This window comes from Streptomyces daghestanicus, from assembly GCF_020521275.1.
GTDB classification, from domain to species: Bacteria; Actinomycetota; Actinomycetes; order Streptomycetales; family Streptomycetaceae; genus Streptomyces; species Streptomyces griseoviridis.
In genome coordinates this window covers 1,085,132-1,199,219 of sequence record NZ_BNDX01000008.1, presented here as the reverse complement: position 1 = coordinate 1,199,219, position 114,088 = coordinate 1,085,132, and the positions used below count along the sequence as shown (strand labels likewise).

The window sequence follows — 114,088 nt, the reverse complement described above, 5'->3', positions numbered from 1 at the left end:
GTTCATCTCCGCGTAGTTGTGGTAGCGCGAGTCGGCCGAGGGGAAGTCGAGGAGCCGTACGTCGTCCGCGCCGCCCGAGCGGTCCGGCGCCGCGCCCAGCGGGGTGACGTCGTAGCCGAGCCGTTTCAGCTCCTTGATCTGGCCGGCCCGGCCCGAGACGACGACCGTGTTCTCGTCGGCGTCGTCCACGGAGACGCCGGCGCGCTGGAGCGCCGTGCGCGAGGCGGAGTCCGAGCGGGTGTGCACCTCGTACTGGCGGATGTCGTCGGCCGACGGGGCGGGTGTGCGGGCACTGTCGGCGCCGGCCTCGTCGGTCGCGGAGAGCGGCGCGGCGAGGGCGAGCGCCAGGACGGCGGCGAGCGCGGCCCAGTGTCTGCGGCTGCCGGGGCCTCGTGAGCGAAGTCGCATGAAGTCTCCTGGTTTCTCCGGCCGCCGGGATCTCCGGGGCGGGGGAGTGGAACGGGGGGTGGTCCAGCGACGTGCCGTGCGGATGTGGCGCTCATCGTGGCGGTCTGGCATGAGCAGGTCAAGACTGCCGGTCGGCCACGCACGCCCTCTTGTGCCGGAGTGCCCTTTGCGCTTTCTTGATCCGCATGGCGGACACCACGGGCGACCTCAGTGACACCGGCACTCTGCGCAAGTCGAGTTGGCGCCACATCGGCCCCGGCATCGTCGTGGCGGCGACCGGCGTAGGCGCGGGCGACCTGGTCGCCACCCTCATCGCCGGCGCCAACTTCGGGTACACCCTGCTCTGGGCCGCGGTCATCGGCTGCCTGGTCAAGATCTCCCTGGCCGAGGCGGCGGGCCGCTGGCACCTGGCCACCGGCCGTACTCTCTTCGACGGCTGGGCGAGCCTGGGGCGCTGGACGACCTGGTTCTTCGCCGTCTACGTCGTCGTCTGGGGCTTCGTCTACGGCGCGGCGGCGATGTCCTCCAGCGCGCTGCCCCTCCAGGCGCTGTTCCCGGGAGTGATGGACCTGAAGTGGTGGGGCGTGGCCTGCGGGGTGGTCGGCCTGGTCTTCGTCTGGTTCAACAAGTACGCCGTCTTCGAGAAGGTCATGACCGTCCTGGTCGGCGTCATGTTCGTGGTCACCGTCTACCTCGCCGTCCGGGTCACCCCCCACCTGGGCGACGCCCTCGCCGGCCTGCTCCCGGTCCTGCCCGACGAGAAGGACTCCGTCCTCAACACCCTCGGCCTGATCGGCGGCGTCGGCGGCACGATCACGCTGGCCGCGTACGGCTACTGGGTCAACGCCAAGGGGTGGACCGACACCGGCTGGATGAAGGTGATGCGCCTGGACAACCGGGTCGCCTACCTCACCACCGGCGTCTTCGTCGTCGCCATGCTCTTCGTCGGCGCCGAGCTGCTGCACAGCGCCCACCTGGCCCTGGCGAGCGGCGACAAGGGCCTGGTCCAGCTCGGCGGCATCCTGGAGGACGAGTACGGCACCGCCACGGCGAAGTTCTTCCTGATCGGCTTCTTCGCCACGTCGTTCACCTCGCTCATCGGCGTCTGGCACGGCGTCAGTCTGATGTTCGCCGACTTCACGGACCGGCTGCGGGCCGGCACGGAGGCGACGGGGGAGAAGGTCGCCTCCGGTGACCGCGAACGCTCCTGGGCGTTCCGCGCCTACCTGCTCTGGCTGACTTTCCCGCCGATCGTCCTGCTCTTCCAGGGCCAGCCCTTCCGGCTGGTCATCGTCTACGGCGTGCTGGGCGCCGCGTTCATGCCCTTCCTCGCCCTGACCCTGGTCTGGCTCCTCAACTCCGCCCGCACCCCGCGCGAGTGGCGCAACGGCCGCCTGAGCAACGGCATGCTGGCCGTGGCGGGCCTGCTCTTCCTGGTCCTGTGCGTGAAGCAGGTCTGGGACCAACCGTGGTCGGAGTTCTTCTAGGCGCTGCGGGACGCGCGACTGCCCTTTCGGGCAACGCGACCGCACCCTCGGCTGCCCCGTCCGCCCTGACGGGCCGGGACGCGGCGTGTGAACCTGCTGATGGAGAGTCCTGGCCTGCGGGCCGGCGCGTTGACGTCCTGCGGAGGGAACAGCATGCGAGGACGCGATGAGCGGTCCGACGGTCAGACCGTGAACCGGCCGGGTGCCGCACCGCCGGTACCGGTGGCACGGACGGAGGGCCTCGCGTCGGGAGCCGGCCGGGTGGAGACGGCCGGGACCCATTCGCCCCAAGCCGTGGCCGCACTCCAGCGCACGGCGGGGAACGCGGCGGTCGCGGCGACGATGGCGGTGCAGCGCCGGCCCCGCGGAGAGCGGGGGGAGACGGCGTCGCAGGCGCCGCAGCCGACCGTTCAGCGCATGTTCAACAAGCTGAAGAACGCGATGTCCGGCACCTCCTCGACGCCGGCGGCCGCCCAGGTCATGGTGCGGGTGGGCGGTGAGGACCTGCCCATGACCCGGCAGGGCGCCTTCTACGTGTACCGCACGGATCAGGGCGGCCAGGCGTTCATCCATGACATCGCGGTCCGCAACGGCGTCCTCAACGACGACCTCACGGGGTACGTGATGCGCTACCGGGCCGGTGGACTGGCCCTGTACCGGGGCATTCCCCGCTGGCACGCCACCTGGCACGACGTCAACGGCGCCGGGGTGATGAACCCGCTGGGCCGGGGCAACGCCCCGGACTTCGACACCCACAACACGTCCTTCATCCCGTTCAGCCCCGACGAGGGCGTCGCCCGTTCCGCCGCCGTCGCCGCCACGGGCATGGGGGAGCGGGACCGTATCGAGTACGTGAACGGGTACTCGCGGAGCAACGGGCAGTTCTTCATCGGGCTGCTCGCGACGGTCGTGGCCGGCCCCGGCCAGGACGTCGCCTTCTTCAACGGGAGCGAGATCCAGCTGCGTGGCCCGGTCCGCGGCTTCGACACGGAGCACTTCCGGATGAGCACCGACGTGATGGAGGCGCTGCGGGGCCGGGCCGGTGACCCGCCGGAGCCGCTCGGCGAGACCCGCCCGCACACCCCGGACGAGGACCAGAAGAAGGACTTCGCACGGCAGCACGGTGCTCTGCTGCCCTGACCGGGTCCCTGCCTCTCAGCCCGCGGCCAGGGTGTCCCACTCCGGGCTGAGCGCGATCTCGCGCAGCTCCGCGAGGGTCAGGGCCGGGGCCTCGCGGGTGGCGGGCCGGTCCTGCGCCCCGCTGTTGAAGGCGCTGACGACGACGCGCAGGGACGCGGGGGCGGGCCGCAGGGTGTCGACGGTCCACATCACGACACCGGCGCCGCCCTTCTCGCCGGGCATCTGCTCGGTGCTGACCAGGGTGCCGTCGTCGAGGGTCTCGGCGGAGCCGTAGAGACCGTCCGTCATACCGGGCTGGACGTTGATCTGGACCAGACTCCGGCCCTCGCCGTCGTCCACGACGGCATAGGCGTACTCCTCCTCCTGGCCGCCCTCGGTGACGACCTCGACGTCCTCGGGGAGCAGCCTGGTGAGCAGCGCGCCGATCCGCTCGCCGGAGACCGCCGGCGGCGCCTCGTCCACCGAGGCGGTGGCCAGTCCCTTGGGGTTCTCCGGGATGGCGTCCACCACGTCGCGCCACACCCCGGCCGTGACGACCTCCGTCAGCTGGGCGGGGGTCAGGGGCGGGTCCTCGCGGCTGACCGGCGCGTCCTTCTCCGCGGCGGCGTTCCACTCGCTCAGCGTGATGTGCTGCCCGCGGGCCGTGACCAGCTGCGCCGACCACCACTTGGTGTCCACCCGCCGGTCCGGATACTCGTAGCCCTGGTACAGCATGAGCAGGGAGCCGTCCGGCAGCCGGCTGGTGGAGCAGGCGTCGTACGCGACGAGCGTCTCGTCGGGGCAGCGGGTCAGCTCCCGCACCTCCGGGCTGCCCGGCTCGACCCGGTCGAAGCCGATGCCGATGGCCGCGGGGCCGTCCCCGTCGTCGTACACGAGATGGGCGTTCGGCGGCAGGCCCGGGCCGGTGCCCCGGGCCCCCTCACCGCTGAACCGCCCGTCCGGGAGGAGCCCCTTGAGCTCCTTGAGCAGGTCGTCCCCGGAGTAGGAGGGCACGGGTCGCGGCGTCGCCGAGGGGGCCGGGGCGGCGGCCGGGGTGCGGGCCTCCTCGACGGAGCCGTCCCCGCCCGGCAGCAGCAGTGCCCCGCCCACCCCGACCAGGGCGATGCCGGCCACCCCGCCGAGCACACCGGCCCGGCGCCGCAGCCGGGCGCGGCGCCCGCGGCTCTGCCCGCCGGCGACGAGGGCGGCCCGGTCGGCCGTGAAACCGTCGCCGGTGTCGCGCAGGGCGGTGGTGAGCCGTTCCTCGAAGGAGTCCCGCGGGTCCTGCTGGTTCTCGGGCATGGCGAACACCCTTTCCGCAAGGTGTGAGGTGAGTGAGTGATGGCCGTGTGGTGGAGGGCGTGACGGGCGGGGCGGGCCGGGTCAGGGTCTGGCGTACTCCGAGAGGTCCTCGCCGAGCAGCCCGCGCAGCTTGCCCAGCGCCCGGACGCAGCGGGTGCGCACCGCCGCCGAGCTGACGTTCAGCACGTCGGCGGTCTCCTCGACGGAACGGTCCTCCCAGTAGCGCAGGACGACGACGGCCCGGTCCTTGGCGGGCAGCCGGGAGAGCGCGTCCAGCAGGGTGAGCCGCAGCGGCGCGTCCCCGTCCGCCGCGCCCGGCAGGTCCGGGAAGCGGTCCGTGGCCCGCTCCCGGCTGCTGAGCCGCCGCTGGTGGGCGAGGAAGGCGCGGGTGAGGACGGTCTGCGCGTACCCGGCCGGATTGCCGACCCGTGCCATCCGCCCCCAGCGGACGTACAGCCGGCCGAGGGTCTCCTGCACGAGGTCCTCGGCGAGATGGGTGTCACCGGCGGTCAGCAGGCACGCGGACCGGTAGAGGTGCCCCGCCCGCGCCGTCGCGAACTCGGCGTACTCGTCCTCCCGGCCCTGCCGCTTCTGCCACATCCCCGCTCCCCCCTGTCGTCCCGCCCTCACCTCACTGATGCGGCGGGAGTGCGGAAATGTTTCATACGGACTTCACCCGGAGGGCCGCGCACGGGTGCGGCCGCCCCCACGGGGTGGGAGCGGCCGCCCGGTGGTCCGGGAAGGTCAGAGTCCGTCCACGTGCGGCCCCACCGCGTTCGACCACGCGTTGCCCGCCGTCGCGTCCCAGTTCGTCGACCAGGTCATCGCACCGCGCAGGTCCGGGTACGCCTTCGACGGCTTGAAGGCGCCGCAGCCGGTCAGCCTGGTCAGGCAGTCCAGGGCGTTGTTGACCACGCTCGGCGCCACATAGCCGCTGCCCGCTCCCCGGGCCGAGGCCGGTACGCCGAGGCCCACCTGGGACGGGGCCAGGCCGCCCTCCAGCTGGATGCAGGCCAGCGCGGTCAGGAAGTCCACCGAGCCCTGGCTGTAGACCTTGCCGTCGCAGCCCAGCATGGAACCGCTGTTGTAGTACTGCATGTTGACGACCGTGAGGATGTCCTTCACGTTCAGCGCCGTCCGGAAGTAGGACCCGGACGTCGACTGCATGTCGATGGTCTGCGGGGCCATCGTCAGGATCAGGTCCGGGCCCGCCTTCGCCGACAGCGCGCGCAGGGCCTGGGTCATGTACGTCGGGTCGAGTCCGTTCTCCAGGTCGATGTCGACGCCGTCGAAGCCGTACGTCTGCATCAGGGACCAGACGGAGTCGGCGAAGGTGGCGGCGGAGGCGGAGTCCGCGACGGAGACCGTGCCCTTCTCGCCGCCGACCGAGATGATCACCTTCTTGCCGGCCGCCTGCTTGGCCTTGATGTCGGCCTTGAACTGGTCGACGGTGTAGCCGTTCAGCTCCGCCGACGCCAGGTTGAAGGTGACCGCGCCCGGGGTGGTGGTCGCGTCGGCGAAGGCGACGGCGATGATGTCGTACGCGGACGGGACGTCGGAGAGCCTCTGGACCGCGGCGCCGTTGTCGAAGTTCTGCCAGTAGCCGGTCACGGCGTGCTTCGGCAGGTCGCCGCCGCTGCCGCCCCCGTCGCCCCGCTCCGCCGTCCGCGCCGTCACGGCCGTCGACCTCACCGACTCACCGGCCGCGTTGACGGCGGTGACCTGGAAGGAGTACGAGGTCGCGGCCGACAGGCCGGTCACGGTGGCGGAGGTGCCGGTGACCGCCGTGACCTTGGCGCCGTCGCGGTAGACGGAGTAGCCGGTGGCGCCGGAGACCGCGTTCCAGGACAGGGAGACCGACGAGGAGGTCGTGCCGGAGACGGCCAGGCCGGCCGGGGCGGCCGGGACCGAGGGCTGCTCGCCGCCGCCCCCGCCGCCGTCCGGGCCCCGCACGGTCAGGTCGTCGGCGTAGTAGGCGGACTGGCCGTACCAGCCGTGGGTGTAGACGGTCACCGAGGTCGTCGACGCGCCGGTCCGGAACGTCGTCGAGAGCTGCTTCCAGGAGGACGAGTCCGGCGTCCAGGTCGACACGTCCGTCGTGCCCGTGCCCGTGACACCGAGGTAGGCGTAACCGCCCTGGACCCAGGCGCCGAGGGTGTACGTGGAGTTCGGGACCACGGCGACGGTCTGGGAACAGCGGGCGTTGTCCTGGCCGCTCGGGGTGGCCTTCAGCGCGGCGGCGCCCCCGTGGACGGGGGAGCCGACGGTGGTGCCGCTGCCCGCCGAGCACGTCCAGCCGCTCAGGCCCGACTCGAAGCCGGCGTTGCGCGCGTTGTTGACGTCCGCGGCGGAGGCCGGGGCGGCGGTCACGGCGGTCAGGGCGAGCGCGGCGGCGGCCACGCCGGCCCACGCGCCGGTCCGCCCGCTGTGTCGTCTGCGTACGGGGTCCACTGCAGCCTCCGGGGGGAAGTAGGGGGACGGTGGCCACCGTTGGGAGTACAAGGTGGTCCAGACCAATTGCCGTGTCAAGAGGTGAGGACCAGGGCGGTGTGGGGTGAGCGGGGGTGAAGGCGGGTAGACCCGGGGGGTGTTCGGACCCGACCGCCGGCCATCGAATGGCCAACCTGCCCCGATATGGGGTGACTTGTGCGGCACAAGTTGTTCCACCGCTGCAGAAACGCTGTTCTCCGGTCACAGACGCGTGGATACAGTGCTCGGGTAGTCACGCAGTGAAGTCATCCGGGTGTGCCGGAGTAACACCGGCGGACCGACGGGCTTGGGAGACCGGGAGCCGCGCGTGCCAACTGCCATTGCCGTGACCAGTGCCGACCTGGCACTGCCGCCGCAGGACGAACGGACCATGCCCGCGGCCGTGCTCCAGGACGTCGACCGGCGCCCCCTCGACCACGTGCTCGCCGAGCTGCAGACCCTCGTCGACCAGTACGGACACGTGATCGTGGTCTGCTCCGCCGCCGCCTCCCCGGACGTCGAACGGCGGCTGCGCACCGTACGGTCCCTGATGGAGAGCGACCGGATCGCCCTGTTCCGCCCGGGGCTGCCGCCGCTCGGGGCCGCCGTCCTGGCCCGGCAGCTGCGGCAGCTCGCCTCCTGCGACATCAGCCCCGGGGTGCTGGCCTCGGCCGGCCGACTGCTCACCCACTACATCCACGCCGGCGCGCTGCTCGGCTCCGTCGCCCGGCTCGACCGGGTGCCCGTCGACCTGAAGGCGCACGCCAGGTCCTGGGTCCCCGGCAGCCAGTTCGCCGTCCTCGCCCACCCGGAGCCCCGGCTCGTGCGGGCCGGCCCCGGCGCGGCGCTCCCCGGACCCGAGTTCGGGACCTGGCTGCTGGTCGCCGAGGGCCAGCTCCCCGCCGACTGGGTCACCGGGACCCTCGCCCCGTCCTGGAACGCGCTCGGGGTGCGCGAGACGCCGCTGCCCGCCGACTCCCCGGCCTGGTGGGGAACGGGCAAGGTGACCGAGTTCTGCGCCTTCCTGCCCGACCTGTCGGTGCTCTACCAGCTCGTCACGTCGGTCCGGCAGAGCACCTGCCACTGGTGCGGCATCGACGTCATCGGCGACCGGTGCGTGTTCTGCTCCGCCGGGCCGCGGGGCGAGGAGGGCCGCCACCGGGACGGCCGCGGAACCCCGGCGCGGGGCGGCCACGGCGACCGCGGGAGCCTCCCGGCAGGCACCTCACGGCCCGGGAACCCGTACGGCATCCAGTACGGCCGGCACGCCGGCCGGGGCCCGTACGAGATCGAGCGCGGCGGCCCCCCGGCGGCCGGCGCCACCCCGGCCGGGGACGGCGCGCGCGGCGCCCTGCCCGCCGGACCCGGCGGATGAGCGCCGAGCCCGCGCGCCGTCCGCGCCCCGAACAGCCCCCCGTTCCCGCCCGACCGCTCCCCCCGATGAGGTTCTACGGCCCATGAACTCCCGTCAGCGCCGCGGCGTGCTCCTGATCGTCCTGTCGGTCCTGTGCGCCCTCGGCGCCTTCGCCGGCGTGCTGTCCGTCATCAGCGACGTGAAGTCCAAGGTCGGCCCCGAGGTCACCGCGTACCGGGTGAAGGACGACATCGCGCCGTACACGACCCTCGGCGCGGGGCAGTTCGAGAAGGTCACCATGCCCGAGCGGTGGCTGTCGGAGAACGCCGTCACCGACCTCGCCGCCCTCCGCGGCAAGATCGCCGTGACCACCCTCAGGAGCGGCTCCCTGCTCCAGAGCGACATGATCGTCGACCGGCCCGCCCTCCGGCCCGGACAGCAGGAGGTCGCCATCATGATCGACGCGGCGACCGGGGTGGCCGGCAAGATCACGGCGGGCGCCACGGTCAACGTGTACGCCACCTTCGAGGGCGCCCGGGAGGGCGACCCCGACCAGTCGAAGATCATCGTGACCGGCGCCCGGGTCATCGACGTCGGCAAGCTCACCTCGCTGGAACCCGACGAGGACAGCTCCCGCCGGGACGCCTCCGAGGCCGTCCCCATCACCTTCGCGCTGTCCGCCCTCGACGCCCAGCGCATCACCTACGCCGAGTCGTTCGCCCAGCGGGTCCGGCTCGCGCTGGTCGCGCCGGGCGGCGACACCGCGGTCCCCGAGCAGGACCGGACGTACGAACTCGCGAAGGACAAGTGAGAGGCCCGTATGCCCACGAGGATTCTCCCGGCGGTCGGCGACGCGGACGCCGTCCGGTCCATCACCACCCTGCTCAGCCAGCTCCCCGACGCCGAACCGGTCCCCCCGGTCACCGACTCCACCCAGCTCGTCGACACCCTCGCCCGGCTCGCCGCCGAGTCGGTCGACGAACTGCCCGAGGTCGTCCTCGTCCACGAGCGGATCGGCCCGGTCCCGGCCCTGGAGCTGATCCGCGAGGTGGCGCTGCGCTTCCCGGCCGTCGGCGTCATCCTCGTCACCTCCGACGCCGGGCCCGGCCTGTTCCAGGCCGCCATGGACCACGGCGCCCGCGGCCTGGTCGCCCTCCCGCTGCACTACGAGGAACTCGCCGCCCGCGTCTCCGTCGTCGCCCAGTGGTCGGTCGGCGTCCGCCGCCACCTCGGCAGCGGCGCCGACGTCCTCACCGGCCCGGGCGGCACCGTCGTCACCGTCAGCGGCGCCAAGGGCGGCGTCGGCACCACCGTGACCGCCGTACAGCTCGCCCTGGCCGCGCAGGCCTCCGGCCGTTCCACCGCCGTGCTCGACCTCGACCTCCAGACCGGCGACGTCGCCTCCTACCTGGACGTCCAGTTCCGCCGCTCGGTGGCGGACCTCGCCGCCATCACCGACATCTCCCCGCGCGTCCTCGCCGACGCCGTCTTCCGGCACGACAGCGGCCTCGCCCTGCTGCTCGCCCCCGCCGAGGGCGAACGCGGCGAGGACGTCACCGACCGGGCCGCCCGCGCCGTCGTCGGCGCCCTGCGCTCCCGGTACGACGTCGTCGTCATCGACTGCGGCGCCCAGCTCGGCGGGGCCGGCGCGGCGGCCGTGGAGACCGCCGACCGGGCGCTGCTGGTCACCACCCCGGACGTGGTCGCGGTGCGCGGCGCCAAACGGGCGGTGCGGATGTGGGACCGGCTCCAGATCCGCAAGGCCGAGGAGACCACGGTCGTCGTCAACCGGCACACCCGCACCACGGAGATCCAGCCACCGCTGATCGCCCGCATCACCGGCGCACCCGTCGCGGCCACCACCGTCCCCGCCCACTACAAGGAACTCCAGGGCGCCGTCGACGCCGGCCGGCTGCACGAACTCGACGGCCGCAGCACCGTACGGCAGGCCCTGTGGGGACTGGCCGCCGAACTCGGCCTGGTGACCGCGCCCGTGCCCGCCGGGAAGACCGGGCGCGCGGTGGTGCTGCGGCGGCGCAAGGGAGGCGCGGGATGAGGGGCTCCCCACAGGCCGCCCGGCGCGACGGCGGCCAGGTGACCGTCGAGTTCCTCGGCATGACCCCGGTGATCCTCGTGACGCTGGTGGTGCTCTGGCAGCTCGTCCTGGTCGGCTACACCTTCTCGCTCGCGGGCAACGCCGCCGACGAGGCCGTACGGGCGGGCACCGCCGCCTCACCGGGCGAGCGGCAGGGCGCCTGCCGGACGGCCGGCCTCGACAAGCTGCCGGACGCCTGGAGCGGCGAGGTGGGCTGCGCCACGGGCGGCGGCTATGTGCGGGCCACCGTCGACCTGCGCGTCCCCGTCCTCTTCCCGGGCGCCTTCGGGCTGCCCTTCACCGTCCACGGCGACGCGGGCGCGGTCGAGGAGGAGACGGACTGACATGCCGTACCGCCGCCGACGCCACGACGACCGCGGGCAGGCCGCCCTGGAGTACCTCGGCTTCCTGCCGATCCTGGTCCTGGTCGCCCTGGCCGCCGTACAGCTCGGACTGATCGCCTACGCCGCCCAGCAGGCGGGCACCGCCGCCCGCTCCGGGGCGCGGGCCGCGTCCCTGGACCTCGGTGCCCAGCAGGGCTGCGACCGGGCGGTCAGCGACTGGCTGTCCGTCGGCTGCGCCGCCGGCGCCGGCGGCGACGAGGTCACCGTCACCGCGACCGTCGGCATCCCGTCCGTGGTCCCCGGCTGGGACTTCGGCGACGCCACCCGGACCGCCACCATGCCCCGCGACGCGGACGACTGAGCGGGCGCCCCATGAGCGACGAGGAACGAGGAGCACCGGACGCATGAGCCTGCGCGCGCGCATCCACTCCCCCGAGGAGCACGCCGGCCGGGGCGAGGACGGCCACCTGGTCGCCTCGTACCGGGCGAAACTCCTGGAGGAGATCGACCTCGCCGAGATGAGCGCGCTCGCCGCCGCCGAGCGCCGGGCCCGGCTGGAACGCGTCCTCGGGCACATCATCAGCCGCGAGGGTCCGGTCCTGTCGACCGTCGAACGGTCCCAGCTGATCCGCCGGGTGGTCGACGAGGCCCTCGGCCTCGGCATCCTCGAACCGCTCCTGGAGGACGCCTCCGTCACCGAGATCATGGTCAACGGACCCGACGCGATCTTCGTGGAGCGCGGCGGACGGGTGGAGCAGCTCCCGATCCGGTTCGCCTCCCACGACCAGCTGATGCAGACCATCGAGCGGATCGTCTCCACCGTCAACCGCCGCGTCGACGAGTCCAACCCGATGGTCGACGCCCGTCTGCCGTCCGGCGAACGCGTCAACGTGATCATCCCGCCGCTCTCCCTGACCGGCGCGATCCTCACCATCCGCCGCTTCCCGCGCTCCTTCACCCTGCACGAGCTGATCGGCCTCGGCTCGCTCGACGAGCACATGCTGTACCTGCTGGCGGGGCTGGTGCGGGCCCGGTTCAACATCATCGTCTCGGGCGCCACCGGCACCGGCAAGACGACCCTCCTCAACGCCCTCTCCGGGCTGATCCCGGAGCACGAGCGGATCATCACCATCGAGGACTCCGCCGAACTCCAGCTCCAGCAGTCCCACGTCATCCGCCTGGAGTCCCGGCCGCCCAACGTCGAGGGCCAGGGCCGCATCACCATCCGCGACCTGGTCCGCAACTCGCTGCGGATGCGCCCCGACCGGATCGTCGTCGGCGAGGTCCGCGGCGGCGAGTCCCTCGACATGCTCCAGGCCATGTCCACCGGCCACGACGGCTCCCTCGCCACCGTCCACGCCAACAGCGCCGAGGACGCCCTGATGCGGCTCCAGACGCTCGCCTCCATGTCGGACGTGGAGATCCCCTTCGCCGCGCTGCACGACCAGATCAACAGCGCCGTCGACGTCCTCGTCCAGCTCACCCGCTTCCCCGACGGCGCCCGCCGCATCACCGAGGTCGCCCTGCTCGCCAGCCACGGCGGGGAGCCGTACCGGCTGACCACCGTCGCCCGCTTCCACGCCCAGCCCATGACACCCGACGGCCGTGTGCACGGCGTCTACGAGCACCATCCGCTGCCCCGCCGCACCGCCGACCGCCTGCACATGGCCAGCCAGCCCGTCCCGCAGGCCTTCGGCGTCGCCCGCTCCGCGGACCAGCTCACCACCCGAGAGACCCGGTAGGAGCCCGACCGATGGAACTGTCCGCCCTCGTCCGGCTCACCACCGGCATCACCCTGCTGGCCTGCGTCCTGGCCGTCGCCGGCCTGCACTCCTACGCCTCCGGGCGGGCCCGGCACCAGGCCCTGGTCGACCGGCTGGCGGCCACCGGGCAGACCCACTACGCCGGCCGCCGCCGGCACTTCCCCGGCCTGGACCGCCGGCTGCGCCGCACCCGCCTCGGCCGCGCCCTGGAACTCCGGCTCGCCGCCACCGGCCTGGACGTCACCCCGGGCGAGTTCACCGCCTGCCTCGCCGTCGCCGTCGCCGGGCTCTGGCTGATCGGGCAGGCCGCCCTCGCGCCCTTCTTCGGCCCGCTCGCCGGGCTGCTGGGGATCTGGGCGGCCGTGCAGTTCCTCGCCTGGCAGCGCCAGAAACGCATCGAGCGGTTCATCAACCAGCTCCCCGAACTCGCCCGCATCCTCGCCAACGCCACCCAGGCCGGACTCGCCCTGCGCACCGCCATAGGCATGGCCGCGGAGGAACTGGAGGCCCCGGCCGGCGAGGAACTCGGCAAGGTGGCCAACCAGCTCGCCGTCGGCGCCTCCATGGACGACGCCCTCGGCGAACTCGCCGACCGCCTCCCCTCCCGCGAACTCGTCGTCCTCGTCACCACCCTGGTCCTCTCCAACCGGGCCGGCGGCCAGGTGGTCAGCGCCCTGCGCAACCTCACGGAGACCCTGGAGGAACGCAAGGAGACCCGCCGCGAGGTCCGCACCCAGCTCTCCCAGGTCAACATGACCTCGTACGCCGTCCCGGTGCTCGGCGTCGGCTCGCTCTTCCTGATGAACGGCGTGAAGGACGGCGCCCTGGAACGCATGACCGGCTCCCCGGCCGGGCAGATCGCGGTCCTCGTCGCCTTCGGCCTCTACACCGTCGGCTTCGTCCTCATCCGCCGCCTGTCCCGCATCGACGTCTAGGGAGGTCCTGACATGGCACTGCTGCTCGCCGCCCTCATGGGCCTGGCCGTCTGGGGCGTCTTCGCCGGCGTCCGCATGTACCGCGCGGACGTCAAACTCCCCGGCGACCTCGCCCTCGCCCTGGAGATCGGCGCCACCCGCACCGGCGCCGTCGACTCCGTCGTCGACCGCCTGGGCATGCGGTACGCCCCCGCCGTCCTGCGGCTCATGGGGCCCTCCCTGGTCGCCAGGTACCGCCGCCGGATCGACCTCGCGGGCAACCCCGGCGGCCTGACCATCGACCGCTACGCCGCCCGCCGCGCGGTCTACGGCTTCCTCGGCGCCGTCGGCTTCCTGGTCTTCCTCCTCCGCGGCCAGTACCTGGTCGCCCTGCTCCTGCTGGCCTTCGGCGCGTTCTGGACCGAGGTCGGCATCTGGTCCGCGATCCGCGTCCGCAAGGACGTCATCGAGCGCACCCTGCCCGACTTCCTGGACGTCCTCGCGGTCGTCGTCAGCGCCGGCCTCGGCTTCCGCCAGGCCCTGGACCGGGTCGCGACCCGCTACGAGGGTCCCTGGGCCGACGAACTGCGCATCACACTGCGCCAGATGGACCTCGGCATGAGCCGCCGGCAGGCCTTCGCGGAGCTGCGGCGGCGCAACGACTCCGAGCAGGTCGCGATGTTCGTCACCGCCCTCCAGCAGGGCGAGGAACTGGGCGCCCCCATCGTCGACACCCTGGTCTCCCTCGCCAAGGACATGCGCCGCACCGACGCGCAGAACGCCCGCCGCAAGGCCGCCCGCGCGGTCCCCAAAGCCACCATGATGATCACCACCTTCATGGTCCCGGCCACGATGATCCTGCTCGGCGCCGGACTGATCCTCGGCTCCGGCACCGACTTCGGTTCGATCACCGGTGAGTAGGCGGGGCGGGTGACGTTCATGGAGACGACCGGCCGGCGCCGGGGCGGGGCGCTGTCGCGGCGGGCGCGCGGGCGGGAGGCGGGGGCGTCCGCCGGGTCCGCCGCCCCGGACGCCCCCGCCGAGGAGACGCCCCCCGCGCTCGGCCTCCAGGTGAACGCCCTCCAGGCGCTGTGCCGCCAGGTCTTCGGCTTCCGGCTGGCGATGATCGCCCTGGCCGCCCCCGCCGCGCTGCTGGGCGCCAGCCCCGGCACCGGCGCCCGGCTGGTCGGCGCGGCCGTCGTCGTCACCTTCATGGGGTCCTACGTCCTCTTCCGCGACTGGGAGCGCTTCGGCCCGCTCCTCCTGCGCCACCCCACCCTGCTGGCCGCGGACACCCTCTTCGGCGCCCTGCTCCTGGTCTCGGCCGGCCCGGACACCACCCTCGCCTACGTCGGCGTCTGCACCCCGCTGCTGGCCGGCCTGGTCTACGGCTGGCGCGGCGCCGCCGTCTTCGCCTCCCTCCAGGGCCTGATCCTGCTGCTGGCGCACGCCACGGACCGGGACTCCTCGCCCGGCGTCGCCCAGTCGCTGCTCCTGCCCGGCCTCTGCGTCGCCGCCGGCGCCGTCGGCTCCAGCCTGCGGGGCCTGATGCTCCGCTTCGGCTCCGCCACCGAGGCCCTGACGGCCGTACGGGCCCGGCTGGCCGTCACCGAGGCGGTCGCCGCCGAACGCGCCCGGCTCGCCCGCGATCTGCACGACTCCGTCGCCAAGACCCTGCACGGCGTCGCCCTGGCCGCCGACGGCCTCGCCGCGTCGGCCGCCGCCGACCGGGTCGACCCGGTCCTCGTCCGGCGCCAGGCGGAGCTGGTCGCCCGGTCCGCCCGCCGGGCCGCCGCCGAGTCCCGGGACCTCCTCGCCGACCTGCGCCGCGAGACCGACCCGGGCCACGGCACCGACGTGCTCGTCGAACTGGCCGCCCGCACCCGTGACTTCGCCGCCCGCACCGGCACACCCTGCGTCTACCGGCCCACCGGCGACCACGCCGTCCCCCCGGTGGCGCCCGCCGTGGCCCGGCAGCTCCTCACCATCGCCGCGGAGGCCATGGACAACGCCCACCGGCACGCCGCGCCGACCCGGATCGACGTCCGGGCCGGCGTCCACGACGGCCACCTCCGCATCACCGTCCGCGACGACGGCCCCGGCCTGCCCGGACCGGCCGACCTCGAACGGCTCCGGGCCGCGGGGCACTTCGGTCTCCTCGGCATGGCCGAGCGGGCCGCCTCGATCGGCGCCCGCCTGAGCGTCGGCGGCACCGGACGCGCGCCGGGCACCGAGGTCCGCCTCGACCTGCCGCTGGCCGCCCTGACCCCCCGACCGGCCCGACCGGTGCCCCCGGCCGAGGAGATGGCCTCATGACGCTCCACCCACCCGCCCCGCGCCCCCCCGCCGCCGTGCGGGTGCTGGTCGCCGACGACAACCCGGTCGTCCGGGCCGGCCTGACCGCCCTGCTCTCCGGCCGCGCCGACATCACGGTGGTCGCCGAGGCCGCCGACGGCCGCCAGGCCTGCGAGGCCGCCGACCGGCACCGGCCCGACGTCGTCCTCCTCGACGTCCGCATGCCCGGCGTCGACGGCCTGGCGGCGCTGCCGTACCTGGCGCGGATCGCCCCGGTGATGATGCTGACGTACAGCGGGGAGCCGGAGACGGTACGGGAGGCGCTGCGCCGGGGCGCGGAGGGCTATCTGGTCCACGGCGAGTTCACCGCCGACCAGCTGATCACCGCCGTACGGGACACCGGGGCGCGCCGCACGCACTTCTCGCCTACGGCGGCGGGAGCGGTCCTTCAGCAGCTCAGAAGTGCGAATGCATACGATGATGCCGGGCGTGCCGCACCGGATACAGCGCCGACGCGGGCGAGTTCACGCGGTTTCGCGGAAAACCTTTCGCTAATGCAACCAGATGTGGGACAGTCGTCCGGTAGCAGACCGGGGTTCCCTCTGAGCGCCAGGGAGGCGGAGATCATGGACCTCATCGCGTCCGGCATGACCAACCAGCAGATCGCCGGCGCCTGCTTCATCAGCGAGAAGACGGTCAAGAACCACATCAACCGCATCTTCGCCAAGCTGCACTGCGCCAGCCGCGCCGAGGCGACCGCCGCGTGGCTGGGCCGCCGGGGTGACGCGCGGTGAGCCCCCGCCTTTGGGCCCGGCTTTGGGCCCTGGGGCCCTCGGCGGGACGGCTCCTGCCCCCGTACGGTGCCGCCACCGGCACCGGTCACCGCGAAGGGGAACACCATGGGCAACTGGCTGCACACCACCGCCGCGTACCTCCGCACCCGCGCCACCCGCGACGACCGGGGCCAGACGGCGGTGGAGTACCTGGGCATCATCGCGGTGGTGGTGGCGATCGTGCTGGCGATCACGGGAACGGACATCGGGCAGACCATCTACAACGCCATCAGGGACAAGATCACCGAGGTCACCGGCGGCTGATGCCGCGTCGTGCCCATGGCGACGCGGGGCAGGCCTTCCCCATCTACCTCACGGTGGTAGGAGGCCTGCTTTTTCTTGCGCTCGCCTACCTCGCGGTCGGACAGGCGGCGGCCAACCGCAACGGCGCGCAGACCGCCGCCGACGCGGCAGCGCTGGCAGCGGCCCAGGACAGCCGGGACCAGCTCGCGGACCTCTGGACGGAGAACGTCCTGGACCCCGACACCTGGCGGGCCATCTTCGACGGCACCACCGCGGGGCTCGCGCCCTCGTGCCGTCGCGCGGAGGAACTGGCGGCGCGCAACGACGCGGACGTGCTGGCCTGCCGCCCGGACGGCCCCCTGGGCTTCACCGTGGAGGTCGAGACCGAGGACACCGTCGGCGAGTCCATCGTCCCCGGGACGGAGAGCATGAGGTCCCAGGCATCCGCGACAGCGGTGATCGAGCCGCGCTGCACCTTCGAACTCCCCGGCGCGGACGCGGGGGACGACGAGCTTCCGCCGCTCGACTGCGAGGGTGAGGACTGGGAGCTGGATCCCGAGGACCTTGAGGTACTGCCGGATCCCCGGGATCTCTTCGACGTCCATCTGGCCGACTGACAGCGAACGACGAGGGACGAAGGAAGCAAAGGCATGAGCGTGCGACTCGCCACAAGGGCCCGCAGAGGGATGGTCGCGCTGACCGTCGTGGCCGGCCTGGCCGTCGGGGTGGCCGGCTGCGGAGGAGGCGGTGACGACGACAAGCCCGGGGCCTCGTCCTCGTCCTCGTCCGCCGCCGGCTCCGAGCCGAGCACCCAGGAGAACAAGCCGGGTACCCCCCTGGCGGAGCTGAAGGGCCCGGACGGCCTGCTGCTCAGCCTCACCTCCGCGGAACGCGACGCGGGCGGCTTCGTCACCGTCAGCGGCGCCCTGAAGAACGACGGCGACGAGACCACCAATGTGCCGGCCCAGTTGAGCGGCAACGAGACGGAGATCATCCGGAACGGAAGCTCCCTCGGCGGTGCCGCCCTGGTCGACTCCAAGGGGAAGAAGCGGTACTACGTCCTGCGCGACACCGACGGACGGCCGCTGACGACGACCAACTTCCCGGCGCTGAAGCCCGGCGAGTCGGTCCCCGTCTTCATGCAGTTCCCCGCGCCGCCCGCGGACACCGGCGAGGTCACCTTCCAGCTGCCCATGTTCTCGGCCGACACCATCGCGATCTCCGGGTGAGGCAGCCCATGACACCCACACGCCTCACCGTGCTCCTCACCGCCTCCGTCCTCCTCCTCACCCCCGCCCTCCCCGCCCAGGCCGACGACGCCCCCAGCGTCCCGCCCGGCACCGAGGCGACCGCCTCCCCGCCGACCGAGGTGGACCCCAACGACCCGGATCTGAAGCTGCCCGAAGGGGCCACCCTCGCCCGGCCCAAGGTGCTGGACATCAAGTCGGTCGTCGAGGACCAGAGCGGGGACGAGCGGCGCGAGGACACCAACGTGGACGTGAAGTTCGCGCTCCAGGCCGAGGTGCTGTTCGGCAAGGACAGCGCGAGACTCGGCGGCGAGGCCACGTCCCGCATCGCCGGTATCGCCGAGGAGATCAAGGCGCAGAACGCCACCCGCATCCGCGTCTTCGGCTTCACCGACGACCTCGGCTCCGCCGCCCACGGAGACGTTCTCTCCAAGAAGCGCGCCAACGCCGTGCACGACGTCCTCTCCCAGGCGCTGAACGACGCCGGCATCACCTACGAGGTACGCGGCTACGGCGAGCAGTACCCGATCGCCGACAACTCCACCGAGGCCGGCCGCAAGAAGAACCGCCGGGTGGAGGTCTCCTTCCCGCGCTCCGGGAGCTGACCCGTGGCACGGCACCGGGCGCCCGGACCCGCCCTGGCGGCCCTCGCCCTCCTCGCCCTGGCCGGCTGCGGCGGCCCGGCCCCGGCGCCTCCCCGCACCTCGGCCCCGGCCACTCCCCGCACCTCGGCCCCGGCCACCCCCCGCACCTCGGCCCCGGCCACACCCCCGCCGCCGGCCACCGCCGACGCACGCGGCCTGCGCGCCTGCGCCGACGCCGACTGCGAGGTCACCGTCGCCGCCCCCGTGGACATCGCCTTCGCGGGGCCGGAGGGCCGGGCCGGGCTGACGGTGACCGAGGCCGGCCGGGCCGCCGTCGGCTACCGGCTGGTCTCGGGCGACGGCCATACCCGCGGCAGCGCCACCGGCCCCGGCTCGGCCTGCTGGGCCGTCCTCTCCGCCGGCGGCAGCAGCGGCGGCTGCGGCCCCGGCGCACCCGCCCCCACCGCCGCCCCCGGCACCGTCGCCCTGCACCTCGCCGCCACCGGGGACGGCACGGCGGTCGTCCGCATCAGCCGGGGATGATCTCCACCCGGGCACCCGCCCGCACCCCCCACCCGGCCATCGCCCCGGCCGCCGCCTCCAGGACGTGCCGGGACCGCAGCCGGGGCAGGCCCAGCCGCCCCGGCACCATCGTGGTCACCGCCAGGACGGTGCACCGCCGGTCCAGATAGGCCACGTCGATCGGCATCCGCATCCCGAAGGTGTGCACCGACCCGGCCGGTGACAGCAGCAACGCCCCGTCGACGGACGTCCGCCCCAGCAGCCCCCGGGTCCGCGCCCGGTAGGACACCGCGAACTCCAGCGGCACCCGCGCCTCCGCCTGCCCCTCCGCCCCCGGCACGAGCAGCGTGCCGTGCCCGTCCCGCCACCGCCGCCGCCCGGTCACCGCGCCCCCCGCCCGGCGTCCGCGCGGTACAGGTCTCGCAGCAGGGCGATCTCCGCCCCGAGGTGCGGCACCTCCCGGCCGGCCCGCCACACGACGTCGGGGAACGGCTCCTCCGGATCGCCGCCGTACGGATACCCGCGGTGCCCGACCCGGACGAGCGCCGCCGCGTCCCGCCCCCACGCCCCGGCGCCCGCGAGGAACCCCGCCCGCGCCCCCGGCCCGTCCGTCCGCCGCCGTACCGGCCAGCGGTCCGGGACCGGCTCCCCGACGCGCTCGGCGTCGGCCGGCCGTGCCCGGGCGGAGTCGGACTGGTCCAGCAGGGGGGCGGGACGGGCTGGGATCACTGCGGCCCTCCAGGGCGGGGGAGCGGGGGACGGTCCGGCTGCCGACCCGTCAGCGTGCCACGGCCGCCCGTCCGGACGCGCCCTTTTCCGCCCGCCCCCTCCGCCCCGGACCGAAATGCCGTTGTACGACGGCCCCGCACCCGGGTAGGAAGGGCACCATGACCACACTCGGCGCCGTGTTCCGGCCCCAACTCGCCCCGGAGCGGCTGCGCGCCGTGGCCCGGACCGCCGACGAGGCGGGCCTCGACGAACTGTGGCTGTGGGAGGACTGCTTCCGTGAGGGCGGCATCTCCACCGCGGCCGCCGCCCTCGCCTGGACCGAGCGGGTCCGGATCGGCGTCGGCCTGCTCCCCGTGCCCCTGCGCAACGTCGCCCTCACCGCCATGGAGACCGCCGGTCTGCACCGGATGTTCCCCGACCGCACCGTCCTCGCCGTGGGCCACGGCGTGCAGGACTGGATGGGCCAGGTCGGCGCGCGGGCCGGGTCCCCGCTGACGCTGCTGCGGGAGTACCTGACCGCCCTGCGGGCACTGCTGCGCGGCGAACGGGTCACCACCGAGGGCCGTTACGTCCGTCTCGACGACGTCGCCCTGGACTGGCCGCCGCACGGCACCGCCGAGGTGTTCGCCGGCGCCACCGGCCCGCGGACCCTGCGGCTGTCCGGCGAGGCCGCCGACGGCACGGTGCTCACCTGCGCCACCCCGCCCGACGGGGTCCGCGCGGCCCGCCGGCTCATCGACGAGGGCCGGTCGGCGGCGGGCCGGACCGGCCGGCACGAGGTCGTCGTCCACCTCCTCACCGCCACCGGCCCCGGCGCGGCCGACCGGCTGCGCGCCGAACTGGCCGCCGAGAAGCTGGACTCCGTACCGGGCCTGGGCGTCGCCGGTGACGCGGGCGCGGTCGCGGACGCCGTCGAACGCCTCGCCGCGGCCGGCGCCGGCACGGTGATCCTCCAGCCCACCGCCGACGAACCCGACCCCGAGGGCTTCGTCCGCTTCACCGCGGAGAAGGTCGGCCCCCTGATCGCCTGAAGCCCCGCCCGCCCGACCCAGTGAAAGACCGGCGTCCATGACCGTCCCCCCTGCCCACCGCGCCTTCGAGGACCTGGTCGCGGAGGCCGTCGCCGTCCCCACCGAGGGCTGGGACTTCTCCTGGTTCGAGGGCCGGGCCACCGAGGAACGGCCCTCCTGGCGCTACGCCCGGTCCCTGTCCGGCCGCCTGGCCGGCGCCGGCACCGCCCTCGACCTCCAGACCGGCGGTGGCGAGGTCCTGGACCACGCGCTCGGCGCGGCCCCCCGTACGCCCCGGCTCACCGTCGCCACCGAGGGCTGGCCGCCGAACACCGCCAGGGCCGCCGCCCTGCTGCGCCCGCGCGGCGTCGCCGTCGTCGCCGTACCGGAGGACGCGCCGCTGCCCTTCGCGGACGGCGCCTTCGACCTGGTCGTCAGCCGGCACCCCGTCAGGCCGCACTGGGCGGAGACCGCCCGGGTGCTGGCGCCCGGGGGCACCTACTTCGCCCAGCACGTGGGACCCGCCAGCGTCTTCGAACTGGTCGAGTACTTCCTGGGACCGCAACCGGAATCCGTCCGCCGCGCCCGGCACCCGGAGGACGAGCGGGCCGCCGCGGAGGCCGCCGGGCTGGAGGTCGTGGAACTGCGCGCACAGCGGCTGCGGATGGAGTTCCACGACATCGGAGCCGTCGTCCACTTCCTGCGCAAGGTCGTGTGGATGGTCCCGGGATTCACGGTCGAGGCGTACGAGCCCCGGCTGCGCGCCCTGCACCGGCGGATCGCGGACGAGGGTCCCTTCGTCGCCCACAGCACCCGGCACCTCTTCGACGCCCGCAAGCCCTCCACCGCGCCTTAGACACCCCATAGATCCCATTTGCTGGTATTTGCTCAGGTTGCTCCGTCCGGGGTCTCCGGGGCACCTCCGGGAGTTCCATGGGGTGTCCACATCGTTATCCCGCCCCGGCTCCCGCGACTCGATCGCACCCCGCCGGATCGCGTAAGTTCGGACCAATCCGATTCGCGTGAGCAAAGCCACGTGGGTGGCACCGCGCAGTGGAGGGGGCTGCGCGGTGCCGGGTCAAGTGCGCGTTCGCCGGTGGCGTCCCCCGGCCGGGGGAAGCGGGGGCACTTCACCGGAACGGAGCCCGAAGTGCGCCGGGCCCTGCGGATCACCTCTCCGGTCACCCGTTTCCCATGGGATCGTGCTGTGATCCGGCCATGATCCCCATGTGAATCGAGGCTCCGTGGGCCTGCGCGGCGTCGCCGGACGAATCCGGAGAGTAGTTGTTCCGCGCCGATGTGCCCACTTGCCCTCACGAAGGGTTATGGTGGAAACCCCCCCTCGGGCCGGTCCGTCTCCCCCCCACGGACCGGCCCGTTTTTTCTGTGTGGCCGGACCGGGCCGCTGCCCGCGCGGGCGCGGCGACCGCCCCCGCGGACCCACCCGCCACCGGGCGGAACGGGCGTAACGAACAGTTCATCAGCCCGCCGTCATATGCCGGGGCATGGCCGCGCTCCGGGAAGGGCATAAAGCAACCAGGCCGACGCCCGAACCACGGGTGTCGGATCTCAGCGGGCGGCACGGGGCCGTCCGCCCGGGAGGTCCTTTGCACCAGCCCGACCGTGCGGTCACGGCACGGCAGCAGTGGAGGGCCGGTCCCCGGCCCGTGCGGTGCGTGCATCGCGGCCGTCGACCGGTCCAGCCCCACTCCGTCGCTCCCCGACCTCTTCCGAGGGGGTACGTCCTTCCGTGGTGACCAGCGCAAAGCGCCCCAAGCCTGACCGGCGCACCTACGTTCTCGACACCAGCGTCCTGCTGGCCGATCCCAACGCCCTCAGCCGCTTCGACGAGCACGAGGTCGTGCTCCCCATCGTCGTGGTCACGGAGCTGGAGGCCAAGCGGAACCATCCCGAACTCGGCTACTTCGCCCGGCAGGCCCTGCGCCTGCTCGACGACTGCCGGGTCCGGCACGGCCGCCTGGACGCCCCCATCCCGACCGGAGAGCTGGGAGGGACCCTGCGGGTCGAGCTGAACCACTCGGACCCCAGCGTGCTGCCCAGCGGCTACCGGCTGGGGGACAACGACTCCCGCATCCTCGCGGTCGCCCGCAACCTGCAGGCCGAGGGGTTCGACGTCACCGTCGTGTCGAAGGACCTCCCGCTCAGGATCAAGGCGTCCTCCGTCGGCCTGCTCGCCGAGGAGTACCGGGCCGAACTGGCCATCACGGACTCCTCCGGCTGGACCGGCATGAGCGAACTGACCCTGCCCGGCGAGCAGGTGGACGTCCTCTTCGAGGAAGGGCACGTGCACGTGCCCGAGGCCGCCGGGCTGCCCGTGCACACCGGCCTGACGATCCAGTCGGAGCGCGGCAAGGCACTGGGCCGGGTCGCCGCCGACGGCACCGTCCGGCTGGTCCGCGGCGACCGGGAGGCGTTCGGCATCAAGGGCCGCAGCGCCGAGCAGCGCATCGCGCTCGACCTGCTGCTCGACCCCGACATCGGGATCGTGTCGATGGGCGGCCGGGCCGGCACCGGCAAGTCGGCGCTGGCGCTCTGCGCGGGCCTGGAAGCGGTGCTGGAGCGCCGGCAGCACCAGAAGGTGATGGTCTTCCGGCCGCTGTACGCGGTCGGCGGCCAGGAACTGGGCTATCTGCCCGGCACCGAGGCCGAGAAGATGAGCCCCTGGGCGCAGGCCGTCTTCGACACCCTCTCGGCGGTCACCAGCCGCGAGGTCATCGAGGAGGTGACCGCGCGCGGCATGCTGGAGGTGCTGCCGCTCACCCACATCCGCGGCCGGTCGCTGCACGACGCGTTCGTCATCGTCGACGAGGCCCAGTCCCTGGAGCGCAACGTCCTGCTGACGGTCCTCTCCCGGATCGGCGCCGACTCCCGGGTCGTCCTCACCCACGACGTGGCCCAGCGGGACAACCTCCGCGTCGGCCGCTACGACGGAGTCGTCGCCGTGGTCGAGAAGCTGAAGGGGCATCCGCTCTTCGCCCACGTCACGCTGACCCGCTCCGAGCGGTCCCAGATCGCGGCGCTGGTGACCGAAATGCTGGAGGACGGCCGCATCTGAGGAGACCGCCCCCGGGCGCCGTCCGGCGAAAAGGCCAAGAGCCTAGCCGGGCGGCGCCTTCGCGTGCGGGAGTTTCCGTCATCCGACGGCCCCAAACGGCATGTGAGCTTTCACACGCAACTCAAGATTGCCTCGCGCCGTCCGGGTACGGCAGAGTCTCCTTCCTGTCAGGCCCCGCATACGACACACCTGTACCCCCAGCGGTACGGACAACCAGAAGCACCAGTGCCAACTCCATAGACACGTCGTATGCCGCCCGAGCACCACGCGGCGCTCCCGCACCGGGAGTTGCCCACCGGGCCCGCGCCTCCCGTGACCCCGAAGTTGGGGAGGCCAGTGCCAGGGGCACGATCGCGTCCGCGAGGGTCACCGAAGCGGGCGATGCTGGAAGGAAACCGTGTGAGCCGGATCTCGGTCCGGGGATTCGCAGTGGCCTCGGCCACCGCGGTCACCGCCGTCGGAAGCGTCGTCGGAGTTGCCTCGGGCAGCACCGCGCAGAACAACGACGCCGAAGCGACGGCCGCTGGCACCACGCTCCTCGCGGACATCCCCGCGGGACAGCAGGCCGTGGTGCAGACCGCGTCCCTGACGCAGCAGGCCGACGCTCAGGCCATCGCCGCGGACGCGGGCGCCAAGAAGGAGGCCGAGGAAGCGGCGCGCAAGGCCGCCGCCCGGACCGCGGTCGCCAAGAAGAAGGAAGCCGACGAGGCGGCCAGGAAGAAGGCCGAGCGGGAGGCCGCCGAGCGCGAGGCGAAGGAAGCGGAGGCCAGCCGCAGCGCCACCCGCGACGCCGCCAGCTTCTCCGTCCAGAGCTCCTACAGCGTCGCCGAGATCCAGGCGATGGCACGCCAGATGGTGCCGAGCGCCCAGTTCCAGTGCTTCAGCAACATCGTGAACCACGAGTCGAGCTGGAACTACCAGGCGGTCAACGCCTCCTCGGGTGCCTACGGCCTCTTCCAGGCGCTGCCCGCCTCCAAGTACTCCTCGGCCGGCTCCGACTGGCAGACCAACCCGGCCACCCAGATCAAGTGGGGCCTGAGCTACATGGACGGGCGCTACGGCAGCCCGTGCGAGGCCTGGACCTTCTGGCAGGCCAACCACTGGTACTGAGCCCCCGCGCTCAACCCCGTACAGCCCCTCGCCCTCCTGCGGTGAGGGGCTTTCGCGTGCCCGCCCTGTACGGTCGACAGCGACGGCTCCAGGGGGAGTGCTGAGGAGAGACGGGGGAAGAGGGACATCCATGTCGCGAGTGCCAGGGTGGATCGGCCGGCTCGGCTCCGGGCTGACCCACATGAGCCGGACGCTGGAGCAGCGCCGTGCCGAGGCGGAGCGGGAGGAGGCCGCCGAGTCCGACCGGCCGCGGTCCTACGACCCGCTGCCGCCGCCACCGGACCACCCGCCCGCGGCGTACTCCCGGCCCGACCCCGCCCAGGCCGTGCCGTGGGGCGTCCGGGTCGCCGCCGAGGCGGGCTGGCGGCTGCTGGTGCTCGCCGGGACCGTGTGGGTGCTGATGAAGGTGATCAGCGCCGTCCAACTCGTCGTGCTGGCCTTCGTCATCGCGCTGCTGATCACCGCGCTGCTCCAGCCGACGGTGGCGCGGCTGCGGCGGCGCGGGGTGCCGCGCGGGGTGGCGACGGCGCTCACCGCGTTCGGCGGGTTCGTGGTGATGGGCCTGATCGGCTGGTTCGTCACCTGGCAGGTCATGGAGAACATCGACAACCTCTCCGACCAGGTCCAGGACGGCATCGACGAGCTGCGCCGCTGGCTGCTCGACAGCCCGTTCCACGTCACCGACAAGCAGATCAACGAGATCGCCAAGAACCTCCGGGAGGCGGTCGGCGCCAACACCGACCAGATCACCTCCGCGGGGCTGGAGGGCGTGACCGTCGTCGTCGAGACCCTCACCGGCATCCTGCTGGCCGTCTTCTCCACCCTGTTCCTGCTCTACGACGGCAAGCGGATCTGGGAGTGGACGCTGAAGCTGGTCCCGGCCGCCGCCCGCCCGGGCGTGGCCGGCGCCGGACCGCGGGCCTGGCGGACGCTGACCGCGTATGTGCGCGGCACGGTGATAGTGGCCTTCATCGACGCCGTCTTCATCGGCCTCGGCATCTACTTCCTCGATGTGCCGATGGCCGTGCCGCTGGCCGTGTTCATCTTCCTGTTCGCGTTCGTCCCGCTGGTCGGCGCCGTGGTGTCGGGGGCGCTCGCGGTCGTCGTCGCGCTGGTCACCCAGGGCGTGTTCACCGCCGTGATGACCCTCGTGGTGGTGCTGGCGGTGCAGCAGATCGAGGGGCACATCCTCCAGCCGTTCATCCTGGGCCGCGCGGTCCGCGTCCACCCGCTCGCGGTGGTCCTCGCGGTCGCCGCGGGCGGGCTGGTGGCCGGCATCGGCGGCGCGGTGGTCGCCGTACCGCTGGTCGCGGTGACCAACACGGTCGTCGGCTATCTGCGGGCGTACTCCCGCGAGTCCGCACTGCGCGGCACGCCGAAGCCGCACGGGGCGACGTCGACGGACGCGGCCCCCGCGGCGGAGCCGCCGCCCCCGCCCCCGCCGGACCAGGACCCGGCCTCCGCGTGACGGCACGACGACGGGCCCCGCCCACCGGAAGGTGGACGGGGCCCGTCGTCGCGCCGTGCGCGGGGTGCTACTCGGCGAGGACCGCCTCGGCGTCCAGCGTGACGCCCACGGCCTGGATCACGGCCGCGATCTTGAACGCCTCCTGGACGGTCTCCCGGTCCAGGCCGGCCTTGCGGAGCACCTGCTCGTGCGAGTCGAGGCACATGCCGCAGCCGTTGATCGCGGAGACCGCGAAGGACCACAGCTCGAAGTCGACCTTGTCGACGCCCGGGTTGCCGATGACGTTCATCCGCAGCCCGGCGCGCAGGGTGCCGTACTCGTGGTCCGACAGCAGGTGCCGGGTGCGGTAGAAGACGTTGTTCATCGCCATGACGGCGGCGGCCGACTTGGCGGCCGTGTACGCCTCCGGCGACAGGTTCGCCTTCGCCTCCGGCTCCAGCTCGCGCAGCACGATCGGGGAGCGCGAGGCGATGGCGGTCGCCAGCACGGTGCCCCACAGCTGCTGCGCCGGGAGGTCGGAGTTGCCGATGACCGAGCCCAGGTTGAGCTTCAGGTCCTTGGCGTAGTCCGGTATGGCGGACTTCAGGGAGTCGAGGGACATGTCAGCTCACTCCCCCGACAGCAGCGCGACCGGGTCCAGGGTCTCGTCGCCCTTGCTCCAGTTGCACGGGCAGAGCTCGTCGGTCTGCAGGGCGTCCAGGACCCGCAGGACCTCCTTGGGGTTACGGCCGACGGAGCCGGCGGTCACCATGGTGAACTGGATCTCGTTGTTCTGGTCCACGATGAAGACCGCGCGCTGCGCGAAGCCGTCCTCGCCCTCGATGCCGAGCGCGCGCATCAGCTCGTGCTTGGAGTCGGCCATCATCGGGAACGGCAGGTCGGTCAGGTCCGGGTGGTCCTTGCGCCAGGCGTGGTGCACGAACTCCGAGTCACCGGAGAACCCGAGGATCTGGGCGTCGCGGTCGGCGAACTCGTCGTTCAGCTTGCCGAAGGCCGCGATCTCGGTCGGGCACACGAAGGTGAAGTCCTTGGGCCAGGCGAACACGATCTTCCACTTGCCCTCGTAGGTCTTGTGGTTGATCGTCTCGAACTCCTTGCCCTTCTCCAGCGAGACGCAGGCGGTCAGTTCGAACTCGGGGAACTTGTCACCGACAGTGAGCACGCGCTCTCCTTGCAGCGAAGAAACGCCCATTTTGCAGACGTTTCCCATGGGTTGGACGGTTCTGATGGTGGCACAGGGTGCATTGATTACGGAAATAGCTACACTCGGTCGCGTCGATCGGAGGTAGTTATCAGTACGGCCGGTAATAAGCCCAGGCAACCCAGCCTCTCCCAGCTCCGCGCGTTCGCCGCGGTCGCCGAGCATCTGCACTTCCGCGATGCCGCCGCGGCGATCGGCATGAGCCAGCCCGCGCTGTCGGGCGCCGTCTCCGCCCTGGAGGAGTCACTCGGTGTCACCCTCGTCGAGCGTACGACGCGCAGAGTGCTGCTCACTCCGGAGGGGGAACGGCTCCTGGTCCGGGCCAAGGCGGTCCTCACCGAGATCGGCGCGCTGACCGAGGAGGCGGCGGCGCTGCGCGCCCCGTTCACCGGCGCCCTGCGCCTGGGCGTCATCCCGACCGTCGCGCCGTACGTGCTGCCGACCGTGCTGCGCCTGGTGCACGAGCGCCACCCGGAACTCGACCTCCAGGTGCACGAGGAGCAGACCGCGAGCCTGCTGGACGGGCTCACCTCCGGCCGCCTGGACCTGCTGCTGCTCGCCGTGCCGCTCGGTATGCCCGGCGTCACCGAACTCCCGCTCTTCGACGAGGACTTCGTGCTCGTCACGCCGCTCGGGCACCGCCTCGGCGGCCTGGAGGGCATCCCGCGCTCGGCGCTGCGCTCGCTCAACCTGCTGCTGCTCGACGAGGGCCACTGCCTGCGCGACCAGGCCCTGGACATCTGCCGGGAGGCCGGACGCGCGGACGTGCCGGCGACCACCACGGCCGCCGGCCTGTCCACACTGGTCCAGCTCGTCGCCGGCGGCCTCGGCGTCACCCTGCTGCCGCGCACCGCGGTACGGGTGGAGACCTCCCGGGCCGCCGGCCTGCTCACCGCCTACTTCGCCGAGCCCGCGCCCACCCGCCGGATCGCCCTGGCCATGCGCGCGGGCGCGGCCCGCGCCGCCGAGTACGAGCAACTGGCGGACTCCCTGCGGGAGGCGGTACGGGAACTTCCCGTGCGGGTGGCGCACCCGGGGCTCCGGACTACTCCGTCCTGAGCCCCTCCGGCCGTACCAGCTTCAGCAGCGGCGGCAGGCTGAGCAGCGTCACCACCAGGACGACCGCCGCGCCCACGCCCGTCATCGACAGCAGGCTCGGCCAGTCGACCCGGACCGGGGTGCCGGTCATCTTCAGCAGGACGGTGCCGAGGGTCAGGCCCACCACCGCGGAGAGCAGCAGGCCCACCGCGATGGGGACCGCCGTCTGCCACAGCACCGACAGGCCCAGGGTGCGGCGCCGGGTGCCGAAGGCGACCAGCGACGACAGCAGCTTGCGGCGCTCGCGGAGCTGCTCCAGCTGCGTCACCAGCAGGCTCGCCCCGATCAGTGCCAGCACACAGGCGGCGCCGACGAACAGGCCGGTGCGGATGGCCGTGAACTTCTCGCTCTGCTCGGTGGCCGACCAGACCATGACGTCGGCCAGGGGGTCGACGGCCGCGGCGGTGTTGCGCACCTGTTCCTGGTGGTCCGGCACCGACCGGTCGAGCTGGAGGTAGACCTCCGTGCGCAGACCCGCCAGCGCTTCGCCGTCGAGGGCCGCCGGGGTGAACAGGAACCCGGTCGTCGTGTTGGCGGTCAGGCCGACACGCTCACGGGCGTTCTTGACGCCCTCCGGCACGGTCCAGGCGACCCGGGCGCCCTCGTCGTCGCCGTAGGACGGGTCGAAGTACAGCACCCGTCCCGGCGTGGCCAGCGCCTTGATGTCCGACTCGTAGGAGGGATCGAGGACGGCGAAGACGTCACCGTCCGCGCAGGAGTCCAGCCGGACCACCTCGCGCAGCGCCGCGCAGTCCCCGACCGTCACCTGCTCGGAGCTCTCCGGGTCCGTGCGGCGGTCGCCGACCGAGCCCTCCGAGAAGGCGTAGACCTTCTCGACGCCCGCGGTGGACGCGAACCCGGCGGTGGCGGAGGCCGGCATCCCGTCCGACAGGGTCACCTGCATCTGGGCGCGGGAGACGTCCCGGCCGGTGTCCCGGGTGTAGTCGTCGTCCACCCCGGCGAACAGCATCTGCAGGGCGACCGCCCCGGCGACGGCCACCGCCACGCCGTTGACCATGCGGGCCGCGGTGCCGCTGTTCACCTGGATGCGCCGGACCGCGAGCTGCCAGGCGACCGGGCCGGCGCCCAGCCGGGCCACGAACCGCTCCACGATCCACGGCAGCAGCGCCGTCACGCCGATCAGCAGCAGGACGACACCGCCGACGACCAGGTACTGGTTGAAGTCACCGCCCTCGCGGCCCTGACCGATCATCGGGTAGAGCATCGCCAGTCCGGCCAGCGGCAGCAGCAGCCGCCACCACAGCCGGCGCCGCGCGGGCCGCGCCGTGCGCACCACGCCGAGCGGCTCGATGACCACCCCGCGCAGCGCGAACAGCGTGACCAGCACCGCGGCCGTGGGGACGGCCACCGCCACCAGCAGGGCCAGCAGCGGCGAGGGATCGAGATAACTCGGGAAGACGCTGACGTCGTACACCACGGCCTGCCCCGCGAGCTGCCGGCCCACGAGGAAGAACGCCGTACCGAAGAGCAGCCCGAGCACCGAACCCGCCAGCGCCTCGCCGGCGGCGATCCGCCGGGTCATCCGGCCGTCGGCGCCGACCAGCCGCAGCGCGGCCAGCCGCCGGTCGCGCCGCTCGCCACCGAACCGCACGGCCGTGGCGATGAACACCGCGACCGGCATCAGCAGCACCACGAACACCACGATGACCAGCAGCAGCAGGACGGGGTCGAGCCCCTCCGACGCGCTGTCGGAGGCGCCGAAGTGGTCGATCCGGGTGACGCGGTAGTCGCCGAGGTGCGCGGCGAGTCCCTCCGCGCCCCGGACGAAGGCGAACTCCCGCGAGCCGACGAGGCCCTCCTCGGCGATGGTGCCGGTGATCCGGTCCGGGAGCCGGTCGCGCAGCAGCTTCCCGGAGTCGGACTCCAGCAGCTCCCGCAGCGCGGGGGAGACGGCCATCTCGCCCACGGCGGGGACGGCGTCCAGGCCGGGCGGCACGGGAGCGCCGGGCCCCTCGGGCTCCATCCCGCGGCCCCGGATCTCCTGGCCGCGGTACTCCGTGTCGAGGTCCGCGACCAGCAGGGTGTCCTCGCCCTTCGGAGGCGCGGGGCTGTCCATCCAGGTGATGTCCGTGCGGTCGGCCTCGCGCTCGTGCCGCGCGTCGAGGGCGCTCGGGATCGCCGTCGTCAGCAGCAGCAGCGCCACCCCGAGGCCCACCCCGACGGCCGTCAGCAGCGCCCGGGTCCAGCCCTCGCGTCCGCCGGTCAGGGCGAACCGGACACCCATCGCCAGATCGCGCGCCCACTGCGCGACGCTCATACGACCCGCTCCATGTCCCGGGACTTCCCGTCCCGTACGACGATCTCCCGGTCGGAGTAGGCGGCCACCCGGGCCTCGTGCGTGACGAGGACGACGGCGGCGTTCGCCGACCGGGCGGCGTCGGTGAACAGCTCCATGACCCGTTCGCCGTTGAGGGAGTCCAGCGCGCCGGTCGGTTCGTCGGCGAAGAGCACCCGGGGGTCGGTGACCAGCGAGCGGGCCACGGCGACCCGCTGCCCCTGGCCGCCGGAGACCTCGCCCGGCCGCTTCTTCGCCAGGTCGTCGACCTCCAGCCGCTCCATCCAGCCGAGCGCGGCCCGCTCGGCCTCCTTGCGGGGGCGGCCGTTCAGCCGCAGCGGCAGGGCGACGTTCTCCACACAGGTCAGCTCGGGGACGAGCTGCCCGAACTGGAAGACGAAGCCGAACTCCGAGCGCCGCAGCGCGCTGCGCCGGGCGTCGTTCATCGCGGACAGCTCCTGGCCGTCGTACATGATCGTGCCGGAGTCGGGCGGGACGATCCCGGCGAGGCAGTGCAGCAGCGTCGACTTGCCGGAGCCGGAGGGGCCCATCACCGCGACGACCTCGCCGGGGTGGATGGAGAAGTCGGCGCCGTCCAGGGCGAGGGTCGGGCCGTACGCCTTGCGCAGGTTCTCGGCGGTGAGCAGGGAACCGGGGGGCGGGGCGGTCGTCACGGGGCCACCACCTGACGGAGCTTGTCGAGCCGGGCCGCGGTCAGTTCCAGCCAGCGCAGGTCGGCCTCCAGGTGGAACAGGGCGTGGTCGCAGATCAGCTGGTCGGCGAGGTCGCCGTCGCGCTTGCGCTCCGTCAGGGCGCGCATGTGCCGCAGGTGCTCGGAGCGCTGGCCGTCGAGGAGGTCGGCGGCGTCGCGGTGGGTGAGCAGGGCGAGGACGACCTTGGTGTACAGCGTGGACTGGAGGTACGGCTCCGGCGTCTCCGGCGTGGCGAGCCACCGCGCGACGTCGGTGACGCCGGCCTCGGTGATGGCGTACCGCTTGCGCTCGGGGCCGCCGCCGGCCTCGATGCCGTCGACCTCCACGAGGCCGTTCTTCAGGAGCCGGGACATGGTCGAGTAGACCTGGCCGTAGTGGAGCGGCCGGTCGTGACCGAACTTCTCGTCGAAGGTTCGCTTCAGGTCGTAACCGTGGCGGGGCCCGGACTCCAGGAGTCCGAGCAGCGTGTGACCGATGGACATGCCGCGCACTCTACACACGGTGTATACGCGGTGTGTATACGCGCCGTGCGCAGAGGCGGCAGAGGGCGGTGGCGCCGCAGGTCGCGGCGGGTTGTCACGGTTCTGTCACGGGGGGCGGGGGCTCGTCCGGGGCGTCGCGGCGACCGCGCCCGGCGGCCGGTGGCCGGCCGCGCCGGGGGAGGGGGCCGGTGTCGCCGGGCAGCCGGCCGGCCTCCGCCAGGGACCGGCGCAACAGGAACTCGATCTGCGCGTTGGCGGACCGCAGCTCGTCGCCCGCCCAGCGCGCCAGCGCGTCGTAGACCGCGGGGTCCAGGCGCAGCAGCACCTGCTTGCGCGCCCGCGGCCGGCGCCGCGGGACGGCCTCCTCGCCGCCCCCCGCCGCTCCGCTCTCTTCCGGCTCTCCGGTCACTGGTAGAGCGTGCCCGTGTTCAGGACCGGCTGGGCGGAGCGGTCGCCGCAGAGCACGACCATCAGGTTGGAGACCATCGCCGCCTTGCGCTCCTCGTCCAGCTCCACGATGCCCTCCTGGGCGATCCGGGCCAGCGCCATCTCCACCATCCCGACCGCCCCGTCCACGATCTGCCGCCGCGCGGCGACGACCGCCCCCGCCTGCTGCCGCTGGAGCATCGCCGAGGCGATCTCGGGCGCGTACGCGAGGTGCGTGAAGCGGGACTCGACGATCTGCACGCCGGCCGCCTCCACGCGCGCGTGCAGCTCCACGGCGAGCTTCTCGGTGATCTCCTCCGCGTTGCCGCGCAGCGAGAGGGCGTCCTCGTCATGGGCGTCGTACGGGTACTCGATGGCGATGTGCCGCACGGCGGCCTCGGTCTGCGTGGAGACGAACTCCACGTAGTCGTCCACCTCGAAGGTGGCCTGGGCGGTGTCCTCGACCTTCCACACCACGACCGCCGCCAGCTCGATCGGGTTGCCGTAGGCGTCGTTCACCTTCAGCACCGCGGTCTCGTGGTTGCGCACCCGCGTGGAGATCTTGGTGCGCGAGGTCAGCGGATTGACCCAGCGCAGGCCGTCCTGCCGGATGGTGCCCCGGTACCGGCCGAAGAGCTGGACGACGCGGGCCTCGCCCGGCGCCACCATGTTCAGCCCGCACATCGCGAGGAACGCGGCGACGGCGAGCAGGATGCCGCCGATGATCAGCACGGCCTTGGTGCCGGCCGCGCCCACCGCCGTGGCGCTCACCACCAGGCCGGCGCCGGCCAGCAGTCCGGCCAGGCCGAGCAGCAGCGCCCAGCCGCCGCCGATGCTGGCGGCCTGGAACTCCCGCACCCGCGGGGCCGGCATGTCGGGCAGGTCGGCGGCGGGCCGCCGGGTCTCGTGTGCGGTCATGGATGATTCCCCGTCTTCTTCGATGGCTGTTTCCGCGCTTGCTGTTTCCTAGCTAACTGATATCACTTTACCCCGTCCCGGCAACCCCCGACCCCTCCCGGACGTCGGTTCCGAGTGGACGGGGTGCTGATTGTCACGTCCGTAAAAGGCTGGATCGGCGACCCTTTGTCATACCTGGCGGTGCTAGCTTTCTACGCTGACCTGCTGACGGAACCTGTGTGACTCCTGAGCACACACGAACGAAGCGGAGCGAGACGGGCCCATGGGACGAGCGGACGAAAGAAGAGCGCGGCAGCGTGGCGGTCGCCGCGCCGCGCCCAAGCGCCGCCGTCCGGCCGCGGACGGCAAGGGGCGGATACGCCGGCTCTTCACCTGGAAGAAGATCCTCGGGACCTTCTTCGGGCTCTGCCTGCTCGGCATGGGCGCCTTCGCCGTGCTGTACATGATGATCCAGATCCCCGAGGGGAACGCGGACGCCCGGCTCCAGAGCAACGTCTACAAGTACAGCGACGGCACGGTCCTGACCCGGGACGGCGACCGCAACCGCGAGATCGTCGACCTCGCCAAGGTGCCCAAGGACGTCCAGCACGCCTTCGTCGCCGCCGAGAACAAGACCTTCTACGAGGACTCCGGCGTCGACGTCAAGGGCACCGCCCGCGGTCTGCTCAACACCCTCTCCGGCAAGGGCGCGCAGGGCGGCTCGACCATCACCCAGCAGTACGTCAAGAACTACTACCTCACCCAGGACCAGACCGTCACGCGCAAGCTGAAGGAACTGGTCATCTCCCTGAAGCTGGACCAGCAGAAGTCCAAGGACTACATCCTCGCCGGCTACCTGAACACCAGCTACTACGGCCGCGGCGCCTACGGCATCCAGGCCGCCGCCCAGGCCTACTACCGGGTCGACGCCGAGGACCTCACGGTCCCGCAGGGCGCCTACCTCGCCGCGCTGCTCCAGGCGCCCAGCCAGTACGACTGGGCGGTCGCCACCGAGACCGGCAAGAAGCTGGCCAAGGAGCGCTGGAACTACGTCCTGGACAAGATGGCCGAGCAGGACTGGCTGAGCGCCGCCGACCGGAAGGCCGCCGAGTTCCCGGTGCCCGAGGAGCCCCGGGGTGTCGCGGGCATGCAGGGGCAGACCGGGTACCTGGTGGACGCGGCCAACGACACACTGGAGAAGCAGCTCGTCGCGGACGGCACCGCCGAGGACGCCAAGCAGGCCGCCGCGATGGTCGAGGCGGGCGGCTGGACCATCACCCTCAACATCGAGAAGAAGAAGCAGGCCGCGCTGGAGAAGAGCGTCAAGGCCCAGCTCACCGGCAAGCTCGACCCGGACGCGCGCGACGTCGACGCCGACGTCCAGGCCGGCGCGGTCTCCGTCGACCCGAAGACGGGCGCGGTCGTGGCGATGTACGGCGGCGTGGACTACCTCAAGCACTACGTCAACAACGCCACCCGCGAGGACTACCAGCCGGCCTCCACCTTCAAGCCGGTCATCCTCGCCGCCGCCGTGGACCAGGACGCCGAGACGCAGGACGGCGTGCCGATCACGGCGAACACGATCTACGACGGCACCAGCAAGCGCCCGGTCGTCGACGACGGGGTGAAGGTCGGCTTCGCCCCCGAGAACGAGGACGACGCCGATTACGGCGACATCTCCGTACAGACCGCCATGAACAAGTCCGTCAACTCCGTCTTCGCGCAGATGGGCGTCGACGTCGGCATGGACCGGGTGGTGGACGTCGCCGGCGACCTCGGCATGGACACCGAGGGCATGGAGGCCGTACCGGCGCAGACCCTGGGCAGCATGGGCGCGAGCCCCCTGGAGATGGCCGGCGTCTACGCCACCCTCGACCACCACGGCAAGAAGGTCACCCCGGCCGTCGTGAAGTCCGTCGAGCACAACTCCCGCGCGGTGGAGCTGCCCGACCCGGTCGGCGGCCAGGTCATCAGCCGGGAGGCCGCCGACACGGTGACCAGCGTGCTGACCGGCGTGGTCGACGACGGCACGGCCCAGGAGTCCGTACGGGACAACCCGCTGCGCGGGGGCCAGCAGGTGGCGGGCAAGACGGGCACCTCCGACAACAACAAGTCGGCCTGGTTCACCGGTTTCACCCCCACCCTCGTCACCTCCGTCGGCCTGTTCGGCGAGGACGCCAAGACCCACGGCCAGGTCCCCCTGTACGGCGCCGGCGGCAACGACCGCGTCAACGGCGGCGGGTACCCGGCGCGGATCTGGGCGGCGTACACCTTCGGCGTGATGACGCAGACCAGCACGTTCGACCTGGACACCAAGCAGGGCGCGGCGGTCGCGCCCACCACCTCGGCCCCGCCGACCGAGACCACCTCGTCACCGCCCGCGGAGGAGACGACCAGCGCTCCGCCGAGCGAGGAGGAGACCACCTCGGCCCCGCCCACGGACGAGGAGACCACCTCGGCCCCGCCGACCGGCGAGGAGACCACCTCGGCCCCGCCGACGGGCGAGGAGACGACCTCCGCGCCGCCGAGCGGCGAGGAGACCGGCGACGACGACGGCGGCGGCTGGCTGGACGACGACCGCTGACCGGCGGACGGACGGCGACGGCGCGAGGGGCGCCCGGTGCACACCGGGCGCCCCTCGCGCCGTCGGGACCGCCGCCCGCTCAGCCGTGGTTCAGCTCGAACCAGACCACCTTGCCCGTGCTCAGCCGGGTCGCGCCCCAGCGCCGGGCCAGACGGTTGACCAGGTACAGACCGCGACCGCCCTCGTCGGTGGCGCGGGCCTGCCGCAGGCGGGGCAGTTGCGGCACGTCGTCGCCGACCTCGCAGCGCAGCACGTCGGTCCGCAGCAACCGCAGGGTCACCGGCCGGGTCGCGTACCGCACCGCGTTGGTCACCACCTCGCTGACCAGCAGCTCCACCGAGTCGGTCAGCTCCTGAAGACCCCAGCGGGCCAGCGCGTGCCGGGCCAGGCGGCGGGCCCGGCCGGGCGCGGCGTCCTCCGGCTCCAGGTACCAGTACGCCACGTCGCTCGGCGCGATCCCGTCGAAGCGGGCGGCGAGCAGCGCGATGTCGTCGTCCCGGTCGCCCGGCCCGAGCATGTCCAGCACCTCGTCGCACAGCGCTTCCAGCGGCGGCGAGTGGTCCGGGCCGGTCAGCTGCGCGGTCGCGGCGAGCTTCTCCCGCAACTGCTCTATGCCGGTCCACACGTCCCGCAGCCGGGACTCCACCAGCCCGTCCGTGTACAGCAGCAGGGTGGCCCCGGCGGGCGCGTCCAGCTCCACCGCCTCGAAGTCCACGCCGCCGACGCCGATCGGGGCGCCCGGCGGCACCCGCAGCACCTCGGCCCGGCCGCCCAGGTGCAGCAGGACGGGCGGCGGATGGCCGGCGTTGGCGATGGTGATGCGGTGCGACACCGGGTCGTAGACCGCGTAGAGGCAGGTCGCCATGCGATCGGTGCCCAGCCGCTGGGCCTGCTCGTCGAGGTGGTGCAGGACCTCCTGCGGCGGCAGGTCGAGGCCCGCCAGGGTCTGCGCGGTGGTACGGAGCTGGCCCATGATGGCCGCCGACGTCATGGAGTGCCCCATCACGTCCCCGACCACCAGGGCGACCCGGCTGCCGGGCAGCGGGATCGCGTCGTACCAGTCACCGCCGACCCGGGCGGTCTCCGCGGCCGGGAGGTAGCGGGAGGCCAGCCGGACGCCGGTGCAGCGCGGCAGGTTCTCCGGGAGCATCGTGCGCTGCAACTCGTCGGCGATGTACGCCTCACGGCCGTACAGCACCGCCTTGTCGATGCCGAGCGCGCTGTGCGTGGCGAGCTGGGCCGCCACCAGGAGGTCCTCCGCCTCGAACGCGATCCGCTCCGGGCGGCGCAGGAACAGCGCGGCGCCGATCACCCGGCGCCGGCCGCGCAGCGGCGCGAGGATGGCCCGACGGCCGCCGGGCACCGCGAAGTCGGAGACCTCGCCCAGGAGTTCGGGCAGCGCGGCGCGGGCCGCCGGGGCGTCCGTGAACACCGGGCGCACCCCGCGCAGCACCTCCGCCAGCGCACTGCCCGGCCGCACCTCGCACAGCTCCGCGCCGACCGCGTCCAGCTCGGTCGGCTCCGGCTGGACCGGCGGCATGAACCCGCCCTCGGTGTCCCGCTCGGCGGGAATCCGGTCGGTGCGGCGCAGCCGCAGCACCAGCGGACCGGTGGGCCGCTCGTCGCCGACCGGCAGCGGCTCGCGCAGATAGACCAGGATCGCGTCGGCGAACGTGGGCACGGTCGCCCGGCACAGCCCCATCACGATCTCGTCGAGGTCCATGCCGCGGGCGATCCGCCGGGTGGCGGCGCCGACGAACCGCAGCCGGTCCCCGTCCCGCCGCATCGGCGTGGGCTGCCCCGGCGGCCGGGGCCGGCCGCTGCGCCGCTCCGGGACGGCCGGCTGACCGGCCCCGCCCTCCGGCACCGGGACCGGCCGGGGCCGGTGGGCGTCGGGTCCGGCCGGGTCCTCGGCGCCCGGCTGGGCGTGCTCCGAGACGCCGGCGGCGTCCCCGCCGGCGGCCGGCGGCGCCGGCGTGTCCCCGGAGCGGTCCTGCGCCGGCGGCGCGCCGTCCGGGGCCCGCGGCGGGACCGGGGTGTGCAACAGCGCCCCGCGGGGGTCCGTGGGGTCGGCGCCCGCCTGGGGGCGCTCGAAGGAGATCGGGTGCTCCGTCACGCGTGTCGAATCCATCCGTCCGCGACTGCGCGCCGCACGTGCAGTTCGTCCCGCAGAAGTCCCGATACCCGGAACACACGCCCCGGGAACGGATTTTCCGCGCGGTCAGAGGCTGTTCCTGGACCGCTGCCGGGCCGGCCGCGGTCCGTACCGGCGTCGCCCTCGTACCCCTCGCTCACGTCCTGCCGCCCCTCGGTGACGTTCGGTCAAGCCCTGCGTGTGCCACGCCTGTTGCCACCGCGAGCCCTTGCGGAGGACGATCCTACGTTTCATGCCCGGGGGCACATCAAGGGTCTCATGAGGACACGTGCGCGGGCGTGCGATCCCAGTCCGCCGGAAGGTCCGGTACCGGCCACGACGGGTCCGGGCGCCAGTGCTCCCAGCCCTCCGAGTACGGCGGCCCCCAGGCGCGGATCACCTCCACCGCGGCCCGCCCGGCCTCCCGCACCCGCGCGGCGAGCGCCGCGTCCATCAGCCCGTCCCGCTGGGCCTGCGCGAACTCGTCCTCGTCCCGCCAGTGCCAACTGCGGTCCGGGTGGACGGAGATGTCCAGGAAGTGGTCCTCGGAGTCGACGCCCCCCGACCACCGGGCCAGCGGCTCCTCCAGGTTCACGTACCAGTTCTTGAACCGCCAGCCCGACTCCCAGAACAGCCACACCGACCAGGGCTCGCCGGGTCTGGCCAGTTTCAGCACCCCGGTCCCGAGCCAGCGGCCGTGCGCCACGGTCCGGGGCCGGGTGTAGCGGGAGGCCAGCGGCTCCCGGTGCGGGGGCGTGCCGTCCGCCATCACCGGCTTCACGCACTCGGTGCCGGGAGCCAGCCAGACGGCGAGCAGGTCGGGGTCGTCGCGTACGACGGTGACGGGGCGGGCGATGTGGAGGTGCGGGCCGCCGTTCTCCCGGTACCGCCACAGGATCTGGCTGCCGGGGGTCCAGAACGCCGCCGGCCCGTGCCCTCGTGCCGCTGTGCTCACCGCTTCACCGTCTGCCATGGACAGATATTAGGTGCCGCGGACCACCCGCGCTGCGGCATCCGTCACGCCGGCCGGAGCGTTCCCCGCACGTGCCGTCCGGCGTGACGTGCCGGTCACGGGCGGGTCATGCGCAGGACATCGAGGGCCTCGTCGAGCTGCTCCTCGGTGAGGTCGCCGCGCTCCACGTACCCGCCCTCGACGACGACCTGACGGATCGTCTTCCGCTCGGCCAGCGCCTTCTTGGCGACCTTGGCGGCCTCCTCGTACCCGAGGTACTTGTTCAGCGGCGTGACCACGGACGGCGAGGACTCGGCGTACTCGCGGGCCCGCTCGCGGTGGGCGACGACGCCGTCCACGGTCCGGTCGGCGAGCAGCCGGGAGACGTTGGCGAGCAGCCGGATCGACTCCAGCACGTTCTTCGCGATGACCGGCAGCATCACGTTCAGCTCGAAGTTGCCGGCCGCGCCCGCCGTCGCCACGGTGGCGTCGTTGCCGATCACCTGCGCGGCGACCATCAGCACCGCCTCCGGGATGACCGGGTTCACCTTGCCCGGCATGATGGACGACCCCGGCTGGAGGTCGGGCAGCGAGATCTCGGCGAGGCCGGTGCGGGGGCCGGAGGACATCCACCGCAGGTCGTTGGCGATCTTCGTCAGGCCGACCGCGATGGTCCGCAGCTGCCCGCTGGTCTCCACGATGCCGTCCCGGGCGCCCTGCGCCTCGAAGTGGTCGCGGGCCTCGGTCAGCGGCAGCCCGGTCGCGCGGGCCACCTCCGCGATGACGGCGGCGGAGAAGCCGGGCGGGGTGTTGATGCCGGTGCCGACCGCCGTGCCGCCCAGCGGCAGTTCGGCGAGCCGGGGCAGGGAGGCACGCAGCCGCTCCACGCCGTACCGCACCTGGGCCGCGTACCCGCCGAACTCCTGCCCCAGCGTCACCGGGGTCGCGTCCATCAGGTGCGTCCGCCCCGACTTGACGACGTCGGCGAACTCCTCGGACTTGGCGGTGAGGGACGCGGCGAGGTGCTCCAGCGCCGGGATCAGGTCCCGGCTGACGGCGGCGGTCGCGGCGATGTGGATCGAGGAGGGGAAGACGTCGTTGGACGACTGGGAGGCGTTGACGTGGTCGTTCGGGTGCACGTCCCGGCCGAGGCGCTCGGTGGCGAGGGTGGCGATGACCTCGTTGGTGTTCATGTTGGACGAGGTGCCGGAGCCCGTCTGGAAGACGTCCACCGGGAAGTGCTCATCCCACGCGCCCTCGGCGACCTCGGCCGCCGCCGAGCGGATCGCCTCCGCGATCTCCTGGTCCAGCACCCCCAGCTCGGCGTTGACCTTCGCCGCCGCGCCCTTGATCCGGGCCAGCGCCTCGATGTGCGCGCGCTCGATGCGCTGCCCGGAGACGGGGAAGTTCTCCACGGCCCGCTGGGTCTGGGCCCGCCACTTGGCGTGGGCGGGGACACGGACCTCGCCCATGGAGTCGTGCTCGATGCGGTAGTCGCTCATACCGGGTACAGCGAACGGGGCGGGCGGGTTGTTCCGGGGGAGGGGCGCCGCTGGGCCGAGTGGGGGGGAGCGGGGGCAGGGCGCGGCGCTCCGCCCCCGTCGGGCAGGCCCTTACGCCAGCCCCGGTCCCCGTACCGGAATGCTCGTGAACGTGGGCTGCGGGGCCGGGTCCTGGAAGAAGTCGTTCCCCTTGTCGTCGACGACCACGAACGCCGGGAAGTCCTCGACCTCGATCCTCCAGACCGCCTCCATCCCCAGCTCCTCGTACTCCACGACCTCCACCTTCTTGATGCAGTCCTGGGCGAGCCGCGCCGCCGGGCCGCCGATGGAACCGAGGTAGAACCCGCCGTGCGCCGCGCACGCGTCCGTGACCTGCTTCGACCGGTTGCCCTTGGCCAGCATCACCTTGGAGCCGCCCGCCGCCTGGAACTGCTCGACGTAGGAGTCCATCCGCCCGGCGGTCGTGGGGCCGAAGGAGCCGGACGCGTACCCTTCCGGCGTCTTCGCCGGACCGGCGTAGTACACCGGGTGGTCCTTCAGGTACTGCGGCATCTCCTCACCCGCGTCCAGCCGCTCCTTGATCTTGGCGTGCGCGATGTCGCGGGCCACGACCAGCGGACCGGTCAGCGAGAGCCGGGTCTTGACCGGGTACTTGGTCAGCTCGGCGAGGATCGCCTCCATCGGCTGGTTCAGGTCGATCCTGACGACGTCGCCGGCCTCGTCGAGCTGTTCGTCCGTCGTCTCCGGCAGGAACCGCGCCGGGTCGGTCTCCAGCTGCTCCAGGAAGACGCCCTCGGCGGTGATCTTCGCGACGGCCTGCCGGTCGGCCGAGCAGGACACGGCGATCGCGACCGGGCAGGACGCGCCGTGCCGGGGCAGGCGGACGACCCGGACGTCGTGGCAGAAGTACTTGCCGCCGAACTGCGCCCCGATGCCGATCTTCTGCGTCAGCTCGAAGACCTTCTCCTCCAGCTCCTGGTCCCGGAAGCCGTTGCCCAGCGGCGAGCCCTCGGCCGGCAGGTTGTCCAGGTAGTGCGCGGAGGCGTACTTGGCGGTCTTGAGCGCGAACTCCGCCGACGTGCCGCCGACCACGATCGCCAGGTGGTACGGCGGGCAGGCCGCCGTGCCGAGCGAACGGATCTTCTCCTCCAGGAACTTCATCATGGAGGTCTCGTTCAGGACCGCCTTGGTCTCCTGGTACAGGAACGACTTGTTGGCGGAGCCGCCGCCCTTCGCCATGAAGAGGAACTTGTACGCGCCGCCGTCGGTCGCGTACAGCTCGATCTGCGCCGGGAGGTTGGAGCCGGTGTTCTTCTCCTCCCACATGGTCAGCGGCGCCATCTGCGAGTAGCGCAGGTTCAGGTTCTTGTACGCGTCGTAGATGCCCCGGCTCAGGGCCTCCTCGTCGCCGCCCTCGGTCAGCACGTTCTGCCCGCGCTTGCCCATGACGATCGCCGTCCCGGTGTCCTGGCACATGGGCAGCACGCCCGCCGCCGCGATGTTCGCGTTCTTCAGCAGGTCCAGGGCGACGAACTTGTCGTTGGACGATGCCTCCGGGTCGTCGATGATCCGGCGCAGCTGGGCGAGGTGGGCCGGGCGCAGATAGTGCTGGATGTCGTGGACGGCCTCCTCGGCCAGCCTGCGCAGCGCCTCCGGCTCCACCTTGAGGAAGGTCCGCCCGTCGGCCTCGAAGGTGGAGACACCCTCGGAGGTCACCAGCCGGTAGGGGGTGGTGTCCTCTCCCTGGGGGAGCAGATCGGTGTACGCGAACTCAGGCATCTCGCCCATTCCTCACTCGACAGACGGCCGCTGGCCTCCATTGGCAGCGTCCACCAGCGTAGAACCTGCCGCTGACGCCGGGCTTGTGAGGTTGTCCTCAGTGATGCGGTCCCCGGTGATCAGGGCCGCCGGGGTCTGGTCGCGATCTATCGCGTTTCGGTACGCTGCTGCCGTGGACCTTCACCAGCACGCGCCGCAGCAGGACGCCGCCCCGCCCGCCACCGATCTGCGTGCCTCGGACGCCGACCGCGACCGCATCGCCGACATGCTGCGCGAGGCCCTCGCGGAGGGCCGCCTGACCGCCGACGAGCACGCCGAGCGCGTCGGGGGCGTGCTGTCCGCGAAGACCGTCGGTGAACTCGACGTCTTCGTACGGGACCTGCCCGCCGCCCACCAGCGGCGCTCGGCGCCCGCCGCCGCGCCGTTCCACCCCGCGCCCGGCGCGCTCCCCGCCGAGCCCGACGACAACGTGGTGGCGGTGTTCGGCGCCGCCGTCCGCAAGGGCCGCCGCCGCGCGGGCCGCCGTATCCACGTCTACGCGGTGTTCGGCAGCGTCGAGATCGACCTCAGCGAGGCGGTCTTCGAGTACCAGCAGGTGGTGATCAAGGCGTTCTCGGTCTTCGGCAGCGTCGACGTCCGCGTCCCGGAGAACGTGACGCTGCGCGGCGCGGGCGGTGCCGTGCTCGGCAGCTTCGAGGTCGACACCGCCGACTCGGCCGAGCCCGAGGCGCCCGTGGTCCTCGTCGACGGCTGGGCGGTCCTGGGCAGCGTCGAGGCCCGCCCGAAGCGGGGCCGGCTGATCGAGGACATCCTGCACCGGGTGCAGCGCACGGTCGACCGGCATGTGCGCAAGCATCTGTAGGCGGGCGGTTGCCTCCGGCGGTTCGGGACCCAGTGCATAGGCGCGCGTACAGCGGGTAAGGCTTGCTGCATCGTCTCTCGCTCGCGAAGCCGTCGTCAGGAGTGGACCGTGCTGCAACCGCCGCCTTCGTCCCTGCAGGTAGCCGCCGTTCCGGCCCAGCGGGTGCCGGCGCGAGACCGGGACCAGGACGCCCCCTGGCACACCGAGGCGGTGTGCCGGCGCGACGAGGCGGGCCTGTTCTTCGCACCCTCGAAGGAACCCACCGCCGCCCGGCTCTCCCGCGAGGAGGCGGCCAAGCGTGTCTGCGCGCGCTGTCCGGTGATGGTGGAGTGCCGGGAGCACGCGCTGCTCCAGCCGGAGCCCTACGGAGTCTGGGGCGGCCTGACCGCGGCCGAGCGCCGCGTGGTCCTGGCCCGCCGGCGACGCCGCGACCTGGAACTGAAGAAGACCGCCCGCCCGGCGGGCCGCATAGCGGCGGCCGGTTAGCCGAGAGGGCACCCTCTCCGCACAGAGGGTGCCCGGGCCGTCGCCGCGAGGACGGCCGCCGGGACCGGGGGAGTGCCCCCGGACCTCAGGCGCCCCGTCCCGCCGACGGCGTCACTTCGCCCGGTCGAAGTCCACCGCGCTGTACGCCCGCAGCTTGCTCAGCCGGTGCTCGGAGTCGATCCGCCGCACCGTCCCCGACTTCGACCGCATCACGATGGAGTCGGTCGTCGCCGTCTGCGACCGGTACCGCACCCCCCGCAGCAGCTCCCCGTCCGTGATCCCGGTCGCGACGAAGAACACGTTCTCCCCGGTCACCAGGTCCTCGGTGGTCAGCACCCGGTCCAGGTCGTGCCCCGCGTCCAGCGCCCGCCGCCGCTCCGCGTCGTCCTTCGGCCAGAGCCTGCCCTGGATCGTGCCGCCCAGGCACTTCACCGCACAGGCCGAGATGATCCCCTCGGGCGTACCGCCGATCCCGAGCAGCAGGTCGATGCCGGTGCCCTCGCGCAGCGCCAGGATCGACCCGGCCACATCGCCGTCGGAAATGAGCTTGATGCGGGCGCCGGTCTCCCGGACCTCCTGGATGAGGCCCTGGTGCCGGGGCCGGTCCAGGATGACGACGGTGACGTCCTCCGGCGTGACCCGCTTCGCCTTGGCGACCCGGCGGATGTTGACCGCGACGGGCGCGTTGATGTCGACGAAGTCGGCCGCCTCGGGGCCGGTGACCAGCTTGTCCATGTAGAAGACGGCGGACGGGTCGAACATCGAGCCCCGCTCGGCCGCCGCCAGCACCGCGATCGCGTTGGTCATGCCGTTCGCGGTGAGCGTGGTGCCGTCGATCGGGTCGACCGCGATGTCTACCTCGGCGCCGGTGCCGTCGCCGACCCGCTCGCCGTTGAAGAGCATCGGGGCCTCGTCCTTCTCCCCTTCGCCGATGACGACGACGCCGTTCATCGACACGGTCTGGACGAGGGTCCGCATGGCGCGCACCGCGGCGCCGTCCGCGCCGTTCTTGTCGCCGCGCCCGACCCAGCGGCCCGCGGCCATCGCCGCGGCCTCGGTCACCCGGACCAGCTCCATGGCGAGGTTGCGGTCGGGGGCCTCGGCGGGCACGTCCAGTTCGGACGGAAGATGATGATGCTCGGTCATCGAAACGCACCTTTCTGTACGACGACGGCCGGATGAGGGTATGACCATGACTCTATCGTTAGTCCTACTAAATGAGCAGGGGACCCCACGGATGAGCGCGCCGGGTACCTGCGACGATAGAAGGCGTGGCAGGCAGAAACGGCAAGCAGAAGACCGCGCGGAACATGATCTACTCGCTGGGCGTCACCGTCCTGGCGGGCCTCGTCATGTGGGCCTTCGTCCCGCACGACGACAAGGAGCCCGATCTCCGGCGCGTCGACTACCGGGTCGAGCTGCTCACCGCCCGCCGCGCCGCCCCGTACCCGGTGGCCGCGCCCGAGGGGCTGCCGAAGGAGTGGAAGGCGACGTCGGTCCGCTACCGGGGCGCCGAGCACGACACCTGGCACCTGGGCTTCCACACCCCGGGCGACCAGTACGTGCAGGTCCAGCAGTCGACGCAGAAGCCCTCGGCGTTCATCGACGAGGCGAGCCAGGGCGCGAGGGCGACCGGCGTCACCGAGGAGATCGGCGGCCGGTCCTGGACGCGCTACGAGGGCGGCCGCTACGACGCCCTGGTGCTGAAGGACACCGACGGCGTGAAGGGCGCGACCACGGTGGTGGCCGGCACCGGTCCGTTCGGCCAGCTGACGACGATGGCGGCGGCGCTGAAGCTGTCGTGACAGGGCGCGGCCCCGGCGTCCGAGGATGCCGGGGCCGCGTCGGTCGTGCCGCTCAGACGGTGGTGACGACCTCGTCGTACGCCAGCCGCGGGGAGCGCGGGAACCAGGCGTCGGGGCCGGGCTTGCCGATGTTGACGATCATCAGCGGGGTGTGGTCGTCGTCCAGGAACTCCTTGCGGACGCCCTCGTAGTCGAAGCCGGTCATCGGACCGGCGGCGAGGCCCGCGGCCCGGATGCCGAGGATGAAGTACCCGGCCTGGAGGGTGGCGTTGAGCGTCGCGGAGTTCTCCCGGACGGCGCGCTCGGAGAAGAACGCGTCCTTGGCCTGCGGGAAGTGCGGGAAGAGGGCCGGCAGCTCCTGGTGGAACTCGTTGTCCGCGGAGAGGATGGCGACCAGCGGCGCGGTGGCGGTCTTCGGGGCGTTGCCCTCGGACATGAGCTTCACCAGGCGCTCGCGGGCCTCGGGGGAGCGGACCAGCGTGACGCGCAGCGGGGACTGGTTGAAGGCGGTGGGGCCGTACTTGACCAGGTCGTAGATCGCCTGCACCTGCTCCTCGGTCACCGGCTCGTCGGTGAAGGTGTTCGCGGTGCGGGCCTCGCGGAACAGCAGGTCCTGGGCGGCGGGGTCAAGAACGAGAGACATGCGTCATCTTCCTCGAATGGTGCGGCGGGTCCCGGGGCGACGGGGGGTCCGCCGGCGGAGATCCGTTGACGGGGAGACCGTACGCCAAAGAAGTTCAAAGTTCAACAACGGTTCGGAGTGCGGACGCGGCAGGCGACCGCCGGGGAGGAGGCCGCCGTGCCGGCCTCCTCCCGGCCCGCCGCAGCCGGGGCCCCGTCCCCGTCCGTACGTCCCCCGGACACGATCCGGACACGCGCTGACCGGCCCGGACGCCGGCGGGCTGTCCGGGACAGCCCGTTGCCGTTGTCCTCCCCCCGCTCGCCTCGGCAGTCTCGGTGGCCGACGGGACGGGCCGCGGCCACCCAGCGCCGCCGGCCGGTCCCGGCCCAGGCATCGGCCACGAGGAGAAGACGTATGAGATCCCGACTGATCATCACGACCGCCGGAGCGGCGCTGGCCGTGGGCCTCGCGGCCACACAGGTCCACGCGGCCGGCGCCGGGGCCGCGGCATGCGGCTACGACGTGTGCGAGAGCACGACGAACGGTTCGGCCACGCTCTACCTCGACCGCTGGGCGGGCGGCGTCTGGGAGGTCTGTGACGACGCTTCCGACGGCATGCGGGCCAAGGCGACGGTCCGCTACGGCGGGCAGACCCTCAATCTGCAGACCACGGCGGGCTACGGGTCCTGCAGCTCCGGGCAGAGCCTCTACCCGACGCCCCGCAGCGGTGCCGTGGTCTCGTACACGGTCTGGGTGCAGGACGGCGCGGGCGGGACACCGCGCTACTCCAGCAGCGGCAGCTACACCTGGTGACCGCCCCGGAGTGACGGAGCCGGCGGGGAGGGAGGTCTCTTGGACCGGGGCCGGTGCCACCGAGCCGGAGCCCCGGAGAACCGTCCCGGGGAGCCCCGCTCCCTGGGACGGTCGTCCGGATCAGGTCGCGGGGAATCGGCTGTGCCTTCCAGGCCCCGCGTCCGCGGCGTGATCCGAACGACAGGCCCTAGGAGTCCCCCTCCGCGTCCCCGTCCCCCGCCTCCGCCTCCTCCGCCAGCGCGGCGTCCAGGCGGGCGCGGGCGCCGTCCAGCCAGCGGCGGCAGACCCTCGCCAGTTCCTCGCCCCGCTCCCACAGGGCGAGGGACTCCTCCAGCGTCGTACCGCCCGCCTCCAGCCGCCGTACGACCTCGATCAGCTCGTCCCGGGCCTGCTCGTAGCCGAGCGCCTCGGTACGGGCCGCCGTCTGCTCCACCTCGCTGGTCATCCACTCACCCTATGCGTCGATCCGGACAGCGTCCGCACGGAGAAGTCGCCCTCGGCGACCCGTGCGCGCAGCGTCTCGCCCTCGGTCACCTCGGCGGGGTCCCGGACGGCGTGGCCGTCGGCCCGCTGGAGCACCGCGTACCCCCGCTTCAGGGTCGCGGCGGGGGAGAGGGCCACCACGCGCGCGCGGGTGTGCGTCAGCTCCGAGTCCGCGCGGTCCAGCTGGTGGCGCAGGGTGCGCCGGCCCCGCTCCAGCAGCGCGGTGACCTGCCCGTCGCGCTCGTCGACCATCCGGTGCGGGTCCTGTATCGACGGCCGGGCCAGCGCGTGGGCCAGCCCCCGCTCCTCCCGGTCGAGGTACGCCGCCACGCAGCGCCGCGCGCGGTCCCGCAGCAGCCGTACCCGCTCGTGCTCCTCGCCGACGTCCGGCACCACCTTCTTCGCCGCGTCGGTCGGCGTGGAGGCGCGCACGTCGGCCACGTGGTCGAGGAGCGGGTTGTCCGGCTCGTGGCCGATGGCCGAGACCACCGGCGTACGGCACTGGGCGACCACCCGGACGAGCTGCTCGTCGGAGAACGGCAGCAAATCCTCCACGCTGCCGCCGCCGCGCGCCACGACGATCACGTCCACCTCGTCCAGGTCGTCCAGCTCCTTCACGGCCTGGACGACCTGCGGCACCGCGTGCACGCCCTGCACCGCCACGTTGCGCACCTCGAAGCGGACGGCGGGCCAGCGGTGCCGGGCGTTCTCCAGGACGTCCCGCTCGGCGGCCGAGGCACGCCCGCAGACCAGGCCGATGAGCTGGGGCAGGAACGGCAGCGGCTTCTTGCGCTCCGGCGCGAACAGGCCCTCCCGCGCCAGCGCCTTCTTCAGCTGCTCCAGGCGGGCCAGCAGCTCCCCGACACCGACCGGCTTGATCTCGGCGGCGCGCAGCGACAGCTGCCCGCGCGGCGCGTACCACTCCGGCTTGGCCCGGACGACGACCCGGGCGCCCTCCCCGACGACGTCCGCGACCGCCTCGAAGACCTGCCGGTAACAGGTCACGCTCACCGAGATGTCGTGCGACGGGTCGCGCAGGGTCAGGAACACCACCCCCGCGCCCGGCCGCCGCGACAACTGGGTGATCTGCCCCTCCACCCAGATCGCCCCGAGCCGGTCGATCCAGCTCCCGATCAGCCGCGACACCTCCCCGACGGGCAGCGGCGACTCCGGACTCGTGTGCACAGCCATGCCGCGAGCGTAACGGCCCGTACTGACAGAGCCCCCGGAACCCGGGGAGGACCGGCCGCCCTCAGGGGCCCGGGGCGCGCGACAGCGGGGGCGGGTCGCGCCGGGCGGGGCGGCTCTGCACCACCAGCACCACCAGCCCCACCGCCAGCCAGACCGCCGCCACCACCTGCGCCGTCCTGGACGCCTCCACGATCACCGCCACCGTGATCGCCGCGCCGACGACCGGCACCAGCGCGTGCCGCCACCAGCTCACCGCCCCCGCCCCCCGCCGCACCACGAAGTACCCCACCACGCTCGCGTGCAGCAGCGTGAACGCGGCCAGCGCGCCCAGGTTGACCACCGACGTCAGGTGGTCCAGCCCGTCGTCCCGCCGGGCCGCCCACACCGCCGCCACCAGCGTGATCACCGCCGCGACCAGCAGCGCCACCCGCGGCACACCCGACGAGGTCCGCCCCAGCACGGCCGGCAGCCGCCGGTCCCGGCCCATCGCGAACAGCAGCCGCCCGGCCGCCGCCTGCCCCGCCAGCGCCGCGAACGCCGCGCCGATCGCCTTGCTCACCGCCACCAGGTCGTGCAGCCACGTCCCCACGGACGTGTCCACCGTGTCGTAGAACGCCGACCCCTGCCGCACCGGATCGGCCGCCAGCTCCGCCGACGACACCGGTGTCAGCAGCGCCGCCAGATACGTCTGCGCCACGAACAGCACCCCGGCCAGCGCCAGACAGAACAGCAGCGCCCGCGCCACCTTCGCCGACCCCCCGGTCACCTCCTCCGCGAACGTCGCGATCGCGTCGAAGCCCAGGTACGACAGGACCGCCACCGACACCGCGCCGACCACCGCCGACACCGCGAACGCGCCCTGCGCGCCGTCCCCGCTCAGCGGCGACAGCCAGCCCCGCTCGGCGCCGTCCCGCACCAGCGTCACGACCGCCGCCACCACGAACACCACCAGGACGACGATCTCCAGGGCCAGCACCGCGAACCCCACCCGGGCCGCCGTCCGCACCCCCCACAGGTTCAGCAGCGTCGTCACCACCACCGCCAGCGCCGTCCACACCCACCGCGACACCTCCGGCACCAGCTCGTTCATCGCGATGCCGGAGAAGAGGTAGGCGACGGCCGGGATGAGGACGTAGTCCAGCATCGCCATCCACCCCGCGACGAAACCGGCCCCCCGGCCGAGCCCCGCGCGCGCGTAGGCGAACACCGACCCCGCCTGCGGCACCACCCGCACCATCTGCGCGTAACTGAACGCGGTGAACGCCATCGCCACCGTCGCGACGACGTACACCAGCGCCACCGCACCGTGCGACCTGGCGTCCAGCGTGCCGAACACGCCGACCGGCGCCATCGGCGCGATGAACAGCAGCCCGTAGACCACCAGGTCACGGAAGCCCAGCGTGCGCCGCAGCGCGTCGTGCTCCTCGGCCCGGTGGGCCCCTGCGCCGGTCTCGGACATCGCGCCTCCGCCAGTACCCCTGCAGCTCCCCGCCAGTCTCCCCGCCAACGCGCCCCCCACGCGATCTCTGGCCCGCCATACGCGGCCGTACGATGGACCGCATGACTGCTTCGCCTGGCCGCCGTGTCCTGCTCGCCGCTCCCCGTGGCTACTGCGCGGGTGTGGACCGCGCCGTGATCGCCGTCGAGAAAGCGCTGGAGCAGTACGGCGCTCCCGTCTACGTCCGGCACGAGATCGTGCACAACAAGTACGTCGTGCAGACCCTGGAGAAGAAGGGCGCGGTCTTCGTCGAGCGGACGGAGGAGGTCCCGCCGGGCAACATCGTGATGTTCTCCGCGCACGGCGTCGCCCCCGTCGTCCACGAGGAGGCGAAGCGCGGCCGGCTCGCCACCATCGACGCGACCTGCCCCCTGGTCACCAAGGTGCACAAGGAAGCCGTCCGGTTCGCCAACGAGGACTACGACATCCTGCTGATCGGCCACGAGGGCCACGAGGAGGTCATCGGCACCTCCGGCGAGGCCCCCGAGCACATCCAGCTCGTCGACGGCCCCGGCGACGTCGCCAAGGTCGAGGTCCGGGACGAGTCCAAGGTGGTCTGGCTCTCCCAGACCACCCTCTCCGTCGACGAGACCATGGAGACCGTCGACGCGCTGAAGGAGAAGTTCCCGCGGCTGGTCTCCCCGCCCAGCGACGACATCTGCTACGCCACGCAGAACCGCCAGCTCGCCGTGAAGCAGATGGGCGCCGAGGCCGACCTCGTCATCGTCGTCGGCTCCCGCAACTCCTCCAACTCGGTGCGCCTGGTCGAGGTCGCCAAGCAGGCCGGCGCCCGCGCCGCGTACCTGGTCGACTTCGCCGACGAGATCGACGAGACCTGGCTGGAGGGCGTCACCACGGTCGGCGTCACCTCCGGCGCCTCCGTCCCGGAGGACCTGGTGGAGCAGGTCCTGGAGTACCTCGCCGCGCACGGTTTCGGCGACGTGGAGATCGTCAAGGCGGCGGAGGAGTCCATCACCTTCTCCCTCCCCAAGGAGCTCCGCCGGGACCTGCGCGAGGAGGCGGCGGCGCTGGTCGCGGAGCGCGGCGGATCGGGCACCTCCGGGGCGTGAGGGCCGGGGGCAGGCCGTAACGTGGTGGCATGCAGATCTTCGGCGTGGACATCGGCGGATCGGGCATCAAGGGCGCCCCTGTGGACCTCGACAGGGGCGACCTGGCCCAGGAGCGCTGCAAGGTGCTCACCCCGCACCCGGCGACGCCCGACGGCGTGGCCGACGGGGTACGGCAGGTCGTGGAGCACTTCGGCTGGACCGGCCCGGTCGGCCTGACCTTCCCGGGCGTGGTCACCGACGGCGCGACCGTCCGCACCGCGGCCAATGTCGACAAGAGCTGGATCGACACCGACGCCCGCGCCCTGTTCAGCGAGCGCCTGGGCGGCCTGCCGGTGACGGTCGTCAACGACGCGGACGCGGCCGGTGTCGCCGAGACCCACTTCGGCGCCGGACGCGGGCGCAAGGGCACGGTCATCCTCCTCACCTTCGGCACGGGCATCGGCAGCGCCGTCTTCACCGACGGCGTCCTGGTCCCCAACACCGAGCTGGGCCACCTGGAGCTGGACGGCCACGAGGCCGAGAAGCGGGCCTCCAGCAAGGTCAAGGACGATCACGACATGTCCTGGGAGCACTGGGGCCACCGGGTGAAGAAGTACCTCGCCCACGTCGAGATGCTCTTCTCGCCCGAGCTGTTCATCATCGGCGGCGGCGTCAGCCGCAAGGCCCAGAAGTTCCTGCCCTACCTCGACGGCCTCCGCGCCGAGATCGTCCCCGCCGAGCTGCAGAACAACGCGGGGATCGTCGGCGCGGCGATGCGGGCGGCGGAGGACCACGGGCAGCGGGCGGCGGACTGACGCCAGGCCCCGTCCGGTGCCCTGGCCGCTCCGGCCGGGGTGAGGCCGGGCCACCCGGTCGCCCCGGCCCGGCTGAGGTCAGGTCACGGCGCCGACCGCCTCGCGGATCAGCTCCGCCACGGCCGCCGGCCGGGAGACGGCCACCGCGTGCGAGGCACCGTCCAGCTCGACGGTCCTCGCACCGGCCCGCTCGGCGGCGAACCGCACCACCTCCGGGTTGACCGCCCGGTCCGCGCCGGCCACGAGCACCCAGGAGGGCTTCGTGCGCCAGGCTGCCGCCCCCGGCACCTCGGTGAACACGGACGCGGCGAGCGGGCGCTGGGTCGCGGCCAGCACCCGGGCGACGGACGGCGAGACATCGGCGGCCACCACCTCGCCGAAGGCCTCCGGGGCCACGCTGACCTCGGTGGCGGCGGCCCCGCCGCCGGCCGGATAGGTCCAGCTCTCCAGGTGGTCCGCGAGGGCCGGGGGCGCGAAGCGGTCCTGGAGCGCGCCGAGGCTCTCCCCCTCCTCCGGCGCACAGGCGGCCACGTAGACGAGACCGACGACGTTCCGCGCGGTCCCGGCCACCGTGATGACCGCGCCGCCGTAGGAGTGGCCGACCAGCACCACCGGGCCGCCGATCTGGGCGATCCGCGAGGTCACGTACGCGGCGTCGGCGGCCAGCCCGCGCAACGGGTTCGCCACCGCGACGACGGGGACACCGGCCCGTTGCAACTCGTCGATGACACCGAGCCAGCTCGCCGCGTCGGCGAAGGCGCCGTGCACGAGGACCACGGTGGGGGAGACAAAGGACATGGCGGCCCTGCTCTTTCTCTGTTCGGCCGGAGACGACGGCCCGGGGAGGATGGGTCCGCGCACACGGCGAGGAAGGCTCAGTCGCCGGGGTGGGCGCCGGAGGCGGAGAGCTGCCACTCGCTGGGAGACACGCCGTACGTCTGCCGGAAGACCCGGCTGAAGTGCGAGGGGTTGGCGAAGCCCCAGGTCTGGGCGACGGCCGCGACCGTGCGCCGGCGGTTGCGGGAGCGGCCGAGGTCGAGACGGCACGCGGCCAGCCGCCGCTGCCGTACGTACGTGCTCACGGTCGTGCCACCGGCGTGGAACAGCTTGTGCAGGTAACGGACGGAGATGTGGTGGGCGCGGGCGATGGACTCGGGCGACAGGTCCGGGTCCATGAGGTTCTCCTCGATGTGGGACCTGATCCTGACCAGCAGATCGCTGCCCGGGTCGGACCCGGCCGGCCGGTGCGGCTCCAGCAGCTCGGCCACGAGCAGGGCGATCAGGTCGACCGCGTTGAGCGCCAGCCGCCGGCCGGTCGCCGAGTCCGCGAGGCCGCCCTCGGCGGTCAGGGTGTCGAGGAAACCGGCGATCAACGCCGGCACCCCGTGGGTCGCGTCGACCCGGAGCCGTGACAGGTGCCGCAGCTGAGCCGGTGCGACGCCGAGCTGGGAGCAGGGGACGCGGAAGAACGTGAGCCTCGGGTCCCGGGCGAGCCGCAGATGGTGCGGGGCGTCGAGCAGGACCATGTCGCCGAGACCGAGGTCGAGGTCGGGGGAGGAGTGCGAGTCCTCCCCGGTATCCGCGTCCCGGGCACGGCGTGTCAGCCCGAGGTACAGGAAGGCGTCGCCCTCGTCCCGCGCGGTCCAGGGGAGCGTGGTGCAGTTCCCCGAGTCGGCGCCCCGGGACACCTGGGGAGCGAGGTGCGCGGGGTGCGCGGGCATGCGGGAAATGACCGACCTGGTCATGTGAACTCCAGTCGCGTCGTCGTCGTTGCTGACGTGCGTGAATGTGGATGAATGCCGTGAGGAACCGGGGGGCTGCGGGCCGCCCGGTCACGCGGTCACGAGAGGCCCTCGGCCAGGAAGGCGTCGACCACCGCGTTGAACGCGGCGGGATTCTCCAGGAAGGGGAAGTGGCTGCTGGCCACGGTGGTGGGGAAGGTGTGCAGGCGCGCGTCGGGGATGCGGTCGGCGACGTACCGCTGCGAGGCCGGATCGACATGACTGCCGTCGCAGGCGATGACCAGGGTCGGCACGTCCACCCGGGGCAGGACGTCCCGCCAGTCCTGAGCGCAGTGGTCGAAGAGCAGGGGGACACCGGCGTACGCCGGGGTGGACCTGATCTGCTCGGCGACGAAGGCGAGCAGACCGGGGTCGGGACTGCCGGAGAACATGCCGCGCACGAACTCCTGCCGCACGCGCTCCCCGTCCGGACCGGCCAGCCCCGTGGCCAGTTCCAGCAGGCCGGACACGTCGAAGATGGCGCCGCTGTCGCGCTGCTCCTCGGCGCTCATCCAGGGCACGGCCGCCACGGCGGCCGGCTGGTCCACGGCGACGAACCGGCGGATGCGGCCGGTCCCCCACTGGTCGATGAAGCTCCACCACACGGACACGCCCATCGACCAGCCCAGCGCGTCGAAACGGTCCAGCCCCAGGTGGTCGACCAGGCCGAGGACGTCCCGGGCGAGGCGGGCGATGCGGTACCCGTGGTGGGGTTTGCCCGATATGCCGTGGCCGCGCTGGTCCAGGGTCACCACCCGCCGGCCCGGTGCGAGGCCCGTCACCTGGTGCCGGAACATCTCCTGGGTCTGCCCCCAGCCGTGCAGCATGACCAGCGGCACGCCGTCACCGCCGCTGTCCCGATAGGTCAGCCGCACCCCGTCGTTCGTCGTCAGCTCACCCATGGTCGTTCCCACTCCGCCGCTCCGTTTCCCTGCGGTCCATCCGGCCCGCCCGCCGTGTGGGCGGTGCCGGGTACCGCCCGACCAGTGTGATCCGCGGGGCCTTCACGACACCACCGCGCTCCGTAGGGATCGGCCGGAGAAAACCACGTCACTCTGTAGCAGCGCGGCCCACGATCCGCCGGAACCGGGCCGGTCCGCGCTCAGGTGGACACCCGTGCGCTCAGCCGACGGCGCCGGTGCCCGTCGGCTCGATGAGGCCGTGCAGGCGCAGGCCGAGGTGGAGCACGAGGCGGTCGGCGCCGTTGTCGAGGTCGAGCCCGGTGATCTCCTGCACCTGCCGCAGCCGGTAGTACAGGGAGGTGCGGTGGATCTGGAGGGCCTCCGAGGTCCGCGGCACCGAACCGGCGTGCTCCAGGAAGGTGCTCAGCGTCTCCACCAGGCGCGGGCCGCCGGGGGCCGCGAGGAGGGTGCGCAGCGCCTGCGGCAGCACGGTGGCGTTCAGGACACGGTCCGGCAGTTGCAGCAGCACGCTGTACTCCCCGAGCTCGTCCCAATGCCCGATCCGGCCCAGGTGCGGCAGCCGGAGCGCGGCGCGCGTCCCGACGAGCGCCTGCTCGTACGAGACCCAGGCGTCGGCGACGCCCGGCTGCGAGCTCCCGACGCCGAGGACGGAGTCGGTGCCGGGCCCGAGATAGGTCCCGAGGGCCTGGAGGATGCCGTGCGACTGGCCGCGCAGCGCCTGAGGCTCCGGTGGCCGTTCGCCGTACTGGAGCAGTACAGCACGGTCGGAGGCGAAGGCGACGGCGTCCTGCACCCACCGGCTCCGGCGGACCGTCTCCAGCGCCGCCCGCAGCGCGGTCTCCACCTGGCCCGGAGGCTCGTCGGTGCGGGTCACCCGGACGAAGGTGACCTGCGCGTGCCGGGCGTCCGCGGCGTCGCCCGCGGCGGTCAGGAAGTGGTGCCCGGCACCGGCCCGCGCGGTGGCGCTGGCGCTCAGCAGGGCCAGCAGCCGTTCCTGCGCCTCCGCCTCCCCGGCACGGCCCGCGAGCCGCTCGGCGTACATCTGGGCCGCGATCAGCCGCGCCGACTTGTCGATGTCGGCCGTCTCCCCGTCCGTCAGGTCCTTGCCGGGCGAGAGGACCATGAGCAGACCGAGCAGGTGGCCGCGTTCCCGCAGCGGTACGCAGTAACGGCTGTGCAGGCCCAGCTCGTCACAGCCTTCGATGTACCCCGGCCTCGACCACTGCGCGACGCCCTGTCCGAGGACGAACCGGACGATCTCGTCGTCCGCGCGTCCCTGCAGCAGGCTGCGCACGCGGACCGGATCGGCGTCGTCGAAGTGCCGGCTGGAGTGGATCAGCCGGACCAGCGGGTCGTCCAGCACCACGGAACGCCGGAGCCGGCCGGCCAGCTCCTCCACGAGCCCCAGCAGCACCTCGCTGCCCACCTGCGCCCGTCCCTGCTCGCCCGCCATGCCGTTCCTTCCCCGGAGCCCTTCCTACAGCAAGAGGAAGAGCGGCCCCTCACTTCCTACAGTCTGCGGTAAGTCTCGGCACGACCGGAATGCCGCCACCGGCACGGGGCCGGGTCGACTGCACTGTCGGACAAGAGCCGTGCACGGATCGGCAGGACGATCGCCGGCCCGGTGCGTCCGGGGAAAGCCGACGGGGCCCGACTCGGAGGAGTCGGGCCCCATGGGATGCCGATGTGCGGGGGTGGCGGGGGTGGCGGGCTCGGCGCCCCTCAGGCGACGCCGCGCTCCCGTGCCGCGGCCCGGCGCCGCACCAGCCTGATCCGGCGCACGATCACGATCGTCCCGGCGATCAGCGTCCCGCCGTAGAGCCACCCGGCCTCCATGGCCAGCGCCGTCACGAAGCCGCCCAGCGCGCCGGTGAAGCCGTCGCCGCCGTCCGCCACGGTGGTCAGGCCCACGGCGAAGGCGATCGGCACGACGATCGGGGCGGTCAGCAGATCGCCCCGCCGCACCCAGACCGCGGTCAGCACGCACGCGGGAAGGAACAGCACGCCGTACACCGTCCGCGACGACCCGAACAGCAGCTGGTCGAGGAACCCGGACGCCAGCATCACCGCCGCGCAGAACAGCCCGCCGCCCAGCCCGGTCAGCCGGGGATTGGGCAGACGGCGCAGCAGGGGCGGAGCGGCCGGCGACGGCACGGGCCCGCGCGGGGCGCCGCCGCGGACCGACCGCTGGGCGCCCGGGCCGGGCGCGCGGGCAGGTCGGGGCCGGCCCTCCGGCCCCCGGCCCTGCGGGGGCAGCGGCGGCCGGCCGCGTCGCGGTCCGTACTGGGCAGGTCGCGTCCTGTGTTGCTCCACTGGTCCAACTTAGGTCGGTTAATGTGCACAATCCGCTCTCGGACACGCCGAGAAGCCCGTCTGGCCATGCGTTCGACTGCCCGCACGAAGCCTTCCGCACACCCCGTAGACTGGTGGATCGGCCCCGTCCGGGCCCCGCTCCCTCCGCATCCTCACGTACGGGAAGTCGCAACGTGTCGCTCACGATCGGAATCGTCGGTCTGCCGAATGTCGGCAAGTCGACCCTGTTCAACGCCCTGACCAAGAACGACGTGCTGGCGGCCAACTACCCGTTCGCCACGATCGAGCCCAACGTCGGCGTGGTCGGTGTCCCCGATCCCCGCCTGGCGAAGCTGGCCGAGATCTTCTCCTCCGAGAAGGTCCTCCCCGCCACGGTCGACTTCGTCGACATCGCGGGCATCGTGCGCGGCGCCAGCGAGGGCGAGGGCCTGGGCAACAAGTTCCTCGCGAACATCCGTGAGTCCGACGCGATCTGCCAGGTCATCCGCGCCTTCAAGGACGAGAACGTCGTCCACGTCGACGGCAAGGTCTCGCCCAAGGACGACATCGAGACGATCAACACCGAGCTGATCCTCGCCGACCTTCAGACCATCGAGAAGGTCCTGCCGCGCCTCCAGAAGGAGTCGCGCATCAAGAAGGACATCGCCCCCAAGGTCAAGGCCGTCGAGGAGGCCAAGGAGATCCTGGAGAAGGGCGACACCCTCTTCGCCCACGGCATCGTCCAGGGCGGCGAGCGCGCGGAACTGCTCCACGACCTCCACCTCCTCACCACCAAGCCCTTCCTCTACGTCTTCAACGTCGACGAGGACGAGCTGACCGACGAGGACTTCAAGAACGAGCAGCGCGCCCTGGTCGCCCCCGCCGAGGCGATCTTCCTCAACGCCAAGCTGGAGGCGGACCTCGCCGAGCTGGACGAGGAGGACGCCATGGAACTGCTGGAGTCCGTCGGCGCCACCGAACCCGGCCTCGCCACCCTCGCCCGCGTCGGCTTCGACACCCTCGGCCTCCAGACCTACCTGACGGCCGGCCCCAAGGAATCCCGCGCCTGGACCATCAAGAAGGGCGCCACCGCCCCCGAGGCCGCCGGTGTCATCCACACCGACTTCCAGAAGGGCTTCATCAAGGCGGAGGTCATCTCCTTCGACGACCTGGTGGAAACGGGCTCGGTGACCGAGGCCCGCGCGAAGGGCAAGGCGCGCATGGAGGGCAAGGACTATGTGATGCGGGACGGGGATGTGGTGGAGTTCCGCTTCAACGTCTGACACGCCTGGCGAAAGGCCGCCTGACCTCCGGAGGAGCGGGTCGGGCGGCCTTTGCGGTCCGCGCGGAGTCGCCGCGCCGTCTCCTTGCCGCGACCGCGTCCTGATCGGTTCCGGACCCGCCGGCGCACCACGGCTCAGCCGAACTCCTGCGGCGGGGCGTCCGGTGCGGCTCAACGGCAGAGCTTCATGATGGTGGCGTCGAAGTCGGGAAACTCCCGTGTGGCCCGCGCGATGATCGCCGCTGCCGCGCTCGGCGCTTCGGGGCGAATCGCTCCGCGACGGCTGCCAGGCCGCGATCGGCCCGGGGAGCCCGATCCGGCCCGGGTTCGTACGAGGTGGCTGCTTCCCACGGACCGAAGCCGTCAGCCAGCAGCCACAGGAAGGCGCTCAGGTCGCGAGCGACGGCGCCTGTCTCTCCTTCGGAACCCAGGAAGACAATCGGCTGCTCGACCAGTTCCCGGCCGGGGCGAACCAGCCGGAGCGCCGCGTTCCCGCCGGTGCCGTCCTGGCCGACCACACGGAAGTCGTCGCCGTTCAGGTCGCCGCTGCCTGTCCATGCGCGGAACCACTCGGTGGTCTCATCGGCACTCAGGACGGATCCGAACGGTTCGACGCCGACACCGTCCTCGCCGATGAGCTCACGCCGGACCGCCATGGCGGCGGCGAGCGGGAGGGGGAACCGGCGATCTCCGTCGGCGGTCATGCGAGGAGAGCAGCGATCGGCCGGAGCGCGGCGGCGTGCCCGGTACCGAGACCTCGCTGACCGGTGAGGGAGCCGGCGGCCAGGTGGTCGTCAAGGGGGAGAGCCTGAGACGGACACCGGCCGGCCGGACCGTCTCCGTCGAGCCCAGGGACACCCTGGGCGTCCGGGCCGTCCGCGCCCTGTCCGCCCGCGGCGTCCTCGTCGGAACCGTGCACTCCGCGCAACTCCCCGCCCTCTACGCCGCCACCTCCCCCGACGCCGAGCCCGGCGGCTTCTACGGGCCCGCGGGACCGGGCCACCTCGGCGGCGCCCCCGGGCCGCAGAAGCTGTACGGCCCGCTGCGCGACCCCGAGGAGGCGGGCCGCGTCTGGCGGGTCTCCGAGGAACTCACCGGGGTGCGGATCGCGGGGTAGGGCCCGGTCAGCCGGCCGTGCGGGGGACGCGCTTCTCCCAGGTGCGGTGGAACAGCACCTCGTCGCCGTCCGTGCAGATCACCTCGTTCGACGTGATGAAGTCCGCCGCGTCGCAGCTGATCTCGGAGCGGGTGCGCACGCGCGCGTCCCAGCCGAGGTCCGGGCGGCGCAGCCGGACCGTCCACTCCGAGCGGGTGCGGGCCGACAGCGGGTCCGCCTCCTGGATCGTGTACGTCTCCCGCGCGTCCTCGGTGAACTCCAGCCCGTCCGGGTACACGCGCGTGCCGCCGTAGCGCGGGTCGACCTCCAGCCGCCAGGTGCCGGCGGCCACGTCCCGTACCACCAGCCGCTCCGGGCGCGGCGCGGCCGGTGACGCGGGGGTGCGGACGTCCAGCGGCGGGGCCTGCTCGGGCGCGGCGAAGGCGATGGCGTCGTCGTCCGCGGACGCGGGGGCGCGGACCGGGAGTTCGAGGACGCTGCCGTCCGGGTCCAGGGTGAAGCCCGCCTCGGAGCCGGGCTGGGGCCAGATCCACGGCCAGTACGCCGACGAGACGGCGAGCCGGACCCGGTGGCCGGGCGGGAAGGCGTGCCCGATGCCGTTCAGCTCGAAGGTGACGTCCTCGGTGGCGCCGGGCGGCCACGGCTCGGCCCGGTCGCGGCCGTGGCGGGCGGAGAGGTTGAGGACACCCCGGGTGACCAGGGTGGAGGAGCCGTCCGGGGCGACGTCGCAGAGGCGGGCGACGACCTGTCCGCGCGGTACGTCGCAGCGCAGCCGCAGCCGTACGCGCGGCCGGCCCAGGACCCGGGTCTCCTCGTCCACGGTGAAGTCGAAGCAGGCCGAGCGGGCGTCCTCCTCCCGCTGGTCGGGCGGGAGGTCGGCGTCGTTGCCGAAGGGGAAGAAGCGGCCCGCGTCGACGCCGGTGTGCTGCGGCGAGCGGACCGGAACCGGGTGGCCCCGGAGGGCGAGGGCGACGGTGGTGACGTCGGGGGAGGGCCAGGACGGTTCGCCCACCCAGCGGCCCGGCAGGGTGTCGTGGACGGTGGCCGGGGGGTGGGAGTCGCTGATCCAGGCGCGCAGCGCGGGGTCGCGGCGTACGCCGGTGTCCTCGCCCTTGAGCCACTGGTCCCACCAGCGCAGGGTCTCCTGGAGAAAACCGATCGCGGGACCCGGCGGCAGACCGCGGTCCGGGTACTGGTGCGACCAGGGGCCGATCAGGCCCCGGGTCCGGTCGGCGGGCAGGTGTTCGAGCAGGCGGAACACCGTGTCCCGGTACGGGTCGTGCCAGCCGCCCACCGCGAGGACGGCCGCGTCGATCGCGCCGTAGTCCTCGCAGACGCTGCCGTGCTGCCAGTAGGCGTCGCGGGTCTGGTGGTCCAGCCAGGTGTGCAGGAGGGGCTCCACGTGCTCCAGCCGGGAGCGCCACAGGTCGCGCCAGCCCTCGCCGGCGTACCGGGGGTCCGGCGGGCGGGAGGCGAAGGCGAGCATCGTCGCCGCCCAGGCGTGCATGTCGACGGCGAGGACGGAACCGCCCATGTAGTGCACGTCGTTGTCGTAGCGGTCGTCGGTGGAGCAGACGGTGACGACCGCCTTGAGCGGCTCGGGGGCGAGCGCGGCGATCTGCAGGGAGTTGAAGCCGCCCCAGGAGATGCCGAACATGCCGACCCGGCCGTCGCACCAGGGCTGCGCCGCCAGCCACTCGATCACCGCGACGCCGTCGGCCAGTTCCGTCGCGTCGTACTCGTCGCCCGGCAGGCCCTCGCTGTTGCCGTGCCCGCGGACGTCCACGCGGACGGAGGCGTAGCCGTGGCCCGCGTAGTAGGGGTGGCGCTGGGCGTCGCGCGGGGCGGTCCAGTCGGAGAGCCGGTAGGGGAGGTACTCCAGGAGCGCCGGGACGGGGCCGCCGGTCACCGGGCGCCAGACGCGCGCGTACAGGCGGGTGCCGTCCGGGAGCGGGATGCGGAGGTCCTCGCAGGTGGTGGCGTGGGGGAAGGCGGTGCGGAAGTGCATGGGCGGTTCCAGAGGGGTGGGGGGAGGTCCGTCGGGGCGCGGCGTACGGCGGCTCAGCGGACGGGGTGCATCGTGCGGCGCAGCCACGGCGCGGCGGCCAGGACGGCGAGGCCCGCGGCCACCGCGATCGCGCCGTTCACCCCGAAGTAGGCGGCGTGGGAGACGTCGTCGTAGAGCTTGACCGTCTGGGCCTGGACACCGTTGGCGAGGGCGAGGGACAGGAACCACAGGGACATGGTCTGACTGGCGAAGGCGGCCGGGGCGAGCTTCGAGGTGGCCGACATGCCGGAGGTCTCCAGGACGACGTCGCCGAGACCGAGCAGCAGATACGAGCCGACGATCCACCAGACGGACAGCAGGGGGCCGCCGGTGCCGTGCCCGGCGGTGGGCAGGGCCATCAGCAGGAAGGACAGGCCGCCCAGCACCACCCCGATCGCGATCTTGTTCGAGGCGTGCGGCTGGCGGCGGCCCATGCGCACCCACAGCGCGGCGACCACCGGCGCGAGCGCGACCTCGAAGGCGCCGAGGGCCGAGGCGTACCAGCTCGCGGGGAAGCCGAAGCCGAGGACCGTCGTCGCGGCGTCCGTCGAGGCCAGCAGCATCATCGTCGAGTACGCCTGGAACAGCACGAAGTTGAAGACGGTGGAGGCGAGGAAGAGGACGGCGTACGGCCTGAGCCGGCCGCGTTCGGCGGCCGTGACCCGGGGACTGGCGAACATCACCGCGAAATAGGCCACCGGCGCGACGACCGACAGCAGCGTGAGCAGGTCGACGAAGCGGGCCATGGTGAGCCACCCGGCGAGCGCGAGCACCGTCGCGGCGACCGCCACCGCGACCGCGCCGGCGACGATCCGGCGCACCGCGCGGCGCAGGGCGTCCGGGGCGAGCGCGGCCCCGGCCGCCCGCCGCCGCCCGGCCAGGTGCCGGCGGCCCAGCACGTACTGGGCGAGGCCGAGGGTCATGCCGGCCGCCGCCGCCGAGAAGCCCCAGTGCCAGCCCTGGTGGTCGCTGAGCCAGCCGGTGACCAGCGGGCCCGCGAAGGCGCCGATGTTGATCGCCATGTAGTAGACGGCGAAACCGGCGTCCCGGCGCTCGTCCTCGGTGCGGTAGAGCCTGCCGACCATGGTGGCCGCGTTGGGCTTGAGCAGCCCGGTGCCCGCGCTGATCAGCCCGAGCCCCACCCAGGTCATGGCGCCGGCGGGCACGGCCATGCAGTAGTGGCCGCAGGCGATCAGGACGCCGCCCCACAGCACCGCGCGGTACGAGCCGAGGACGCGGTCGGCGAGCCAGCCGCCGGCGACGGAGACCAGGTAGACCAGGGTGCCGTAGGCGGCGGAGACCGAGGCGGCGGTGCCGGCCGCCATGCCGAGGCCGCCGTGGGCGACCGTGTCCGCGAAGTACAGGACGAGGATCGCCTGCATGCCGAGGAACGAGAAGCGCTCCCAGACCTCCAGGCCGGAGAGGGTCAGCAACCCCCTCGGCTGGCCGAAGAAGGAGGCGTCGTCCTCGGGGGCGGGACCGCCGTCGGGCTGGGTGCTGGTCATGTCGGTTCGGGCCACTGGGCGCTGCTTTCCAGCCAGCGGACGGCGAACCCTTCCCTGTGCGTGATCAAGGACACAGCGGCCCCGCCCGCCAGCGGAGACGACTCCTCGCGTCCGCCGCTCCCCGCATACGATGCGCCCAGCCGTACGGCAGTACGGCGTGTTCGCCGTCCGAGTCAGGAGCACGGTGCCCGTGTCCATACCGCCGCCGCCCCACCCGGTCTGGGGCCAGCCGTCCTACGGACCGCCCCGGCCGGCGCCCGTCAACGGCGTCGCCATCTCCGCCCTCGTCCTCGGGCTCCTCTGCTTCCTGCCGGCCGTCGGTCTGGTGCTGGGGCTGATCGCGCTGACCCAGATCAAGCGGCGCGGCGAGCGCGGCAAGGGGTTCGCGGTGGCCGGGACCGTGCTGTCCTCGGCGGGGCTGGTGCTGTGGGCGGTGGCGCTCACCACCGGCGGCGCGTCCGCCTTCTGGGAGGGCTTCAAGGGCGCGGCGACCGGCGAGGGCACGGCGTACTCCCTGGAGACCGGCCAGTGCTTCGACACCCCCGACGGTTCGCTCCAGGGCGTGACCTACGACGTCGAGGAGGTGCCCTGCGCGGGGGCGCACGACGGTGAGGTCTTCGCCGTCTTCGACCTGCCCGAGGGGCCCTTCCCGGGCGACGACCCGGTCGGCGAGACCGCCGACGACCGGTGCTACGCGCTGCGCTCCGGCTACGCCATGGACACCTGGGCCGTGCCCGGGAACGTCGACGTCTACTACCTCACGCCGACCCGGCAGAGCTGGCGCCTGGGCGACCGCGAGGTCACCTGCCTGTTCGGCGGCGCGGAGGAGGGCGACGTCCTGACCGGTTCGCTGCGCAACGACGAGACCACGCTCGACGCCGACCAGCTCGCCTTCCTGAGGGCGGCGGCACTCCTCGACGAGGCGGTCGGGTCCGAGCCGCTCACCAGCTACGTCGAGGACGACCTGCCCGGCTACCGGAAGTGGGCGGGCCGGATGGCGGACGCGCTCGCCGGGCAGGCCGCCGGGCTGCGCGAACACACCTGGCCGGCCGCCGCCGAGCGGCCCGTCGCCGACCTCGCCGACGACCTGGACGCCGCCCGGAAGGAGTGGGCCGGGGCCGCGCGGGCCACCGACGCGGACACCTTCTACGTGCACTACGACACCGGCTACGAACTGCTCGCCCCCTCCGGTTCGGTCACCGCCCGCAAGGCCCTGGGGCTGGCCACCACCCCGCCCTCGTACGAGGACGACGGCGAGGAGGAGGGCGGGACGGAGGGCGACCCCGGCTTCGAGGTGTGAAAGCCGCAGGGCGAAACCCGCAGGACAAAACCCCCGCGCCCCTGACTCATCACATCGAGTGATTCCCTGGCCTTTGCTTGCCTGGCACAACCTACGGTTGCGACGCTGTTGCTGTCCGTACAACCTGATGGGAGAGCGGCCAGTGACATTCGGTGAGCAGCCGGCGTACTTGCGTGTCGCGGGGGATCTGCGCAAGAAGATCGTCGACGGCCTGCTGCCGCCCCACACCCGCCTCCCCTCCCAGGCCAGGATCCGCGAGCAGTACGGCGTCTCGGACACCGTCGCGCTGGAGGCCCGCAAGGTGCTGATGGCCGAGGGACTGGTCGAGGGCCGCTCCGGCTCGGGGACGTATGTGCGCGAGCGCCCGGTGCCGCGGCGGATCGCCCGCTCCGGTTACCGGCCGTCGGGCGGGGCCACGCCCTTCCGGCAGGAGCAGGCCGACACCGAGGTGCGCGGCACCTGGGAGTCCGGCAGCGAGCAGGCCGAGGCGAGCGTCGCCATCGCCGAGCGGCTCGGCATCAAGCCCGGCGACCGCGTGATGTGCACCCGGTACGTCTTCCGGGAGGGCGGCGAGGCGGTCATGCTCTCCACCTCCTGGGAGCCCCTCGCCGTCACCGGCCGCACCCCGGTGATGCTGCCCGAGGAGGGCCCCCTCGGCGGCATGGGCGTCGTCGAGCGCATGGCCGCCATCGACGTCGTGGTGGACAACGTCACCGAGGAGGTCGGCGCCCGCCCCGGCCTCGCGGAGGAGCTGATCGCCCTCGGCGGCGTCCCCGGACACGTCGTCCTGGTCGTCCAGCGCACGTTCTACGCCTCCGGGCTCGCGGTCGAGACGGCCGACGTGGTGGTCCCGGCCGACCGGTACCGGGTGGCGTACCACCTCCCCGTGAAGTAGCCCGGGAAGCCGGCCGCGCCCCCGCCGGAGGCGCTCCCCGCGGGCGGCCGGTGTGAGATGGCGCACGCCGCCCCTCTCCCTCGCGCCCCCGCGAGGCCGCCCGCCCCGCGCCCGGAGCCGTCGCCGTGCCCGGCGGCGGCGCGACGATCCGGCCGTTCCCGCAGGTGGCACCCGATCGCCCCGGCGACGCCCGGACGTGACCCGCCGCGCCGCGGGCCCGGCGCGTTCCGCCGTGCGCGCCCCCGACGCCCTGGCCGGTTGCGTACCGCTTGGTGAAAAGCCGTATTCGCTGAGTAAAGGTTGGGCGTAAGGTCGGGCATATGCGGACTGCGGTTTCCTCGCCGGGCGGGGTGCGGCCATGGGCGCGAAGTGGAGGGGCGCGATGAATGACGGCACGGTCACTCTGCACTGGCTCGTCGTCCGGCAGGACGACAACGGCCATCGCTACCGGGTCGGCAGCTACGCCACCCGGGCCGAGGCCGAGAAGATCGCGGACAGCCTCGGCGACCGTGGTACCCGGCGGATGTACTGGGTCGAGCAGGTCGGACAGAGCGGCCCCGACGGCGACTGACCGGGGCACCGGACCCGCGCCCGCCCTCCCGTAGGCTCCGGCGCATGACGGAACGGATCGTGGTCGGTGCCGCCCTGGTCGACGGCGGACGCCTGCTCGCCGCGCGCCGCAGTGCGCCGGCCGACCTCGCCGGACGGTGGGAACTGCCCGGCGGCAAGGTGGAGGAGGGCGAGACCCCCGAGGCCGCCCTCGTCCGCGAACTGCGCGAGGAACTCGGTGTGGACGCCCGCACCGGCGACCGGGTGCCGGGGCAGTGGCCGCTGAGACCGCCGTACGTCCTCCAGGTGTGGACCGCCCGCCTGCTGCCCGGCTCCGCCGTCCCCGAGCCGCTCCAGGACCATGACGCGCTGCGCTGGCTCACCCCGGCCGAGATCTGGGACGTGCCCTGGCTCGATCAGGACGTACCCGCCGTCCGCGGCGTGCTCGCGCTCCCCGGGTTCGGCACGTCCGGCGCGCACGGGGTACCCGAGGCGCACTGAGTGGGGGAGTGCCTCTCCGCCGCCGTACGGGCACCTTCCCGTGCGCCTCTCGTGCCCCAGTGCGCTGCCGGGCCCCTCGCCGGGGGTACTTATGCGTACTTACCGGGTATATGCCTATAAGTCCCGCCACGGTGGACACGTACGGGTCCTTTCGACCGACCGGGGAGTGAGCGGCGTGATCGACACCCGAAACACCTGCGCCGAGTGGACCTTCCCCGCGACCCCGGACGCCGTCGGCACCGCCCGCTCCGTGGTCCGCGGCCGGCTGCGCGACTGGGGCCTCGAAGGCATCGGCGACATCGCCGTCCTGCTCGTCAGTGAGCTGGTCACGAACGCTTTGCGGTACGCCGCCGGCCCCATCGGCGTCCGCCTGGTCCCGCCGCCCGGACCGGGCGGTGTGCTGCGCGTCGAGGTCTCCGACCCGCTCCCGGAGCCCCCGCACGAACGCCCCGCCCGCCCCGACGACGAGGGCGGCCGGGGGCTGCGCCTGCTCGCCTCCGCCGCGCGCCGCTGGGGCACACGGCCGGGCGCGACGGGCAAGACGGTGTGGTTCGAACTCGTCCCGACCGGGTGAGCGCCGGTCACTCCGCGTACCGATGCGTCCGAGTCCGGGACCGCTGCCGAAGTACGTGATTCGATGACGTGTCCGCTGGTTAGAAGACTGGCAGTGTTGTCACGGCCCGGTTTGGAAAGCACAGGGACCGTGCTGTGATCGTGAACACCGTGTTGTGCGGTGCCGTAGTGCTGGATACTGCGGACAGCCGCCCCCGGTGACCGGTACCGGACGCGGTGAGCTGGAGGGGACGGTTCGCGTGAGCGAGATACCAGCGAGGGCCACCGAGTCCGCGAGGGCCACGGAGCCCGCGAGGGTCACGGCGTCCGAGGGCGCGCCCGGCGGCGGGCGGGCCGCGGGCGGCGACGCGCTGCCCGGGGGACGGACGCCCGCGGACCGGGGCGAGACCCTGCCCGGGGACGCCATGTGGCAGAGCAGCCCGCCCGGCTCCATCTACGACTACATCAAGGTCGCCTCCTTCTCCATCGGCCCGGACGGGCTGGTGGACCAGTGGAGCGTGCGGGCCGAGCAGCTGTTCGGCATCCCCGCGCACCGGGCGCTCGGCGTCGACCCCATCGACGTCTTCATCGACCCCGACCTGCGCGAGCGCGGCCAGCGCAAGATGGCCGAGATCCTCGACGGGCGCGAGTGGACCGGCGTCGTCCCCTTCCGCATCCCGCACGGCGAGGGCGGGGAGTGCGGCAGGCGCGGCCTCGCCGAGGTCTACGTCATGCCGACCCGGACGCGGGATGGGGAGAAGGCCGCCGTCTGCGTCGTCGTCGACGTCCGCACCCTGCGCAGCATCGAGACCGACCTCGCCGCCTCGCAGTCCATTTTCGGCCAATCTCCGTTCGGGTTCCTGCTGATCGACACCGACCTGAAGGTGCGCCGCGTCAACCGGCGCTTCGCCTCCGTCTTCGGCGGCAGCCCCGACGACCACCACGGCCGGGGCGTCCACGACTACCTGCCGCGCGCCGAGGCCGACCGGATCACCGCCACGCTGCGCCGGGTGCTGGAGACCGGCGAGTCCATCACGGACATGCACGTCACCGGTTTCGTGCCGGGCTCCGAGGAGCGCCGCCACTGGTCCGTCAACATGTACCGGGTGCACAGCGGTTCGGGCCGCCCCATCGGGGTCGCCTGGGTCGGCACCGACATCACCGCCCGCCGCGAGGCCGCCCGCGAGGCCGCCGCCGCCCGCCGCAACCTCGCCCTCCTCAACGACGCCGGGGCCCGCATCGGCACCTCCCTGGACCTGGAGACCACCGCCCGCGAACTCCTCGACGTCGTCGTCCCCGGCTTCTGCGACCTGGCCACCGTCGACCTCTACCAGGGCCTGCTCACCGGTGACGAGGCCCCGCACGGCCTCGTCGACGGCAGCGCCGAACTGCGCCGCGTCGCCTACGCCAGCGCCGTCGCCGACGTCCCCTTCCTCGGCACCGGCCAGCGCGTCCAGGTCGGCGCCGTCCACCACTACCCCTTCACCTCGCCCTGCGCCGACGCGCTGCGCACCGCCCGCCCGCGCACCGTCCCCGCCGAGGAGGGCGGCCTGGTGCAGTCCACGCTCGCGGTGCCGATGGTCGCCCACGACACGGTGGTGGGCCTCGCGCAGTTCGCCCGCACCAAGGGCAGCGAACCCTTCGGCGACCGCGACCGGAGCCTCGCCGTGGAACTGGCCGCCCGCGCCGCCGTCTGTATCGACAACGCCCGCCTCTACCGCCGCGAGCACGAGCGGGCGCTGATACTGCAACGGTCCCTGCTGCCGCCCGGCGACCCGGAGGCGTCCGGCCTCGACATCGCCTGCCGCTACCTGCCCGGCAACGCGGCCACCGGCCGGCCCAGCGAGGTCGGCGGCGACTGGTTCGACGTCATCGAACTGCCCGGCCACCGCACCGCCCTGGTCGTCGGCGACGTCATGGGCCGCGGTCTGCGCGCCGCCGTCGCCATGGGCGAACTGCGCACCGCCGTACGGACCCTGGCCCAGCTCGACCTCGAACCGGCCGAGGTCCTCGCCCAGCTGGACGAGATCGCCCGCGGCCTGGGCGCCCCCGGCGGCCCCTCCCAGGCGTCCGCGGTCGGCGTCCAGCAGGCCACCCGCGCCGCCCGCCGCCCCCGCGAGGCAGACCTCTCCGAGGTGTACCTGGCGACCTGCGTCTACGCCGTCTACGACTCCGTCACCCGGCGCTGCACCTTCGCCAACGCCGGCCATCTGCCGCCCGTCCTGGTCGAGCCCGGCGAGTCCGCGCTGATGCTGGACGTGCCGCCCGGACTGCCGCTCGGCGTCGGCGGGGAACCGTTCGAGGAGGTCGAGGTCGAGCTGCCCGAGGGCGCCCTGCTCGCCCTCTACACCGACGGCCTCGTGGAGAGCCGCGACCACCCCTTGGACGAGGGTCTGCGGGCCTTCGTCGGCGCGCTGGCCGACCCGGCCCGCCCGGCGCCGCGCGCCGCCACCCACCGGGACCTGGAGGACGTCTGCGACCACGTCCTCAACACCCTCGACTCGCACCACGGCGAGGACGACATCGCGCTGCTCATGGCGCGGGTGCAGGGGCTGCCCGCGGAGTCCGTCGGCGACTGGGCGCTGCCGCGCGAGCCGCGCAGCGTGGGCCGGGCCCGCGAGTACGCCCGTGAACGGCTGACCGCCTGGGACCTGGAACCCCTGGTCGACACCACGGAACTGCTCGTCAGCGAGCTGGTCACCAACGCCCTCAGGTACGGCGAGGGCGAGATCAGGCTCCGGCTGCTGCTGGACCGCTCACTGGTCTGCGAGGTCTGGGACTCGGGCCTGGTCCAGCCGCGCCGCCGCCGTGCCCGGGACACCGACGAGGGCGGCCGGGGCCTGCAACTGGTCGGCCTGCTCAGCGCCGCCTGGGGGTCGCGCCGCACCCCGCGCGGCAAGACGGTCTGGTTCGAACTGCCGCTGCCCGGCGGCGACACCGGTCTGCCGGACCCGGCGGAGGCACTGCTCAGCCTCTTCTGACCCGGCCCCTCTTCCCCGCGGCCTCGGCCTGTTCCGGAGCGTCCCGGCAACCGGGGCCCCACCCCCGTCGTCCCCGTGGGGGACACCGGCCGCCGGGGCGGCGGCCGGACGGGGAGGGACACGGCATGGCACAGCCGCCCGGGGCGCGGACCCGACCGGCACAACGGCGCCGGAACCACGGACCGCGCCGCCGCCCGGCCCCGCCCGCCGCCGGTGGCCCCGCGCCCTGCGCCGTACCGCCCTCGCGCCCGCCCCGGTCCTCCTCGTCCCCGTCCTCGCCGTCCAGGCCGCCCTGGGCCTGAACTGCGCCGGAGACCCGGCGGACGGCACCCGCACCCGGCACCGGGACGCCCTCTGGCTCGGCCACGCCTGGGTCGACGGCCGCGAGGAGGACGCCGACCTCGCCGCCCTCGGCCGGCGGCCGGCGGCCACCGGCATCCGCGACCTGTACGTCCACGCCGGACCGCTGGAGCACGACGGCTCCCCGCCGCCCGCCCGGTACCCGAGGGCCCGGTGGCTGACCGGCGCCGTCCACCGGGACCTGCCCGGCATCCGCGTCCACGCCCGGTTCGGCGACGTCCTCGCCACCGAGGCCCCGGACGGCATGCGGCTGGACCGGGCCGGCACCCGCGCCGCCGTCGCCGCCTCCGCCCGGCAGCTCCTCGGCCGGGGCTTCGACGGCGTCCGCCTCGACCTGGAGCCCGCCCGCTCCGGCGACGGCGGCCACCTCGTCCTCCTCGACGGCGTACGCCGCGTGACCGGCGCGCGGGACGCCGTGTTCTCGGTCGCCGCCCACCGGATCGACCCGCCCCGCCCCGCACACGGTCGCCGGCGCCCTCACCGGGCACCCCGAGTGGTGGTCGCAGGAGTACTTCGGGCAGGTCGCCCGGCGCGTCGGCCGGACCGCCGTCATGTCGACGACACCGCCCAGCCGCCGCCGGCCGCCTCCGGCGGGTACGTCGCCCAGCGGACCTCGCTCACCCTGGAGGTCACCCCGCCCACCACCGGTCCGCTGAGGGGCCTGCCCGTCTGCCACGAGAGCGACCCCTCGCACCGGGGGCACGCCGACACCGTCCCCGCCGCCGTGCGCGGCGTCCGCCTCGGCCTGCCCCGCACCGACGCGGACCGGGCGGACTCCGGGGTCGCCCGTACGTCGACTTCGCCGCGACCGAGGCGACCGGCGGGCCTACCGCGCGGACCGGGTCAGCTCTCCCGGCGCCGCCTGATCTTCGAGCCGAGCCAGACCAGCGGGTCGTACTTGCGGTCCACGGCCCGCTCCTTCAGCGGGATCAGCGCGTTGTCGGTGATCCTGATGCCCTCGGGGCAGACCTCCGTGCAGCACTTGGTGATGTTGCAGTAGCCGAGGCCGTGCTCGTCCTGGGCGGCGCGCGCCCGGTCCAGGCCGGTCCCGGCCGCCGCGTCCAGCGGATGCATGTCCAGCTCGGCGACCCGCATCAGGAAGCGCGGGCCGGCGAAAGCGGGCTTGTTCTCCTCGTGGTCGCGCACGACATGGCAGGTGTCCTGGCACAGGAAGCACTCGATGCACTTGCGGAACTCCTGCGACCGGTCCACGTCCTCCTGCGTCATCCGGTACTCGCCCGGACCGACCCCGGCGGGCGGCACGAAGGCCGGGACCTCGCGGGCCTTCGCGTAGTTGAAGCCGACGTCGGTCACCAGGTCCCGGACGACCGGGAAGGCCCGCAGCGGGGTGACGGTGACCGTCTCCTCGCGGGTGAAGACCGACATCCGGGTCATGCACATCAGCCGGGGCCGCCCGTTGATCTCGGCGGAGCACGAACCGCACTTGCCCGCCTTGCAGTTCCAGCGGACGGCGAGGTCGGGGGCCTGGGTGGCCTGGAGGCGGTGGATGATGTCGAGGACCACCTCGCCCTCGTTCACCTCCACCGCGAAGTCCTCCAGGGCGCCGCCGCCCTGGTCGCCCCGCCACACCCGGAAAAGGGCCTCGTAACCGCTCATCGGTACAACTCCTCGTCGGCGAGGTACTTGGCCAGCTCCTCCTGCTCGAAGAGGGCGAGCAGGTCGGGACGGACGGGGTCGGTGGTCTCCCGGTCCAGCGTGATCTGGCCGCGCACCGGGTCGGTCGCCGCCAGCCCGTCCGTCGGGTCGGTCAGCCGGCACAGCAGGTTCACGTTGCGCCACCGGCGGTCCATCGCGGCGTGGTCCTCACGCGTGTGCCCGCCGCGCGACTCGGTGCGCTCCAGCGCGGCCCGCGCCACGCACTCGCTGACCAGCAGCATGTTCCGCAGGTCCAGGGCGAGGTGCCAGCCCGGGTTGAACTGCCGGTGCCCCTCGACCCCGGCCCGGCGGGCCCGTACCCGCAGTTCGGCCAGCTTCTCCAGGGCCTGTTCCATCTCCGCCTCCCGGCGGATGATGCCGACCAGGTCGTTCATCGTCTGCTGGAGTTCCTGGTGGAGGGCGTACGGGTTCTCCGGCGGGCCGCCGGCCCGGTCCGCGGCCCCGGCCGCGCCGGCACCCGCACCCGCCCCGGCCTCGGCGGAGAACGGCCGGAGCGCCTCGGCGGCGGCGGAGCCGACGTCCTCCTCGGCCACTCGGGGCCGCTCCCCGCCGAGCGCGTACTCGGCGGCGTGCCACCCCGCCCGGCGCCCGAACACCAGCAGGTCGGAGAGCGAGTTGCCGCCGAGCCGGTTGGAGCCGTGCATGCCGCCCGCCACCTCGCCGGCCGCGTACAGCCCCGGCACCCCGCGCGCGGCGGCCGTGTCGGAGTCGACGGCGACCCCGCCCATCACGTAGTGGCAGGTCGGCCCGACCTCCATCGCCTCCGCCGTGATGTCGACGTCGGCCAGCTCCTTGAACTGGTGGTACATCGACGGCAGCCGCCGCTTCACCGTCTCGGCGGGCATCCGCGTCGACACGTCGAGGAAGACACCGCCGTGCGGGGAGCCCCGGCCCGCCTTCACCTCGCTGTTGATGGCGCGGGCCACCTCGTCGCGGGGGAGCAGCTCGGGGGGACGCCGGTTGCGGTCGGGGTCGTCGTACCAGCGGTCGGCCTCGGCCTCGGACTCGGCGTACTTCTCCTTGAAGACGTCCGGGACGTAGTCGAACATGAACCGTTCGCCGTCGGAGTTCCTGAGCACTCCGCCGTCGCCGCGCACCGACTCGGTGACCAGGATGCCCTTGACCGACGGCGGCCAGACCATGCCCGTGGGGTGGAACTGCACGAACTCCATGTTCAGCAGCGGCGCCCCGGCCAGCAGCGCCAGCGCGTGGCCGTCGCCGGTGTACTCCCACGAGTTCGACGTCACTTTGAAGGACTTGCCGATGCCGCCGGTGGCGATCACCACGGCGGGGGCTTCGAGGACGAAGAAGCGGCCGCTCTCGCGCTCGTAGGCGAAGACACCACAGACCCGGGAGCCGTCCTTGAGCACGCGGGTGACCGTGCACTCCTGGAAGACCTTCAGACGGGACTCGTAGGCGCCGGTCCGCCGGTGGTCCTCCTGCTGGAGGGCGACGATCCGCTGCTGGAGGGTGCGGATCAGCTCCAGGCCGGTGCGGTCGCCGACGTGCGCCAGGCGCGGGTACTCGTGGCCGCCGAAGTTGCGCTGCGAGATCCGGCCGTCCTTCGTGCGGTCGAACAGGGCGCCCCAGGTCTCCAGCTCCCAGACCCGGTCCGGGGCCTCCTTGGCGTGCAGTTCGGCCATCCGCCACTGGTTGAGGAACTTGCCGCCGCGCAGGGTGTCGCGGAAGTGGACCGTCCAGTCGTCTCGCTCGTTGGCGTTGCCCATCGCCGCCGCGATGCCGCCCTCGGCCATCACCGTGTGCGCCTTGCCGAACAGCGACTTGCAGATCACCGCCGTACGGGCGCCCCGCTCGCGCGCCTCGATCGCGGCGCGCAGCCCGGCGCCGCCCGCGCCGACCACGACGACGTCCCACTCCTGCCGCTCCACCACGGACATAAGCACCTTTTCTTTCGCGTCAGAAGAGGGTCGGATCGTCGAAAGCGCCGGACGCGACCAGGTACACGTAGAAGTCGGCGAGCGCCACGCTCACCAGGGAGGCCCAGGCCAGTTGCATGTGGCGGGCGTTGAGCTTCCCCGCCCACTGCCACAGGCGGTAGCGCACCGGGTGCCGGGAGAAGTGCTTCAGCTTGCCGCCGACGATGTGCCGGCAGGAATGGCAGGACAGGGTGTACGCCCAGATCAGCGCGATGTTGACGAGGAAGACGAGGGTGCCGAGACCCATGTGGCCCCAGGCGTAGTGCTCGTCGCGGAAGGCGAGGACCGTGTCGTAGGTGAGGACGCCGGCGACCAGCAGGGCGGCGTAGAAGAAGTAGCGGTGGACGTTCTGGAGGATCAGCGGGAAGCGGGTCTCGCCGGTGTACCGCTTGTGCGGCTCGGCGACCGCGCAGGCCGGGGGCGAGGCCCAGAAGCCGCGGTAGTACGCCTTGCGGTAGTAGTAGCAGGTCAGGCGGAAGCCGAGCGGGAAGATCAGGATGAGGAGCGCCGGGGAGAGGCCCCACCAGCCGCCGAACAGCTCCCAGTTGGGGCCGGAGCGCATCGGGGCGCAGTTCTCGGCCAGGCACGGGGAGTAGAACGGCGAGACGTACGGGGCCGCGTAGTAGTCGGCGCCGGCGAAGGCCCGCCACGTCGAGTACGCGATGAAGGCCAGCAGACCGGCGGCGGTGAGGGCGGGCGCCAGCCACCAGCGGTCGGTGCGCAGATGCGGCGCGGCGATGGCGGCGCGCGCCGGGGAGTGGACGCCGGCGCCGGGGGGACGGGCGTCGGCGGGTGCGGGTTCGGTACCAGTGGCCACGAGCGGCTCCGGCGGTCGGATGGGTGGGGGTCGGGGTCCCGGGCTTCAGGGGGCGCGTCGGTCGCGGGCACCGAGCCCCTCGTCGTCCGAGTCCGTCCACAGGGTGAGGTCGTAGGGCGCGTCGGAGATCGTGACCAGGTCCGGGCGTTTCGGCGCGTCCGGGGCGTCGGCGGCCTCCCGCAGCAGCGCGACGCTCTCGCGCAGGTGGGCGGCGTCGGTACGGACCCGCCGGATCTCCAGGCCGCCGGGACCGACCCGCTGTTCCAGGCGGCCGACGGACCGCGTGAGTTCGTCGAGGCAGCGCTGGAGCGTCGTGAGTTCGTCGTGCACGGACATGACGTGACCTCATCTCGGTCGCGGATCACTTCCGCCGGCCACGGCCCCGCCGGGACGGCGGGGCGCGGGTGACGTCCACGCGGTGATGTGCGCGCGGTGACGTTCATGCTGTGTCGTTCACGCGCCTGGAAGTGTCGCGCGTCACACCCGCCGCTGGGAAGGGACGTGCGGCGATTGGCCGGTGCGCGCGGTTGCGCCACCGTGCGCACCCCCCGGCGCGTACGCCCGCACGGGTGACCTTGCGGGCCGAGGCCGTCGTGTCGCCCTGCGTTGCCGAACCCTTTCCTCTTCAGTGGCCGCACAGGTCTGAATACAAATGATCAACTCCATATACCCCCATAAGGGAACGTAACGCCCGCGGCTTTCCGGAGGTAGACAGATGTCCCACGTCGGCGTCGGACCACGCGCGCTCACGCGCTCGGTCGCCTTCCTCACCGCGGGCGCGCTCGCGGTCCCCGTCCTCGCCGGGTGCAGCTCCGACGACCCCGCGGGCGCCCCCCTGGCCGGCCCGGACACCGCCGCCGCGGCCCGCGCCCGCGTCGCCGACGGCGGCACCCTGCGCTGGGCCGCCGACTCGGTGCCGGACACGCTCAACGTCTTTCAGTCCGACGCCGACGCCACCACCACCCGCGTCGCCCAGGCGGTGCTGCCGTCCCTCTTCCGCCTGGACGCCACCGGCCGGCCGGTGCGCAACCCCGACTACCTGGAGTCCGCCGAGGTCGTCGGCACCGAGCCCAGACAGGTCGTCCTCTACCGGCTGAACCAGCAGGCCGTCTGGAGCGACGGCCGGGAGATCGGCGCCGCCGACTTCGCCGCGCAGTGGCGGGCCCTGTCCGGCCGGGAGAGCGCCTACTGGACCGCCCGCAACGCCGGCTACGACCGCATCGAGAAGATCGAGCGCGGCAAGAACGACCTGGAGGTCAAGGTCACCTTCAAGCGGCCCTACGCCGACTGGCGCTCCCTGTTCACGCCGCTGTACCCGAAGGACGTCATGGGCACCCCGGACGCCTTCAACGACGGGGCCCGCCGCAAGCTGGCGGTGACCGCCGGGCCGTTCGCCGTCCAGAAGGTCGACCGGGAGGACGACGAGGTCGTGCTGGGCCGCAATCCGCGCTGGTGGGGCGCGCCGCCCAAGCTGTCGAGGATCGAGCTGCGCGTCGTGCCGCGCGGCAAGCGGATCGCCGCCCTCACCGCCGGGAAGCTCGACCTCGCCGAGATCGACGCGGAGGCCGCCCGCGAGGTCGGCCGGGCCGGCGCCCCGGCCGGCACCGACCCGCTCGGCGCCCGGGGCACGGCGCCGCTGGCCGGTCCCGAGCGCGGGCAGGGGCGGTCCGCCGCCGACGCCCTGCGCTCCTGGGCGGTCGCCCACGGCTCCGACGAGGAGGCCGCCTACGAGGAGACGCTGGCCCGCGCCGAGCGGCGCGAGGCCCTCGCCAAGACCGAGCGGCGGCGGGCCGCCCTGCGCGGCTTCGAGGTCCGCAAGTCGCTGGAACCGGCCTACACCCAGCTCGCCCTCAACGGCGCCGACGGCCCCCTCGCCGACGAGCGGGTCCGCCGGGCCGTCGCCCGCGCCGTCGACCGCGAGGAACTGGCCGAGGCGGTGCTCGGGCCGCTCGGCCTGCCCGCCGAACCGCTCGGCAGCCACCTCGCCCTGGCCGGCCAGGACGCCTACGCCGACGGCAGCGGCGCGCTCGGCGACCCGGACGTCAAGGAGGCGCGGGCGCTGCTCGCGGACGCCGGGTGGGTGCCGGGCGGGCCGCTGGAGAAGGGGACGGAGAAGAAGGGGGAGGAGGCGGCCGGCGCGGAGGAGGAGTCCGGGCAGGGCACCACCGCGGCCGAGAGCGACTCACCCGGCGGTGACGACGGCACGTACATCGTCGGCGAGGACGAGAAGAACCCCGGCGGCGAGGACGCCGAGGGCTCCGGCGGGGACGTCGAGCGCGCGGACGGCAAGAGCCCCGGCGACACCGGCAGCGACGAGAAGCGCGAGGGCGAGCCGCGCGGTGAGCGGAACAAGGCCCAGGGCGGCGCGCCCGGCGCCTACGCCCCCAAGGGCACCGCGGCCCCGGCGGGCGCGGCGGCCGCCCCGCTGGCCAGGAAAGGCAAGCCCCTCACCCTGCGCTTCGTCCTGCCCTCCGGCCCCGGCTCCGGGACGCTGCGCACGGTCGCCGGCCGGATCGGCGCCATGCTGGAGCGGATCGGCATCCGCACCGACATCACCAAGGTCTCCGACGAGAGCTACTTCCGCGACCACATCGCGAGCGGCGACTACGACCTCGCCCTGTACTCCTGGCCCGGCACCGCCTACCCGGCCACCGACGCCCGCCCCATCTACGCCAAGCCCGTCCCTGCCGCCGACGGCTCGCTCAACGTCGAGCAGAACTACACCCGGGTCGGCACCGACCAGGTCGACCAGCTCTTCGACCAGGCCCTCGGCACGCTGGACGAGAAGGAGGCCCGGGCACTGCTGCGCAAGGCCGACTCCCGGATCTGGGCGGCGGCCGGCTCCCTCCCCCTCTACCAGCGCCCCCAGCTGACCGCCGCCCGCGCGAACCTCGCCAACGCCGGGGCCTTCGGATTCGCCACCCCGGTCTACGAGGACATGGGTTTCCTGAAGAAGGGCGCGCAGGGCGGCCAGCGCTCCGCGAGCCCCTCCGCGTAGGGGCCCCTCCCCAGGGGTGCGGGAGGCCATCCCCGTCCGCCCCGTACCATGGGAGGGAAAAGGCCGAGGCGTCCGCATGCCCGGCGAGGCCAGCGCAGCAGTCCTGGCCGTCCTCACCACTCCGGGAGTACGCCGCACCATGGCTGTGTCCGTAACGCGTCACGACATCCGCAACGTCGCCATCGTCGCCCACGTCGACCACGGCAAGACCACGATCGTCGACGGCATGCTGAAGCAGGCCGGTGCCTTCGCCGCCCACCAGCTCGACTCCGTCGACGACCGCATGATGGACTCGAACGACCTGGAGCGTGAGAAGGGCATCACGATCCTCGCCAAGAACACGGCGGTGAAGTACCACCCGAAGGACGGCGGCGACGTCATCACCATCAACATCATCGACACCCCCGGCCACGCCGACTTCGGCGGCGAGGTCGAGCGCGGTCTGTCGATGGTCGACGGGGTCGTCCTCCTCGTCGACGCCTCCGAGGGCCCGCTGCCGCAGACCCGCTTCGTGCTGCGCAAGGCGCTCCAGCAGCGGCTGCCGATCATCCTCTGCATCAACAAGACCGACCGCCCCGACTCCCGGATCGACGAGGTCGTCAACGAGACGTACGACCTCTTCCTGGACCTGGACGCGGACGAGGAGCAGATCGAGTTCCCGATCGTCTACGCCTGCGGCCGGGACGGCGTCGCCTCCCTGACCAAGCCGGAGGACGGCACGGTCCCGAGCGACTCGGACAGCCTGGAGCCGTTCTTCTCCACGATCCTCCAGCACATCCCGGCCCCCACCTACGAGGAGGGCGCCCCGCTCCAGGCGCACGTCACCAACCTGGACGCCGACAACTTCCTCGGCCGCATCGCGCTGCTGCGCGTGCACAACGGCGAGCTGAAGAAGGGCCAGACGGTGGCCTGGCTCAAGCGCGACGGGTCCACGCAGAACGTGCGGATCTCCGAGCTGATGATGACCGAGGCGCTCACCCGCAAGCCCGCCGAGAAGGCCGGCCCCGGTGACATCTGCGCGGTCGCCGGCATTCCGGACATCATGATCGGCGAGACCCTGGCCGACCTGGAGAACCCGGTCCCGCTGCCGCTGATCACGGTCGACGAGCCCGCCATCTCCATGACCATCGGCACCAACACCTCCCCGCTGGTCGGCCGCGGCGGCACCGGCAAGGGCGCCGACGCCAAGGCGGCGGTCAAGGACCGCAAGGTCACCGCCCGCCAGGTCAAGGACCGCCTCGACCGCGAGCTGATCGGCAACGTGTCGCTGCGCGTGCTGGACACCGAGCGCCCGGACGCCTGGGAGGTACAGGGCCGCGGTGAGCTGGCGCTGGCCATCCTGGTCGAGCAGATGCGCCGCGAGGGCTACGAGCTGACCGTCGGCAAGCCGCAGGTCGTCACCAAGACCGTCGACGGCAAGGTCTACGAGCCGGTCGAGCGGATGACCGTCGACGTGCCCGAGGAGCACATGGGCGCCGTCACGCAGCTCATGGGCGTCCGCAAGGGCCGGATGGACAACATGTCCAACCACGGCTCGGGCTGGGTCCGCATGGAGTTCGTGGTCCCCTCCCGCGGTCTCATCGGCTTCCGCACGGAGTTCCTGACCCAGACCCGCGGCACCGGCATCGCCCACTCCATCCACGAGGGCCACGAGCCCTGGTTCGGCACGCTGACCACCCGTAACAACGGCTCGCTGGTCGCCGACCGGGCCGGTTCCGTCACCGCGTTCGCCATGACCAACCTCCAGGAGCGCGGTGTGCTCTTCGTGGAGCCCGGCACCGAGGTGTACGAGGGCATGATCGTCGGCGAGAACTCCCGCGCCGACGACATGGACGTCAACATCACCAAGGAGAAGAAGCTCACCAACATGCGGTCGTCCACGGCCGACGTGGCCGAGTCGATCGTCCCGCCGCGCAAGCTCTCCCTGGAGCAGTCCCTGGAGTTCTGCCGCGACGACGAGTGTGTCGAGGTCACCCCGGAGGCCGTGCGCATCCGCAAGGTGAACCTGGACGCCCGCGAGCGCGCCCGCGCCGCGAGCCGCGCCAAGCACGGCTGATCCGCCGGCGGCCGGTCCGGCCGCCTCCCGCGAGCGGCGTCGGGCACCCCTGCGACAGGGGTGCCCGACGCCGTTTTCCACGGCCCCGCGCCGCGTCTCGCATAGCGGGACATGCCGGGAATGAGACCGATCCCACATCTCGCACCCGAGCGGCGGCCGTCCGGAAGATCCCCGGCCCGCATGTTCCGGGCTCCCGGGCAATCGTTTTTCTGCACCGAGTGTCCGCATTGCGGACACTCACCCTCGATAGATGTGTAACAAGTCCGTTTCGCAGGGATCTTTCTGCAAAGGGTTTGTCCGGATTTTGGAAGATGTCAGCGCCAGGTGTGATCGAACCGAGACCTTTGGGGTGTGGTTCGGCTGTGGGGACATGGCAGATAGTTAGGCGCGTAGAACTCGATCGAGCGGGGCGTCCGCAGCCGCGGCGCCGACTCACGAGTGACGGGCACCCAACTTTTTCAGGCACCGGTGACGGTGTCGTGTCACGGGACTGCCCGTGCGATGAACCATTGGTCTCCTAGGAGGAATCCATGCGCGGTGCGAAGAGCGCCAAGTGGGTCGCGATAGCCGCGGTTGTGGCGCTGAGCGCGACCGCTTGTGGTGGCGGCGGCGGCGACGACGGCGACACGAAGGCCGCGATCGACCCGGACGGTACGTTCTCCGTCGAGGTGGGTGAGCCGCAGAACCCTCTGCAGCCGGCCAACACCATGGAGTCCAACGGCAGCATCGTCATCAAGTCGCTGTTCTCGGGCCTGGTCGACTACGACTCCACCGGCAAGATCACCATGGTGAACGCCGACTCGGTCGACACCAAGGACAACAAGACCTTCACGGTCAAGCTGAAGGCCGGCTGGAAGTTCCACGACGGCACCCCGGTCACCTCCGAGTCCTACATCAAGGCCTGGAACTGGGCCGCGAACCCGGACAACAAGCAGACCAACAGCTTCTGGTTCTCCGACATCAAGGGCTACGACGAGGTCTCCGGCGGCAAGGCCACCGAGATGTCCGGTCTGAAGGCCGTCGACGACACCACCTTCACGATCGAGCTGAGCAAGGCGCTGCCCTACTTCGTCTACAAGCTGGGCTACGAGGTCTTCGACCCGCTGCCGGAGTCCTTCTACAAGGACCCGAAGGCCGCCGGTGAGAAGCCGGTGGGCAACGGCCCCTACAAGTTCGTCAGCTGGGACCACAAGAAGCAGATCGTGGTCGAGCGCAACGACGACTACCAGGGCCCGAACAAGGCCAAGAACGGCGGCGTGGTCTTCAAGAACTACGCGCAGCTCGAGACGGCCTACCAGGACCTCAAGTCGGGCAACCTCGACGTGATGCGCCAGGTCGCCCCGCGTGACCTGCCGGTGTACAAGCAGGACCTCGGCGACCGCGCCGTGGACCAGTCGTACTCCGCGATCCAGACCATCGCCGTCGCCTTCTACACCAAGCAGTGGAAGGACATCGACCCCAAGGTCCTCCAGGGCCTGTCGATGGCGATCGACCGCGACACCATCACCAAGACCGTCCTCCAGGGCACCCGTGAGCCGGCCACCGGCTGGGTCGCCAAGGGCGTGCTCGGTTACACGGACAACGCCGCCGGTGACGTCACCAAGTACGACCCGGCGAAGGCCAAGGCCCTGATCAAGGAGGGTGGCGGCGTCCCGGGCAACAAGATCTCCATCCAGTACAACGCGGACGGCGGTCACAAGGAGTGGGTGGAGGCCGTCTGCGGCTCCATCACCAACGCCACCGGCGTGCAGTGCTCCGGCGACTCCAAGGCCGACTTCCAGGCCGACACCAACGCGCGTGACGCCAAGCAGGTCAAGTCCCTGTACCGCTCCGGCTGGGTGCTCGACTACCCCTTCATCTCCAACTTCATCCGGGACCTGTTCGGCACCAAGTCGGACGGCAACCAGGGCGGCTTCTCCAACCCCGAGATCGACAAGCTGATCACGCAGGCCGACAGCGCCGCGTCGCTGGAGGAGTCGGAGAAGCTCTACCAGGAGATCGAGAAGAAGCTCCCCGAGTACATGCCGAGCATTCCGCTCTGGTACTACAAGGTCAACGCGGGCTACTCGGAGAAGGTCTCCGGCGTCAAGTACGCCCAGGACGGCGACCCGATCCTGACCGGCGTTCAGGTCAAGAAGTAACCGCTGATCACAGCGTGTGCCGTGCCGCACCCCAGGGTGCGGCACGGTGTCGGCCGGTCGGCCGGGGGGCCCTTTTCACCATGTACGTACCGGACATCCGCGAGGACGGCCGGGCGTGCGCGGTGAAAAGGGCCTGCCGCTGTAACTGACATGGAGGCACCATGGGGCGCTACGTCATACGACGACTGCTCCAGATGATCCCGGTGTTCATCGGGACGACTCTGCTGATTTTCCTGATGGTCTACGCGCTGCCCGGCGACCCCGTGCGCGGACTCTTCGGAGACAAGGGCGCGAGCCCGGAGGTGCTGCAGAACCTGCGGCACGAGTACGGCCTCGACAAGCCCATCCTGGTCCAGTACTTCGACTACATGAAGGGCATCGTCCTTCACTTCGACTTCGGCAACCAGATCGCCAGCGGCCGGCCGGTGACCGAGATCCTCGGTGACGCCTTCCCCGTGACGCTGCGGCTCGCCGGACTGGCCTTCGCCATCGAGGCGGCGCTCGGCATCATCCTCGGCCTGGTCTCCGGCATGCGCGCCGGCAAGACCGCCGACACGCTCATCCTCATCCTGACGCTGCTGCTCATCTCGGTGCCGGTCTTCGTGCTCGGCCTGATCCTCCAGACGGTGGTCACCAACGCCGGCGGGGCGCCATCGGTGAGCGACGACACCGACATCGGGCAGATGCTGATGCCGGCCATCGTGCTGGCCAGTGCCTCACTGGCCTACGTGGCACGGCTCACCCGGACCTCGGTCGCCGAGAACATGCGCTCCGACTTCATGCGCACCGCCATCGCCAAGGGCCTGCCGCGGCGCCGCGTCGTCGGCGTCCACCTGATGCGGAACTCGCTCATCCCGGTCGTCACGTTCCTCGGCACCGACCTCGGTGCCCTGATGGGCGGCGCGATCGTGACCGAGCGCATCTTCAACATCAAGGGCGTCGGCGGCACGATCGCGGACGCGATCACCCGGCGCGAGGGAACGACGCTGGTCGGCCTGGTCACCATCCTGGTCCTCGTCTACCTCGTCACCAGCCTCATCGTCGACCTGCTGTACGCGGTCCTGGACCCGAGGATCCGTTATGCCTGAGCTGACCACCACCTCCGCGGAGAAGACCGCGACGGCCGCCCCCGACGGGCAGAGCCTGCCGGACCCCAAGCCGGAGAAGGCACGCAGTCTCTGGGGCGACGCCTGGCGCGACCTGCGCGGCAACTGGATCTTCATCGTCTCCTCGCTGCTGATCCTGCTGCTGCTCGTGATCGCGTTCTTCCCCGGCCTGTTCTCCAGCGCCAGCCCGGACGCCAAGGACCTCGCGGCGCACTACCTGAAGAAGCCCGAGTACGGGCACGTCTTCGGTGCCGACTGGCTCGGCTACGACGCCCAGGGCCGCAGCGTGTACGCCCGCGCCATCTACGGCACCCGCGCCTCGCTGATGGTCGGCGGCGGTACCACCCTGGCCGTCACCGTCCTCGGCGGTCTGATGGGCATGCTGGCCGGTTACTTCGGCGGCTGGATCGACGCGGTGCTCTCCCGCATCACCGACATGTTCTTCGGCATCCCCTTCCTGCTCGGCGCGATGGTGATGCTGAACTCGTTCACCGAGCGCTCCATCCCGATCGTCATCCTCGCGCTGACCTTCCTGGGCTGGACGCAGACCGCCCGCGTCATGCGCGGCTCGGTGATCACCGTCAAGTCGCAGGACTACGTGCAGGCCGCCAAGGCGCTGGGCGCGAGCACCTCGCGCATCCTCTTCCGCCATGTGCTGCCCAACGCGATCGCCCCGGTGATCGTCGTCGCCACCATCTCGCTCGGTGTCTACATCGGTGCCGAGGCCACGCTGTCGTACCTCGGCCTCGGCCTGGACGGCGCCTCGTGGGGCAACGACATCTCCGACGGCCAGAACCAGATCCGGGTCGCGGCGTACATCATGCTCTACCCGTCGATCATGCTCAGCATCACCGTGCTGGCGTTCATCATGCTCGGTGAGGCGGTCCGCAACGCCCTCGACCCGAAGCAGCGCTGAGGGAGGCGTACGTGACCATCATCGACCAGACCGCTTCCGTACCGGGACCGTCCGACGGCGGTGCCGACGCGCCGCTGCTCGAAGTGCGCGACCTGCACGTCGAGTTCCACACCCGCGACGGCGTCGTCCGGGCCGTCAACGGCGTCAACTACAGCGTCTCCGCGGGCGAGACCCTGGCCGTGCTCGGCGAGTCCGGGTCCGGTAAGTCCGTCACCGCGCAGGCCATCATGGGCATCCTGGACATGCCCCCGGCGAAGATCCCGCAGGGCGAGATCCTCTTCCGCGGCCAGGACATGCTGCGGATGGCGGCCGACGAGCGGCGCAAGCTGCGCGGCGCCAAGATCGCGATGATCTTCCAGGACGCGCTGTCCTCCCTCAACCCGGTGCTGTCCGTCGGGTACCAGCTCGGTGAGATGTTCCGCGTCCACCAGGGGCTGAGCAAGAAGGAGGCCAAGGCCAGGTCCATCGAGCTGATGGACCGGGTGAAGATCCCCGCCGCCGCGGCCCGGGTCAACGACTACCCGCACCAGTTCTCCGGCGGTATGCGCCAGCGCATCATGATCGCGATGGCGCTCGCCCTGGAGCCGGACCTGATCATCGCCGACGAGCCGACCACGGCCCTCGACGTGACGGTCCAGGCCCAGGTCATGGACCTCCTCGCCGAGCTGCAGCGCGAGTACCACATGGGTCTGATCCTGATCACCCACGACCTCGGCGTCGTCGCCGACGTGGCCGACAAGATCGCCGTGATGTACGCGGGCCGCATCGTCGAACAGGCCCCGGTGCACGAGCTGTACAAGCGCCCCGCGCACCCCTACACCCGGGGGCTGCTGGACTCCATCCCGCGCCTGGACCAGAAGGGCCAGGAGCTGTACGCGATCCAGGGGCTGCCGCCCAACCTGCTCCGCACGCCGTCGGGCTGCGCGTTCAACCCGCGCTGCCCCAAGGCGCAGGACATCTGCCGCACCGACACCCCGCCGCTGTTCGAGGTGACCGAGCCCGACGGCTCCGCCCTGTTGGGCCGGCGCAGCGCCTGCCACTTCTGGAAGGAGACGATCCATGGCTGAGATCAGGAAGGACGAGGCCGTGGACGCCACGCCGAACGTCACGGAGGTCGACGTCGTCGACGCGGCCACCGAGGACGCGGCGGTCGTCGCGCTGGACAAGCGGGTGGACCGGGGCGAGCCGATCCTCCAGGTCCGCAACCTGAAGAAGCACTTCCCGCTGACCCAGGGCGTCCTCTTCAAGCGGCAGATCGGCGCCGTCAAGGCCGTCGACGGCGTCTCCTTCGACCTCTACCAGGGCGAGACCCTCGGCATCGTCGGCGAGTCCGGCTGCGGCAAGTCCACGGTCGCCAAGCTCCTGATGAACCTGGAGCGGGCCACCGCGGGCGAGGTCTTCTACAAGGGCCAGGACATCACCAAGCTGTCCGGGCGCGCGCTGAAGGCCGTACGCCGCAACATCCAGATGGTGTTCCAGGACCCGTACACCTCGCTGAACCCGCGCATGACGGTCGGCGACATCATCGGGGAGACCTTCGACATCCACCCCGAGTCGGCCCCCAAGGGCGACCGGCGGCGCCGGGTGCAGGACCTCCTCGACGTCGTGGGCCTGAACCCGGAGTACATCAACCGCTACCCGCACCAGTTCTCCGGCGGTCAGCGCCAGCGCATCGGCATCGCCCGCGGCCTCGCGCTCAACCCGGAGGTCATCATCTGCGACGAGCCGGTGTCGGCGCTGGACGTGTCCGTCCAGGCACAGGTCATCAACCTGATGGAGAAGCTCCAGGACGAGTTCGACCTCTCCTACATCTTCATCGCGCACGACCTGTCCATCGTCCGGCACATCTCCGACCGGGTCGGCGTGATGTACCTCGGGAAGATCGCGGAGATCGGCACCGACGTGCAGATCTACGACCACCCGACGCACCCGTACACGCAGGCGCTGCTCTCCGCGGTGCCCGTGCCCGACCCCGACTCGCGCGACCACCGCGAGCGCATCATCCTCACCGGTGACGTGCCCTCGCCGGCCAACCCGCCGTCCGGCTGCTCCTTCCGCACCCGCTGCTGGAAGGCGCAGGACAAGTGCGCGCAGGAGGCCCCGCTGCTGGCGATTCCCGAGCGCTTCAAGGGCGCGGACGGCCCGGCGGCCCACGAGTCGGCGTGCCACTTCGCCGAGGAGAAGGACGTCGTCCACGCGGCCTGATCCCTCGCCCCCCCGATTCCCGGCATCCCCCAGGGGTGCCGGGAATCGGCGTTTCTCCGCTCAGGCGCGGGCGGCCCAGTGGCAGGCGACGTCCACGCCCCCGCCGCCGTCCGCGAGCGCCGGGTCCTCCGTACGGCACCGGTCCGCCACCCCCGCCCGGTCCGCCGCGCCGCTCGCCAGGACCGGGCAGCGCGGCCGGAAGCGGCAGCCGGAAGGGACACGGGACGGGTCCGGCGGCTCGCCGGACAGCACCACCGGGTCGCCCGGGGTGTCCGGGAGCACCGACAGCAGGGCCCGGGTGTAGGGGTGCCGGGGCGCGGTGAGGACCTGCTCGACCCGCCCCGTCTCCACGATCCGGCCGAGGTACATCACCGCCACCCGGTCGGCGGCGTTCCAGGCCAGCCCCAGGTCGTGGGTGACGACCAGCGCGGCCAGCCCCAGCTCGGTGCGCAGGCGCAGCAGCAGCGCCAGGATCTCGCCGCGCACCGACGCGTCCAGCGAGGCCACCGGCTCGTCGGCGACCAGCAGGTCGGGGGAGAGCACCAGCGCGCCCGCGATCACCACGCGCTGGCGCTGGCCGCCGGAGAGTTCGTGCGGGTGGCGCGGCAGGAAGCGTTCGGGCGGACGCAGTCCCGCGCGGGCCAGCGCCCCGGTGACGGCCTCCTTCTCGTCACCGGCGTACCCGTGGACGCGCAGCCCCTCGGCCACCGCCTCGTACACCGTGTGCCGGGGGTTGAGCGAGCCGCTGGGGTCCTGGAGCACGAGCTGGACGCGCCGGCGGTGGGCCTTCAGGGCGCGGGAGCGGTACTCCAGCGGGCGCCCGGCGAACTCGATCCGGCCCGCGGCGGGGCGCACCAGGCCGAGGAGGGACCGGGCGAGGGTGCTCTTGCCGCAGCCGGACTCCCCGACCAGCGCCACGATCTCGCCGGGCCGCACGGTGAGGTCGACGCCGTCCACGGCCCGGGACGGCGGAGCGCCGTACCGGCCGGGGAAGGTGACGTGCAGACCGCGCACGGTCAGCAGCGGGGACACGGTCGTCACGCGGTCCTCCCGGAGGGGTCGGCCGGAGGTCCGTCCGGGGGCCGGTCCCCGCGGCCGGCCCCCGGCACGGGCCGTCCGCCGGCGGTACCCGGCACGGGCCGTCCGCCGGCGGTACCCGGCACGAGGACGCACGCCGCCCGCCGGCTCCCCGCCGCCTCCCGCAGGGCGATGTCGTCCGTGGCGCACTCCTCCCGGGCGACCGGGCAGCGCGGGTGGAAGGCGCAGCCGGCGGGTAGGGCGGCCGGATCGGGCGGGTCGCCGGGCAGACCGCGGGGCGCGAACCGGGAGGCCGGGTCGCCGACGCGCGGGAACGCGGCGGACAGCGCCGCGGCGTACGGGTGCAGGGCCCGTTCGTGGACGGCCCCGGCGGGCCCCTCCTCGACCACCCGGCCCGCGTACATCACCGCCAGCCGGTCGCAGGTCCGCGCCAGCACCGACAGATCATGGCTGATCATGATCAGGCCGAGGTCGTGTCCGGTGACGGACTCCTCGATCAGCCGCAGGATCTGCGCCTGGACCATCACGTCCAGCGCGGTGGTCGGCTCGTCGGCGACGATCAGCCGGGGCGCGCAGGCCAGCGCCATGGCGATCATCACGCGCTGGCGCTGGCCGCCGGAGAGCTGGTGCGGATACGCCGTCGCCCGCGCCGCCGACAGCCCGACCCGTTCCAGCAGCTCACCGGCGAGGGCGCGGGCGCGCGCCCGGCTCGCCCGCCGGTGCAGCAGGACCGGCTCGGCGATCTGGTCGCCGACGCGGTGCACCGGGTTGAGGGAGTGCATCGCGCCCTGGAACACGATCGACGCCCCGGCCCAGCGCACGGCCCGTACCCGGCCCCAGCGCATGGTGAGCACGTCCTCCCCGTCCAGCAGGACCCGACCGCTCACCTCGGTGCCGGCCGGCAGCAGCCGCAGCAGCGCCAGCGCCAGCGTGGACTTGCCGCAGCCCGACTCCCCGGCGATGCCCAGCTTCCGCCCGGCCGGCAGGGTCAGGTCGACGCCCCGCACGGCGGCGGCCCCGCCCGGATAGGTGACCCGCAGGTCCCGGACCTCCAGCAGCGTCACCGCCCCACCCCCAGCCGGGGGTTGAGCACCGACTCCACCGCCCGGCCGCACAGGGTGAAGGCCAGCGCGACGGCGGCGATGGCGACCCCCGGCGGCACCAGGTACCACCAGTCCCCGGAGCTGACGGCGCCCGCCTCCCGCGCGTCCTGGAGCAGCCCGCCCCAGGACACCACCGCCGGATCACCGAGCCCGAGGAAGGCGAGGGTGGCCTCGGCGAGGACGGACGCGGAGACCATCAGGGTGGTCTGGGCCAGCACCAGCGGCATGACGTTGGGCAGCACGTGCCGGAGCATGACGTGTCCGTGCCCGCCGCCCAGCGCCCTGGCCCGCTCGATGTACGGCCGGGCCTCCACCGCCAGCGTCTGGGCGCGCACCAGCCGGGCCGTGGTCGGCCAGGAGGTGATGCCGATGGCCAGGACGACCGTGCCGAGGGAGCGGGACATGACGGTCGCCAGCACGATGGCCAGCACCAGGGTCGGCATCACCAGGAACCAGTCGGTGACCCGCATCAGCACCGTCGCGTACACCCCCCGGAAGTGGCCGGCGGTGATGCCGACCACCGCGCCGATCGCCACCGACAGCACCGCCGCGAGCAGCCCGACCAGCAGGGAGACCCGGGTGCCCCAGACCAGCAGGCCGAGCAGGTCCCGGCCGAACCGGTCGGTGCCCAGCGGGAAGCGCCCGCTCGGGCCCTCCAGCGGCCGGCCCGGCGCCCCGGTCACGCTCGCCACGTCACCGCCCACGGTCAGCGGCGCGGTGAGGGCGGCCAGCGCCAGCAGCGCCAGGACGGCCAGGCCCGCCAGCCCGGCCCGGTGCCCGCGGTACGCCCGCCAGAACCGGGCCGCCGCCCGGCGCCGTCGCCGCCACGCCAGGGCCCGCGGTCCGGCGGGCGCCGGGGAGGCGGGCGGCGCGGTCATCGTCCCACCCGGGGATCGAGCAGGGGGTAGAGCAGGTCGGCCACCGTGTTCAGGATGATCACCGCCGCGGCGAAGAAGAGGAACAGCCCCTGCACCAGGGGCAGATCGGGCACGCTCAGCGCCTGGTAGAAGAGGCCGCCCAGGCCGGGCCAGGAGAAGACGGTCTCCACCAGGACCACCCCGGCGACCGTCCGGCCGAGGTTGACGAAGATCAGGGTGACGGTGGGCAGCAGGGCGTTGGGCACCGCGTGCCGGCGCCGTACCAGGTCGTCCCGGAGTCCCTTGGCCCGCGCGGTGGTCAGGTAGTCGGACCCCATCTCGTCCAGCAGCGCCGACCGGGTCACCAGCAGGGTCTGCCCGTACTCGACGGCGACCAGGGTGACCACCGGCAGCACCAGGTGGTGGGCGACGTCGAGGACGTGGGCGAAGCCCTCCTCGGCGCCCGACTCCATGCCGCCGGTCGGGAAGAGGCCGGGCACCGGGCCGACGCCGACGGACAGGACGACGATGAGCAGCAGGCCCAGCCAGAACGAGGGCAGGGAGTACAGGGTCAGCGCCAGCCCGGTGTGCAGCCGGTCGGCTGTGCGGCCGTGGTGCCAGGCCGACCGGGTGCCGAGGAGCACGCCGAGCGCGGTGTGGAGGACGAAGGCCGTGACGGTCAGCAGCAGGGTGGGGCCGAGCGCCTCGCCGAGCTTCTCGGTGACCGGTGCGCGGAACTGGTACGAGGTCCCGAGGTCCCCGGTGAGCGCCTTGCCGCAGTAGTCCGTGAACTGCTCCCACAGCGGCAGGTCGAGGCCGAACTCCTCCCGGTAAGCGGCCAGTTGCCCGGCGGAGACCGGGCGTCCGCCGGTCATGGTCTTCACCGGGTCGCCGGGGATGAGCCGGAACAGGAAGAAGCCGGTGACCAGGACGGCGAGGAGCGAGACGACCGCGCCGCCGATCCGGCCCAGGCCGTAGCGGAGGTACCCGGAGCGGCGGCGGTCGCCGCCCGCGGGTGCGGGCGCCGCGCGGGACACGGCGTCCGCGGCGGTCACCGGCGTCCGTCCCGTGCCGGCCGGACCGGGTGCGCGTCCACCGGCTACTCCCGGTCGTCGGCGGTCGAGCGGCGCCGCAGGGCGAGGAAGACGAGGACCGCGCCGAGGACGACGACCCCGGCGGCGACGCCGGCGACGGCACCGGTGGAGCCGCCGCCGTCCGGGCCGTCCCCGGTGCCGGCGGGCTCGGCCGACCACCAGCTCCAGTAGCCGTCCTGGCCGTAGATGTTGCCGCCGTCCTCCGGCATCGTCCGCAGCTTCGCCACCTGGTCGGTGCGGTAGGCCTCCAGGGCGTTGGGGTAGGCGATGACGTTCATGTAGCCCAGGTCGTACAGCCGGGACTGGAGCCGCTTGACCAGTTCGGCGCGCTTGCCGGGGTCGTACTCGGCGAGCTGGCGGGCGTACAGGTCGTCGTACTGCTTGTCGCAGATGAAGTTGTCGGTGGCGCCGGTGTCCTCCTCGGTGGCGGGGAGGGCGCCGCAGGTGTGGATGGAGAGGACGAAGTCGGGATCGGGGTTGACCGACCAGCCGTCGAAGGCGAGGTCGTAGGTGCCGGCCAGCCACGGGTCGGTGACGTTGTCCAGGCAGGTCAGCTCCACCCCGATGCCGAGGTCGCCCCACCACTCGGTGAGGTACTGCCCGACCGCCTTGTCGTTGGGGTCGGTGGCGTGGCACAGCAGGCGGTAATGGAGCGGCCTGCCGTCCTTGCCGACGCGTCTGCCGTCGGCGTTCTTCCGGTAGCCGGCCCGGTCGAGGAGGCGGGCGGCCCGGCCGGGGTCGTAGCGGAGTTCCTGCCCGGCCGAGGGTTTCCAGAAGTAGGTGCCGAAGCGGGGCGGGATGTAGCCGGCGCCCTCGACGGCGTGGCCCTGGAAGACCCGGTCGACGAGGGTCTCGCGGTCCACGGCGAGGAAGAGGGCCTGGCGGACCCGCCGGTCGAGCAGCGAGGGGTGGCCGTCGCCGAAGCGGGTGCCGTCCTTGGTGCGGGCGCCGGGGTTGGTGGCGAGGGCGTAGAAGCGGCGGCCCGGCGCGTCGTTGACCTCGATGTCGTCCTGGCCGCGGAGGGCGTCGGCCTGGGCGGGGGTGAGACCGCTGACGAAGGACACCTCGCCCTTGCGCAGCGCGGCGACGGCCGCGTCACCGTCCTTGTAGTACCTGAAGACCAGCTCGTCGAACTTCGGCGCCCCGCGCCAGAACCGGGGGTTGGCCTTCAGCCGCACATAGCTGTCGGCCCGGTAGCCGGTGAGGACGTACGGACCGCTGCCGACGACCGGGAAGACCTTGTCGTTGCCGAACGTCCCGAGGTCGCCGGCCTTCTCCCACACGTGCTTGGGCACGATCGGCACGTCCAGCGCCGTCATCGTGGCCTGCGGCCGTTCCAGCTCGACGACGAGGGTGGCGGGGTCGGGCGCGGACACCTTCCGGAAGTTGCCGACGAAGCTGCCGTTGGCGGTGGCCGCCTCCTCGTCGGTCATCATCGTCCGGAGCGTCCAGGCGGCGTCCTCGGCGGTGATCCTCCGGCCGTCCGACCAGGTGGCGTCGGTGCGGAGGGTGTAGGTCCAGGTGAGCTTGTCGGCGGACGGCGTCCACTTCGTGGCCAGTCCGGGGACGGGGTGGCCGTCGCCGGGGTCGTAGTCGGTCAGGTACTCGTACATCAGGCGCAGGACGCTGGTGCTGACCAGGCGGGTGGCGAGGAACGGGTTGAGCGAGTCGACGCTCTGCGCGACGGCGGCCGTCAGGACCCGTTCGCCGTCGCCGGCCGCCGCGGCCGGCCGGGGTGCCGGGTCGAGCGGGGTGGCGAGGCCGGCCGTGAGGAGCAGGGCCGCGATCCCGGCGCCGGCCGCCCGCCGCAGCGCGCGGTGCCATGGCCGCCGGCGTCCCGGGCCGTGCTGTTCTTCCGTGCTCATGGTGGTGACCTCGCGTCGTCGTTCGGACGGGTCGGCAGTGGCGCCACCTGCGTGAGGAGAGTGTCTATCAGTGCTGCATGCACGCGTCAACGGGCCCTCGGGGCGCGTGTGGCCAGCGGAAACACAGAGGGCGGTGTTCTCGTCCGTGCCAGTGGTCCAGACCTCTGATGCCCCGCTGGTACGGGACCGGCGGCGGGCGGGGAGGGCCGGGTCCCTCGGACGGAGGGGGTGAAGATGGCATCGCGTACATATAGGGCGATAGTGGGTTGAACTGAATCCCGCGTCTCGGTTCGCGTCAGGAAGACGGGGCGCGCCACGCACACGAGGAGGCACCCCATGCGCGGAGCGACGCACGCCACCCGGGCCGTTTGCGCCGCGGCGGCCGTGGCCCTCGCGGCGACGGGCTGCGGTGGCGGTGGCGGGGGCGGGGGTGCCGACGCGGTGCTCAGTTCCTCCTGGGGCGACCCGCAGAACCCGCTGGAGCCGGCCAACACCAACGAGGTGCAGGGCGGCAAGGTGCTGGACATGATCTTCCGGGGCCTGAAGCGCTACGACCCGGACAGCGGCGACGCGCAGGACATGCTCGCGGAGAAGATCGAGACCTCCGACTCGCGGGACTTCACCGTCACCGTCAAGGACGGCTGGACGTTCAGCAACGGCGAGAAGGTGACCGCCAAGTCCTTCGTCGACGCCTGGAACTACGGCGCGTCCCTGAAGAACAACCAGCGCAACGCCTACTTCTTCAGCTACATCGAGGGCTACGACAAGGTCCACCCGGAGGACGGGAGCGAGCAGACCGCCGACACCCTCTCCGGGCTGGAGGTCACCGGCGACCGGACCTTCACCGTCCGGCTGAACCAGAAGTTCTCCACCTTCCCCGACACCCTCGGCTATCCGGCCTACGCCCCGCTGCCCCGCGCCTTCTTCGACGACCACGCCGACTGGCTGAGGAAGCCGGTCGGCAACGGGCCGTACCAGGTCGACGACTACACCCGCGGCTCCCAGATGTCCCTGCGCCGGTGGGACGGGTACCCCGGCGACGACAAGGCGGCCAACGGCGGCGTCGACCTCAAGGTCTACACCGACAACAACACCGCCTACACCGACCTCATGGCCGGCAACCTCGACCTGGTCGACGACGTCCCGGCCGCCCAGCTGAAGAACGTCGGGAACGACCTCGGCGACCGGTACATCAACACCCCCGCCGGCATCCTCCAGACCCTCGCGTTCCCGTACTACGACAAGAACTGGAACAAGAGCGGCTCGGAGAAGGTCCGCAAGGGCCTGTCGATGGCGATCGACCGCGACCAGATCACCAAGACCATCTTCCAGAACACCCGCACCCCGGCCACCGACTGGACCTCGCCCGTGCTCGGCGAGGACGGCGGCTACCGGAAGGGCCTGTGCGGGGAGGCCTGCGAGTACAAGCCCGACCAGGCCAAGAAGCTCATCCAGGACGGCGGTGGGCTGCCCGGCGGCCAGGTCAAGATCACGTACAACTCGGACACCGGCTCCCACAAGCAGTGGGTCGACGCGGTCTGCAACTCCGTCAACAACGCCCTCGGCAACGACAAGGCGTGCGTCGGCAACCCGGTCGGCACCTTCGCCGACTTCCGCAACCAGATCACCGACAAGAAGATGAGCGGCCCCTTCCGGGCGGGCTGGCAGATGGACTACCCGCTCATCCAGAACTTCCTCCAGCCGCTCTACTACACCAACGCCTCCTCCAATGACGGCAAGTGGTCGAACGACGAGTTCGACGGCCTGATCGACAAGGCCAACGGGCAGACCGACACCGCCGAAGCGATCAGGACCTTCCAGCAGGCCGAGGGCGTCGTCCGGGACAACATGGCCGCCATCCCGCTCTGGTACCAGAACGGCAGCGCCGGCTACTCCGACCGCCTCTCCGGCGTGAAGCTCAATCCGTTCAGCGTCCCGGTGTACAACGAGATCAAGGTGAGCTGATCCGCCGTGGGCCGCTATGTGATCCGACGGCTGCTCCAGATGATCCCGGTCTTCATCGGGGCCACCCTGCTGATCTTCCTCATGGTCAACGTCATGGGCGACCCGATCGCCGGGCTCTGCGGCGACCGGGAGTGCGACCCGGCGACCGCCGCCCGGCTCAGGAGGGAGTTCGGCCTCGACAAGCCGGTCTGGCAGCAGTACGCGACCTACATGGGCAACGTCTTCACCGGTGACTTCGGCACCGCCTTCAACGGCCAGCCGGTCACCGAGCTGATGGGCACCGCCTTCCCGGTCACCATCCGGCTCACGATCATCGCGGTGGTCTTCGAGATCGTCATCGGCATCACCCTCGGCGTCCTCACCGGCCTGCGCCGCGGCCGCCCCGTCGACACCGCGGTCCTGCTCCTCACCCTGGTCGTCATCTCGGTCCCCACCTTCGTCACCGGCCTGCTCCTCCAGCTCCTGCTCGGCGTGAAGTGGGGGTGGATCGCCCCGTCCGTCTCCTCCGACGCCCGCGTGGACGAGCTGATCCTGCCCGGCCTGGTGCTGGCCTCCGTCTCCCTGGCGTACGTCACCCGCCTGACCCGGACCTCCATCGCGGAGAACCGGCGCTCCGACTACGTCCGCACCGCCATCGCCAAGGGCCTGCCGCGCCGCCGGGTCATCACCCGGCACCTGCTGCGCAACTCCCTCATCCCGGTGGTCACCTTCATCGGCACCGACGTGGGCGCCCTGATGGGCGGCGCGATCGTGACGGAGCGCATCTTCAACATCCACGGCGTCGGCTACCAGCTCTACCAGGGCATCCTGCGCCAGAACACCCAGACCGTCGTCGGTTTCGTCACCGTCCTGGTCCTGGTCTTCCTCGTCGCCAACCTCCTCGTCGACCTCCTGTACGCCGTACTCGACCCGAGGATCCGCTATGCCTGAAGAGCCCTACGAGCCCGAGCGGGCCATCGCCGGCACCGGCATGGGCGGGACGATGGACCTCGGGGCGAGCGAGGCGGCCACGCTCGAGAAGACACCGGGCGGCCCGGACGGCACCGGCCCCCAGGACAAGCCCCGCAGCCTCTGGTCCGACGCCTGGCACGACCTGCGCCGCAACCCGGTCTTCCTGGTCTCCGGCCTGGTGATCCTCTTCCTCGTCGTGATCTCCGTCCGGCCGTCCCTCATCGCCTCCGGCAACCCGCTCCACTGCGACCTCGCCAAGGCCCAGGAGGGCTCCCAGGCCGGCCATCCCTTCGGCTTCAACGGCCAGGGCTGCGACGTCTACACCCGCACCGTCCACGGCGCCCGCACGTCCGTCCTGGTCGGCGTCCTCTCCACGCTCGGGGTCGCGGTCCTCGGCAGCGTGCTCGGCGGGCTCGCCGGGTTCTTCGGCGGGGTGTGGGACGCGATCCTCTCCCGGCTCACCGACATCTTCTTCGCGATCCCCGTCGTCCTCGGCGGCCTCGTCCTGCTCTCCGTCATCACCAGCAACACCGTCTGGCCGGTCATCGGCTTCATCGTGCTGCTCGGCTGGCCGCAGATCTCCCGCATCGCCCGCGGCTCCGTCATCACCGCCAAGCAGAACGACTACGTCCAGGCCGCCCGCGCCCTCGGCGCGAACAGCTCCCGCCTGCTGCTGCGCCACATCACGCCCAACGCCGTCGCGCCCGTCATCGTCGTCGCCACCATCGCGCTCGGCACCTACATCTCGCTGGAGGCGACCCTCTCCTTCCTCGGTGTCGGCCTCAGACCGCCCAGCGTCTCCTGGGGCATCGACATCTCCGCCGCCGCCCCGTACGTCCGCAACGCCCCGCACGCGCTGCTCTGGCCCTCCGGGGCCCTCGCGATCACCGTCCTGGCGTTCATCATGCTCGGCGACGCGGTGCGCGACGCCCTCGACCCGAAGCTGAGGTGAGCCGCCGCCATGCTGCTCGAAGTGCGTGACCTGCACGTGGAGTTCCGCACCCGGGACGGGATCGCGGAGGCCGTCAACGGCGTCAGCTACGGCGTCGACGCCGGCCGCACCCTCGCCGTGCTCGGCGAGTCCGGCTCCGGCAAGTCCGTCACCGCCCAGACCGTCATGGGCATCCTCGACGTCCCGCCCGGCCGGATCACCGGCGGCGAGGTCCTCTTCGAGGGCCGGGACCTGCTGAAGCTCAAGGAGGAGGAGCGCCGCACGGTGCGCGGCGCCGAGATGGCGATGATCTTCCAGGACGCGCTGTCCTCGCTCAACCCCGTCCTCACCGTCGGCGACCAGCTCGCGGAGATGTTCACCGTCCACCGGGGCATGTCCCGCAGGGACGCCCGCGCCAGGGCCGTCGAACTGATGGACCGGGTCCGCATCCCGGGCGCGAGGGAGCGGGTGAAGCAGTACCCGCACCAGTTCTCCGGCGGCATGCGCCAGCGCATCATGATCGCCATGGCGATGGCCCTGGAGCCGAAGCTGATCATCGCCGACGAGCCGACCACCGCCCTCGACGTCACCGTCCAGGCCCAGGTGATGGACCTCCTCGCGGACCTCCAGCGCGAGTACGACATGGGCCTGATCCTCATCACCCACGACCTCGGCGTGGTCGCGGACGTCGCCGACGAGATCGCCGTGATGTACGCGGGCCGGATCGTCGAGACCGCCCCCGTCCACGAGATCTACAAGGCGCCCGCCCACCCCTACACCCGGGGCCTGCTGGACTCCATCCCCCGGCTCGACCAGAAGGGCCGGGAGCTGTACGCCATCAAGGGCCTGCCGCCCAGCCTCACCGCGATCCCGCCGGGCTGCGCCTTCCATCCGCGCTGCCCGCTGGCGAGGGACGTCTGCCGCACCGACGAACCCCCGCTCTACCAGGTGGGCGACACTCGCGGCAGCGCCTGCCACTTCTGGCGGGAGTGCCTGCATGACTGAGCCGATCCTGGAGGTCTCCGGCCTCGTCAAGCACTACCCCCTCACCCGCGGCGTCCTCTTCAAGAAGCAGGTCGGCGCGGTCAAGGCGGTCGACGGCGTGGACTTCCACCTCGACGCGGGCGAGACCCTCGGCATCGTCGGCGAGTCCGGCTGCGGCAAGTCCACGGTCGCCAAGATGCTGGTCGGCCTGGAGCAGCCGACGGCCGGACGGATCCGTTACCGGGGCGAGGACATCACCCGCCTGTCGGGAAAGGCGCTGAAGGCGGTCCGGCGCAACATCCAGATGGTCTTCCAGGACCCCTACACCTCCCTCAACCCCCGCATGACGGTCGGCGACATCATCGGGGAGGCGTACGAGATCCACCCCGAGGCCGCGCCGAAGGGCGACCGGCGCCGCCGGGTGCGGGACCTCCTCGACGTCGTCGGCCTCAACCCGGAGTACATCAACCGCTACCCCCACCAGTTCTCCGGCGGCCAGCGCCAGCGCATCGGCATCGCCCGCGGCCTCGCCCTGCGCCCCGAGATCATCGTCGCCGACGAACCGGTCTCCGCCCTCGACGTCTCCGTGCAGGCCCAGGTCATCAACCTGATGGGCCGCCTCCAGGAGGAGTTCCACCTCTCCTACGTCTTCATCGCCCACGACCTGTCGATCGTCCGGCACATCTCCGACCGGGTCGGCGTGATGTACCTCGGCCGCATCGTGGAGACCGGCCGCGACGCCGAGATCTACGACCACCCCACGCACCCCTACACCCAGGCGCTGCTCTCCGCCGTGCCCGTCCCCGACCCCGAGGCCCGCGAACACCGCGAGCGGATCATCCTCGCCGGCGACGTGCCCTCCCCGACGAACATCCCCTCCGGCTGCCGCTTCCGCACCCGCTGCTTCAAGGCGCGGGAGCGCTGCGCCCTGGAGGTGCCGCTGCTGGCGGTCCCCGCCGAGTTCCGGGGCACCCGCGGCCCCGCGGCGCACGACTCGGCGTGCCACTTCGCGGAGGAGATCCGGGTGGTGCCGCCGGAGACGGGACGGGAGCACGGCAACGGGCCGGGATGACATGGCGCATCCCGGCCCGTTCACGGCACCCGCACGGCCGTACGCTGTACAGCCTGACGCGTCCGTATATCGGTCCCGCGTCCGTCGAGTTGCCGCTGTGTTAAAGAGGTTCGCGCGGGTTTGGGGCGCTATGCCAGGGCGCGCCTGAGGAAGTCGACCTGGAGCAGCAGCAGGTTCTCCGCGACCGACTCCTGCGGGGTCATGTGGGTGACGCCGGACAGCGGCAGCACCTCGTGCGGCCGGCCGGCCGCCAGCAGGGCCGAGGAGAGCCGCAGGGAGTGGGCGACCACCACGTTGTCGTCCGCCAGCCCGTGGATGATCATCATCGGGCGGTGCGGCTCGGCGGCGTCGACCAGGCCCGCGTCGTCGATCAGCGAGTTGCGCCGGTAGACCTCGGGCCGCTCCGCCGGGTCCCCGAGGTAGCGCTCCTGGTAGTGGGTGTCGTACAGGCGCAGGTCGGTGACCGGGGCGCCGACCACCGCCGCGTGGAAGACGTCCGGGCGGCGCAGGGCCGCGAGCGCCGCGAGGTAGCCGCCGAAGGACCAGCCGCGGATCGCGACCCGGCCGAGGTCGAGGGGGAAGTCGGCGGCGAGCGCGTGCAGCGTGTCCACCTGGTCCTGGAGGACGACCGCCGCGAGGTCGTCCTTGACGGCCTTCTCCCAGGCGGGGGAGTGCCCCGGGGTGCCGCGCCCGTCGGCGACGACCACCGCGAACCCCTGGTCCGCGAACCACTGGGAGGTGAGGTGGGCGTTGTGCGCGGCGACCACTCGCTGGCCGTGCGGGCCACCGTAGGGGTCGAGCAGCACCGGGAGGGGGGTGTCGCCGTGGTAGTCCGTTGGCATAAGCACGGCGCACGGGACACGGCGTGCGCCCCCTCGGGTGAGCGTCACACGCGGGGACAGACCGGGATCTTCGGCGTACGACGTGACAGTCGCCACCGCTTTCCGGTCACCGCCGCGATCGGCGTCCCGCAGGACCTGGGCCCGGCTGCCCGGCCGGCCGGGCGTCGCGGAGACCAGGACGGTCACGCCCCCGGCGCGCACGGCCGTATGCACGCCGGGTTCCCGGGAGACGCGTTCCACCCCCAGTTCGTTGACGCGGTACACATGGATCTCGCCCGTCTCCGCCTCGGCCGCCTCGGCGCCCGCCGACGCCGTGACCAGGACGTCCTGGCCGGAGACGTCCAGCACCGCCCGCACGTGCAACTGCGCGCCGGTCAGCGGGCGTTCCCCGAAGGCCAGCACCCGGGCGCCGCCCTCGTCCGCGATGCGGACCAGGTGCCCGGAGGGGCTCCAGCAGGGCACTCCGGGGAAAAGTTCCAGCCAATCTTGATCTTCGTCGGCGTGCACCATCCGGGTCCGCCCGGACTCCGGGTCCACGGCCAGGCAGACCTGACCGCGCTGATCGCGCGTCTGTACGAGCAGTAGCGGGGCACCCGCCGCTGACCAGTGCACTCGTGCCAGGTACGGGTAGCGCCCCCGGTCCCAGCCGACCTCCGTACGGCTGCCGTCCAGGCCGATCACGAACAGCCGCACCTCGGCGTTGGGGGTGCCGGCCGCCGGGTACGCGACGTGGTGTGGGTCACGCTCCGGGTGCGCGGGGTCGGCGATCCACCACCGCTGTACCGGCGTGTCGTCCACCCGCGCCACCAGCAGCCGGTCCGACTCCGGGGCCCACCAGAATCCCCTGGTCCGCCCCATCTCCTCGGCGGCGATGAACTCCGCCAGCCCGTACGTGACCCCCGCCGCCTCGGGCTCGGCCAGCGCGCGGTCGCCGTCGCCCCCGGCCCCCGTGACCCGCAGCGCGCCCCGCGCCACGTACGCCACATGCCGCCCGTCGGGAGCGGGCCGCGGGTCGATCACCGGCCCGGCGACGGGCAGTTCACGCACCGCACCGGTCCGCGTTTCGGCCGTGAAAAGCCGCCCTGACAAGGCGAAAGAGGCCAGTTCGACGGCCGCGTCGGTGGCGTAGCCGACGATGCCGGCGCCGCCCTCGCGGCTGCGTTCGCGGCGGGCCCGTTCCTCGGGCGGCAGGTCCTCCTCCGCACCGCCCAGCAGGGCGCGCGGGTCGGCCGCGAGGCGCTCCGCACCGTCCGCCGGGTCGAGCACCCACAGGGCGTTCGCGCGGTCCGTGCCGGACGCGGAACGGAGGAACACGACACGGGAGCCGTCGGGCGCCACGGTGAAGGAACGCGGCGCGCCGAGGGTGAACCGCTGGGTGCGGGCGTGCCGTCTGGGGAAGGAGTCAGCCTCGGTCGTCATCCCCCGACCATATTGGCCATGCGCCCCCTTGTGCGGCTGTGCGCCGATCGATGCGCGCGTACTCATAGTTATGATCACTAGCGCATAGTGGGTATCAACCTGCTGCCCGCTGTGTGGATTTATCTGCCCCCATGGTTCCGACGTCCCGACCGCGTTCGACCCCCCATGTCCCTGGGTTCCTTTGGAGGTGAGCCGCCGTGGCACTCTCGATTTCGGCGGTGGTGCTGCTGGCGATCATCGTCTTCCTGCTGATCAGGAAGTCCGGACTGAAGGCGGGGCATGCAGTCGTCTGCATGCTCTTGGGTTTCTACCTCGCCTCCTCCACGATCGCTCCCACGATCAGCGAACTGACGTCGAACATCGCCGGCATGATCGGCAGCATCAGCTTCTGACCCGGACCCCCACCGCAACCGACCGGCACGCCCTCCGCGTCCCCGTATCCGTCCTCGCAAGGATATTCGGATACGGAGGAGCCGAGGCATGCCGAACGCCCTGATGGCCACCGTGCTGTGCGGCCTGGCGGGGGCCGCGCTCCTGTGGGCCGGTCTCCACGAGGCGGCACGGGCGCGGCGGCTGCGTCGGCACGGCGTCCGCACGACGGGCGTCGTGACCGGCGGCGGCCCCGCGCGGGCGCCGATCATAGCCTTCGCCGACGGCGAGGGGTACCGCGTGGAGTTCACGCCGGGCCCGCACGGCCCCGGCACGGCGCTCGCGGCCGGCCGCCGGGTGGCCGTCGTCTACCTGCCCCGCGACCCCGGGTCGGCCCGCGTCCTCACCCGCCGCCACATGACCGCCCCGGCCGCCTTCGTCCTGGCCTGCGCCCTGACCTTCCTGACCTGCGCCGCCCTGGTCGCCGCGGTCTCCTGAACCCCGCGCGGGCGCCGGGCCGGGACGGCGGACCGCGCCGGGTGCGGGCCTGTGGAAAACCCCTCGTAGGCTGGGGGCCATGACCGAACAGCCCTCGCGGCGTCTGCTGCTGGTGCACGCGCACCCGGACGACGAGTCGATCAACAACGGCGCGACCATGGCCCGGTACGCGGCCGAAGGCGCCCAGGTGACGCTGGTGACCTGCACGCTCGGGGAGCGGGGCGAGGTCATCCCGCCCGAGCTGGCGCACCTGAATGGCCCCGCCCTCGGCCGGCACCGGATGGGCGAGCTGACCACCGCGATGGGCGAGCTGGGCGTGCGTGACGTCCGGCTGCTCGGCGGCCCCGGCCGGTTCGCCGACTCCGGGATGATGGGGCTCCCCGACAACGAGGACCCCGGCTGCTTCTGGCAGGCCGACGTCGACGAGGCCGCCGCGCTGCTGGCCGAGGTGATCCGCGAGACCCGCCCCCAGGTCCTCGTCACCTACGACCCGGACGGCGGCTACGGCCACCCCGACCACATCCAGGCCCACCGCGTCGCCACGCGCGCCGCCGAACTGGCCGCCGCGGCCGGGCACGGCCCCGCCCGCGTCTACTGGAACCGCGTCCCGCGCACCACCGCCGAGGCCGCCTTCGCCCGGCTCGGCGAGGAACTGCGCGGCCTCCCCTTCGACCGGGCCGCCACCGCGGACGACGTACCCGGCGTGGTCGAGGACGAGCGGATCGACGTGGAGATCGCGGCCGGCGACACCCCCTACGCCGCCGCCAAGGCCGCCGCCATGCGGGCGCACGCCACCCAGATCGAGGTCGCCGGGTCCTGCTTCGCGCTCTCCAACGCGCTGGCCCAGCCCCTCTTCACCACCGAGTACTACGAACTCGCCGCCGGACAGCCCCTGCCGGAGGCCCGCGCCACCGACCTGTTCGCGGGCCTCGCGGCGGACGCCGGGGCGGCGTCGTGAGCGGCCGGACCGGACCGGCCGGGCAGCCCCCGCTGCTCGCCCGGCCGCTGCGCCCGCCGTCCGCCGGGCGGGCCGTCCTCCACCTGCTCCTGCTCGTGCTCGGCGCCCTGACCGGGGTGGCCGGCGCGCTGGTGCAGCCCGCCTGGTTCCCGGGCGGGCTGCTGCTCGCCCTCGCCGCCGAGGCCGGGCTCGTGGTGGGCGCGGCCCGTGCCGCGGGGCACCGGGGCGCGGCCGTCGCGGCGGCCGTCGGCTGGGCGGCCGCCGTCATCTTCCTCACGGCCAGCAGGCCGGAGGGCGACTTCCTCTTCGCCGCGGGAAGCGGTTCGTACCTCTTCCTGCTCGGGGGCATCGCGGTGGCTGTGATCTGTGCCACCCTCGCCCCCGTTCGGCAACCGGACGGCGACCCCGTCCGACTTGGCAAGTGACGTACTACTTCGCCGCCGCGCGCGGGTGCGGGCCCCGCGAGGGTTTCCCCGGCGGTCACGGGATACGCGTGACCAGCGGCCAGTATGGTGGTGCGCGCCGCCGAGCCGCCCGCTTCGTAGGTGTGACGGGCGGCGGAGCCAACCGGGAGAACCTGCCTTGAGTCGTGAAACTGACACTCCGTCCTCCGGACCCCACGGGCGCGGCGGAGCCGCGTACCCGTCGGGCACGCCGCCCTACGGGACGCCGACGGGTCCCGACACGGGTGCGGGCGCGGGACGTCCGGCCGCCCGGCCGGACGAGCGCAAGACCGAGACGACGCTGACCACCCGGATCCGGATCAACATCCCCGGATCACGGCCCATCCCGCCCGTGGTGGTGCGCAAGCCGGTCGGCGAGGCCGAGGACGGCACCCCCGAGCCGGAGGCCGAGGCCGCGGCGCCCGAGGACGCGCGGGCGTCCGCGCGGACCGCCGGTGCCCCCGCCGAGCCGGCCCGGCCCGCCGCCGAGAAACCGACCAGCGACTGGTTCGCGCCCCGCAAGTCCCCGGCGCCCAAGGGCGGCCCGGCGGGCGCTCCCGCCAAGGGCGCCGCCCCCGCGGCCGGTCCGGCGGGCGGCCCCGCCCCGGCCCCGCCCCCGAGCGGCACCGGCCGGCCCGGCGGGATCGTCGGCGCCATGAACGCGTCCGGTGGCTCCCGGCCGCGCTCCCCGGGCGGCACGGGACCGACCGGGGCGACCGGCGGACCCGTCGCGCCCGGACACGGCGGCGGCACCGGTTCCTTCGACGTCACCGAGGCGCTGGCCGCCGGTCCCCTGGGCGACGGCCCCCGTCCCGGCACCGGCCCCGGCTCCCACACCGGCCAGGAACCGCGCCGCGACGACCTGCCCTACTTCACCGAGCCCGGCACGGGCACGGGCCCCGGCCCCGGTGCCGGTCCCGGCCCCGGGGAGGCGCGCGGACACGAGGACTTCACCGCTCCCGGCGGCCCGGCCGGCCCGGCCGGCCCGACCGGCGGCCCGGTCACCGGCGACGGCCCCCTGACCCCGCCTCCCTCGCCGGCCTCGGCGGACACCGGCACGCTGCCCGGCGTCCCCGGCGGCGGACTCAGCGACGACACCGCGATCCTCACCCCGCAGGCACAGGCGCAGGCCCCGGAGCCCCCGGCCGGCGGCCCCTTCGGCCACCCGGACAACGTCTCGGGCAACACCGTCACCAGCGGCATCCCCGTCGTCCCCGGCGACCGGAGCGTTCCGTTCCAGAACGGCGCGCCCGTCGGCGGCCCGACGCCGCAGGCCCGCCCCGAGCCCGTCACCCCGGCCCCGGCGCCCGCCCCGGCCCCCGCCGCCCCGGCCAAGCCGGCCAAGCCGGCCAAGAAGAAGGGCCGGAACAAGCTCGTCCTGCTCTGCGGTGCCGTGATCTTCGTGGGCGGTGTCGCCTACGGCGCCGGTCTGCTGATGAACCACTCCGACGTGCCCAAGGGCACCACCGTGCTCGGCGTCGACATCGGCGGCGGCACCCGGGACGACGCCGTCGAGAAGCTCGACGCCGCCTTCGACGACCGGGTGAACAAGGAGCTGAAGCTCACCGTCGACGGCGACACGGTCGCCCTCAAGCCGGACCAGGCGGGCCTCCAGTTCGACGTCCAGGCCACGGTCGACGTCGCCGCGCACAGCGACTACAACCCGGTCACCGTCATCGCCTCCCTCTTCGGCAACCACCGGGTCGTCGACCCCGTGATGCCGGTCGACGAGGAGAAGCTCCAGGCCGCCCTGGAACGCGCGGCCGGCGGCTCGGGCTCCATGGCCGAGGGCGGGATCGAGTTCAAGTCCGGCGCGGCCGTCCCGGTCTACCCCAAGGCGGGCAAGGGCATCGACGCGGACCGGTCGGCCGACGCGGTCGCCGAGGCGTACCGTACCCAGGTGGGGACCGGCACCTCCGCGGCGGTGAAGGTGCCCACCACCGCCCGGCAGCCCCAGGTCACCAAGGCCGAGGTCGACCGGGAGATGAAGGAGTTCGCCGAGCCGGCGATGTCGGCCAACGTGGTCGTGCGGACCGACGCGGCGCACACCATCGAGATGAGCCCGCAGAAGTCCCTGTGGAAATTCCTCCGGGTCACCGCGGTCGACGGCAAGCTGGTCGACAAGCCCGACCTGGACGCCCTCCAGGAGCTGTACGGCCAGACCTTCGACGGCGTGCTCATCACCCGCGCCAGCGGCGAGAAGACGGCCGTCACCCCGCAGGACGTCTACGGCGCCCTCCGCCAGGCCCTGCTGAGCACCACCGACCGCGTGGCGGTCATCGACACCGACCCGAGCTGACGCCGGCCGGCGAGGGGGGCGTCCGCGGACGCCCCCCTCGGCCAGGTCAGTTCAGCAGCGCCCGGGCCGCCGACGCCTCCGCCCGCACCCGCTCGGCCGCCGCCGCGTCCACAGCCCCCACGACCTCCGCGTACGCCTCCAGCTCCGCCGCCCCGGCCGCGAACTCCCCGCGCCGCACCAGCAGCCGTGCCCGCTCGTACCGCAGCCGCGCCGGGTGCGAGGGCAGCAGCAGCGACAGCTCGACGGCCCACAGCGCCACGTCCGACCGTTCCGGCCGGGCCTCGGCCCACGCCCGTACGTTGTTCAGGACGCGCAGCACCACGTCCAGCGGATCGGCCGGCGACAGCATCGACGGCGCGAACGCCTCCCCGGTGGCCCCCGTCACCAGCAGCTCCGCGTCCGCCCCCGTCAGCAGCCGCCCCCCGGCGAAGGGATCGGCCAGCACCCGCTCCCCGTACGGCCCGGACTCCGGTCCGAACCCCACGACGAAGTGGCCGGGCAGCGCGACCCCGTACACCGGCGCGCCCGCCCGCCGCGCCACCTCGATCCACACCACCGACAGCAGGATCGGCAGCCCGCGTCGCCGGACCAGCACCTGGTGCAGCAGCGACGACTCCAGACGCCGGTAGTCCGCGGCCGAGCCCTCGAACCCGTACCGCCCGCCGAGCAGGTCGCGCAGCGCGACGGCCCAGGCGGCGGGCCCGCCGGGCCGGAACGGGAGCTGTCCCGCCAGCCGGTCCAGCTCCAGCTGCGCGGCGTCGATCCCGTCCTCGTCCAGGGCGTCGTCCGCCACCGCGCCCAGCAGCAGGCAGAGCGCGGCCAGGTCGGGCCGCCCGGACCGCGCCTCCTCGGCGAACCGGCGGCGCAGCCCGGCGCTCCGGCCGGGCGACGGGGGCCGGGGCGAGAACGGGGAACGGCCGCCGCTCACCGGTGCCCGCCGGTCTCCTCCGGCGCCCGGTAGTGGTGATAGGCGTGGTGCGCGGCGAACCCGCTCCTGGCGTACATCGCCCGCGCCCCCGCGTTGTCCGTCTCGACCTGGAGCCAGGCCGCCGACGCGCCCTCCTCCAGCGCCCGCCGGGCCAGCGCCGCCATCACCGTCGTAGCGAGCCCCCGCCGCCGCCGCGCGGGGTCCACCTCCACGGCCGCGAACCCGGCCCAGCGCCCGTCCACCACGCACCGCCCGATCGCCGCCGGCCCGTCCCCGTCCGGGCCCGGCACCGACGCGAACCACACCGACGCCCCGGCGCCCAGCACCTTCAGCGCCACCTCGCTCACGCCCTTGCGCTGATACCGCGCGAGCCACCCCTCGTCCGCCGTCCGGGACAGGACCACCCCCGCGCCCCCGGGCCGGTCGGCGACGGGCGCCAGGTTCCCGGTCCACAGCTCGGCGCTCACCTCCCGCGTCCAGCCCCGCCGCTCCAGCTCCGCGCAGAGTCCCTCCTGGGTGCCCTCGCCACCGGTGGCGGTCTGGACGTACGCGGGCAGCCCGCGCGCGTCGTACCAGTGCCGTACGGCGGTCAGCGCCTCGTCGAGCGGCAGCCCCGGATCGCCCAGCGGCAGCACGGAGTTGGCCCGCCGGGTGAACCCGGAGGCGGCCCGCAGCTCCCAGTCACCGAGCCGCTCGCTCTCCACCGGGCGCCAGCCGCGCGCGGCGATCCGCGCCAGCTCCCCGTAGGACGCGGCCGGCCCGCGCCTGCGCGCCGGGGCGGAGGGCACCACTTTGCCCGCGACCAGCGAGGATTCACCGATCCGGACGGTTTCGCCGCCCTTGCGTGTGATCAGCAGCACACCGTCGTCCCAGGATGTGAGAACGCCCACCGTGTCGGCGAACTTCCCGCCCGGCGCGTCGCTCCCCGTCGACCGCCGTACCGAGACCCGTTTGCCCACGTCAGCGGCGGTGATACGGACCTTGAGACGCCCGGCGCCAGAGATTTCCACGGGTCGGTTCACCCCTCCTGTTCGGATCATGCCCAAGAACGGAGATACTAGAGGCGGGCATCGACGACGCCGCGCTCCCGCGCGCCAGGCGGCGGAGCCTGAGGAGGCCCGCCAGCGCCCGTATCGAGGAGGAACGACAGCGTGACCTACGTCATCGCGCAGCCTTGTGTCGACGTCAAGGACAAGGCGTGTATCGAGGAGTGCCCGGTCGACTGCATCTACGAGGGCCAGCGGTCCTTGTACATCCACCCGGACGAATGCGTCGACTGCGGTGCCTGTGAGCCGGTCTGCCCGGTCGAGGCGATCTTCTACGAGGACGACACTCCCGAGGAGTGGAAGGACTACTACAAGGCGAACGTCGAGTTCTTCGACGAGCTGGGCTCGCCCGGCGGCGCCAGCAAGCTGGGCCTGATCGAGCGCGACCACCCCTTCGTCGCCGCGCTGCCGCCGCAGAACCAGTAGCGGTCCGCACAACGCGCCGCCTCGGTCCCGCTCGGGACCGGGGCGTTCGCCGTGAGACGGCCGCAGCGCACCAGAAAGTGAGCCAGAACCCCGTGTCCGCAGTCACCGACCGACTCCCCACCTTCCCCTGGGACAAGCTGGCGCCCTACAAGGCGACGGCCGCGGCCCACCCGGACGGCATCGTCGACCTCTCCGTCGGCACGCCGGTCGACCCGGTGCCCGAGCTGATCCAGAAGGCCCTGGTCGACGCGGCCGACTCCCCGGGGTATCCGACCGTCTGGGGCACGCCGGCGCTGCGCGACGCGATCACCGGCTGGGCCGAGCGGCGCCTGGGGGCCCGGGGTGTCACCCACCGCCACGTCCTGCCCGTCGTCGGCTCCAAGGAACTCGTCGCCTGGCTCCCGACCCAGCTGGGCCTCGGCCCCGGCGACCGGGTGGCCTTCCCGCGCCTGGCCTACCCGACGTACGAGGTCGGCGCCCGCCTGGCCCGCGCCGACTTCCTCGCCTACGACGACCCGACCGAGCTGGACCCGGCGGACCTGAGGCTCCTCTGGCTCAACTCCCCGTCCAACCCCACCGGCAAGGTCCTGTCCCGGGCCGAGCTGACCCGGATCGTCGCCTGGGCCCGCGAGCACGGCGTCCTCGTCGCCTCCGACGAGTGCTACCTGGAACTGGGCTGGGAGGCCGACCCGGTCTCGGTCCTGCACCCGGACGTCAACGGCGGTTCCTACGACGGTCTGGTCGCCGTCCACTCCCTGTCCAAGCGGTCCAACCTGGCCGGCTACCGGGCGGCCTTCCTGGCCGGCGACCCGGCCGTGCTCGGCCCGCTGCTGGAGATCCGCAAGCACGGCGGCATGATGACCTCCGCGCCGACCCAGGCGGCCGTGGTGGCGGCCCTCGGCGACGACGAGCACGTCCGCGTCCAGCGCGAGCGCTACACGGCCCGCCGCACCGCCCTGCGCGAGGCGCTGCTCGGCCACGGCTTCCACATCGAGCACAGCGAGGCCGGCCTGTATCTGTGGGCCACCCGCGACGAGTCCTGCTGGGACACCGTGGCCCACCTGGCGGAGCTGGGCATCCTGGTCGCCCCCGGCGACTTCTACGGCCCCGCCGGCGCCCGCTTCGTCCGCGTCGCCCTGACCGCCACGGACGACCGGGTGACGGCAGCCGCCCACCGTCTCACCTGACCCACCCAGCCGTGGGCAGCCGTGCGGCGGGGGCACCTCCCAGGCCGTTCACGCACTGGGGGAGGGTGGGCACGGCGACCCACGCCGGGCACCGTTCGAGACGTGGTGCCGCGCCCCCGTAGCCGCGGACACACACGGAAACGGGGCCCGGGGGCATCCCCCCGGGCCCCGCACCGGCTCCGCGGCGTCAGCCGCCCAGCGGCAGCCCCTGCACCGGCAGCGTCCCCGTCGCCGGCAGCCCCTTGCCGACCGAGTCCGCCGCGGGCAGCGTCCGCGCCGTCTCACCGACCAGGTCCCCGGCGGAGCCCGCCGCGTCCCCGGCGGCCTTCTGCGCGGCCGGCGTGGCCTTCTTGACGACCGCGCCGCCGGTCTTGCCCGCGGCCGGCACCGCCTTCTTCACGGCCTTGCTGCCGGCCTCACCCGCGGTCTCGGTGACGTTCTGGGCGGCGGAGTCCACGGCGGTGCCGACGTTCGCCCCGTCCAGGGCGGTCAGCCCGCTGAGGTTCGGGGTGGCCGGCAGCTCCGCGGCCGCGCTGGCGGAGCCGGCCGCACCGACCCCGGCGGCCGCTCCCGCAGCGACGAGCAGCGCGGCACGGGCGATCCGGCGGGTCAGGGGGAGGGACATGATGCTCCTTCGACGGAAGTCAACGGTGAGTCAACGGTGATGCGGTCCTGGCGGACGCAGTGACTACCGCTCGAAGGCGGGGAAGGTTGCGGCGGCCCGACGTAAAGAGTTGGCAATGCGTCGCATTATCGGGTGCGCAGAAAAACGGGCAAAAGGCTCCGGTCGGAAAGTCTGCCGAATCCTTACGGCCCCGTGTTCCCAAGGATTCCGGCGCCCCGGCGGATCACCGGGCGGAAAGCCGCCCGCCGCGCCGCCGGGAGACCGTACGGGTCAGCCGTCCGGATGACGGCTCGCACTACCGCGCGGTGACGATCCGGACCGCTCCGCCGCCCCGCTCGGTACCCCGCGCACCGGACGCCCCCAGCGGCCGCCACCGGCCCCCGACGGTTCCGGCGGTCCACTCGCGGCCCGCGTACACCACCCGTTCGAGGTGCAGCGCGGAGGCGTTGGCGACCGCCCAGTGCGCGAGCTGCCACCCGCGCCGCCGGTCCCGGTCCGGCGCACCGGGGGACACGGGCAGCGTCACCGCCCGCCCGTCCGGACCGCTCACCACGACCGGCACCGCCGGGCCCGACCGCGCGGCCCCGGCGGACCGCGCGGACAGCGCCACCGGGGCGGTGCCCGCCCCCGACCCCGCCCCGCCCGGCCGGAGCACCCCGCGCCCGAAGTCCCGCACCAGCGCCGCCCGCACCCCGTCCGGGCCGTCGGCCGGGGTGGCGGACGGGCGTCCCGCGCAGGTCAGGGTGGCCGCGCTCCGGCCGGTCAGCGCCGCCGCGAGCAGCGCGGCCTGCCGCTCGTGCCGGGCGTACGCCTCGGGGAAGCCGCTGCGCTGCACCCGCTGGGCGGCGACGGTCAGCGGCAGCCGCGTGTACCCGGGCACCTCGACCAGGTGGTCGTAGAACGTCCCGGCCGCGTAGGTCGGGTCCATGATCTGCCGAGGGGTGCCCCAGCCCTGGGAGGGCCGCTGCTGGAACAGGCCGAGCGAGTCCCGGTCGCCGTGGCCGATGTTGTGCAGCGCCGATTCCTGGAGCGCGGTGGCCAGGGCGATCGTCACGGCCCGTTCGGGCAGGCCGCGCGCGGTGCCGACGGCGGTGACGGTCGCCGCGTTCACCGCCTGCTCCGGGGCGAAGTCGTACTCCTCGCCGTCACCGTCCGCCGAGACGACGGCGCAGTCCGACCCGCCGGTGCCCGCGGTGAGGTACTGCATCAGGAGATAACCGGCGAGCGCGGTCAGCACCGTCAGGGCCGCCCCGAAACGGAGCAGACGGCCTCGGTACTTGCTGGTGGGGGGCGGTTCTAGCACGCGGTACAAGGTACTTGAGGGCACATTCGATGTCCGGTCAGGCACGAGCGGTGCCCGAAAGGACCGGGGCGTTAGGGTCGGGCCATGGCCGACACCCCGCTTGACCTCACGCTGGACGCCGCCGAGCTGACCGCCCGGCTCGTCGACTTCCCCTCCGAGAGCGGCTCCGAGAAGCCCCTCGCCGACGCGATCGAGCACGCGCTGCGCGCCCTGCCGCACCTCACGGTCGACCGGCACGGCAACAACGTGGTGGCCCGCACCCGCCTCGGCCGCGCGCAGCGGGTGATCCTCGCCGGGCACATCGACACCGTGCCGATCGCGGACAACGTCCCCTCCCGGCTCGACGAGGACGGCGTGCTGTGGGGCTGCGGCACCTGCGACATGAAGGCGGGCGTCGCCGTACAGCTGCGCATCGCCGCCACCGTCCCGGCCCCCAACCGCGACCTGACCTTCGTCTTCTACGACAACGAGGAGGTCGCCGCCGACCGGAACGGGCTGGGGCACGTGGCCGCGGCCCACCCGGAGTGGCTGGAGGGGGACTTCGCGGTGCTGCTCGAACCCTCCGACGGCCAGGTCGAGGGCGGCTGCCAGGGCACCCTGCGGGTACTGCTGAGGACCGCCGGGGAGCGCGCGCACTCCGCGCGGAGCTGGATGGGCTCCAACGCCATCCACGCGGCCGCCCCGATCCTCGCCCGGCTCGCCGCCTACGAGCCCCGGTACCCGACGATCGACGGCCTGGAGTACCGCGAGGGCCTCAACGCGGTCGGGATCTCCGGCGGAGTGGCCGGCAACGTCATCCCCGACGCGTGCGTGGTCACCGTCAACTTCCGCTACGCCCCGGACCGTACGCCCGAGGAGGCCCTCGCCCACGTCCGGGAGGTCTTCGCCGGCTGCGGGGTGGCGGAGTTCGTCGTCGACGACCACAGCGGCGCCGCCCTGCCCGGCCTGTCCCACCCGGCCGCCGCGGCCTTCATCGAGGCGGTCGGCGGCACCCCGCAGCCCAAGTACGGCTGGACGGACGTCTCCCGCTTCGCCGCGCTCGGCGTCCCCGCGGTCAACTACGGCCCCGGCGATCCGCACCTGGCCCACAAGCGCGACGAACGCGTCGAGGTCGCCAAGATCCTCGCCGGCGAGGAGCGCCTGCGGTCCTGGCTGACCGCCTGAGAGCGGCGTGGTTTGAGCCGCTGCGCGGCGGACATGCTGAGGTACCCCGCACGTAACCCGTGCCGCTCTACGCTGCCGAGGAACGACCTGCACCTTCGTACGACCCGGACGACCGCACGACGCAAGGGAGCCCCTATGCCCACCGGCAACCCCGCAGGAAAGAAGCAGCCGCCGGACGAGCAGCGCACGGGGCCGGTCCTGCGCAGGCGGGACCAGGTCAAGGCGAGCACCACGGACCAGCGGCTGCTGGACGAGCGCGCCCCCACCGACTGGGTGCACACCGACCCCTGGCGGGTGCTGCGCATCCAGTCCGAGTTCATCGAGGGCTTCGGCACGCTCGCCGAACTCCCGCCCGCCATCAGCGTCTTCGGCTCCGCCCGCACCCCCGCCGACTCGCCCGAGTACGAGGCCGGGGTCCGGCTGGGCCGGGGCCTGGTGGAGGCCGGGTTCGCCGTCATCACCGGCGGCGGTCCGGGCGCCATGGAGGCGGCCAACAAGGGCGCCCTGGAGGCGAACGGCACCTCGGTCGGCCTGGGCATCGAGCTGCCCTTCGAACAGGGCCTCAACCCGTACGTCGACATCGGCCTCAACTTCCGGTACTTCTTCGTCCGGAAGATGATGTTCGTCAAGTACGCGCAGGGCTTCGTGGTCCTGCCCGGCGGTCTCGGCACCCTGGACGAACTCTTCGAGGCCCTCACCCTGGTCCAGACCCAGAAGGTGACCCGCTTCCCGATCGTCCTGTTCGGCACGGAGTACTGGGGCGGCCTGGTCGACTGGCTGAAGAACACCCTGGTCGCCCAGGGCAAGGCGGCCGAGAAGGACCTGCTCCTGTTCCACGTCACGGACGACGTGGACGAGGCGGTCGCGCTGGTCTCCAAGGAGGCCGGGCGGTAGGGCTCCTACGCCAGACCCCGGCGGGCCACCGCCGGCGGCCGGTGCCCCGCGATGGAGGCGACCATGTCCAGCACCTGGCGGGTCTCGGCGACCTCGTGCACCCGGTACACCCGGGCGCCGAGCCAGGCCGAGACCGCCGTCGTCGCCAGGGTGCCCAGCAGCCGTTCGTCGACCGGCTTGTCCAGGGTCTCGCCGACGAAGTCCTTGTTGGACAGGGAGACCAGCACCGGCCAGCCCGTCCCCGCCATCTCGCCCAGCCGCCGGGTCGCCTCCAGGCTGTGCCGGGTGTTCTTGCCGAAGTCGTGCCCGGGGTCGATCAGCACCGACTCCCGGGGCACGCCGAGCGCCACCGCCCGCTCGGCCAGGCCCACGGTCACCCGGAGGATGTCGGCCATCACGTCGTCGTACGCCACCCGGTGCGGGCGGGTGCGCGGCTCGGCGCCCCCGGCGTGCGTGCACACCAGGCCCACGCCGTGCCGCGCGGCCACCTCCGCGAGCTTCGGGTCGGCACCGCCCCACGCGTCGTTCAGCAGGTCCGCGCCGGCCTCGCAGACGGCCTCGCCGACCTCGTGCCGCCAGGTGTCCACGCTGATCACGACGTCCGGGAAGCGCCGCCGCACCTCGGCGACGAACCCGACCGTGCGGCGCGCCTCCTCCTCGGCGCTGACCTCGTCGCCCGGGCCGGCCTTGACCCCGCCGATGTCGACGATCGCGGCGCCCTCGGCGACCGCCCGCTCCACCCGCGCGAGCGCCGGGCCGTCGTCGAAGGTGGCGCCCCGGTCGTAGAAGGAGTCGGGGGTCCGGTTCACGATCGCCATGATCACCGGCTCGTGCGCCTCGAATACGCGCCTGCCCAGCCTGAGCATCCCCTGTGTCCTCATTTCCGAGTGCCTGTGTCCGTCCTGTGCGCGGAACCGGTCGCGGGCCGCCTGCGGCCCCGGCTGTCAGACTCGCATGGCACGATCGACCTGACACACCCGACTCCGGTCCGGGCTCTCCGTCCGCGGGCCGAGCCGGGCCGACTCCGTCCGATCATCGACCGTGGGGGCTTCAGCGGTGGTTATGTTCCTGTTCCTCGTCATCGCGCTCGCCGTGGTGGTCGCCGCGGTGACCCTCGCCGTGGTCGGCGGCGGTGAGAGCGGCCCGCTGCCGGAGGCCGCGCCCGAGCGGCCGGCCGACGCGCTGCCCGCCGAGCGCCCGGTGCACCGCGCCGACGTGGAGAACCTGCGCTTCCCGCTCACCGTCCGCGGCTACCGCATGGCCGACGTCGACGACGCCCTCGGCCGGCTCGGCGCCGAGCTGGCCGAGCGCGACGCCCGCATCGCCGACCTGGAGGCCGCCCTCGCGGGCGCCGGCGCCACGACGGCCCACCACGCCCCCGCCGAGCAGCGGACCGGGGGCATCCGGGGGGCCGGGGACATCCGCGAGACCGGAGAGACCGGGGAGGAGGCCAGGTGAGCGACCGGGCCACCGCCGTCGGCCCGGACGGCGCGCCGCGCTGCCCCTGGGCCCTGTCCACCGCCGACTACGTGGCGTACCACGACGAGGAGTGGGGCCGCCCGGTCCACGGCGACGACGCGCTGTTCGAGCGGCTCAGCCTGGAGGCGTTCCAGTCCGGGCTGTCCTGGATCACCATCCTGCGCCGCCGCCCCGGCTTCCGCGCCGCCTTCGCCGAGTTCAAGATCGACGCGGTGGCGGAGTTCACCGACGAGGACCGTGAGCGCCTCCTCGCCGACCCGGGCATCATCCGCAACCGCGCCAAGATCGACGCGACCCTCGCCAACGCGCGGGTGCTGGCCGGCTGGGCTCCGGGCGAGCTGGACGCTCTG

General features: G+C 73.0%; 104 protein-coding genes and 2 pseudogenes (2 of these 106 cut by a window edge). 61 read left to right on the top strand and 45 right to left on the bottom strand.

Annotated elements, in window-relative coordinates; translation table 11 throughout:
- A protein-coding gene (locus Sdagh_RS14770) for a M14 family metallopeptidase (RefSeq protein ID WP_189415486.1) crosses the window boundary here: on the bottom strand, positions 1-408 show its start. Its footprint begins 945 nt before the window's first position; the window shows 408 of its 1,353 coding nt (coding positions 1-408); it begins with the start codon at positions 406-408; the stop codon falls past the left edge of the window.
- Between the two features lie 185 nt (positions 409-593).
- Between Sdagh_RS14770 and Sdagh_RS14765 the strand changes: the two genes are divergently transcribed.
- Together Sdagh_RS14765 and Sdagh_RS14760 are read left to right on the top strand one after the other, a co-directional pair.
- Positions 594-1,895 (top strand): Nramp family divalent metal transporter, encoded by a 1,302-nt coding sequence (locus Sdagh_RS14765; RefSeq protein WP_189415484.1) that lies wholly within the window; start codon positions 594-596, stop codon positions 1,893-1,895.
- 417 nt (positions 1,896-2,312) lie between these two features.
- Positions 2,313-3,035: a hypothetical protein gene (locus Sdagh_RS14760; RefSeq protein WP_226535124.1), complete on the top strand. Its 723-nt coding sequence runs from the start codon at positions 2,313-2,315 to the stop codon at positions 3,033-3,035.
- 15 nt (positions 3,036-3,050) lie between these two features.
- On the opposite strand, the gene Sdagh_RS14755 is transcribed toward Sdagh_RS14760, so the two are convergent.
- From Sdagh_RS14755 to Sdagh_RS14745, 3 genes are all read right to left on the bottom strand, one after another.
- Positions 3,051-4,316, bottom strand: coding sequence for a hypothetical protein (locus Sdagh_RS14755; RefSeq protein ID WP_189415480.1), 1,266 nt, complete (start codon positions 4,314-4,316; stop codon positions 3,051-3,053).
- 81 nt (positions 4,317-4,397) lie between these two features.
- On the bottom strand, positions 4,398-4,916 hold the full coding sequence (locus Sdagh_RS14750) for a SigE family RNA polymerase sigma factor (RefSeq protein WP_189415477.1): 519 nt from the start codon (positions 4,914-4,916) through the stop codon (positions 4,398-4,400).
- 144 nt (positions 4,917-5,060) lie between these two features.
- Positions 5,061-6,767, bottom strand: a complete 1,707-nt coding sequence (locus tag Sdagh_RS14745; RefSeq protein WP_190008554.1) for a chitinase — start codon at positions 6,765-6,767, stop codon at positions 5,061-5,063.
- 325 nt (positions 6,768-7,092) lie between these two features.
- Here Sdagh_RS14745 and Sdagh_RS14740 point away from each other — a divergent pair.
- The 15 genes and pseudogenes from Sdagh_RS14740 to Sdagh_RS14670 all read left to right on the top strand — a co-directional run.
- Positions 7,093-7,998 (top strand): annotated as a pseudogene (locus Sdagh_RS14740) (hypothetical protein); the annotation flags it as partial.
- A 244-nt stretch (positions 7,999-8,242) separates the two neighbouring features.
- The gene (gene cpaB, locus Sdagh_RS14735; RefSeq protein WP_189415473.1) at positions 8,243-8,950 is read left to right on the top strand and encodes a Flp pilus assembly protein CpaB; all 708 of its coding nucleotides are present in this window, start codon (positions 8,243-8,245) and stop codon (positions 8,948-8,950) included.
- 9 nt (positions 8,951-8,959) lie between these two features.
- Complete coding sequence (locus Sdagh_RS14730) at positions 8,960-10,195, top strand: CpaE/TadZ family protein (protein ID WP_190008558.1); 1,236 nt, start codon at positions 8,960-8,962, stop codon at positions 10,193-10,195.
- Complete coding sequence (locus Sdagh_RS14725) at positions 10,192-10,578, top strand: TadE/TadG family type IV pilus assembly protein (RefSeq protein ID WP_189415468.1); 387 nt, start codon at positions 10,192-10,194, stop codon at positions 10,576-10,578. Before Sdagh_RS14730 ends, Sdagh_RS14725 begins: the two co-directional genes overlap by 4 nt.
- 1 nt (position 10,579) lies before the next feature.
- Positions 10,580-10,939 (top strand): TadE/TadG family type IV pilus assembly protein, encoded by a 360-nt coding sequence (locus Sdagh_RS14720; protein ID WP_189415466.1) that lies wholly within the window; start codon positions 10,580-10,582, stop codon positions 10,937-10,939.
- A 43-nt stretch (positions 10,940-10,982) separates the two neighbouring features.
- Complete coding sequence (locus Sdagh_RS14715) at positions 10,983-12,320, top strand: TadA family conjugal transfer-associated ATPase (RefSeq protein WP_189415464.1); 1,338 nt, start codon at positions 10,983-10,985, stop codon at positions 12,318-12,320.
- Positions 12,321-12,331: 11 nt separating this feature from the next.
- Complete coding sequence (locus tag Sdagh_RS14710; protein WP_189415462.1) at positions 12,332-13,276, top strand: type II secretion system F family protein; 945 nt, start codon at positions 12,332-12,334, stop codon at positions 13,274-13,276.
- Positions 13,277-13,288: 12 nt separating this feature from the next.
- Positions 13,289-14,176 (top strand): DUF5936 domain-containing protein, encoded by an 888-nt coding sequence (locus Sdagh_RS14705; protein ID WP_189415460.1) that lies wholly within the window; start codon positions 13,289-13,291, stop codon positions 14,174-14,176.
- 18 nt (positions 14,177-14,194) lie between these two features.
- On the top strand, positions 14,195-15,571 hold the full coding sequence (locus tag Sdagh_RS14700; RefSeq protein WP_190077522.1) for a sensor histidine kinase: 1,377 nt from the start codon (positions 14,195-14,197) through the stop codon (positions 15,569-15,571).
- Complete coding sequence (locus Sdagh_RS14695) at positions 15,568-16,344, top strand: response regulator (RefSeq protein WP_190077521.1); 777 nt, start codon at positions 15,568-15,570, stop codon at positions 16,342-16,344. The genes Sdagh_RS14700 and Sdagh_RS14695 overlap by 4 nt, the downstream gene beginning before the upstream one ends.
- Before the next feature lie 105 nt (positions 16,345-16,449).
- Complete coding sequence (locus tag Sdagh_RS14690) at positions 16,450-16,647, top strand: Flp family type IVb pilin (protein WP_189415455.1); 198 nt, start codon at positions 16,450-16,452, stop codon at positions 16,645-16,647.
- Positions 16,647-17,243: a pilus assembly protein TadG-related protein gene (locus Sdagh_RS14685; protein ID WP_189415453.1), complete on the top strand. Its 597-nt coding sequence runs from the start codon at positions 16,647-16,649 to the stop codon at positions 17,241-17,243. Before Sdagh_RS14690 ends, Sdagh_RS14685 begins: the two co-directional genes overlap by 1 nt.
- 33 nt (positions 17,244-17,276) lie before the next feature.
- Complete coding sequence (locus Sdagh_RS14680; protein ID WP_189415451.1) at positions 17,277-17,855, top strand: hypothetical protein; 579 nt, start codon at positions 17,277-17,279, stop codon at positions 17,853-17,855.
- Between the two features lie 8 nt (positions 17,856-17,863).
- Entirely contained in the window at positions 17,864-18,478 is a 615-nt protein-coding gene (locus Sdagh_RS14675; protein WP_190077520.1) for an OmpA family protein, read from the top strand.
- 3 nt (positions 18,479-18,481) lie between these two features.
- Positions 18,482-19,000, top strand: coding sequence for a hypothetical protein (locus tag Sdagh_RS14670; protein ID WP_190077519.1), 519 nt, complete (start codon positions 18,482-18,484; stop codon positions 18,998-19,000).
- Here Sdagh_RS14670 and Sdagh_RS14665 read toward each other — a convergent pair.
- Both Sdagh_RS14665 and Sdagh_RS14660 read right to left on the bottom strand, forming a co-directional pair.
- Positions 18,987-19,364 carry a DUF192 domain-containing protein gene (locus Sdagh_RS14665; RefSeq protein ID WP_190008575.1) on the bottom strand — a complete coding sequence of 126 codons (378 nt, stop codon included), beginning with the start codon at positions 19,362-19,364 and terminating at the stop codon, positions 18,987-18,989. The two genes, Sdagh_RS14670 and Sdagh_RS14665, sit on opposite strands and share 14 nt — an antisense overlap.
- Entirely contained in the window at positions 19,361-19,708 is a 348-nt protein-coding gene (locus Sdagh_RS14660) for a hypothetical protein (RefSeq protein WP_190077518.1), read from the bottom strand. The genes Sdagh_RS14665 and Sdagh_RS14660 overlap by 4 nt, the downstream gene beginning before the upstream one ends.
- Before the next feature lie 158 nt (positions 19,709-19,866).
- Between Sdagh_RS14660 and Sdagh_RS14655 the strand changes: the two genes are divergently transcribed.
- From Sdagh_RS14655 to Sdagh_RS14635, 5 genes are all read left to right on the top strand, one after another.
- Positions 19,867-20,739, top strand: a complete 873-nt coding sequence (locus Sdagh_RS14655; protein ID WP_189415441.1) for an LLM class flavin-dependent oxidoreductase — start codon at positions 19,867-19,869, stop codon at positions 20,737-20,739.
- 37 nt (positions 20,740-20,776) lie between these two features.
- Entirely contained in the window at positions 20,777-21,574 is a 798-nt protein-coding gene (locus Sdagh_RS14650) for a methyltransferase domain-containing protein (protein ID WP_190077517.1), read from the top strand.
- Between the two features lie 894 nt (positions 21,575-22,468).
- Entirely contained in the window at positions 22,469-23,794 is a 1,326-nt protein-coding gene (gene phoH2, locus Sdagh_RS14645) for an RNA 5'-3' helicase PhoH2 (RefSeq protein WP_189415436.1), read from the top strand.
- Between the two features lie 399 nt (positions 23,795-24,193).
- On the top strand, positions 24,194-24,904 hold the full coding sequence (locus Sdagh_RS14640) for an aggregation-promoting factor C-terminal-like domain-containing protein (protein ID WP_190008581.1): 711 nt from the start codon (positions 24,194-24,196) through the stop codon (positions 24,902-24,904).
- A 130-nt stretch (positions 24,905-25,034) separates the two neighbouring features.
- Positions 25,035-26,372, top strand: a complete 1,338-nt coding sequence (locus Sdagh_RS14635; RefSeq protein ID WP_190077516.1) for an AI-2E family transporter — start codon at positions 25,035-25,037, stop codon at positions 26,370-26,372.
- A 67-nt stretch (positions 26,373-26,439) separates the two neighbouring features.
- Here Sdagh_RS14635 and Sdagh_RS14630 read toward each other — a convergent pair whose 3' ends face one another.
- Together Sdagh_RS14630 and Sdagh_RS14625 are read right to left on the bottom strand one after the other, a co-directional pair.
- A complete protein-coding gene (locus Sdagh_RS14630) occupies positions 26,440-26,973 on the bottom strand; it encodes an alkyl hydroperoxide reductase (protein WP_189415430.1) in 534 nt (177 codons plus the stop codon).
- A gap of 6 nt (positions 26,974-26,979) precedes the next feature.
- A complete protein-coding gene (locus Sdagh_RS14625) occupies positions 26,980-27,534 on the bottom strand; it encodes a peroxiredoxin (protein ID WP_189415427.1) in 555 nt (184 codons plus the stop codon).
- Positions 27,535-27,663: 129 nt separating this feature from the next.
- Between Sdagh_RS14625 and Sdagh_RS14620 the strand changes: the two genes are divergently transcribed.
- Positions 27,664-28,632, top strand: coding sequence for a LysR substrate-binding domain-containing protein (locus Sdagh_RS14620; protein WP_189415547.1), 969 nt, complete (start codon positions 27,664-27,666; stop codon positions 28,630-28,632).
- On the opposite strand, the gene Sdagh_RS14615 is transcribed toward Sdagh_RS14620, so the two are convergent.
- The 5 genes from Sdagh_RS14615 to Sdagh_RS14595 form a co-directional block, all read right to left on the bottom strand.
- Positions 28,619-30,949, bottom strand: a complete 2,331-nt coding sequence (locus Sdagh_RS14615) for an ABC transporter permease (RefSeq protein ID WP_189415425.1) — start codon at positions 30,947-30,949, stop codon at positions 28,619-28,621. The two genes, Sdagh_RS14620 and Sdagh_RS14615, sit on opposite strands and share 14 nt — an antisense overlap.
- Complete coding sequence (locus Sdagh_RS14610) at positions 30,946-31,641, bottom strand: ABC transporter ATP-binding protein (protein ID WP_189415423.1); 696 nt, start codon at positions 31,639-31,641, stop codon at positions 30,946-30,948. The genes Sdagh_RS14615 and Sdagh_RS14610 overlap by 4 nt, the downstream gene beginning before the upstream one ends.
- Positions 31,638-32,162: a PadR family transcriptional regulator gene (locus tag Sdagh_RS14605; protein WP_189415421.1), complete on the bottom strand. Its 525-nt coding sequence runs from the start codon at positions 32,160-32,162 to the stop codon at positions 31,638-31,640. The genes Sdagh_RS14610 and Sdagh_RS14605 overlap by 4 nt, the downstream gene beginning before the upstream one ends.
- 94 nt (positions 32,163-32,256) lie before the next feature.
- Positions 32,257-32,571, bottom strand: coding sequence for a type II toxin-antitoxin system antitoxin (locus tag Sdagh_RS14600; protein WP_189415419.1), 315 nt, complete (start codon positions 32,569-32,571; stop codon positions 32,257-32,259).
- Positions 32,568-33,506: an SPFH domain-containing protein gene (locus Sdagh_RS14595; RefSeq protein WP_189415417.1), complete on the bottom strand. Its 939-nt coding sequence runs from the start codon at positions 33,504-33,506 to the stop codon at positions 32,568-32,570. Before Sdagh_RS14595 ends, Sdagh_RS14600 begins: the two co-directional genes overlap by 4 nt.
- A gap of 262 nt (positions 33,507-33,768) precedes the next feature.
- Between Sdagh_RS14595 and Sdagh_RS14590 the strand changes: the two genes are divergently transcribed.
- Positions 33,769-36,069, top strand: coding sequence for a transglycosylase domain-containing protein (locus Sdagh_RS14590; RefSeq protein ID WP_189415415.1), 2,301 nt, complete (start codon positions 33,769-33,771; stop codon positions 36,067-36,069).
- A 79-nt stretch (positions 36,070-36,148) separates the two neighbouring features.
- On the opposite strand, the gene Sdagh_RS14585 is transcribed toward Sdagh_RS14590, so the two are convergent.
- The 4 genes from Sdagh_RS14585 to Sdagh_RS14570 all read right to left on the bottom strand — a co-directional run bounded on the left by Sdagh_RS14585 (position 36,149) and on the right by Sdagh_RS14570 (position 42,445).
- Positions 36,149-38,200, bottom strand: a complete 2,052-nt coding sequence (locus Sdagh_RS14585; protein ID WP_190077515.1) for an ATP-binding SpoIIE family protein phosphatase — start codon at positions 38,198-38,200, stop codon at positions 36,149-36,151.
- 280 nt (positions 38,201-38,480) lie between these two features.
- Positions 38,481-39,176 carry a cytidylyl-2-hydroxypropylphosphonate hydrolase gene (gene fomD, locus Sdagh_RS14580; RefSeq protein WP_189415411.1) on the bottom strand — a complete coding sequence of 232 codons (696 nt, stop codon included), beginning with the start codon at positions 39,174-39,176 and terminating at the stop codon, positions 38,481-38,483.
- 95 nt (positions 39,177-39,271) lie between these two features.
- Positions 39,272-40,657 (bottom strand): class II fumarate hydratase, encoded by a 1,386-nt coding sequence (locus tag Sdagh_RS14575; protein ID WP_190077514.1) that lies wholly within the window; start codon positions 40,655-40,657, stop codon positions 39,272-39,274.
- A 111-nt stretch (positions 40,658-40,768) separates the two neighbouring features.
- Positions 40,769-42,445 (bottom strand): fumarate hydratase, encoded by a 1,677-nt coding sequence (locus tag Sdagh_RS14570; RefSeq protein WP_306887332.1) that lies wholly within the window; start codon positions 42,443-42,445, stop codon positions 40,769-40,771.
- Between the two features lie 163 nt (positions 42,446-42,608).
- Between Sdagh_RS14570 and Sdagh_RS14565 the strand changes: the two genes are divergently transcribed.
- Positions 42,609-43,298 carry a DUF1707 SHOCT-like domain-containing protein gene (locus Sdagh_RS14565; RefSeq protein WP_190077513.1) on the top strand — a complete coding sequence of 230 codons (690 nt, stop codon included), beginning with the start codon at positions 42,609-42,611 and terminating at the stop codon, positions 43,296-43,298.
- Between the two features lie 108 nt (positions 43,299-43,406).
- Positions 43,407-43,784 carry a WhiB family transcriptional regulator gene (locus tag Sdagh_RS14560; RefSeq protein WP_189415403.1) on the top strand — a complete coding sequence of 126 codons (378 nt, stop codon included), beginning with the start codon at positions 43,407-43,409 and terminating at the stop codon, positions 43,782-43,784.
- A gap of 111 nt (positions 43,785-43,895) precedes the next feature.
- Here Sdagh_RS14560 and glpX read toward each other — a convergent pair whose 3' ends face one another.
- The gene (gene glpX / locus Sdagh_RS14555) at positions 43,896-44,930 is read right to left on the bottom strand and encodes a class II fructose-bisphosphatase (protein WP_189415401.1); all 1,035 of its coding nucleotides are present in this window, start codon (positions 44,928-44,930) and stop codon (positions 43,896-43,898) included.
- Between the two features lie 125 nt (positions 44,931-45,055).
- Between glpX and Sdagh_RS14550 the strand changes: the two genes are divergently transcribed.
- The gene (locus Sdagh_RS14550) at positions 45,056-45,589 is read left to right on the top strand and encodes a DUF4245 domain-containing protein (protein WP_189415399.1); all 534 of its coding nucleotides are present in this window, start codon (positions 45,056-45,058) and stop codon (positions 45,587-45,589) included.
- A 52-nt stretch (positions 45,590-45,641) separates the two neighbouring features.
- Here the strand turns inward: Sdagh_RS14550 and Sdagh_RS14545 are convergent, their stop codons facing one another.
- Positions 45,642-46,232 carry a malonic semialdehyde reductase gene (locus Sdagh_RS14545; protein ID WP_189415397.1) on the bottom strand — a complete coding sequence of 197 codons (591 nt, stop codon included), beginning with the start codon at positions 46,230-46,232 and terminating at the stop codon, positions 45,642-45,644.
- A 393-nt stretch (positions 46,233-46,625) separates the two neighbouring features.
- Here Sdagh_RS14545 and Sdagh_RS14540 point away from each other — a divergent pair, with 393 nt between their 5' ends.
- On the top strand, positions 46,626-47,024 hold the full coding sequence (locus Sdagh_RS14540; RefSeq protein WP_189415395.1) for a hypothetical protein: 399 nt from the start codon (positions 46,626-46,628) through the stop codon (positions 47,022-47,024).
- Positions 47,025-47,211: 187 nt separating this feature from the next.
- Here Sdagh_RS14540 and Sdagh_RS14535 read toward each other — a convergent pair whose 3' ends face one another.
- From Sdagh_RS14535 to Sdagh_RS14525, 3 genes are all read right to left on the bottom strand, one after another.
- A complete protein-coding gene (locus tag Sdagh_RS14535) occupies positions 47,212-47,469 on the bottom strand; it encodes an exodeoxyribonuclease VII small subunit (protein WP_190077512.1) in 258 nt (85 codons plus the stop codon).
- Positions 47,466-48,698: an exodeoxyribonuclease VII large subunit gene (xseA, locus tag Sdagh_RS14530; RefSeq protein ID WP_190077511.1), complete on the bottom strand. Its 1,233-nt coding sequence runs from the start codon at positions 48,696-48,698 to the stop codon at positions 47,466-47,468. Before xseA ends, Sdagh_RS14535 begins: the two co-directional genes overlap by 4 nt.
- Before the next feature lie 61 nt (positions 48,699-48,759).
- On the bottom strand, positions 48,760-50,157 hold the full coding sequence (locus Sdagh_RS14525) for an APC family permease (protein WP_189415388.1): 1,398 nt from the start codon (positions 50,155-50,157) through the stop codon (positions 48,760-48,762).
- Between the two features lie 92 nt (positions 50,158-50,249).
- Here Sdagh_RS14525 and Sdagh_RS14520 point away from each other — a divergent pair, with 92 nt between their 5' ends.
- Together Sdagh_RS14520 and ppgK are read left to right on the top strand one after the other, a co-directional pair.
- The gene (locus tag Sdagh_RS14520) at positions 50,250-51,266 is read left to right on the top strand and encodes a 4-hydroxy-3-methylbut-2-enyl diphosphate reductase (protein WP_190077510.1); all 1,017 of its coding nucleotides are present in this window, start codon (positions 50,250-50,252) and stop codon (positions 51,264-51,266) included.
- A gap of 29 nt (positions 51,267-51,295) precedes the next feature.
- Positions 51,296-52,060 carry a polyphosphate--glucose phosphotransferase gene (gene ppgK / locus Sdagh_RS14515; protein WP_189415384.1) on the top strand — a complete coding sequence of 255 codons (765 nt, stop codon included), beginning with the start codon at positions 51,296-51,298 and terminating at the stop codon, positions 52,058-52,060.
- 78 nt (positions 52,061-52,138) lie between these two features.
- On the opposite strand, the gene Sdagh_RS14510 is transcribed toward ppgK, so the two are convergent.
- From Sdagh_RS14510 to Sdagh_RS14490, 5 genes are all read right to left on the bottom strand, one after another.
- Positions 52,139-52,858, bottom strand: a complete 720-nt coding sequence (locus tag Sdagh_RS14510) for an alpha/beta fold hydrolase (RefSeq protein ID WP_189415382.1) — start codon at positions 52,856-52,858, stop codon at positions 52,139-52,141.
- Between the two features lie 77 nt (positions 52,859-52,935).
- Complete coding sequence (locus Sdagh_RS14505) at positions 52,936-53,781, bottom strand: AraC family transcriptional regulator (protein ID WP_189415380.1); 846 nt, start codon at positions 53,779-53,781, stop codon at positions 52,936-52,938.
- A gap of 119 nt (positions 53,782-53,900) precedes the next feature.
- Entirely contained in the window at positions 53,901-54,755 is an 855-nt protein-coding gene (locus Sdagh_RS14500) for an alpha/beta fold hydrolase (protein WP_226535120.1), read from the bottom strand.
- Positions 54,756-54,963: 208 nt separating this feature from the next.
- On the bottom strand, positions 54,964-56,217 hold the full coding sequence (locus Sdagh_RS14495) for a PucR family transcriptional regulator (protein ID WP_190008601.1): 1,254 nt from the start codon (positions 56,215-56,217) through the stop codon (positions 54,964-54,966).
- 269 nt (positions 56,218-56,486) lie between these two features.
- The gene (locus Sdagh_RS14490; protein WP_190077509.1) at positions 56,487-57,077 is read right to left on the bottom strand and encodes a DUF6542 domain-containing protein; all 591 of its coding nucleotides are present in this window, start codon (positions 57,075-57,077) and stop codon (positions 56,487-56,489) included.
- A gap of 173 nt (positions 57,078-57,250) precedes the next feature.
- On the opposite strand from Sdagh_RS14490, the gene ychF reads away from it, so the two are divergent.
- The gene (gene ychF, locus Sdagh_RS14485) at positions 57,251-58,339 is read left to right on the top strand and encodes a redox-regulated ATPase YchF (protein ID WP_189415374.1); all 1,089 of its coding nucleotides are present in this window, start codon (positions 57,251-57,253) and stop codon (positions 58,337-58,339) included.
- Positions 58,340-58,523: 184 nt separating this feature from the next.
- Here the strand turns inward: ychF and Sdagh_RS14480 are convergent, their stop codons facing one another.
- A complete protein-coding gene (locus Sdagh_RS14480; protein ID WP_308288745.1) occupies positions 58,524-59,042 on the bottom strand; it encodes an SMI1/KNR4 family protein in 519 nt (172 codons plus the stop codon).
- A gap of 146 nt (positions 59,043-59,188) precedes the next feature.
- On the opposite strand from Sdagh_RS14480, the pseudogene Sdagh_RS14475 reads away from it, so the two are divergent.
- A pseudogene (locus Sdagh_RS14475) lies at positions 59,189-59,455 on the top strand (short chain dehydrogenase); the annotation flags it as partial.
- A gap of 7 nt (positions 59,456-59,462) precedes the next feature.
- Here the strand turns inward: Sdagh_RS14475 and Sdagh_RS14470 are convergent.
- Positions 59,463-61,463 carry a CocE/NonD family hydrolase gene (locus Sdagh_RS14470; RefSeq protein WP_190077508.1) on the bottom strand — a complete coding sequence of 667 codons (2,001 nt, stop codon included), beginning with the start codon at positions 61,461-61,463 and terminating at the stop codon, positions 59,463-59,465.
- A 53-nt stretch (positions 61,464-61,516) separates the two neighbouring features.
- Positions 61,517-63,007 (bottom strand): peptide MFS transporter, encoded by a 1,491-nt coding sequence (locus tag Sdagh_RS14465; RefSeq protein ID WP_190077529.1) that lies wholly within the window; start codon positions 63,005-63,007, stop codon positions 61,517-61,519.
- A gap of 190 nt (positions 63,008-63,197) precedes the next feature.
- Between Sdagh_RS14465 and Sdagh_RS14460 the strand changes: the two genes are divergently transcribed.
- The 6 genes from Sdagh_RS14460 (at position 63,198) to Sdagh_RS14435 (ending at position 69,785) form a co-directional block, all read left to right on the top strand.
- On the top strand, positions 63,198-64,307 hold the full coding sequence (locus tag Sdagh_RS14460) for a DUF4190 domain-containing protein (protein WP_226535118.1): 1,110 nt from the start codon (positions 63,198-63,200) through the stop codon (positions 64,305-64,307).
- A gap of 142 nt (positions 64,308-64,449) precedes the next feature.
- Positions 64,450-65,202, top strand: a complete 753-nt coding sequence (locus Sdagh_RS14455; RefSeq protein ID WP_189415366.1) for a GntR family transcriptional regulator — start codon at positions 64,450-64,452, stop codon at positions 65,200-65,202.
- A gap of 382 nt (positions 65,203-65,584) precedes the next feature.
- A complete protein-coding gene (locus tag Sdagh_RS14450; protein ID WP_189415364.1) occupies positions 65,585-65,773 on the top strand; it encodes an SPOR domain-containing protein in 189 nt (62 codons plus the stop codon).
- A gap of 44 nt (positions 65,774-65,817) precedes the next feature.
- Positions 65,818-66,252, top strand: a complete 435-nt coding sequence (locus tag Sdagh_RS14445) for a (deoxy)nucleoside triphosphate pyrophosphohydrolase (protein ID WP_189415362.1) — start codon at positions 65,818-65,820, stop codon at positions 66,250-66,252.
- A 166-nt stretch (positions 66,253-66,418) separates the two neighbouring features.
- A complete protein-coding gene (locus Sdagh_RS14440; RefSeq protein ID WP_189415360.1) occupies positions 66,419-66,826 on the top strand; it encodes an ATP-binding protein in 408 nt (135 codons plus the stop codon).
- A 238-nt stretch (positions 66,827-67,064) separates the two neighbouring features.
- Positions 67,065-69,785: a SpoIIE family protein phosphatase gene (locus Sdagh_RS14435; protein ID WP_370594918.1), complete on the top strand. Its 2,721-nt coding sequence runs from the start codon at positions 67,065-67,067 to the stop codon at positions 69,783-69,785.
- A 1,203-nt stretch (positions 69,786-70,988) separates the two neighbouring features.
- Here the strand turns inward: Sdagh_RS14435 and Sdagh_RS14425 are convergent.
- The 4 genes from Sdagh_RS14425 to Sdagh_RS14410 are packed head-to-tail and all read right to left on the bottom strand — an operon-like array spanning position 70,989 to position 74,912.
- Positions 70,989-71,762, bottom strand: a complete 774-nt coding sequence (locus tag Sdagh_RS14425) for a succinate dehydrogenase/fumarate reductase iron-sulfur subunit (RefSeq protein ID WP_190077507.1) — start codon at positions 71,760-71,762, stop codon at positions 70,989-70,991.
- Positions 71,759-73,720, bottom strand: coding sequence for a fumarate reductase/succinate dehydrogenase flavoprotein subunit (locus tag Sdagh_RS14420; protein WP_189415354.1), 1,962 nt, complete (start codon positions 73,718-73,720; stop codon positions 71,759-71,761). Before Sdagh_RS14420 ends, Sdagh_RS14425 begins: the two co-directional genes overlap by 4 nt.
- A gap of 19 nt (positions 73,721-73,739) precedes the next feature.
- Positions 73,740-74,576 carry a succinate dehydrogenase subunit SdhC gene (gene sdhC / locus Sdagh_RS14415; RefSeq protein WP_189415352.1) on the bottom strand — a complete coding sequence of 279 codons (837 nt, stop codon included), beginning with the start codon at positions 74,574-74,576 and terminating at the stop codon, positions 73,740-73,742.
- Positions 74,577-74,621: 45 nt separating this feature from the next.
- Positions 74,622-74,912 (bottom strand): Rv0250c family protein, encoded by a 291-nt coding sequence (locus Sdagh_RS14410; protein WP_189415350.1) that lies wholly within the window; start codon positions 74,910-74,912, stop codon positions 74,622-74,624.
- A gap of 379 nt (positions 74,913-75,291) precedes the next feature.
- Between Sdagh_RS14410 and Sdagh_RS14405 the strand changes: the two genes are divergently transcribed.
- The 7 genes from Sdagh_RS14405 to Sdagh_RS14375 all read left to right on the top strand — a co-directional run bounded on the left by Sdagh_RS14405 (position 75,292) and on the right by Sdagh_RS14375 (position 85,998).
- Positions 75,292-77,574 carry an ABC transporter family substrate-binding protein gene (locus Sdagh_RS14405; protein WP_189415348.1) on the top strand — a complete coding sequence of 761 codons (2,283 nt, stop codon included), beginning with the start codon at positions 75,292-75,294 and terminating at the stop codon, positions 77,572-77,574.
- 139 nt (positions 77,575-77,713) lie between these two features.
- Positions 77,714-79,630 (top strand): translational GTPase TypA, encoded by a 1,917-nt coding sequence (gene typA, locus Sdagh_RS14400; protein WP_189415346.1) that lies wholly within the window; start codon positions 77,714-77,716, stop codon positions 79,628-79,630.
- A gap of 530 nt (positions 79,631-80,160) precedes the next feature.
- Entirely contained in the window at positions 80,161-81,771 is a 1,611-nt protein-coding gene (locus Sdagh_RS14395; RefSeq protein WP_190077506.1) for a peptide ABC transporter substrate-binding protein, read from the top strand.
- 161 nt (positions 81,772-81,932) lie between these two features.
- Positions 81,933-82,859, top strand: coding sequence for an ABC transporter permease (locus tag Sdagh_RS14390; protein WP_189415342.1), 927 nt, complete (start codon positions 81,933-81,935; stop codon positions 82,857-82,859).
- Complete coding sequence (locus Sdagh_RS14385; RefSeq protein ID WP_189415340.1) at positions 82,852-83,793, top strand: ABC transporter permease; 942 nt, start codon at positions 82,852-82,854, stop codon at positions 83,791-83,793. The genes Sdagh_RS14390 and Sdagh_RS14385 overlap by 8 nt, the downstream gene beginning before the upstream one ends.
- Before the next feature lie 11 nt (positions 83,794-83,804).
- A complete protein-coding gene (locus Sdagh_RS14380; RefSeq protein WP_190077505.1) occupies positions 83,805-84,860 on the top strand; it encodes an ABC transporter ATP-binding protein in 1,056 nt (351 codons plus the stop codon).
- On the top strand, positions 84,853-85,998 hold the full coding sequence (locus tag Sdagh_RS14375; protein ID WP_189415336.1) for an ABC transporter ATP-binding protein: 1,146 nt from the start codon (positions 84,853-84,855) through the stop codon (positions 85,996-85,998). The genes Sdagh_RS14380 and Sdagh_RS14375 overlap by 8 nt, the downstream gene beginning before the upstream one ends.
- 60 nt (positions 85,999-86,058) lie before the next feature.
- Here Sdagh_RS14375 and Sdagh_RS14370 read toward each other — a convergent pair whose 3' ends face one another.
- From Sdagh_RS14370 to Sdagh_RS14350, 5 genes are all read right to left on the bottom strand, one after another.
- The gene (locus tag Sdagh_RS14370) at positions 86,059-87,039 is read right to left on the bottom strand and encodes an ABC transporter ATP-binding protein (RefSeq protein WP_189415334.1); all 981 of its coding nucleotides are present in this window, start codon (positions 87,037-87,039) and stop codon (positions 86,059-86,061) included.
- On the bottom strand, positions 87,036-88,100 hold the full coding sequence (locus tag Sdagh_RS14365; protein ID WP_189415332.1) for an ABC transporter ATP-binding protein: 1,065 nt from the start codon (positions 88,098-88,100) through the stop codon (positions 87,036-87,038). The genes Sdagh_RS14370 and Sdagh_RS14365 overlap by 4 nt, the downstream gene beginning before the upstream one ends.
- On the bottom strand, positions 88,097-89,017 hold the full coding sequence (locus Sdagh_RS14360) for an ABC transporter permease (protein WP_189415330.1): 921 nt from the start codon (positions 89,015-89,017) through the stop codon (positions 88,097-88,099). The genes Sdagh_RS14365 and Sdagh_RS14360 overlap by 4 nt, the downstream gene beginning before the upstream one ends.
- Positions 89,014-90,033 carry an ABC transporter permease gene (locus tag Sdagh_RS14355; RefSeq protein WP_226535355.1) on the bottom strand — a complete coding sequence of 340 codons (1,020 nt, stop codon included), beginning with the start codon at positions 90,031-90,033 and terminating at the stop codon, positions 89,014-89,016. The genes Sdagh_RS14360 and Sdagh_RS14355 overlap by 4 nt, the downstream gene beginning before the upstream one ends.
- 62 nt (positions 90,034-90,095) lie before the next feature.
- A complete protein-coding gene (locus tag Sdagh_RS14350; RefSeq protein ID WP_190077504.1) occupies positions 90,096-91,955 on the bottom strand; it encodes an ABC transporter substrate-binding protein in 1,860 nt (619 codons plus the stop codon).
- A 336-nt stretch (positions 91,956-92,291) separates the two neighbouring features.
- Here Sdagh_RS14350 and Sdagh_RS14345 point away from each other — a divergent pair, with 336 nt between their 5' ends.
- Genes Sdagh_RS14345 through Sdagh_RS14325 form a run of 5 tightly spaced genes read left to right on the top strand, consistent with a single transcriptional unit; the run spans position 92,292 to position 97,858 of the window.
- Positions 92,292-93,920, top strand: a complete 1,629-nt coding sequence (locus Sdagh_RS14345; RefSeq protein ID WP_190077503.1) for a peptide ABC transporter substrate-binding protein — start codon at positions 92,292-92,294, stop codon at positions 93,918-93,920.
- Positions 93,921-93,926: 6 nt separating this feature from the next.
- A complete protein-coding gene (locus Sdagh_RS14340; RefSeq protein ID WP_189415322.1) occupies positions 93,927-94,850 on the top strand; it encodes an ABC transporter permease in 924 nt (307 codons plus the stop codon).
- Positions 94,843-95,823, top strand: a complete 981-nt coding sequence (locus Sdagh_RS14335) for an ABC transporter permease (protein ID WP_189415320.1) — start codon at positions 94,843-94,845, stop codon at positions 95,821-95,823. The genes Sdagh_RS14340 and Sdagh_RS14335 overlap by 8 nt, the downstream gene beginning before the upstream one ends.
- Before the next feature lie 9 nt (positions 95,824-95,832).
- Positions 95,833-96,807 (top strand): ABC transporter ATP-binding protein, encoded by a 975-nt coding sequence (locus Sdagh_RS14330; RefSeq protein WP_190077502.1) that lies wholly within the window; start codon positions 95,833-95,835, stop codon positions 96,805-96,807.
- Positions 96,800-97,858: an ABC transporter ATP-binding protein gene (locus Sdagh_RS14325; protein ID WP_189415316.1), complete on the top strand. Its 1,059-nt coding sequence runs from the start codon at positions 96,800-96,802 to the stop codon at positions 97,856-97,858. Before Sdagh_RS14330 ends, Sdagh_RS14325 begins: the two co-directional genes overlap by 8 nt.
- Before the next feature lie 128 nt (positions 97,859-97,986).
- Here Sdagh_RS14325 and Sdagh_RS37170 read toward each other — a convergent pair whose 3' ends face one another.
- A complete protein-coding gene (locus tag Sdagh_RS37170) occupies positions 97,987-100,119 on the bottom strand; it encodes a prolyl oligopeptidase family serine peptidase (protein WP_190077501.1) in 2,133 nt (710 codons plus the stop codon).
- 197 nt (positions 100,120-100,316) lie between these two features.
- Between Sdagh_RS37170 and Sdagh_RS14305 the strand changes: the two genes are divergently transcribed.
- From Sdagh_RS14305 to Sdagh_RS14285, 5 genes are all read left to right on the top strand, one after another.
- Positions 100,317-100,511, top strand: a complete 195-nt coding sequence (locus tag Sdagh_RS14305) for a hypothetical protein (RefSeq protein WP_189415312.1) — start codon at positions 100,317-100,319, stop codon at positions 100,509-100,511.
- 88 nt (positions 100,512-100,599) lie between these two features.
- Positions 100,600-100,986, top strand: coding sequence for a DUF3592 domain-containing protein (locus Sdagh_RS14300; protein ID WP_190077500.1), 387 nt, complete (start codon positions 100,600-100,602; stop codon positions 100,984-100,986).
- A 79-nt stretch (positions 100,987-101,065) separates the two neighbouring features.
- The gene (gene mshB / locus Sdagh_RS14295) at positions 101,066-101,944 is read left to right on the top strand and encodes an N-acetyl-1-D-myo-inositol-2-amino-2-deoxy-alpha-D-glucopyranoside deacetylase (protein ID WP_190077499.1); all 879 of its coding nucleotides are present in this window, start codon (positions 101,066-101,068) and stop codon (positions 101,942-101,944) included.
- Complete coding sequence (locus tag Sdagh_RS14290) at positions 101,941-102,369, top strand: DUF6113 family protein (RefSeq protein WP_226535116.1); 429 nt, start codon at positions 101,941-101,943, stop codon at positions 102,367-102,369. Before mshB ends, Sdagh_RS14290 begins: the two co-directional genes overlap by 4 nt.
- Positions 102,370-102,526: 157 nt before the next feature.
- Positions 102,527-104,686, top strand: a complete 2,160-nt coding sequence (locus Sdagh_RS14285; protein WP_190077498.1) for a hypothetical protein — start codon at positions 102,527-102,529, stop codon at positions 104,684-104,686.
- Positions 104,687-104,732: 46 nt separating this feature from the next.
- Here Sdagh_RS14285 and Sdagh_RS14280 read toward each other — a convergent pair whose 3' ends face one another.
- Complete coding sequence (locus Sdagh_RS14280; RefSeq protein WP_189415304.1) at positions 104,733-105,614, bottom strand: transglutaminase-like and tetratricopeptide repeat-containing protein; 882 nt, start codon at positions 105,612-105,614, stop codon at positions 104,733-104,735.
- Positions 105,611-106,624 carry a GNAT family N-acetyltransferase gene (locus Sdagh_RS14275; RefSeq protein WP_189415302.1) on the bottom strand — a complete coding sequence of 338 codons (1,014 nt, stop codon included), beginning with the start codon at positions 106,622-106,624 and terminating at the stop codon, positions 105,611-105,613. The genes Sdagh_RS14280 and Sdagh_RS14275 overlap by 4 nt, the downstream gene beginning before the upstream one ends.
- Positions 106,625-106,765: 141 nt before the next feature.
- On the opposite strand from Sdagh_RS14275, the gene fdxA reads away from it, so the two are divergent.
- Together fdxA and Sdagh_RS14265 are read left to right on the top strand one after the other, a co-directional pair.
- The gene (gene fdxA, locus Sdagh_RS14270) at positions 106,766-107,086 is read left to right on the top strand and encodes a ferredoxin (protein ID WP_003973842.1); all 321 of its coding nucleotides are present in this window, start codon (positions 106,766-106,768) and stop codon (positions 107,084-107,086) included.
- A gap of 92 nt (positions 107,087-107,178) precedes the next feature.
- Complete coding sequence (locus Sdagh_RS14265; RefSeq protein ID WP_190077497.1) at positions 107,179-108,273, top strand: bifunctional succinyldiaminopimelate transaminase/glutamate-prephenate aminotransferase; 1,095 nt, start codon at positions 107,179-107,181, stop codon at positions 108,271-108,273.
- Positions 108,274-108,460: 187 nt separating this feature from the next.
- On the opposite strand, the gene Sdagh_RS14260 is transcribed toward Sdagh_RS14265, so the two are convergent.
- Positions 108,461-108,898: an ATP-binding protein gene (locus Sdagh_RS14260; RefSeq protein ID WP_189415298.1), complete on the bottom strand. Its 438-nt coding sequence runs from the start codon at positions 108,896-108,898 to the stop codon at positions 108,461-108,463.
- A gap of 295 nt (positions 108,899-109,193) precedes the next feature.
- Positions 109,194-110,201, bottom strand: coding sequence for a VldE C-terminal domain-containing protein (locus tag Sdagh_RS14255; protein WP_190077496.1), 1,008 nt, complete (start codon positions 110,199-110,201; stop codon positions 109,194-109,196).
- 84 nt (positions 110,202-110,285) lie between these two features.
- Between Sdagh_RS14255 and dapE the strand changes: the two genes are divergently transcribed.
- Both dapE and Sdagh_RS14245 read left to right on the top strand, forming a co-directional pair.
- Positions 110,286-111,365, top strand: coding sequence for a succinyl-diaminopimelate desuccinylase (gene dapE / locus Sdagh_RS14250; RefSeq protein WP_190008652.1), 1,080 nt, complete (start codon positions 110,286-110,288; stop codon positions 111,363-111,365).
- 135 nt (positions 111,366-111,500) lie between these two features.
- Entirely contained in the window at positions 111,501-112,259 is a 759-nt protein-coding gene (locus tag Sdagh_RS14245; RefSeq protein ID WP_189415293.1) for an LOG family protein, read from the top strand.
- A gap of 5 nt (positions 112,260-112,264) precedes the next feature.
- Here Sdagh_RS14245 and folP read toward each other — a convergent pair whose 3' ends face one another.
- On the bottom strand, positions 112,265-113,125 hold the full coding sequence (gene folP, locus Sdagh_RS14240; protein WP_189415291.1) for a dihydropteroate synthase: 861 nt from the start codon (positions 113,123-113,125) through the stop codon (positions 112,265-112,267).
- Between the two features lie 190 nt (positions 113,126-113,315).
- Between folP and Sdagh_RS14235 the strand changes: the two genes are divergently transcribed.
- Both Sdagh_RS14235 and Sdagh_RS14230 read left to right on the top strand, forming a co-directional pair.
- Complete coding sequence (locus Sdagh_RS14235; protein ID WP_226535114.1) at positions 113,316-113,717, top strand: DivIVA domain-containing protein; 402 nt, start codon at positions 113,316-113,318, stop codon at positions 113,715-113,717.
- Positions 113,714-114,088 carry the 5' portion of a DNA-3-methyladenine glycosylase I gene (locus Sdagh_RS14230; RefSeq protein WP_190008656.1) on the top strand. 210 nt of this gene lie beyond the right edge of the window, so only the first 375 of its 585 coding nucleotides appear in the window; the start codon lies at positions 113,714-113,716; its stop codon lies beyond the right edge, outside the window. The genes Sdagh_RS14235 and Sdagh_RS14230 overlap by 4 nt, the downstream gene beginning before the upstream one ends.

Coding starts and splice junctions, on each gene's coding strand:
- Sdagh_RS14765 (WP_189415484.1), top strand. CDS start 594: ATGGCGGACACCACGGGCGACCTCAGTGACACCGGCACTCTGCGCAAG.
- Sdagh_RS14760 (WP_226535124.1), top strand. CDS start 2,313: ATGTTCAACAAGCTGAAGAACGCGATGTCCGGCACCTCCTCGACGCCG.
- Sdagh_RS14755 (WP_189415480.1), bottom strand. CDS start 4,316: ATGCCCGAGAACCAGCAGGACCCGCGGGACTCCTTCGAGGAACGGCTC.
- Sdagh_RS14750 (WP_189415477.1), bottom strand. CDS start 4,916: ATGTGGCAGAAGCGGCAGGGCCGGGAGGACGAGTACGCCGAGTTCGCG.
- cpaB (WP_189415473.1), top strand. CDS start 8,243: ATGAACTCCCGTCAGCGCCGCGGCGTGCTCCTGATCGTCCTGTCGGTC.
- Sdagh_RS14730 (WP_190008558.1), top strand. CDS start 8,960: ATGCCCACGAGGATTCTCCCGGCGGTCGGCGACGCGGACGCCGTCCGG.
- Sdagh_RS14725 (WP_189415468.1), top strand. CDS start 10,192: ATGAGGGGCTCCCCACAGGCCGCCCGGCGCGACGGCGGCCAGGTGACC.
- Sdagh_RS14720 (WP_189415466.1), top strand. CDS start 10,580: ATGCCGTACCGCCGCCGACGCCACGACGACCGCGGGCAGGCCGCCCTG.
- Sdagh_RS14715 (WP_189415464.1), top strand. CDS start 10,983: ATGAGCCTGCGCGCGCGCATCCACTCCCCCGAGGAGCACGCCGGCCGG.
- Sdagh_RS14710 (WP_189415462.1), top strand. CDS start 12,332: ATGGAACTGTCCGCCCTCGTCCGGCTCACCACCGGCATCACCCTGCTG.
- Sdagh_RS14705 (WP_189415460.1), top strand. CDS start 13,289: ATGGCACTGCTGCTCGCCGCCCTCATGGGCCTGGCCGTCTGGGGCGTC.
- Sdagh_RS14700 (WP_190077522.1), top strand. CDS start 14,195: ATGGAGACGACCGGCCGGCGCCGGGGCGGGGCGCTGTCGCGGCGGGCG.
- Sdagh_RS14695 (WP_190077521.1), top strand. CDS start 15,568: ATGACGCTCCACCCACCCGCCCCGCGCCCCCCCGCCGCCGTGCGGGTG.
- Sdagh_RS14690 (WP_189415455.1), top strand. CDS start 16,450: ATGGGCAACTGGCTGCACACCACCGCCGCGTACCTCCGCACCCGCGCC.
- Sdagh_RS14685 (WP_189415453.1), top strand. CDS start 16,647: ATGCCGCGTCGTGCCCATGGCGACGCGGGGCAGGCCTTCCCCATCTAC.
- Sdagh_RS14680 (WP_189415451.1), top strand. CDS start 17,277: ATGAGCGTGCGACTCGCCACAAGGGCCCGCAGAGGGATGGTCGCGCTG.
- Sdagh_RS14675 (WP_190077520.1), top strand. CDS start 17,864: ATGACACCCACACGCCTCACCGTGCTCCTCACCGCCTCCGTCCTCCTC.
- Sdagh_RS14655 (WP_189415441.1), top strand. CDS start 19,867: ATGACCACACTCGGCGCCGTGTTCCGGCCCCAACTCGCCCCGGAGCGG.
- Sdagh_RS14650 (WP_190077517.1), top strand. CDS start 20,777: ATGACCGTCCCCCCTGCCCACCGCGCCTTCGAGGACCTGGTCGCGGAG.
- Sdagh_RS14635 (WP_190077516.1), top strand. CDS start 25,035: ATGTCGCGAGTGCCAGGGTGGATCGGCCGGCTCGGCTCCGGGCTGACC.
- Sdagh_RS14630 (WP_189415430.1), bottom strand. CDS start 26,973: ATGTCCCTCGACTCCCTGAAGTCCGCCATACCGGACTACGCCAAGGAC.
- Sdagh_RS14615 (WP_189415425.1), bottom strand. CDS start 30,949: ATGAGCGTCGCGCAGTGGGCGCGCGATCTGGCGATGGGTGTCCGGTTC.
- Sdagh_RS14605 (WP_189415421.1), bottom strand. CDS start 32,162: ATGTCCATCGGTCACACGCTGCTCGGACTCCTGGAGTCCGGGCCCCGC.
- Sdagh_RS14595 (WP_189415417.1), bottom strand. CDS start 33,506: ATGACCGCACACGAGACCCGGCGGCCCGCCGCCGACCTGCCCGACATG.
- Sdagh_RS14590 (WP_189415415.1), top strand. CDS start 33,769: ATGGGACGAGCGGACGAAAGAAGAGCGCGGCAGCGTGGCGGTCGCCGC.
- Sdagh_RS14585 (WP_190077515.1), bottom strand. CDS start 38,200: ATGGATTCGACACGCGTGACGGAGCACCCGATCTCCTTCGAGCGCCCC.
- fomD (WP_189415411.1), bottom strand. CDS start 39,176: ATGGCAGACGGTGAAGCGGTGAGCACAGCGGCACGAGGGCACGGGCCG.
- Sdagh_RS14575 (WP_190077514.1), bottom strand. CDS start 40,657: ATGAGCGACTACCGCATCGAGCACGACTCCATGGGCGAGGTCCGTGTC.
- Sdagh_RS14570 (WP_306887332.1), bottom strand. CDS start 42,445: ATGGGCGAGATGCCTGAGTTCGCGTACACCGATCTGCTCCCCCAGGGA.
- glpX (WP_189415401.1), bottom strand. CDS start 44,930: ATGACCGAGCATCATCATCTTCCGTCCGAACTGGACGTGCCCGCCGAG.
- Sdagh_RS14545 (WP_189415397.1), bottom strand. CDS start 46,232: ATGTCTCTCGTTCTTGACCCCGCCGCCCAGGACCTGCTGTTCCGCGAG.
- Sdagh_RS14540 (WP_189415395.1), top strand. CDS start 46,626: ATGAGATCCCGACTGATCATCACGACCGCCGGAGCGGCGCTGGCCGTG.
- Sdagh_RS14535 (WP_190077512.1), bottom strand. CDS start 47,469: ATGACCAGCGAGGTGGAGCAGACGGCGGCCCGTACCGAGGCGCTCGGC.
- xseA (WP_190077511.1), bottom strand. CDS start 48,698: ATGGCTGTGCACACGAGTCCGGAGTCGCCGCTGCCCGTCGGGGAGGTG.
- Sdagh_RS14525 (WP_189415388.1), bottom strand. CDS start 50,157: ATGTCCGAGACCGGCGCAGGGGCCCACCGGGCCGAGGAGCACGACGCG.
- Sdagh_RS14520 (WP_190077510.1), top strand. CDS start 50,250: ATGGACCGCATGACTGCTTCGCCTGGCCGCCGTGTCCTGCTCGCCGCT.
- ppgK (WP_189415384.1), top strand. CDS start 51,296: ATGCAGATCTTCGGCGTGGACATCGGCGGATCGGGCATCAAGGGCGCC.
- Sdagh_RS14510 (WP_189415382.1), bottom strand. CDS start 52,858: ATGTCCTTTGTCTCCCCCACCGTGGTCCTCGTGCACGGCGCCTTCGCC.
- Sdagh_RS14505 (WP_189415380.1), bottom strand. CDS start 53,781: ATGCCCGCGCACCCCGCGCACCTCGCTCCCCAGGTGTCCCGGGGCGCC.
- Sdagh_RS14495 (WP_190008601.1), bottom strand. CDS start 56,217: ATGGCGGGCGAGCAGGGACGGGCGCAGGTGGGCAGCGAGGTGCTGCTG.
- Sdagh_RS14480 (WP_308288745.1), bottom strand. CDS start 59,042: ATGACCGCCGACGGAGATCGCCGGTTCCCCCTCCCGCTCGCCGCCGCC.
- Sdagh_RS14470 (WP_190077508.1), bottom strand. CDS start 61,463: ATGCACTTCCGCACCGCCTTCCCCCACGCCACCACCTGCGAGGACCTC.
- Sdagh_RS14465 (WP_190077529.1), bottom strand. CDS start 63,007: ATGACCAGCACCCAGCCCGACGGCGGTCCCGCCCCCGAGGACGACGCC.
- Sdagh_RS14450 (WP_189415364.1), top strand. CDS start 65,585: ATGAATGACGGCACGGTCACTCTGCACTGGCTCGTCGTCCGGCAGGAC.
- Sdagh_RS14445 (WP_189415362.1), top strand. CDS start 65,818: ATGACGGAACGGATCGTGGTCGGTGCCGCCCTGGTCGACGGCGGACGC.
- Sdagh_RS14425 (WP_190077507.1), bottom strand. CDS start 71,762: ATGAGCGGTTACGAGGCCCTTTTCCGGGTGTGGCGGGGCGACCAGGGC.
- Sdagh_RS14420 (WP_189415354.1), bottom strand. CDS start 73,720: ATGTCCGTGGTGGAGCGGCAGGAGTGGGACGTCGTCGTGGTCGGCGCG.
- Sdagh_RS14410 (WP_189415350.1), bottom strand. CDS start 74,912: ATGTCCGTGCACGACGAACTCACGACGCTCCAGCGCTGCCTCGACGAA.
- Sdagh_RS14405 (WP_189415348.1), top strand. CDS start 75,292: ATGTCCCACGTCGGCGTCGGACCACGCGCGCTCACGCGCTCGGTCGCC.
- typA (WP_189415346.1), top strand. CDS start 77,714: ATGGCTGTGTCCGTAACGCGTCACGACATCCGCAACGTCGCCATCGTC.
- Sdagh_RS14395 (WP_190077506.1), top strand. CDS start 80,161: ATGCGCGGTGCGAAGAGCGCCAAGTGGGTCGCGATAGCCGCGGTTGTG.
- Sdagh_RS14390 (WP_189415342.1), top strand. CDS start 81,933: ATGGGGCGCTACGTCATACGACGACTGCTCCAGATGATCCCGGTGTTC.
- Sdagh_RS14385 (WP_189415340.1), top strand. CDS start 82,852: ATGCCTGAGCTGACCACCACCTCCGCGGAGAAGACCGCGACGGCCGCC.
- Sdagh_RS14375 (WP_189415336.1), top strand. CDS start 84,853: ATGGCTGAGATCAGGAAGGACGAGGCCGTGGACGCCACGCCGAACGTC.
- Sdagh_RS14360 (WP_189415330.1), bottom strand. CDS start 89,017: ATGACCGCGCCGCCCGCCTCCCCGGCGCCCGCCGGACCGCGGGCCCTG.
- Sdagh_RS14350 (WP_190077504.1), bottom strand. CDS start 91,955: ATGAGCACGGAAGAACAGCACGGCCCGGGACGCCGGCGGCCATGGCAC.
- Sdagh_RS14345 (WP_190077503.1), top strand. CDS start 92,292: ATGCGCGGAGCGACGCACGCCACCCGGGCCGTTTGCGCCGCGGCGGCC.
- Sdagh_RS14335 (WP_189415320.1), top strand. CDS start 94,843: ATGCCTGAAGAGCCCTACGAGCCCGAGCGGGCCATCGCCGGCACCGGC.
- Sdagh_RS14330 (WP_190077502.1), top strand. CDS start 95,833: ATGCTGCTCGAAGTGCGTGACCTGCACGTGGAGTTCCGCACCCGGGAC.
- Sdagh_RS14325 (WP_189415316.1), top strand. CDS start 96,800: ATGACTGAGCCGATCCTGGAGGTCTCCGGCCTCGTCAAGCACTACCCC.
- Sdagh_RS37170 (WP_190077501.1), bottom strand. CDS start 100,119: ATGACGACCGAGGCTGACTCCTTCCCCAGACGGCACGCCCGCACCCAG.
- Sdagh_RS14300 (WP_190077500.1), top strand. CDS start 100,600: ATGCCGAACGCCCTGATGGCCACCGTGCTGTGCGGCCTGGCGGGGGCC.
- mshB (WP_190077499.1), top strand. CDS start 101,066: ATGACCGAACAGCCCTCGCGGCGTCTGCTGCTGGTGCACGCGCACCCG.
- Sdagh_RS14260 (WP_189415298.1), bottom strand. CDS start 108,898: ATGTCCCTCCCCCTGACCCGCCGGATCGCCCGTGCCGCGCTGCTCGTC.
- dapE (WP_190008652.1), top strand. CDS start 110,286: ATGGCCGACACCCCGCTTGACCTCACGCTGGACGCCGCCGAGCTGACC.
- Sdagh_RS14245 (WP_189415293.1), top strand. CDS start 111,501: ATGCCCACCGGCAACCCCGCAGGAAAGAAGCAGCCGCCGGACGAGCAG.
- folP (WP_189415291.1), bottom strand. CDS start 113,125: ATGCTCAGGCTGGGCAGGCGCGTATTCGAGGCGCACGAGCCGGTGATC.